The organism is Streptomyces sp. CNZ301, from assembly GCF_004217425.1.
The window spans coordinates 516819-630399 of the sequence record NZ_SHLG01000001.1; the positions used below are offsets into that span (position 1 = coordinate 516819).

The 113581-nt window shown below is 71.3% G+C and carries 101 protein-coding genes, 6 tRNA genes and 2 pseudogenes (2 of these 109 only partly in view); 29 read left to right on the forward strand and 80 right to left on the reverse strand.

The features are described 5' to 3' along the window. The 15 genes from EV375_RS02260 to pgsA form a co-directional block, all read right to left on the reverse strand. Window positions 1–2567, reverse strand: the 5' portion of a protein-coding gene (locus EV375_RS02260; protein WP_486588230.1) for a RelA/SpoT family protein. Its footprint begins 76 nt before the window's first position; only the first 2567 of its 2643 coding nucleotides appear in the window; its start codon is at window positions 2565–2567; the stop codon falls past the left edge of the window. 153 nt (window positions 2568–2720) lie between these two features. Next, entirely contained in the window at window positions 2721–3293 is a 573-nt protein-coding gene (locus EV375_RS02265; RefSeq protein WP_130297951.1) for an adenine phosphoribosyltransferase, read from the reverse strand. Window positions 3294–3297: 4 nt separating this feature from the next. Further along, the gene (gene secF / locus EV375_RS02270; RefSeq protein WP_130297952.1) at window positions 3298–4494 is read right to left on the reverse strand and encodes a protein translocase subunit SecF; all 1197 of its coding nucleotides are present in this window, start codon (window positions 4492–4494) and stop codon (window positions 3298–3300) included. Window position 4495: 1 nt separating this feature from the next. Next, entirely contained in the window at window positions 4496–6256 is a 1761-nt protein-coding gene (secD, locus tag EV375_RS02275) for a protein translocase subunit SecD (RefSeq protein WP_130297953.1), read from the reverse strand. A 128-nt stretch (window positions 6257–6384) separates the two neighbouring features. Next, window positions 6385–6888 (reverse strand): preprotein translocase subunit YajC, encoded by a 504-nt coding sequence (gene yajC / locus EV375_RS02280; protein ID WP_130297954.1) that lies wholly within the window; start codon window positions 6886–6888, stop codon window positions 6385–6387. Between the two features lie 163 nt (window positions 6889–7051). Next, the gene (gene ruvB, locus EV375_RS02285) at window positions 7052–8152 is read right to left on the reverse strand and encodes a Holliday junction branch migration DNA helicase RuvB (RefSeq protein ID WP_486588231.1); all 1101 of its coding nucleotides are present in this window, start codon (window positions 8150–8152) and stop codon (window positions 7052–7054) included. A gap of 137 nt (window positions 8153–8289) precedes the next feature. Continuing rightward, window positions 8290–8925: a Holliday junction branch migration protein RuvA gene (ruvA, locus tag EV375_RS02290; protein ID WP_130297955.1), complete on the reverse strand. Its 636-nt coding sequence runs from the start codon at window positions 8923–8925 to the stop codon at window positions 8290–8292. Next, window positions 8922–9521 carry a crossover junction endodeoxyribonuclease RuvC gene (ruvC, locus tag EV375_RS02295; RefSeq protein WP_130297956.1) on the reverse strand — a complete coding sequence of 200 codons (600 nt, stop codon included), beginning with the start codon at window positions 9519–9521 and terminating at the stop codon, window positions 8922–8924. Before ruvC ends, ruvA begins: the two co-directional genes overlap by 4 nt. A 211-nt stretch (window positions 9522–9732) precedes the next feature. Further along, complete coding sequence (locus EV375_RS02300; protein ID WP_130297957.1) at window positions 9733–10491, reverse strand: YebC/PmpR family DNA-binding transcriptional regulator; 759 nt, start codon at window positions 10489–10491, stop codon at window positions 9733–9735. A gap of 145 nt (window positions 10492–10636) precedes the next feature. Continuing rightward, entirely contained in the window at window positions 10637–11248 is a 612-nt protein-coding gene (pdxT, locus tag EV375_RS02305; protein WP_130297958.1) for a pyridoxal 5'-phosphate synthase glutaminase subunit PdxT, read from the reverse strand. Window positions 11249–11327: 79 nt separating this feature from the next. Continuing rightward, the gene (gene pdxS, locus EV375_RS02310) at window positions 11328–12239 is read right to left on the reverse strand and encodes a pyridoxal 5'-phosphate synthase lyase subunit PdxS (protein ID WP_486588232.1); all 912 of its coding nucleotides are present in this window, start codon (window positions 12237–12239) and stop codon (window positions 11328–11330) included. A gap of 269 nt (window positions 12240–12508) precedes the next feature. Continuing rightward, window positions 12509–13069 (reverse strand): hypothetical protein, encoded by a 561-nt coding sequence (locus EV375_RS02315; protein ID WP_130297960.1) that lies wholly within the window; start codon window positions 13067–13069, stop codon window positions 12509–12511. 131 nt (window positions 13070–13200) lie between these two features. Next, window positions 13201–14361 (reverse strand): glycosyltransferase family 4 protein, encoded by a 1161-nt coding sequence (locus EV375_RS02320; protein WP_130297961.1) that lies wholly within the window; start codon window positions 14359–14361, stop codon window positions 13201–13203. Beyond that, window positions 14358–15341 carry a phosphatidylinositol mannoside acyltransferase gene (locus tag EV375_RS02325; RefSeq protein WP_130297962.1) on the reverse strand — a complete coding sequence of 328 codons (984 nt, stop codon included), beginning with the start codon at window positions 15339–15341 and terminating at the stop codon, window positions 14358–14360. Before EV375_RS02325 ends, EV375_RS02320 begins: the two co-directional genes overlap by 4 nt. After that, the gene (gene pgsA / locus EV375_RS02330; protein WP_130297963.1) at window positions 15338–15982 is read right to left on the reverse strand and encodes a phosphatidylinositol phosphate synthase; all 645 of its coding nucleotides are present in this window, start codon (window positions 15980–15982) and stop codon (window positions 15338–15340) included. Before pgsA ends, EV375_RS02325 begins: the two co-directional genes overlap by 4 nt. Window positions 15983–16195: 213 nt before the next feature. Here pgsA and EV375_RS02335 point away from each other — a divergent pair, with 213 nt between their 5' ends. Continuing rightward, window positions 16196–18394, forward strand: a complete 2199-nt coding sequence (locus EV375_RS02335) for an elongation factor G-like protein EF-G2 (protein ID WP_130297964.1) — start codon at window positions 16196–16198, stop codon at window positions 18392–18394. Between the two features lie 120 nt (window positions 18395–18514). Then, a complete protein-coding gene (locus EV375_RS02340; protein WP_130297965.1) occupies window positions 18515–20185 on the forward strand; it encodes a hypothetical protein in 1671 nt (556 codons plus the stop codon). A 124-nt stretch (window positions 20186–20309) separates the two neighbouring features. Here the strand turns inward: EV375_RS02340 and EV375_RS02345 are convergent, their stop codons facing one another. Continuing rightward, on the reverse strand, window positions 20310–20747 hold the full coding sequence (locus EV375_RS02345) for an archease (RefSeq protein WP_130297966.1): 438 nt from the start codon (window positions 20745–20747) through the stop codon (window positions 20310–20312). Window positions 20748–20945: 198 nt separating this feature from the next. Here EV375_RS02345 and EV375_RS02350 point away from each other — a divergent pair, with 198 nt between their 5' ends. From EV375_RS02350 to EV375_RS02360, 3 genes are all read left to right on the forward strand, one after another. Then, window positions 20946–21371 carry a CBS domain-containing protein gene (locus EV375_RS02350; protein WP_130297967.1) on the forward strand — a complete coding sequence of 142 codons (426 nt, stop codon included), beginning with the start codon at window positions 20946–20948 and terminating at the stop codon, window positions 21369–21371. Between the two features lie 539 nt (window positions 21372–21910). Beyond that, entirely contained in the window at window positions 21911–22711 is an 801-nt protein-coding gene (locus EV375_RS02355; RefSeq protein ID WP_130297968.1) for a sigma 54 modulation/S30EA ribosomal C-terminal domain-containing protein, read from the forward strand. A gap of 149 nt (window positions 22712–22860) precedes the next feature. Next, window positions 22861–23976, forward strand: a complete 1116-nt coding sequence (locus EV375_RS02360) for a baeRF2 domain-containing protein (RefSeq protein ID WP_130297969.1) — start codon at window positions 22861–22863, stop codon at window positions 23974–23976. Between the two features lie 241 nt (window positions 23977–24217). Here EV375_RS02360 and EV375_RS02365 read toward each other — a convergent pair whose 3' ends face one another. Both EV375_RS02365 and EV375_RS02370 read right to left on the reverse strand, forming a co-directional pair. Then, on the reverse strand, window positions 24218–25642 hold the full coding sequence (locus tag EV375_RS02365) for an RtcB family protein (RefSeq protein ID WP_130297970.1): 1425 nt from the start codon (window positions 25640–25642) through the stop codon (window positions 24218–24220). Between the two features lie 87 nt (window positions 25643–25729). After that, window positions 25730–26161, reverse strand: coding sequence for a DUF2267 domain-containing protein (locus tag EV375_RS02370; protein ID WP_486588233.1), 432 nt, complete (start codon window positions 26159–26161; stop codon window positions 25730–25732). Window positions 26162–26509: 348 nt separating this feature from the next. Between EV375_RS02370 and polX the strand changes: the two genes are divergently transcribed. Then, complete coding sequence (polX, locus tag EV375_RS02375; protein ID WP_130297972.1) at window positions 26510–28237, forward strand: DNA polymerase/3'-5' exonuclease PolX; 1728 nt, start codon at window positions 26510–26512, stop codon at window positions 28235–28237. A gap of 59 nt (window positions 28238–28296) precedes the next feature. Here the strand turns inward: polX and EV375_RS02380 are convergent, their stop codons facing one another. The 3 genes from EV375_RS02380 to thrS form a co-directional block, all read right to left on the reverse strand. Then, window positions 28297–28944 carry a protein-L-isoaspartate(D-aspartate) O-methyltransferase gene (locus tag EV375_RS02380; protein ID WP_130297973.1) on the reverse strand — a complete coding sequence of 216 codons (648 nt, stop codon included), beginning with the start codon at window positions 28942–28944 and terminating at the stop codon, window positions 28297–28299. Window positions 28945–29384: 440 nt separating this feature from the next. After that, complete coding sequence (locus EV375_RS02385) at window positions 29385–29942, reverse strand: HIT family protein (RefSeq protein WP_130297974.1); 558 nt, start codon at window positions 29940–29942, stop codon at window positions 29385–29387. Between the two features lie 96 nt (window positions 29943–30038). Further along, on the reverse strand, window positions 30039–32015 hold the full coding sequence (gene thrS / locus EV375_RS02390; protein WP_130297975.1) for a threonine--tRNA ligase: 1977 nt from the start codon (window positions 32013–32015) through the stop codon (window positions 30039–30041). 229 nt (window positions 32016–32244) lie between these two features. Here thrS and EV375_RS02395 point away from each other — a divergent pair, with 229 nt between their 5' ends. Further along, window positions 32245–32985, forward strand: coding sequence for a 3'-5' exonuclease family protein (locus EV375_RS02395; RefSeq protein ID WP_486588234.1), 741 nt, complete (start codon window positions 32245–32247; stop codon window positions 32983–32985). A 21-nt stretch (window positions 32986–33006) separates the two neighbouring features. Here the strand turns inward: EV375_RS02395 and EV375_RS02400 are convergent. The 4 genes and pseudogenes from EV375_RS02400 to EV375_RS02415 form a co-directional block, all read right to left on the reverse strand. Next, window positions 33007–33078, reverse strand: a tRNA-Val gene (locus EV375_RS02400). 33 nt (window positions 33079–33111) lie between these two features. Beyond that, window positions 33112–33588: an SRPBCC family protein gene (locus EV375_RS02405; RefSeq protein WP_130297976.1), complete on the reverse strand. Its 477-nt coding sequence runs from the start codon at window positions 33586–33588 to the stop codon at window positions 33112–33114. 312 nt (window positions 33589–33900) lie between these two features. After that, a tRNA-Val gene (locus tag EV375_RS02410) sits at window positions 33901–33972 on the reverse strand. A gap of 102 nt (window positions 33973–34074) precedes the next feature. Further along, window positions 34075–34365, reverse strand: a pseudogene (locus tag EV375_RS02415) (TIGR02611 family protein); the annotation flags it as partial. Between the two features lie 190 nt (window positions 34366–34555). On the opposite strand from EV375_RS02415, the gene EV375_RS02420 reads away from it, so the two are divergent. Together EV375_RS02420 and EV375_RS02425 are read left to right on the forward strand one after the other, a co-directional pair. Then, on the forward strand, window positions 34556–34969 hold the full coding sequence (locus EV375_RS02420; protein WP_003959770.1) for an SsgA family sporulation/cell division regulator: 414 nt from the start codon (window positions 34556–34558) through the stop codon (window positions 34967–34969). A 192-nt stretch (window positions 34970–35161) separates the two neighbouring features. Next, the gene (locus EV375_RS02425) at window positions 35162–35731 is read left to right on the forward strand and encodes a CGNR zinc finger domain-containing protein (protein ID WP_130297977.1); all 570 of its coding nucleotides are present in this window, start codon (window positions 35162–35164) and stop codon (window positions 35729–35731) included. Window positions 35732–35764: 33 nt separating this feature from the next. On the opposite strand, the gene EV375_RS02430 is transcribed toward EV375_RS02425, so the two are convergent. Both EV375_RS02430 and EV375_RS02435 read right to left on the reverse strand, forming a co-directional pair. Beyond that, entirely contained in the window at window positions 35765–35983 is a 219-nt protein-coding gene (locus EV375_RS02430; protein ID WP_130297978.1) for a hypothetical protein, read from the reverse strand. 149 nt (window positions 35984–36132) lie between these two features. After that, window positions 36133–36642, reverse strand: a complete 510-nt coding sequence (locus tag EV375_RS02435; protein WP_130297979.1) for a hypothetical protein — start codon at window positions 36640–36642, stop codon at window positions 36133–36135. A gap of 105 nt (window positions 36643–36747) precedes the next feature. Here EV375_RS02435 and EV375_RS02440 point away from each other — a divergent pair, with 105 nt between their 5' ends. Continuing rightward, a complete protein-coding gene (locus EV375_RS02440; protein ID WP_130297980.1) occupies window positions 36748–37254 on the forward strand; it encodes a DsbA family protein in 507 nt (168 codons plus the stop codon). Between the two features lie 52 nt (window positions 37255–37306). On the opposite strand, the gene EV375_RS02445 is transcribed toward EV375_RS02440, so the two are convergent. From EV375_RS02445 to EV375_RS02455, 3 genes are all read right to left on the reverse strand, one after another. After that, window positions 37307–38143 carry a GNAT family N-acetyltransferase gene (locus tag EV375_RS02445; protein WP_130297981.1) on the reverse strand — a complete coding sequence of 279 codons (837 nt, stop codon included), beginning with the start codon at window positions 38141–38143 and terminating at the stop codon, window positions 37307–37309. 77 nt (window positions 38144–38220) lie between these two features. Further along, a complete protein-coding gene (locus EV375_RS02450; protein ID WP_130297982.1) occupies window positions 38221–39042 on the reverse strand; it encodes an aminodeoxychorismate lyase in 822 nt (273 codons plus the stop codon). Next, on the reverse strand, window positions 39039–40166 hold the full coding sequence (locus EV375_RS02455; RefSeq protein WP_130297983.1) for a chorismate-binding protein: 1128 nt from the start codon (window positions 40164–40166) through the stop codon (window positions 39039–39041). The genes EV375_RS02450 and EV375_RS02455 overlap by 4 nt, the downstream gene beginning before the upstream one ends. A 212-nt stretch (window positions 40167–40378) precedes the next feature. On the opposite strand from EV375_RS02455, the gene EV375_RS02460 reads away from it, so the two are divergent. The 3 genes from EV375_RS02460 to EV375_RS02470 all read left to right on the forward strand — a co-directional run bounded on the left by EV375_RS02460 (window position 40379) and on the right by EV375_RS02470 (window position 40628). After that, a tRNA-Gly gene (locus EV375_RS02460) sits at window positions 40379–40451 on the forward strand. 30 nt (window positions 40452–40481) lie between these two features. Next, window positions 40482–40555: transfer RNA gene (locus EV375_RS02465), tRNA-Cys, on the forward strand. A 1-nt stretch (window position 40556) separates the two neighbouring features. Then, window positions 40557–40628, forward strand: a tRNA-Val gene (locus tag EV375_RS02470). A gap of 159 nt (window positions 40629–40787) precedes the next feature. Here EV375_RS02470 and EV375_RS02475 read toward each other — a convergent pair. Both EV375_RS02475 and EV375_RS02480 read right to left on the reverse strand, forming a co-directional pair. Then, a complete protein-coding gene (locus tag EV375_RS02475) occupies window positions 40788–41753 on the reverse strand; it encodes a helix-turn-helix domain-containing protein (protein ID WP_130297984.1) in 966 nt (321 codons plus the stop codon). Between the two features lie 173 nt (window positions 41754–41926). Next, window positions 41927–42859, reverse strand: coding sequence for a class I SAM-dependent methyltransferase (locus tag EV375_RS02480; protein ID WP_130297985.1), 933 nt, complete (start codon window positions 42857–42859; stop codon window positions 41927–41929). Window positions 42860–43151: 292 nt separating this feature from the next. On the opposite strand from EV375_RS02480, the gene EV375_RS02485 reads away from it, so the two are divergent. After that, window positions 43152–43223: transfer RNA gene (locus EV375_RS02485), tRNA-Val, on the forward strand. 135 nt (window positions 43224–43358) lie between these two features. On the opposite strand, the gene EV375_RS02490 is transcribed toward EV375_RS02485, so the two are convergent. The 3 genes from EV375_RS02490 to EV375_RS02500 form a co-directional block, all read right to left on the reverse strand. Continuing rightward, entirely contained in the window at window positions 43359–43664 is a 306-nt protein-coding gene (locus tag EV375_RS02490; RefSeq protein ID WP_130297986.1) for a TFIIB-type zinc ribbon-containing protein, read from the reverse strand. A gap of 48 nt (window positions 43665–43712) precedes the next feature. Further along, complete coding sequence (locus EV375_RS02495) at window positions 43713–44750, reverse strand: phosphotransferase family protein (protein ID WP_486588235.1); 1038 nt, start codon at window positions 44748–44750, stop codon at window positions 43713–43715. Between the two features lie 298 nt (window positions 44751–45048). Then, complete coding sequence (locus EV375_RS02500) at window positions 45049–45258, reverse strand: hypothetical protein (RefSeq protein ID WP_130297987.1); 210 nt, start codon at window positions 45256–45258, stop codon at window positions 45049–45051. Window positions 45259–46035: 777 nt separating this feature from the next. On the opposite strand from EV375_RS02500, the gene EV375_RS29510 reads away from it, so the two are divergent. After that, complete coding sequence (locus EV375_RS29510) at window positions 46036–47745, forward strand: serine/threonine protein kinase (RefSeq protein WP_486588236.1); 1710 nt, start codon at window positions 46036–46038, stop codon at window positions 47743–47745. 45 nt (window positions 47746–47790) lie between these two features. Here the strand turns inward: EV375_RS29510 and EV375_RS02510 are convergent, their stop codons facing one another. From EV375_RS02510 to EV375_RS02535, 5 genes are all read right to left on the reverse strand, one after another. Beyond that, the gene (locus tag EV375_RS02510; protein ID WP_130297988.1) at window positions 47791–48597 is read right to left on the reverse strand and encodes a TrmH family RNA methyltransferase; all 807 of its coding nucleotides are present in this window, start codon (window positions 48595–48597) and stop codon (window positions 47791–47793) included. Window positions 48598–48610: 13 nt separating this feature from the next. Continuing rightward, on the reverse strand, window positions 48611–50035 hold the full coding sequence (cobA, locus tag EV375_RS02515) for a uroporphyrinogen-III C-methyltransferase (RefSeq protein ID WP_130297989.1): 1425 nt from the start codon (window positions 50033–50035) through the stop codon (window positions 48611–48613). A gap of 416 nt (window positions 50036–50451) precedes the next feature. Continuing rightward, a complete protein-coding gene (gene cobT, locus EV375_RS02525) occupies window positions 50452–55032 on the reverse strand; it encodes a nicotinate-nucleotide--dimethylbenzimidazole phosphoribosyltransferase (RefSeq protein WP_130297990.1) in 4581 nt (1526 codons plus the stop codon). 255 nt (window positions 55033–55287) lie between these two features. Further along, window positions 55288–56595, reverse strand: coding sequence for a precorrin-6y C5,15-methyltransferase (decarboxylating) subunit CbiE (cbiE, locus tag EV375_RS02530; protein ID WP_130297991.1), 1308 nt, complete (start codon window positions 56593–56595; stop codon window positions 55288–55290). 250 nt (window positions 56596–56845) lie between these two features. Then, the gene (locus EV375_RS02535; RefSeq protein WP_130297992.1) at window positions 56846–57496 is read right to left on the reverse strand and encodes a GNAT family N-acetyltransferase; all 651 of its coding nucleotides are present in this window, start codon (window positions 57494–57496) and stop codon (window positions 56846–56848) included. Window positions 57497–58227: 731 nt separating this feature from the next. Between EV375_RS02535 and EV375_RS02540 the strand changes: the two genes are divergently transcribed. Together EV375_RS02540 and EV375_RS02545 are read left to right on the forward strand one after the other, a co-directional pair. Then, window positions 58228–58599: a hypothetical protein gene (locus tag EV375_RS02540; protein ID WP_130297993.1), complete on the forward strand. Its 372-nt coding sequence runs from the start codon at window positions 58228–58230 to the stop codon at window positions 58597–58599. A gap of 118 nt (window positions 58600–58717) precedes the next feature. Next, a complete protein-coding gene (locus tag EV375_RS02545) occupies window positions 58718–59104 on the forward strand; it encodes a hypothetical protein (RefSeq protein ID WP_130301545.1) in 387 nt (128 codons plus the stop codon). Window positions 59105–59111: 7 nt separating this feature from the next. Here the strand turns inward: EV375_RS02545 and EV375_RS02550 are convergent, their stop codons facing one another. The 3 genes from EV375_RS02550 to EV375_RS02560 form a co-directional block, all read right to left on the reverse strand. Further along, a complete protein-coding gene (locus EV375_RS02550) occupies window positions 59112–59633 on the reverse strand; it encodes a GNAT family N-acetyltransferase (RefSeq protein ID WP_130297994.1) in 522 nt (173 codons plus the stop codon). A gap of 115 nt (window positions 59634–59748) precedes the next feature. Next, window positions 59749–60345, reverse strand: coding sequence for a sigma-70 RNA polymerase sigma factor region 4 domain-containing protein (locus EV375_RS02555; RefSeq protein ID WP_486588237.1), 597 nt, complete (start codon window positions 60343–60345; stop codon window positions 59749–59751). Between the two features lie 110 nt (window positions 60346–60455). Beyond that, the gene (locus EV375_RS02560; protein WP_130297995.1) at window positions 60456–61613 is read right to left on the reverse strand and encodes a glycerophosphodiester phosphodiesterase; all 1158 of its coding nucleotides are present in this window, start codon (window positions 61611–61613) and stop codon (window positions 60456–60458) included. Between the two features lie 306 nt (window positions 61614–61919). On the opposite strand from EV375_RS02560, the gene EV375_RS02565 reads away from it, so the two are divergent. Together EV375_RS02565 and EV375_RS02570 are read left to right on the forward strand one after the other, a co-directional pair. Continuing rightward, the gene (locus EV375_RS02565; protein ID WP_130297996.1) at window positions 61920–62600 is read left to right on the forward strand and encodes a lysophospholipid acyltransferase family protein; all 681 of its coding nucleotides are present in this window, start codon (window positions 61920–61922) and stop codon (window positions 62598–62600) included. Between the two features lie 152 nt (window positions 62601–62752). Continuing rightward, window positions 62753–63757 (forward strand): annotated as a pseudogene (locus tag EV375_RS02570) (YihY/virulence factor BrkB family protein); the annotation flags it as partial. Window positions 63758–64281: 524 nt separating this feature from the next. On the opposite strand, the gene EV375_RS02575 reads toward EV375_RS02570, so the two are convergent. From EV375_RS02575 to EV375_RS02610, 8 genes are all read right to left on the reverse strand, one after another. Then, entirely contained in the window at window positions 64282–64542 is a 261-nt protein-coding gene (locus EV375_RS02575; protein ID WP_130297998.1) for a DUF4235 domain-containing protein, read from the reverse strand. Window positions 64543–64549: 7 nt separating this feature from the next. Next, entirely contained in the window at window positions 64550–64909 is a 360-nt protein-coding gene (locus EV375_RS02580) for a DUF3618 domain-containing protein (protein WP_130297999.1), read from the reverse strand. Continuing rightward, a complete protein-coding gene (locus tag EV375_RS02585) occupies window positions 64906–65325 on the reverse strand; it encodes a phage holin family protein (protein WP_130298000.1) in 420 nt (139 codons plus the stop codon). Before EV375_RS02585 ends, EV375_RS02580 begins: the two co-directional genes overlap by 4 nt. A 72-nt stretch (window positions 65326–65397) precedes the next feature. Beyond that, window positions 65398–66861 (reverse strand): argininosuccinate lyase, encoded by a 1464-nt coding sequence (argH, locus tag EV375_RS02590; RefSeq protein ID WP_130298001.1) that lies wholly within the window; start codon window positions 66859–66861, stop codon window positions 65398–65400. Between the two features lie 109 nt (window positions 66862–66970). After that, the gene (locus EV375_RS02595) at window positions 66971–68167 is read right to left on the reverse strand and encodes an argininosuccinate synthase (protein WP_130298002.1); all 1197 of its coding nucleotides are present in this window, start codon (window positions 68165–68167) and stop codon (window positions 66971–66973) included. Between the two features lie 149 nt (window positions 68168–68316). Then, window positions 68317–68694: a DUF488 family protein, N3 subclade gene (locus EV375_RS02600; RefSeq protein ID WP_130298003.1), complete on the reverse strand. Its 378-nt coding sequence runs from the start codon at window positions 68692–68694 to the stop codon at window positions 68317–68319. 67 nt (window positions 68695–68761) lie between these two features. Continuing rightward, complete coding sequence (locus EV375_RS02605) at window positions 68762–69211, reverse strand: GntR family transcriptional regulator (RefSeq protein WP_130298004.1); 450 nt, start codon at window positions 69209–69211, stop codon at window positions 68762–68764. Further along, window positions 69208–70071: a hypothetical protein gene (locus EV375_RS02610; RefSeq protein ID WP_130298005.1), complete on the reverse strand. Its 864-nt coding sequence runs from the start codon at window positions 70069–70071 to the stop codon at window positions 69208–69210. The genes EV375_RS02605 and EV375_RS02610 overlap by 4 nt, the downstream gene beginning before the upstream one ends. A 327-nt stretch (window positions 70072–70398) precedes the next feature. On the opposite strand from EV375_RS02610, the gene EV375_RS02615 reads away from it, so the two are divergent. Beyond that, the gene (locus EV375_RS02615; RefSeq protein ID WP_207227968.1) at window positions 70399–71298 is read left to right on the forward strand and encodes an aminoglycoside phosphotransferase family protein; all 900 of its coding nucleotides are present in this window, start codon (window positions 70399–70401) and stop codon (window positions 71296–71298) included. Window positions 71299–71431: 133 nt separating this feature from the next. On the opposite strand, the gene EV375_RS02620 is transcribed toward EV375_RS02615, so the two are convergent. The 10 genes from EV375_RS02620 to EV375_RS02665 all read right to left on the reverse strand — a co-directional run bounded on the left by EV375_RS02620 (window position 71432) and on the right by EV375_RS02665 (window position 82483). Beyond that, window positions 71432–71986, reverse strand: coding sequence for an arginine repressor (locus EV375_RS02620; RefSeq protein ID WP_130298006.1), 555 nt, complete (start codon window positions 71984–71986; stop codon window positions 71432–71434). 19 nt (window positions 71987–72005) lie between these two features. After that, entirely contained in the window at window positions 72006–73157 is a 1152-nt protein-coding gene (locus EV375_RS02625) for an acetylornithine transaminase (protein ID WP_486588684.1), read from the reverse strand. A gap of 107 nt (window positions 73158–73264) precedes the next feature. Further along, complete coding sequence (argB, locus tag EV375_RS02630; protein ID WP_130298008.1) at window positions 73265–74215, reverse strand: acetylglutamate kinase; 951 nt, start codon at window positions 74213–74215, stop codon at window positions 73265–73267. Next, entirely contained in the window at window positions 74212–75366 is a 1155-nt protein-coding gene (argJ, locus tag EV375_RS02635) for a bifunctional glutamate N-acetyltransferase/amino-acid acetyltransferase ArgJ (RefSeq protein ID WP_130298009.1), read from the reverse strand. The genes argB and argJ overlap by 4 nt, the downstream gene beginning before the upstream one ends. 91 nt (window positions 75367–75457) lie before the next feature. Further along, entirely contained in the window at window positions 75458–76486 is a 1029-nt protein-coding gene (gene argC, locus EV375_RS02640; RefSeq protein WP_130298010.1) for an N-acetyl-gamma-glutamyl-phosphate reductase, read from the reverse strand. Window positions 76487–76570: 84 nt separating this feature from the next. Then, window positions 76571–77434, reverse strand: a complete 864-nt coding sequence (locus tag EV375_RS02645) for an oxygenase MpaB family protein (RefSeq protein ID WP_486588238.1) — start codon at window positions 77432–77434, stop codon at window positions 76571–76573. Window positions 77435–77620: 186 nt separating this feature from the next. Continuing rightward, window positions 77621–79057, reverse strand: a complete 1437-nt coding sequence (locus EV375_RS02650) for a GH1 family beta-glucosidase (RefSeq protein ID WP_130298012.1) — start codon at window positions 79055–79057, stop codon at window positions 77621–77623. 96 nt (window positions 79058–79153) lie between these two features. Continuing rightward, a complete protein-coding gene (locus tag EV375_RS02655) occupies window positions 79154–80074 on the reverse strand; it encodes a carbohydrate ABC transporter permease (protein ID WP_130298013.1) in 921 nt (306 codons plus the stop codon). Between the two features lie 12 nt (window positions 80075–80086). Next, window positions 80087–81082, reverse strand: a complete 996-nt coding sequence (locus EV375_RS02660) for a carbohydrate ABC transporter permease (protein ID WP_130298014.1) — start codon at window positions 81080–81082, stop codon at window positions 80087–80089. A gap of 93 nt (window positions 81083–81175) precedes the next feature. Beyond that, window positions 81176–82483 carry an extracellular solute-binding protein gene (locus EV375_RS02665; RefSeq protein ID WP_130298015.1) on the reverse strand — a complete coding sequence of 436 codons (1308 nt, stop codon included), beginning with the start codon at window positions 82481–82483 and terminating at the stop codon, window positions 81176–81178. A gap of 295 nt (window positions 82484–82778) precedes the next feature. Here EV375_RS02665 and EV375_RS02670 point away from each other — a divergent pair, with 295 nt between their 5' ends. Continuing rightward, window positions 82779–83792, forward strand: a complete 1014-nt coding sequence (locus EV375_RS02670) for a LacI family DNA-binding transcriptional regulator (protein WP_130301548.1) — start codon at window positions 82779–82781, stop codon at window positions 83790–83792. 547 nt (window positions 83793–84339) lie between these two features. Here the strand turns inward: EV375_RS02670 and EV375_RS02680 are convergent. Next, window positions 84340–84909, reverse strand: a complete 570-nt coding sequence (locus EV375_RS02680) for a histidine phosphatase family protein (protein WP_130298016.1) — start codon at window positions 84907–84909, stop codon at window positions 84340–84342. 191 nt (window positions 84910–85100) lie between these two features. Between EV375_RS02680 and EV375_RS02685 the strand changes: the two genes are divergently transcribed. After that, window positions 85101–86042, forward strand: a complete 942-nt coding sequence (locus EV375_RS02685; protein WP_130298017.1) for a hypothetical protein — start codon at window positions 85101–85103, stop codon at window positions 86040–86042. Between the two features lie 151 nt (window positions 86043–86193). Here EV375_RS02685 and ligD read toward each other — a convergent pair whose 3' ends face one another. Then, window positions 86194–87210 carry a non-homologous end-joining DNA ligase gene (gene ligD, locus EV375_RS02690; RefSeq protein WP_130298018.1) on the reverse strand — a complete coding sequence of 339 codons (1017 nt, stop codon included), beginning with the start codon at window positions 87208–87210 and terminating at the stop codon, window positions 86194–86196. Between the two features lie 194 nt (window positions 87211–87404). Then, on the reverse strand, window positions 87405–88856 hold the full coding sequence (locus EV375_RS02695; RefSeq protein WP_130298019.1) for an aminotransferase-like domain-containing protein: 1452 nt from the start codon (window positions 88854–88856) through the stop codon (window positions 87405–87407). On the opposite strand from EV375_RS02695, the gene EV375_RS02700 reads away from it, so the two are divergent. Both EV375_RS02700 and EV375_RS02705 read left to right on the forward strand, forming a co-directional pair. Then, window positions 88855–89835, forward strand: a complete 981-nt coding sequence (locus tag EV375_RS02700) for a DMT family transporter (protein WP_130298020.1) — start codon at window positions 88855–88857, stop codon at window positions 89833–89835. The genes EV375_RS02695 and EV375_RS02700 overlap by 2 nt on opposite strands. A 143-nt stretch (window positions 89836–89978) precedes the next feature. Continuing rightward, on the forward strand, window positions 89979–90182 hold the full coding sequence (locus EV375_RS02705) for a DUF1918 domain-containing protein (protein ID WP_130298021.1): 204 nt from the start codon (window positions 89979–89981) through the stop codon (window positions 90180–90182). Window positions 90183–90242: 60 nt separating this feature from the next. Here EV375_RS02705 and EV375_RS02710 read toward each other — a convergent pair whose 3' ends face one another. Then, the gene (locus EV375_RS02710; RefSeq protein ID WP_130301549.1) at window positions 90243–91496 is read right to left on the reverse strand and encodes a family 10 glycosylhydrolase; all 1254 of its coding nucleotides are present in this window, start codon (window positions 91494–91496) and stop codon (window positions 90243–90245) included. A gap of 373 nt (window positions 91497–91869) precedes the next feature. Between EV375_RS02710 and EV375_RS02715 the strand changes: the two genes are divergently transcribed. Further along, on the forward strand, window positions 91870–92727 hold the full coding sequence (locus EV375_RS02715) for a 3-hydroxybutyryl-CoA dehydrogenase (RefSeq protein ID WP_130298022.1): 858 nt from the start codon (window positions 91870–91872) through the stop codon (window positions 92725–92727). Between the two features lie 66 nt (window positions 92728–92793). On the opposite strand, the gene EV375_RS02720 is transcribed toward EV375_RS02715, so the two are convergent. The 8 genes from EV375_RS02720 to infC form a co-directional block, all read right to left on the reverse strand. Continuing rightward, a complete protein-coding gene (locus EV375_RS02720; RefSeq protein ID WP_130298023.1) occupies window positions 92794–94134 on the reverse strand; it encodes a PP2C family protein-serine/threonine phosphatase in 1341 nt (446 codons plus the stop codon). Between the two features lie 298 nt (window positions 94135–94432). Further along, window positions 94433–96994: a phenylalanine--tRNA ligase subunit beta gene (gene pheT, locus EV375_RS02725; RefSeq protein ID WP_130298024.1), complete on the reverse strand. Its 2562-nt coding sequence runs from the start codon at window positions 96992–96994 to the stop codon at window positions 94433–94435. Then, window positions 96994–98145 (reverse strand): phenylalanine--tRNA ligase subunit alpha, encoded by a 1152-nt coding sequence (pheS, locus tag EV375_RS02730; RefSeq protein ID WP_055488350.1) that lies wholly within the window; start codon window positions 98143–98145, stop codon window positions 96994–96996. Before pheS ends, pheT begins: the two co-directional genes overlap by 1 nt. 153 nt (window positions 98146–98298) lie before the next feature. Next, the gene (locus EV375_RS02735) at window positions 98299–99516 is read right to left on the reverse strand and encodes an ATP-binding protein (protein WP_130298025.1); all 1218 of its coding nucleotides are present in this window, start codon (window positions 99514–99516) and stop codon (window positions 98299–98301) included. Window positions 99517–99727: 211 nt separating this feature from the next. Beyond that, the gene (locus tag EV375_RS02740; RefSeq protein WP_130298026.1) at window positions 99728–100669 is read right to left on the reverse strand and encodes a TrmH family RNA methyltransferase; all 942 of its coding nucleotides are present in this window, start codon (window positions 100667–100669) and stop codon (window positions 99728–99730) included. A 108-nt stretch (window positions 100670–100777) separates the two neighbouring features. Further along, window positions 100778–101161, reverse strand: a complete 384-nt coding sequence (rplT, locus tag EV375_RS02745; RefSeq protein ID WP_028436556.1) for a 50S ribosomal protein L20 — start codon at window positions 101159–101161, stop codon at window positions 100778–100780. A gap of 82 nt (window positions 101162–101243) precedes the next feature. After that, window positions 101244–101438 (reverse strand): 50S ribosomal protein L35, encoded by a 195-nt coding sequence (gene rpmI, locus EV375_RS02750; RefSeq protein ID WP_130298027.1) that lies wholly within the window; start codon window positions 101436–101438, stop codon window positions 101244–101246. Between the two features lie 118 nt (window positions 101439–101556). Then, window positions 101557–102219, reverse strand: coding sequence for a translation initiation factor IF-3 (gene infC, locus EV375_RS02755; protein WP_074466978.1), 663 nt, complete (start codon window positions 102217–102219; stop codon window positions 101557–101559). 287 nt (window positions 102220–102506) lie between these two features. Here infC and EV375_RS02760 point away from each other — a divergent pair, with 287 nt between their 5' ends. Continuing rightward, entirely contained in the window at window positions 102507–102896 is a 390-nt protein-coding gene (locus tag EV375_RS02760) for a DUF1844 domain-containing protein (protein WP_130298028.1), read from the forward strand. A gap of 40 nt (window positions 102897–102936) precedes the next feature. Here the strand turns inward: EV375_RS02760 and EV375_RS02765 are convergent, their stop codons facing one another. The 4 genes from EV375_RS02765 to EV375_RS02780 all read right to left on the reverse strand — a co-directional run bounded on the left by EV375_RS02765 (window position 102937) and on the right by EV375_RS02780 (window position 106752). Beyond that, complete coding sequence (locus EV375_RS02765) at window positions 102937–103674, reverse strand: MIP family channel protein (RefSeq protein WP_130298029.1); 738 nt, start codon at window positions 103672–103674, stop codon at window positions 102937–102939. Between the two features lie 171 nt (window positions 103675–103845). Next, a complete protein-coding gene (locus EV375_RS02770) occupies window positions 103846–104610 on the reverse strand; it encodes an SseB family protein (protein ID WP_130298030.1) in 765 nt (254 codons plus the stop codon). 127 nt (window positions 104611–104737) lie between these two features. Next, on the reverse strand, window positions 104738–105970 hold the full coding sequence (mycP, locus tag EV375_RS02775; protein WP_165434666.1) for a type VII secretion-associated serine protease mycosin: 1233 nt from the start codon (window positions 105968–105970) through the stop codon (window positions 104738–104740). Continuing rightward, the gene (locus EV375_RS02780; protein WP_486588239.1) at window positions 105967–106752 is read right to left on the reverse strand and encodes a hypothetical protein; all 786 of its coding nucleotides are present in this window, start codon (window positions 106750–106752) and stop codon (window positions 105967–105969) included. Before EV375_RS02780 ends, mycP begins: the two co-directional genes overlap by 4 nt. Before the next feature lie 765 nt (window positions 106753–107517). Here EV375_RS02780 and EV375_RS02785 point away from each other — a divergent pair. Next, the gene (locus tag EV375_RS02785) at window positions 107518–108729 is read left to right on the forward strand and encodes an amino acid deaminase/aldolase (protein ID WP_486588240.1); all 1212 of its coding nucleotides are present in this window, start codon (window positions 107518–107520) and stop codon (window positions 108727–108729) included. A gap of 162 nt (window positions 108730–108891) precedes the next feature. Here the strand turns inward: EV375_RS02785 and EV375_RS02790 are convergent, their stop codons facing one another. Then, window positions 108892–109731: a DUF2510 domain-containing protein gene (locus tag EV375_RS02790; RefSeq protein ID WP_486588685.1), complete on the reverse strand. Its 840-nt coding sequence runs from the start codon at window positions 109729–109731 to the stop codon at window positions 108892–108894. Between the two features lie 886 nt (window positions 109732–110617). Between EV375_RS02790 and EV375_RS02795 the strand changes: the two genes are divergently transcribed. Together EV375_RS02795 and EV375_RS02800 are read left to right on the forward strand one after the other, a co-directional pair. Continuing rightward, entirely contained in the window at window positions 110618–110986 is a 369-nt protein-coding gene (locus EV375_RS02795; RefSeq protein WP_486588241.1) for an ATP-binding protein, read from the forward strand. 359 nt (window positions 110987–111345) lie between these two features. Beyond that, window positions 111346–111888 carry a tellurite resistance TerB family protein gene (locus EV375_RS02800; protein WP_130301552.1) on the forward strand — a complete coding sequence of 181 codons (543 nt, stop codon included), beginning with the start codon at window positions 111346–111348 and terminating at the stop codon, window positions 111886–111888. Between the two features lie 22 nt (window positions 111889–111910). Here the strand turns inward: EV375_RS02800 and EV375_RS02805 are convergent, their stop codons facing one another. Both EV375_RS02805 and EV375_RS02810 read right to left on the reverse strand, forming a co-directional pair. After that, complete coding sequence (locus EV375_RS02805) at window positions 111911–112717, reverse strand: 3-oxoacyl-ACP reductase (protein WP_130298034.1); 807 nt, start codon at window positions 112715–112717, stop codon at window positions 111911–111913. Next, window positions 112714–113581: the 3' portion of an aldehyde dehydrogenase family protein gene (locus EV375_RS02810; protein ID WP_130298035.1), read on the reverse strand. Its footprint extends 518 nt past the window's final position; the window shows 868 of its 1386 coding nt (coding positions 519–1386); the start codon falls outside the window, past its right edge; its stop codon occupies window positions 112714–112716. Before EV375_RS02810 ends, EV375_RS02805 begins: the two co-directional genes overlap by 4 nt.

The following is a 113581-nucleotide window of genomic DNA, read 5'->3' on the forward strand; positions in this document are numbered from 1 at the left end:
TGCCCGAGATGCTTCGGGTCGCCCATCTCGAAGGTGAAACGGGAGGTGGCGACCCGGTCCCGGGAAGTCTGCACGGCCGCCGAGAGGATGTTGACGTGCTGGTCGGAGAGGATGCGCGTGACGTCCGAGAGCAGCCGGGAGCGGTCGAGCGCCTCGACCTGGATGGCGACGAGGAAGACGGACGACTGGCTGGGCGCCCACTCCACGTCGATGATCCGCTCGGGTTCCTTCGTCAGGGAGTCCACGTTGACGCAGTCCGTGCGGTGGACGGAGACGCCGTTGCCCCTCGTGACGAAGCCGATGATGGGATCACCGGGTACGGGCGTACAGCAGCGGGCCAGCTTGACCCACACGTCGTCCACGCCCTTGACGACGACGCCCGGGTCGGAGTTCGCCCGCCGCTTGGCACGGCGCGTGGCGGCCGGCATGGGCGGCGCGGTCTCGGCCAGGTCCTCGTTGGCGGCGTCCTCCCCGCCGAGGGACTGCACGAGCTTCTGGACGACGCTCTGCGCCGACACATGGCCCTCGCCGATGGCGGCGTACAGGGCGGAGATGTCCGCGTAGCGCATCTCGTGGGCGAGGGTGACGAGGGAGTCGCCGGTGAGGATGCGCTGGATCGGCAGGTTCTGCTTGCGCATGGCGCGGACGATGGCGTCCTTGCCCTGCTCGATGGCCTCGTCGCGGCGTTCCTTGGTGAACCAGGCCCGGATCTTGTTGCGGGCGCGGGGCGACTTGACGAAGCCCAGCCAGTCGCGGGACGGCCCGGCGCCAGGGGACTTGGAGGTGAAGACCTCGACCGTGTCGCCGTTCTCGAGCGTCGACTCCAGCGGCACGAGACGTCCGTTGACGCGGGCACCGATGGTGCGGTGCCCGACCTCGGTGTGCACGGCGTAGGCGAAGTCGACGGGCGTGGCCTCCGCGGGCAGCGCGATGACGTCGCCCTTCGGGGTGAAGACGAAGACCTCGTTGCGGGAGAGGTCGAAGCGCAGCGACTCCAGGAACTCGCCCGGGTCCTCGGTCTCCTTCTGCCAGTCCAGCAGCTGGCGCAGCCAGGACATGTCGTTGACGTGCTCGTCGCCCTTGCCGGTGCCCTTGGGGACGTCCGTGCGCACCTTGGAGGCTCCGGCGACGGCCTGCTGCTTGTACTTCCAGTGGGCGGCGATGCCGTACTCGGCGCGGCGGTGCATGTCGAAGGTGCGGATCTGCAGCTCGACGGGCTTGCCCCCGGGCCCTATCACCGTCGTGTGCAGCGACTGGTACATGTTGAACTTCGGCATCGCGATGTAGTCCTTGAACCGGCCGGGAACCGGGTTCCACCGGGCGTGCACGGTGCCCAGCGCCGCATAGCAGTCGCGGACGGTGTCCACCAGGACGCGGATGCCGACCAGGTCGTAGATCTCCGCGAAGTCCCGGCCACGGACGATCATCTTCTGGTACACGCTGTAGTAGTGCTTCGGACGGCCGGTGACCGTGGCCTTGATACGGGCGGCGCGCAGGTCGGCCTGGACCTCGTCGGTGACGACGGCCAGATACTCGTCCCGCTTCGGGGCCCGCTCGGCGACGAGCCGCACGATCTCGTCGTACATCTTCGGGTAGAGGATCGCGAAGGCGAGGTCCTCCAGCTCCCACTTGATGGTGTTCATGCCGAGGCGGTGCGCGAGCGGTGCGAAGATCTCCAGGGTCTCCCGGGCCTTCTGCTCCTGCTTCGCCCGCTTCAGGTAGCGCATGGTGCGCATGTTGTGCAGGCGGTCGGCGAGCTTGATGACCAGCACCCGTGGGTCCTTGGCCATGGCGACGACCATCTTGCGTACCGTCTCCGCCTGCGCCGCCTCCCCGAACTTGACCTTGTCCAGCTTGGTGACGCCGTCGACGAGGAGGGCCACCTGCTCGCCGAAGTCGCGCCGGAGGGCGTCCAGCCCGTACTCGGTGTCCTCGACGGTGTCGTGGAGCAGCCCCGCCATGAGCGTCGCCGGGTCCATGCCGAGCTCCGCGAGGATGGTGGTGACGGCGAGCGGATGCGTGATGTACGGGTCGCCGCTCTTGCGCTTCTGGCCGCGGTGCCAGCGCTCTGCGACCTGGTAGGCGTGCTCGATCTGGCGCAGCGTCGCCGACTCGATCTTCGGGTCGTTGCCGCGCACTATCCGCAGCAGCGGTTCCAGGACGGGGTTGAAGGGGCTGGAACGCTGCACGCCGAGACGCGCGAGCCGGGCCCGTACGCGGTTGGAGGAGCCGGAGCGGCCCGAGACGCCCGAGACGGCGCGGGCAGGGGCCACACGCTCGCTGTGGGCCTTCCCGTCCGAGGGATCCGCGGCGGCGGCGCCGCGCTCCTCGACGGTGGTACCGGCGGTATTGGCGCCGCTTCCGTCCTCGTGCGCGGAACCGGTCGTGCCGCGGCTGCCGCGCTGCTGGCCGGCAGGCGTACGGGAAACGCGATGCTCACGCTCCGCGGCGTCGGCCCCGTCCCGAGGCAGCTCGTCCGGGGCCGCGGCGAGTGCGCCGGGCCCGCCGGGCTCGGCGTCGTGACGCTGTGCCGCCGTGTACGGCTGGGCCTCGTCTGGCAAGAGCACTCCTCGTTGGACCCCAGGTCGGACTGCTGCCATGGTATCGACCCCGGAGGCGACCCCGCCCGCCACCGGCGGTACGGCCACAGCACGACGGCGGTCACCCGCGTCTCCTGGAGAGAACGTACCGGGTGACCGCCTCGTTGCGTCCTGTCGTGGTCAGACCGTGACCAACGCGTCCAACGGGGCATCGTGCAGCGCGGGCTTCAGCCTGTCCCGGCCGCCGAGGAACCCGATCTCCATCAGGACCGCGATGCCGGCGACCTGCGCTCCGGCCCGCCTCACCAGCTCCAGCGAGGCCTCGGCGGTGCCGCCCGTCGCCAGCACGTCGTCGACGATCAGCACCCGGTCCTTCTCGGTGAGGTCCTCGGCGTGCACCTCCATCTCGGCGGTGCCGTACTCCAGCTCGTATGACTGCGCGAGCGTCGCGCCGGGGAGCTTGCCGGCCTTGCGGACGGGGACGAAGCCGAGGCCCGCACACACCGCCGCCGGGGCGGCGAGGATGAAGCCCCGCGCCTCGAGGCCGACGACCTTGGTGGCGCCGCGCCGGGAGCAGAGAGCGGCGAGCGTGTCGGTGAGCACCGTGAACGCCTCGGGGTCGGCGAGCAGCGGCGTGATGTCCTTGAACATCACGCCGGGCACCGGGTAGTCCGCGACGTCCCGGATACGGCCGAGCAGCATCTCCCGCACGGCCTCGGGGGCCGCGGCCTCCGGCTCACTTATGCCGGTCATCGGATCACCTGCGCTTTCCGGAGGGACGGTTGCGGCTGCGGTTGCGGGAAGGCGGCTGGCGCCGCTGGCCGCGGGAGCCGGAGGCCTCACTCCCGCCGCGCGGGCCGACGACCCCTGCACCGGCCGCCGCGGGGGCACCGCCGTCCAGGACCGGCACACCGCCGTCACCGGGGCCCTCGAAGCCGTCGGACTGCCCGTCCTCCGGCCCGTCCTCGCCGCTCCCCTCGCGGTCCTCGTTCTTGAGCCGCTTGGCCCGCACACGGCGGGCCAGCGCCTTCATCTCCGGCTGACGCTCCTTGAAGTCCGCGACGAGCGGCGTCGCGATGAAGATCGAGGAGTACGCCCCGGCCGCGAGGCCCACGAACAGGGAGAGGGCGATGTCGTTGAGCATGCCGCCGCCCAGCAGACCGCCGCCGATGAAGAGCAGCCCCGCGACGGGCAGCAGCGCCACGACCGTCGTGTTGATGGAGCGCACCAGGGTGGAGTTGATGCTGCGGTTGGCGACTTCGCCGTAGGTGTAGCGCGTCTGTTTGGTGACGCCCCGGTTGCTCTCTCTCAGGCTGTCGAAGACGACGACGGTGTCGTAGAGGGAGTAACCGAGAATCGTCAGCAGACCGATGACGGTGCCCGGCGTGACTTCGAACCCGACGAGCGAATAGATGCCGACGGTGATCGTGATGTCGTGGATCAGCGCGATCAATGCAGCCAGCGCCATCCGCCACTCGAAGGCGATGGCCAGATAGATCACCACGAGGATCATGAAGATCCCCAGACCCAGCCACGCCTTGTTGGCGATCTGCTCACCCCAGCTGGGCCCGACGAGCTGGGTGTCGATCCGGTTGGGGTCGACCTTGAGTTCCTTGGAGATGGCCTCCTTCACATCGGTCGACTTGGCCGTGTCCAGACCGGCGATCTGGATGCGCATGCCGCCGTTGCCCAGCTGCTGCACGATGGCCTGGCGCCCGGAGCCCTTCTCTACGACCTCGGTCGTGTGCTGCACGCTGGCCGTCGTCTTGGGCGTCGTGAGGACCGCGCCGCCCTCGAACTCGATGCCCATGTTGAGGCCGCGTACCACGAGACCCACGATCGCCGTGATCGTGATCAGGATGGAGACGCCGTACCAGAGCTTGCGCTTGCCGACGAAGTCGTAGCCGACGTCACCGCGGTAGAGCCGGGCACCGAGGTTGCCGAGTCGCGACATCTCAGGCCTCCTTCGGGTCGGTGCGGACGGCGGACGGGCGTCGGCCGCGGCGCAGTGGAGGTTTGGCCCCGAGCCTTGTCGGATCGAGACCGGACCACGGATGGCCGCTGGCGAAGAACTTCGTGCGTGCCAGCACCGTCATCAGCGGCTTGGTGAAGAAGAAGACCACGACGACGTCGAGGAGCGTGGTCAGTCCCAGCGTGAACGCGAAGCCCTGCACCTTGCCGACGGTGACGATGAACAGCACCGCGGCGGCGAGGAACGACACGAAGTCGGAGACCAGGATCGTTCGCCGGGCGCGCGGCCAGCCACGCTCCACGGCGGGCCGCAGCGTGCGTCCCTCGCGGATCTCGTCGCGGATGCGTTCGAAGTAGACGATGAACGAGTCCGCGGTGATACCGATGGCGACGATCGCACCGCACACGGCCGGGAGGTTGAGCGCGAAGCCGATGGCCGGTCCGAGCAGCGACATGAGCGTGTAGGTCAGCACCGCGGAGACGAGCAGGCTCAGAATCGCGATCAGTGACAGCCCGCGGTAGTACGCCACGAGGTAGATCACCACGAGTGCCAGCCCGATCGCACCCGCGATGAGACCGGCCTTCAGCTGCTCGCTGCCCAGCGCGGGAGTGACCGTCGTGACGTCCGACTCCTCGAAGGTGAGGGGCAGGGCGCCGTAGGAGAGGATGTTGCCCAGCTCCTGGGCGGACTCCTGGGTGAAGCTGCCGGAGATCTCGGCGTTGGAAGACAGCCGCTGGCTCACGGAGGGCGCGGAGACGACCTCGCCGTCCAGGGCGATCGCGAACTGGTTCTGCGGCTGCTGCTTCTTGGCGAGCTTGCCCGTGGTGTCACCGAAGTCGTCGGAGCCCTTGCTGTCGAAGGACATCGTGACGATCCACTGACCGCGCTGCTGGTCGAACTGCGCCTTGGCGTCGGAGACGTTCTTGCCATCGACCCCGACGGGCCCGAGAACGTACTTGATCTTCTCCTTCGAGTCGCAGGCGAGCACCGGCTCGCTCGACTTGGCGGTGGAGGCACGCTCGCTCACCTTGGCCTTGGCCTGCTTGCCGTTGCAGTCCAGCTTCTGCAGCTTCGTCGCCAGCTCCGCCGGGACGCCCGGCGGTTGCTGCTGCTGCGGAGGCGCGGTGGGCGGCGGCGTGGTCTTGTCCGGCTTGGGACTGGGCTTGTCGTCGGCGGGCGCGGCCTTCGCCTTGAGCCCGTCGGTGACGGCACGGCCCTGGTCGCCCTTGCTGCCGTCCTCCTGGCCCTGGCCGCTCTCGGGTCCGCTGGACTGCGAGGGCGACTTGGAGGGGGACTGCGACGGCGACTGCTTCGGCGGCTCGGGCTGCTTGGTGGTCGGCATGTACGTCAGCACCGGCCGGAAGGCCAGCTTGGCGGTCGTACCGACCTGTTCACGCGCCTGCTTCTCGTTGGTGCCGCGGGGGATGTTCGCGATGATGTGCCGGTCGCCCTGGGTCTGGACCTCGGCCTCCGAGACACCCAGACCGTTGACCCGCCGCTCGATGATGCCCACGGCGGTTTCCATGTTGGTCTGGTTGATCGCGTTCGGTTTCCCCGGCTGGTTCTTGGCCTCGAGCGTGATGCTCGTACCTCCGGCGAGATCGATGCCCAGCCGGGGGGTGTGGTGACCGGAGAAGATCGTTCCCCCGGTCAGGCCCACCAGGGCCAGCAGGATCAGCAACAGCGAACGCCACGGTTTCGCATGGGTGCCCGGGCTCCTGCGGCCTTTCTTCGGTGCTGCCACCTTCTCGTCTCTCCTGTCCCAGCAGCCGGTGCCGGCCCAGGAGTTGAGTGGGGCCGCCACGCGGCGCACAAATGGTCTGCGGACGTGCTCCGCCGCCGGGCCCGGTCAGTGGCCCGGCGGCGCCGACCTTACTCGGAGTCGGTGCCCTTCCGCTTGGCATCCTCGGGCCGGTCGTCGCCCTTTGCCTGCTCGTCCTTCGCGTCCGCCGCGGTCGTGGCGTCTTCGGCCGACGAGGAGTCCGCGCCGTCCTCCTTGGCGAAGTCCACCTTGGAGGTGTCGGCGTCGTCGTCCGAGGTGAGCGAGGAGGCGTCGTCCGGGACGACGGTCTCGCCGATCCCGAGTTCGCCGGACGTGCCGTTCACGATCCGCTCGTACTCCTCCTGCTCGAGCACGGCGCCGACGGCGTTCTTGGCGTAGAGGGCGTGCGTACCGGGAGCCACCTCAAGGAGGACCGTGTCGTCGCGGATCTCCTTGACGGTGGCGTACATGCCGCCGATCGTCCGGACACCGGTGCCCGGCGTCATCGCGTCACGCATCTTGGCGGCCTGACGCTGCTTGTTCTTGGCGGACCGGGTCATCAGGAACATGGCCCCGATGAGCACGATGAAGGGGAGGAGAGTAACGATATTCACGGCGGGAGAAAGTCCTTCGACGGACCGCGAGTGAAGCGGCCTGGATTCGGGGTGGGCGTGCCGCCCGTGAAGGCGCGGCGTCGGCGGAGTCTAAGCGAGCCCTCGCCAATGGAACAACGTCAAGCGTGCCACGGGGGTTCCTGGTCGGGCGAGGCTGTCCGCGTCACTCTCCGAACAGCCCCGCTTGTCCCGGTCCTGCCGCGGAATCCGGGCGGCCTGGAGCGGGCGCCGGGCGGGCCGTCCCCAGATGGTCCCAGGCGGCCGGGGTGGCGACGCGACCCCGTGGGGTGCGGGCCAGCAGTCCCTCCCGTACGAGGAAGGGCTCGGCCACCTCCTCCACGGTCTCCCGCTCCTCCCCCACCGCCACCGAGAGCGTCGAGAGGCCGACGGGGCCGCCTCCGAAGAGCTTCACCAGTGCGCCCAGGACGGCACGGTCGAGCCTGTCCAGGCCCCGCTCGTCCACTTCGTAGACGCCGAGAGCCCGGGAGGCGATCTCGCGGTCGATGACACCGTCCGCCTTGACCTGGGCGTAGTCGCGCACCCGCCGCAGCAGGCGGTTGGCGATGCGCGGCGTGCCGCGGGAGCGGCCGGCGATCTCGGCGGCGCCCTCGGCGTCCGTGCGCACCTCCAGCAGGCGCGCGGAACGGTGGACGACCTGCTCCAGCTCGGACGGCTCGTAGAACTCCATATGGGCGGTGAACCCGAATCTGTCGCGCAGCGGCGGAGGCAGCAGCCCGGCCCGCGTCGTGGCCCCCACGAGGGTGAAGGGCGGCAGCTCGAGCGGGATGGCGGTGGCGCCGGGGCCCTTGCCGACGATCACGTCGACGCGGAAGTCCTCCATCGCCATGTAGAGCATCTCCTCGGCGGGGCGCGACATCCGGTGGATCTCGTCGAGGAAGAGGATCTCCCCCTCCTGCAGCGAGGACAGGATCGCGGCGAGATCCCCGGCGTGCTGGATGGCCGGGCCCGAGGTGATGCGGATGGGGGCGCCCATCTCCGCGGCGATGATCATGGAGAGTGTGGTCTTGCCGAGGCCGGGGGCTCCGGAGAGCAGCACGTGGTCAGCCGTGCCGTTGCGCTGGCGGGCGGCCTTGAGCACCAGGTCGAGCTGTTCGCGAACCTTGGGCTGGCCGATGAACTCGCTCAGTTCCCTGGGGCGCAGCGCCGCCTCCACGGCGCTCTCGTCGCTCTCGGCCTCCGGGCCGACGAGGCGGTCCGTGCCGTCGTCCGCCGCGCCGGCTCCGCCGTACTCCTCACCGCTCATGGCGACTGCCTCCGACTGTGGTGCGCGGGCCGTGCATGTGGTTTCGGTGCGGCTGCGTCGCGCCCGCGGCGGGCAGCGGCGCCTGCGGCACCCCGCAGCGGGAGCCGGCGGCTGTGCTGGACACGGTCATCCGCGGCTCACCGCGCCCGGTTCAGCGTCTGGAGCGCAGCACGCAGCAGTTGCGGCACCGGGGGCTCAGCGCCGGAGGCCGCCGCCTCCTCGGCCTGCGGGGCGACGGCCTCGACGGCCTCGTCCGCCTCCCGTCCCGCATACCCCAACCCCACGAGCGCGGAGTGCAGTTGGCCGCGCCAGCCACCGGTGCCCGCCACGCCGGCTCCCTGTCCCGGAAGGTGGGCCGCGGCGGCGGAGACGGGCTCACCGAGGCGGTCCTTCAGCTCCAGGAGCAGCTTCTGCGCGCCCTTCTTCCCGATGCCCGGAACGGCCGTCAGAGCCTTCTCGTCACCGCTGGAGACGGCTGCCCGCAGCGCGTCGGGCGAGTGGACGGCCAGCATGGCCTGGGCGAGGCGCGGCCCGACGCCGCTCGCCGTCTGCAGCAACTCGAAGGTCTGCCGGGCGTCTTCGTCGTCGAAGCCGTAGAGGGTCAGCGAATCCTCCCGGACGACGAGGGAGGTGGCGAGCTTCGCGTGCCGCCCGACGCGCAGCTGGGCGAGCGTGCCCGGCGTGCACTGCACGGCCATGCCCACGCCGCCCACTTCGACGACTGCGGTGTCGGGGGCGAGTGAGGCGATGGTGCCGGATACGAAGGCGATCATCGGGCGGTGCCTTTCGGTGCTGGTGCGGCGCCGTCCGTGACGGCAGCCTGCGCGCCGGGCGCTCGGGAAGAGGCCGCGGAGTGCCTCGCGTGCGCCTGCTGTAGGCGGTTGAGGCGCTGCTGCACCGGAGCGCGCCAGATGTGACAGATCGCGAGGGCGAGGGCGTCGGCGGCGTCGGCCGGACGCGGTGGTTCGTCGAGCCGCAGAAGCCGCATGACCATCGTGCCGACCTGCGCCTTCTCCGCCCTGCCCGCGCCGGTGACCGCGGCCTTCACCTCACTGGGAGTGTGGAGTTCCACGGGCAGCCCGCGGCGTGCGGAGCACAGCATCGCGACCGCGCTCGCCTGAGCCGTCCCCATCACGGTGCGGACGTTGTGCTGGCTGAACACCCGCTCCACGGCGACGGCTTCGGGCCGGTGCCGGTCGAGCCACTGCTCGACGCCCTGCTCGATCAGTACGAGGCGCTCGGCGACGGAGATGTCGGCCGGTGTGCGTACGACGCCGACCGCCTTCATCGTCAGCGGCCTACCGGCGACACCCTCGACCACACCGAGGCCGCAGCGGGTCAGTCCCGGATCGACACCGAGCACACGCACGCCCGTCCTCCTCGCTCGCACCTCGCGCTCCGACTGTGTTCCCGCAGGTTATCGGCAGGCACCGACAATCCGGCGGCAACCTACCGGCACGAGCGCACCAACAGGCCCGGTACCGGCGGCAGTTGCGGGACGTCGGCGACGGCGCGGCGCGCCCGCCGTGGCGGCACGAACCCGCGCGGTGGCCGCCCGCGCGGCGGCCCGGCGCGGTACCTCAGGCGTCGACCTTCGCCAGGACCTCGTCGTCGACGTCGAAGTTGGCGAAGACGTTCTGCACGTCGTCGCTGTCCTCGAGCGCGTCGATCAGCTTGAAGATCTTGCGGGCGCCGTCCTCCTCCAGCGGCACCTGCACGCTGGGCAGGAAGCTGTTGTCGGCGGACTCGTAGTCGATTCCCGCGTCCACCAGGGCGGTGCGCACCGCGACGAGGTCGGTGGCCTCGCTGATGACCTCGAAGTTCTCGCCCAGGTCGTTGACTTCCTCGGCACCGGCCTCGAGGACCGCCGCGAGCACGTCGTCCTCGGAGAGCCCGTCACCGCCCTTGGGGACGATCACGACGCCCTTGCGGTTGAAGAGGTACGAGACCGAGCCCGGGTCGGCCATGGAGCCGCCGTTGCGGGTCATCGCGACACGCACGTCGGAGGCGGCACGGTTGCGGTTGTCGGTGAGGCACTCGATGAGCACCGCGACACCGTTCGGGCCGTAACCCTCGTACATGATCGTCTCGTAGTCGGCACCACCCGCCTCGAGGCCGGCGCCGCGCTTGACCGCGCTGTCGATGTTCTTGTTGGGGACCGAGCTCTTCTTCGCCTTCTGGATGGCGTCGTAGAGGGTCGGGTTGCCGTCGGGGTCGGCACCTCCCGTACGGGCGGCGACCTCGATGTTCTTGATCAGCTTGGCGAAGAGTTTGCCGCGCTTGGCATCGATCACGGCCTTCTTGTGCTTGGTGGTTGCCCACTTAGAGTGGCCGGACACAGCCTCGCTCCTTCGACGTCACCGACATGAACCGACGCGGAGATCCTACCGCCAGCGGCTCAGGGCACCGACCGCCCCGCTCCCCGGTCCGGGGCCCGCTCCCCTTGAGGCACGGGCGGCCGAACTCGGCGCGCACACCGGGTGGTCAGCCCTGCGCGCTGCGCACCATGTCCACGAACATCGCGTGCACGCGGTGGTCACCCGTGAGTTCGGGATGGAAGGACGTCGCCAGCAGGGCGTCCTGGCGCACGGCGACGGTGTGCCCGTCGTGTACGGCCAGGACCTCGGCGCGCTCTCCCGTCGACTCCACCCATGGGGCCCTGATGAACACGCCCTCGACGGGGCCGCCCTGCACGCCCTTGACGTCGAGCGGAGCCTCGAAGGACTCGTTCTGCCGTCCGAAGGCGTTGCGGCGCACGAGCATGTCGATTCCGCCGATCGTCTCCTGCTCCTGCGCGCCGGAGGCCACGGGGGCGGCGCCCAGGATCTTGTCCGCGAGCAGGATCATGCCCGCGCAGGAACCGTAGGCCGGCATTCCCGCCCGCACGCGCTCGCGCAGCGGCTCCATCAGGCCGAAGAGGGCGGCCAGCTTGGAGATCGTCGTCGACTCGCCGCCGGGGACCACCAGGCCGTCGACCGAGGCCAGCTCCTCGGGCCGCCGCACAGCACACGTACGGGCGCCCGCCGCCGCGAGGGCGGCGAAGTGCTCGCGGACGTCGCCCTGCAGGGCGAGGACGCCGACGGTGGGGGTACTCACGAACAGGTGCCTCTCGTACGGGTGTTGAATTGCCTGCCCTGGTCCGAAGGCGGGGGCGGGGCCGGGGGCGCGGGGCGCCTCACCAGCCGCGGGAGGCGTACCGCTCGCCCTCGGGAAGGGTGTCGCAGTTGATGCCCACCATGGCCTCGCCGAGGCCGCGCGACGCATCGGCGATGATCTTCGGGTCGTCGTAGAAGGTCGTCGCCTTCACGATCGCCGCGGCACGCTTGGCCGGGTCGCCGGACTTGAAGATCCCGGAGCCGACGAAGACGCCCTCCGCGCCGAGTTGGCGCATCAGCGCGGCGTCCGCGGGGGTGGCGACACCGCCGGCGGAGAAGAGGACCACCGGCAGCTTGCCCAGCGCGGCGACCTCCCTGACCAGCTCGTACGGTGCGCGCAGCTCCTTGGCGGCGCCGTACAGCTCGTGGCTGTCCAGCGACTTGAGCCTGCCGATGTCGCCGTTGATCTGGCGCATGTGCCGCACGGCCTCGACGACGTTCCCCGTGCCCGCCTCGCCCTTGGAGCGGATCATGGCGGCGCCCTCGGAGATGCGCCGCAGGGCCTCTCCGAGATTGGTGGCGCCGCACACGAAGGGCGTGGTGAACGCGAACTTGTCGCTGTGGTTGACCTCGTCGGCCGGGGTGAGGACCTCGGACTCGTCGATGTAGTCGACGCCCAGAGCCTGGAGGAGCTGGGCCTCCACGAAGTGGCCGATGCGGGACTTGGCCATGACCGGGATGGTGACGGCCTCGATGATGCCCTCGATCATGTCGGGGTCGGACATCCGCGCGACACCGCCGTCCTTGCGGATGTCGGCGGGGACCCGCTCGAGCGCCATGACCGCGACGGCACCGGCGTCCTCGGCGATCTTCGCCTGCTCCGGCGTCACGACGTCCATGATCACGCCGCCCTTGAGCTGCTCGGCCATGCCGCGCTTGACACGCGCGGTGCCGGTCTCGGGGGACTGGGCGGCCGATGTGGCAGAGGGCACGGAAGACGGGCTGGACACGTATGACCTCACTCGACAGGAAAAAGTACGACAGGACCATGGTAGGTCCGCTGCATACACGGTCCCGGAACGGGGTGGCCTTGGAAAAGGGCCAATCCGGCTGCGGTGGACTGCCCGGCCGGGCGCACGAAGCACCCGGCGGGCTCCCGCCCGCGTCCCTCTCGTGCCCCCTCGTCTGCCCCTCGTCTGCCCCTCGTCTCCCTCTCCCCTGCCTCTCGCCGAGCCGCCGCCCGCCGCGGCGTCCGCTGCGCCTACCCGGGCGCTCCGTTGCCCCGGTCGGCCAGGGCCGGCGGTGGCTCGTCGTCCATCTCGAAGGCGAGTGGGAAGGGCGCATAGCCGGCGAGGCGGAGCCAGCGGACGGTGCGATGGCGGCGGAGCGCACGCGCGGCACGCACCGCGTCGTTGTGGAAACGGCGGGCCATCGGCACCCGCCGTACGGCCGCGGCGAGTTCGACGGCCGCGTCCTCTCCGCCCGGCGCCGCACGGACGGCCTCGACCTGGGCGCTCCCGTCGAAAACGGCTCGCAGCGCCTGGCTGAGTTCGCTCTCGGCGACCTCACGCTGCTCCTCGGGCGCCTGTCTCGCGTCGTGCGCGGCCTGGTACAGGACCATCGACGCCGCCGGGTCGAGCACCCCGGCGGTCGCCAACTCCTGTGCGATGGAGGCGCGTCGGAGCAACTGCGCGTCCAGCGCCGCCCGCGCGGCGTCGATGCGGGCATGCAGCCGGTCGAGACGTCCGGCGGTCCAGCTGAGGTAGACGCCGATGAGCAGCACGGCTACGACGAGCAGGATCACAGTGGTCATGGTGGGCATCGCTGCCGCGCTCTCCCTCGTTCTTCAGCTGTCTCCGGGCACTTCAGCCGTCACCGGCCGCACACGTACGGGCTGCCACGCCGCCCGGTGCGGTCCGGGCCGGCGGCACACGCCGAGTCCACCCGGCGCGTTCAATCACGGCCCAGGCCGAAACGGGCGCGGAGTCCGATGCGTTCGTCGGGCGCCACGGCGGCTGCGCCGTCGGTGACGGTCTCGTAGACGGCGAGGATGTCGGCGCCGACGGTGGACCAGTCGAAGCGCCGGACGTGGCGGCTTCCGTATGTGCGCAGCCGTTCCCGCCGCCCCGGGTCGGACAGCAGCCGCACGGCGGCGTCCGCCAGGGCGTCGGGGTCCTCGTTGGGGAAGAGTTCGCCGGCCCCTCCCCCGTCGAGCACCTGCGCGAAGGCGTCCAGGTCGCTGGCGAGCACGGGCGCGCCGGCCGACATGGCCTCGACGAGGATGATCCCGAAGGACTCGCCCCCGGTGTTGGGCGCGACGTACAGGTCGACGCTGCGCAGCAGGCGCGCCTTGTCCTCGTCGCTGACCATGCCGAGGAACTCGATCCGCTCCCGCACGTGTTCGGGAAGGCCCTCGACCGCCTCCTCCTCGTCGCCCCGCCCGGCGACCAGCAGCCGCGTCCCGGGCAGCGATTCGAGAATGCGGGGCAGGGCCTTCATCAGGACGGGAAGTCCCTTGCGGGGCTCGTCGATCCGTCCGATGAAGCCGATCGTGCCGCCCTGCCATTCGGCCTTGGGTTCGGCGCGCGCGAAGAAGTCCACGTCGACGCCGTTGGGGATGACGACGGCGTCGCCGCCGAGGTGCTCGACGAACGTGCGCCGCGCGTACTCGCTCACCGCGATCCGCGCGCTGATCTTCTCCAGCGCGGGCTGCAGGATCGGGTACGCCGCGATCATCGCCCGCGAACGCGGGTTGGAGGTGTGGAACGTGGCGACGATGGGGCCCTGTGCCGCCCAGCAGGTGAGCAGCGCGAGGGAGGGCGTGGCCGGCTCGTGGATGTGCAGCACGTCGAACCGGCCGTCGTGCACCCAGCGCCGTACGCGGGCCGCGGAGAGAAAGCCGAAGTTCAGCCGCGCGACGGAGCCGTTGTAGGGGACGGGAACGGCGCGGCCCGCGGAGACGACGTACGGCGGCAGCGGAGTCTCGTCGTCCGACGGTGCCAGCACGGACACCTCGTGCCGCAGACCGTCCAGATGTTCCGCCAGGTCGCGCACGTGGAACTGCACGCCGCCCGGGACGTCCCAGGAGTACGGGCAGACGATCCCGACCCTCATCTCTCCCGCTCCTCCCCGGACTTCGCGTGCCCGGCCGCGGCGTCCTCCTCCGGGGCTGCGGCTGCACCCCCGGCTCCCGGACGGGCCGGGAGGTCCGCGAGCCACAGCCGCTGCAGCATGTGCCAGTCCTCCGGGTGCTCGGCGATGCCCCCGGCGAAGGCGTCCGCGACGGCCTGCGTCATGACGGCGGACTTCTCGGCGCGCGTGCCCTGCGAGGGCACCGGGACCGGCGGATGCACCCTGCCTTCCATCCTCGGCGACTCCCCGTACCAGAGGGTCACCGGCAGCAGCATCGCTCCGGTCTGCTGTGCGAGCAGGGCGGGACCGGCGGGCATCCGCGTGCGTTCGCCGAAGAAGCTCACCTCGATCCCGGACGAGGACAGGTCCCGGTCGGCGACGAGACACACCAGGCCGCCGTCCCGCAGCCGGCGCGCGAGCGTGCCGAAGGCGGCGCCGCCCGAGTGCGGCAGCACCTCCATCCCGAGCCCTTCCCGGTAGGCGACGAACCGGTCGAAGAGCGACTCGGGCTTGAGACGTTCGACGACGGTGCTGAAGGGCGTCTTCAGGACGGTGGTGACGTACGCGCCTGCCAGGTCCCAGTTGGCCAGGTGCGGCAGGGCGAGGATCACTCCGCGGTCCGACGCGATGCCGTCGGTGAGCAGGTCCAGGTCGTGGATGTGCACGCTGTCCTGTATGTGCCGCTCACGCCAGACGGGCAGCCTGAACGATTCCATCCAGTACCGCAGGTACGAGCGCATCCCCGCCTGTGAGAGCTGCCTGAGGCTCTCCGGCGAGGCTCCGGGCACCACACGCGCGAGGTTCGCCTCGAGCTGCCGCACGCCCCTGCCGCGCCGCTTCCAGGCGGTGTCCGCGATGCTCCGGCCCAGGGCCGCCGCGGCCGGTTCCGGGAGTCTGCGCACGCCGGCCCAGCCCAGCCCGTACAGCGAATCGGTCAGCCGGTCACGGGCGTCGCCTCTCACGCCGCACCCGTCCCTTCCGCCTCGGCGGCCTCGCGCCGCACGGTCACCATCCGCTGCCCGAGTGTGACGAGACTGCCGAGCGCGACGACCCACAGCGCGATGGGCAGCAGCACGCCGATGTAGGGGACGCCGAAGGTCGTGAAGCCCGAGAGGCCGGCCAGGACGAGTGTGATCACGAGCCGCTCGGCGCGCTCCACAAGGCCGTTGACGTTAACCGGCAGTCCGATGCTCTCCCCCCGCGCCTTCGTGTAGGAGACCACCTGGCCGCTGGCGAGGCAGAAGATCGTCACGCCGCACATCAGGACGCTGTCGCCGCCACCCGCGTACCACAGCGCGATGCCGCCGAAGACGGCCGCGTCCGCGACGCGGTCGAGGGTCGAGTCGAGGAAGGCGCCCCACCGGCTGGAGCGACCCAGCTGCCGCGCCATGGTGCCGTCGACGAGGTCGGAGAAGACGAACAGCGTGATGACGACGGTGCCCCAGAAGAACTCGCCGAGCGGGTAGAAGACCAGCGCTCCCGCAACCACCCCTCCGGTGCCGATCAGCGTGACCGTGTCCGGGCTCACTCCCAGTCGCAGCAGCAGCGTCGCGAAAGGAGTGAGGACACGCGTGAAGAACGCACGCGCGTACTTGTTCAGCATGGTGGTCCCGTTGATCGATGGCGGGCCCGGCAGCGGATACGGCCACCGGCGGGCCCATGTTAGCCAGGCGCGCCGAGCCGTGTTTCCAGGGTCCGCGGCACCGTCCCTTCCTACGTATGGACGCGTGCCGGGAGCGGTGGAAAGCTCGAAGTACCGCGGTTTTCGCGACGAAGCCAGATGTAGCCAGCACGTGTCGACCGGAAGGCGGGACACATGGGCGACAAGGCGAACACACACACCGGAGCCGCCGGCAGGGCAGCGGCGGCCGACCACCCCTCCAAGCTGCGGAATGTGGTCCTGGTCGGCCACAGCGGATCGGGAAAGACCACCCTCGTCGAAGCACTCGCCCTGGCCTCAGGGGCGGTGTCGAGAGCCGGAAGGGTGGAGGACGGCGGGTCCCTCTCCGACTACGACGAGATCGAGCACCGCCAGCACCGCTCGGTGCAGCTCTCACTGGTGCCGGTCGAGTGGGAGGGCATCCGGATCAACCTACTGGACACCCCCGGATATGCGGATTTCGTCGGGGAGTTGAGGGCCGGTCTGCGGGCAGCGGACGCGGCCCTTTTCGTTGTCTCGGCGGCCGACGGCGTCGACGGCGCGACACGGCTGGTGTGGGAGGAGTGCGCGGCGGTCGGGATGCCGCGCGCAATCGTCGTGACTCATCTCGACGCCGCACGGGCCGACTTCGAGGAAATGGTCTCGGTCTGCCAGAGCGTCTTCGGCGGGGACGACCCCGACGCCGTCATCCCGTTGTACCTGCCGCTGCGCGGTGCGGAGGGCGCCGACGGACACGCGCCCGTCGAGGGCCTCATAGGGCTGCTCTCCCAGCGCCTCCACGACTACTCCTCCGGAACGCGCACCGAGCGGGAGCCCGGGCCCGAACTGCTGCCGCAGATCGAGGAGTCCAGGAACCGGCTCATCGAGGGGATCATCTCCGAGAGCGAGGACGAGACCCTCATGGACCGCTATCTCGGCGGCGAGGAGTGCGACGTCCCGACGCTCATCCAGGACCTGGAGAAGGCCGTCGCGCGCGGCGTCTTCCATCCCGTGCTGGCGGCGGCGCCCGCCGCCGGGGGCGCACGGCACGGCCTGGGCACCGTGGAGCTGCTGGAGTTGATCACGGGCGGCTTCCCCTCGCCCCTGGAGCACGAGATCCCCGACGTCACCACTCCGGAGGGCAAGCCCCGCCCGGCGCTGACCTGCGACGCCGACGGCCCGCTGGTCGCCGAGGTCGTCAAGACCTCCTCCGACCCGTACGTCGGACGCATCTCACTCGTCCGTGTCTTCTCCGGCACGCTCCGTCCCGACGAGACCGTGCACGTCTCCGGTCACGGACTGGAGGACCGGGGGCACGAGGACCACGACGTCGACGAGCGGATAGGGGCGTTGTCCGCGCCCTTCGGCAAGCAGCAGCGCCCCCTGTCCAAGGCCGTGGCCGGCGACCTCGCGTGCGTGGCCAAGCTGACCCGCGCGGAGACGGGCGACACCCTCTCCGCCAAGGACGACCCGCTTCTGATGGAACCGTGGGTGATGCCCGACCCGTTGCTGCCGGTCGCCATCAAGGCGCACACGAAGGCCGACGAGGACAAGCTCTCGCAAGGGCTCTCCCGGCTCGTCGCCGAGGATCCGACGATGCGCCTGGAGCAGAACCCGGACACCCACCAACTCGTCCTGTGGTGCCTGGGCGAGGCGCACATGGGCGTCGCACTGGAGCGGCTGCGTGCCCGCTACGGCGTCAACGTCGATTCCGTGCCGCACAAGGTGTCGTTGCGGGAGACGTTCGCCGAGAGCGCGGAGGGCCGCGGCCGGCACGTCAAACAGTCCGGCGGACACGGGCAGTTCGCGATCTGCGACATCAAGGTGGAGCCGCTGCCGGGCGGTTCGGGCATCGAGTTCGTCGACAAGGTCGTCGGCGGGGCCGTGCCCAGGCAGTTCATCCCTTCGGTGGAGAAGGGCATTCGCGCCCAGGCCGCTAAGGGCGTCGCCGCCGGCTACCCCCTTGTCGACTTCCGCGTGACGCTGCACGACGGCAAGGCCCACTCGGTGGACTCCTCCGACGCCGCGTTCCAGATGGCGGGTGCGCTCGCGCTGCGCGAGTGCGCGTCCAAGGCGCGCATCCATCTCCTCGAACCCGTCGCAGAGTTGCAGGTGGACGTCGAGGACGAGTACGTCGGCTCGGTGATGAGCGACCTGTCCGGACGGCGCGGAAAGGTCTCCGGCACCGAGCAGGCCACCGACGGGCACACCCTCGTACGGGCGCAGATCCCGGAGATCGAGATCAGCCGGTACGCCGTGGAACTGCGCTCGCTCTCCCACGGGACGGGCCGCTTCGCCCGCTCGTACGCCTGCCACGAACCGATGCCCCAGCAGCTGGCCGGCAAGATCCTGGAAGCCGCGCAGAACGGCGGCTGACTGCGGCTACGCTGGACAAAGGCACGTGAAGAAGTGTGCCGGCCACGGCAGTTGGGAATGTGCTGTGGTCGGCACCGCACGTGGGCGGGCAGCGCCGAGGCTTGACGAAGTGGGGGCTCAGTGGCCGGGTTCGAGGATTTCGAAGGGATCGAGGCCGCGTCCGACTTCAGTCCGGGCGCCCAAGTGCCGCTCTCGGGTTCGGGCGGCCAGACCGCGGCCACGCAGGCCCTCGCCTCCGCCGCGTACCGGGACGGCCCGATCACGGAACTTCTCAAGGCGAACGACGGCGCGAAGGTGAAGCCCCCGCGCGTCTCGCTGTTCGAGCCGAACCTAGGCGAGGCGTTCTCCCGCGCCGTGCAGGTGCGGCTGCTGGGAGGGGCCCGCAAGGCACTCATCCAGTCCTTCGGCATCGAGCCGCAGACGGTTGTCGAGCACTGCCTTGCGGCCACCCGCATCCGCAAGGACCGCGACACCCGGCTGACCGTCATCATGGTCATCTTCGGAGTGCTGTTCCTGCCGGGGACTCTGCTGTGGCTGCTGGCCTTCCAGCTGCGCCGCGCGCTCGCCGGAGCGCAGGACAAGCGGATGGGCGCCTTCGGTATCGCCGCCATGATCGCGCTGGGCGGTCTGGCGGTTCTGTTCGTACTCAAGCTCCCCTTCGACGGAGTGCTCGGCATCTATCTGCGCGGCATGCTCATCGTGCCTGTCGTCGGCTGGCTGTGGGCGAAGCAGGTCTGCGAGCGCTCGGCCAAGATGCTCCGCGGACAGTGGGAGCAGCTGCTGGGCGGCAGCGGCGTCGGGGCGAAGATCCCCGAGGCCGTCCCGCAGGACCCGGGGGACGCGGGCGCCGAACGCATCCGGCTGGGTCTCGCCAAGCTCAGCGCCGAGCAGGCCAGCAACCTCGTCTACTACGCGGGCCCCAAGGGGATACTCGGCATGGGCACCCGCTGGGGCAGCTGGCAGCTCGCCGAGGAGCTGGTCCCGAAGGACGGCGAGGCCGACATCAACCCCTTCCGCAGCTGGGATGTGGTGCGCGCCATCCACGACCAGCTGCGCAGGCTCGAGCGCGGGCCGCTGCACACCGGCGGCTTCCCCACACCGTCGATACGGCACTGGATCGTCTCCCCCATCGGCGAGGGCGCCACCGAGGTCAAGCGCCCCGAGGGCCAGGAGGTCGAGGGGTACCGCATCAAGGACTTCGAGATACAGCGCATCTGCAACGAGCAGCAGTTCGGCAGCGGCAACAGGCACTACCTCGGCGTCCAGTTCGTCCTCTGGGACGGGCAGTTGGTGATCACGCTGCTGATCACCGTGACCGTGCTCCACCACACGCTGCGCATCGAGGTCACGGGTCATGCCCTGGGCCCCGTGCATCCGCTGTTCACCACGAAGCCCAAGGCCAAGACCAAGGAGGTCTCCAAGAGCGTGAAGTTCTGGGAGACAAAGGAGGTCAACCTGCCGCTGGTGGAGGCCAAGGAAGTGGTCCGGCTCACGGCCCGCGCGCCCTTCACCTGGTTCCCCCCGGTGCTGGACTTCCTCGGCGGCAAGCTGACGCTTCCGGAACCGTTCGGCCTGCGGCACGCCTGGGCTGACAAGCCCTGGCGGCACCGCTTCATGGCCGACGACGCGCTGCGCGCGGCCACTCCGGTGCTGCGCGTCGTGCACGCGGCGGCGATGCGCATACTCGACGAGAACGGCTGCGACACCGAGCAGTTCGGCACCCGCTCCCTCTTCCTCAGCGCTCAGGTGCAGGGAGCCGAGCCGAAGAAGGCCGACGTCTACGACGCGTGAGCCGGCGGCGTCGCGGCGGCACCGGCTTCAGGCGCGCCGCCGTGGCCGGAGGCCGGTCCCGGAGCGCGTGGCGGCCGGTCCCGGGCCGCGTGGCCGGCCGCGATCGAGCGGCCGCCCGACCCGGTCACACGTCCAGCGTCACCGAACAGGCCCAGCCGTGCGGGCCGCGGCGGAAGACCAGCTCGTGCAGGGTCACCGCCTTCGGCGCTGCCCCGGTGACCGGCAACGGGGCGACCTCGGCCATGTGCAGGGCGGCCCGCAGACCGCCGGGGACCTCGGTCAGCGTCACGTCCACCGGGACTTCGCCGTCGGTGTCGAGCCGGTAGACCAACTCCTCGAGCAGCGCTCTGAGCAGGTCCTCGTCCGTCTCCGGCCGCACCGTGACGTCACGCTTCCGCACGGGAGCTGCCCCGCTCACGTCCAGGAACGACTCGCAGACGCCACGCACCGCGTGCGCCAGGCACTCCTCACGAGTGGGGCCCCACGCCTCCACCCGCAGGTCCGCCGTGTGCGGGACCGTGCGGTGCCCGCCCCGCCGCTCGGCACTGTCGGGTGGCACCACGGCGCGGCCTCCTCGTGAGTTGCCTGTCCACGGTCCATGCTCCGCCGGCGGAGGCGGGGCTGCGGCAGCGCGTTACTCCGGATGCGTGGCAGGAGTGGCGAGCTGAGAATGGAGTCTGGTTGAGGGCTTCAGGGGACATACGAGACCCGTGTGCCACCTGGGAACGCCGCCCTCTGTGCCTGAATCGAGGAGGCTGCCATGACCATCGCCCGAGACGTCATGCACACCGGTGCCCACTGCGTGGGCGAACACGAGACCCTCGAGACCGCGGCGCGCCACATGCGCGACAAGGATGTCGGTGTCCTGCCGATCTGCAGTGACGACGACAAGCTGCGCGGCATCGTCACGGACCGCGACATCATCGTGAAGTGCATCGCGGCCGGCGGGGATCCGAAGAAGATGACCGCCGGGGAGCTGATAGCCGGAAAGCCGGTCACGGCGATGGCGGACACGGACATCAGGCAGGTGCTGGAGGTCATGGAGGAGCACCAGGTCAGGCGCATGCCGATCCTCGACAACGACAAGCGGCTGGTCGGGATCATCAGCGAGGCGGATCTCGCCCGCAACCTGCCCGAGCGGGAGGTCGGCCGCTTCGTCGAGGCCGTGGTGGCCCGCAGCATCTGAGCCCGGGAGCCGGGCCTCCCGCGCGTGCGCACACCGTGGCGGCATGCCAGGGACCGGTTCGAGCGGGGCCCGGACGAGCTCTCGGAGATCGATCACGGCGTCGGCGGCACGGCGACAGGGCCAGCGACCCCGCGGCAGGTCTGTGTGATGTCGCTCTGTGGTTGCGCTCTGTGGTGTCGCTGTGCGCTGTTGCTGTGCGGTGCGCTGTTGCTGCGCGGTGCGCCACCGGGAGCGGGCAGATCAACCCGGGCCTGACACCGCTGCCCGGGCCCCGCACCCGGCTGATCGACGTGCGAGACGGCGCCCGGCTGGTACGCGGTGGCCACGTGCGGCGTGACCGCGGGCTCGGGCTCGGGTCTGCGCCACGCCGGGCGGCGGAAGCGCTGTAAGCACGGGCTTCACCGGCCCGCCTCTTCGGCAGCCCCGCGGTGCCCCGGGGGTGCGGGCGGGGCGGCCCCGCGCATGGGCCCTTCGGCCCCTGCACGGATGGCCGCCCGGGCGGCCAAAGTGGAAACAGCACCCAGGGACAGGAGGCTGCCATGAGGCGAACGGTGCAACAGCGGGCTCCCGAGATCCAGGTGACGACCCGCGGCGAACTGTCGCCGGACGCCGCCGACTACGCGCAGCGGAAGGTGCAGTCGCTGCTGTCCCGGGCGCCGGAACCGGTCCTGTACGGCCGGGTCAGGCTGACCCGCACGGCGAACCCCGCCACGCGGCGCCCGGTGACCGCCCAGGCCAGCCTGGACGTCAACGGACGCGTCGCGCGCGCCCAGGTCGCCGGCAGGACGGCGACGGAGGCGGCGGACCTCCTGCACGACAGGCTCGGGGAACGACTGGACCGGCTGGCCCGGAACTGGGAGGCCCGGCGCGGCGGGATGCCCGTGTCCGATCCGCACGAGTGGCGGCATCTCAGCGAGCCGGCCCATCATCCCGACTACTTCCCCCGTCCGCCCGAAGAGCGGCAGGTCGTACGGCACAAGTCGTTCACCCTGGACCGGGAGTCCCCGGACGAGGCGGCCTTCGAGCTGGAGATGATGGACTACGGCTTCCAGCTGTTCACCGACATCGGCACCGGTGAGGACAGCGTGCTCTACCGGGCCGGCCCCACCGGATACCGGCTCGCGCAGCTGCACCCCCGCCCCCGCGGGGCCGAGACCTCTGCTGTGCCGCTGACCGTCAGCGACCTCCCCGCCCCGCGGCTGACCGTGGACGAGGCAAGGGAGAGGCTGGATCTGGCCGGGTTCCCGTTCGTGTTCTTCGCCGATGCGGCCACCGGCCGCGGAAGCGTGCTGTACCACCGCTACGACGGCCACTACGGCCTGGTCACCCCCGCCGAGTAGGCCGACTGTCCGGGGCCGGCCGGGTACGTCCGCATGCACCCGGCCCGCGACCGCCCAGGCGGAGTGCGCGGCACGGCCGACGCACGGACTCGAGCGGGCGGCCGCGGCCCCGGACGTGAAGAACCTTTCGTCTGGCTGAGGAGGCCCGTATGAAAACGGTCACCGACATCAGCGACGGCGTCCTGTGGAATCTGCTGGCCGGCCACGCGCCGGTGATTTCGGTGTACTACGCCCTGGACGCCCGCCCCGAGCAGGAGGAGGACGCCGAGCTGCGCTGGAAGGCCCTCGTCCAACAGCTGGCCGAGCAGACCACCGACGGCAGGGAGGCCATGCAGGCCGTTGCCCGGCAGGCGCTGGCGGCGCTGCCCGGTTCCGGCACGCTTGCCGCCTTCGCCTCGGACGGCGAGCTGGTCCACGTCACCGAGATGCCTGGGGCCCGGCAGACCGATCTCGTCCAGTACGGACCGCTGCCGCACCTGCTGCCCCTGCTGGAGTGGCGGCAGGACCACCCCGCGTACGTGCTGGCCGTGTGCGACCGCACCGGTGCAGACCTGGAGATCTGCCCGGAGGCCGGCACCAGGCCGGTCCGGGAGACCGTCGACGGTCCCGACGACGAGATCGTACGGAACGCGCCCGGCGGCTGGTCCCAGATGCGCTATCAGCATCGCGCTGAGGACTCCTGGGAACACAACGCCGCACACGTCGCCGACGCCCTCAGCCGGGCCGTGGCCCGCGTCTCGGCGCGTCTGGTGCTGCTCGCCGGGGACGTGCGCGCCGTGCAGTACCTGACCAAGCACCTGCCCAAGGCCGTGCGGCATCAGGTGCGCATTCGTGGGGTGAGCGGGAGCCGCAGCCACGACGGGGCCTTCGACGGCCGCAGGGCTCAGGTCGAAGCGGAGCGGCGCCGCGAGGGCGAGCGGCAGACGCGGGAGCTGCTGCAGGAGATGGCCGAGGAACGCGGCCCCCGGGGCCGCACCGTGGATGGGGTGCGGGAGACCACGGAGGCCCTCGCCCGCGGGCAGGTCGGCGCCCTAGTGCTCACTCACGATCCGAGTGACACCCGTACCGCCTGGTTCGGCCCCGGGCCGACCGATATCTCGGACCGCCAGATGCCCGACCAGAGCGGTACTGGCCTGTCGCCCGGCTCCCTGGCGGACGTGGCGGCGCGGGCCGCGCTTCTCACCGACGCCGACGTGCGGGTCGTCCCGCCCGGCACGGAGGGGGCGCCTGCCCACGGGGTGGGGGCGCTGCTCCGGTACACCTGAGCTGCCCGCGGTGCCTGCCGTCCGCGCCGCGCAAGTCACCGCCGCGGCACAAGGCAACTGGCGGGCGGCGCAAGGCACTTCGCCGCGGCCTCAGGGTGTCGAGCCGTGGGCCGGCGGACGCGATGCGTCCACGGCCCGGTGCACGCTGCCCGTGGCTCCGAGCGGCGGAGCGGCGGCGACGGCGCCGGGTCGCCCGCGCCGGTTCGGGGCGGTTGCGCTGTGGCGCCCGTCAGCCGCCCGGTCACCCCTTGGTGACACCGAGCGGAGTCAGCCGCACCACCAGCCGGGCCAGCCCGGCACCTTCGGTCGCCGCGGCCACCGCGTCCACGTCCTTGTAGGCCCCTGGGGCCTCCTCCGCGAGCCCGCGCCAGGAGGACGGCCGTACTGCGATACCGCGGGACTCCAGTTCGTCGCGCAGCTCCTCGCCGCGCACCCGGCGCAGCGCCTGGTGGCGGCTCCATACCCTCCCCGCTCCGTGGCAGGCGGACCGGAACGCCTCGTTGCCGGGCATGCCCACCATCACGTACGAGGACGTCCCGAGCGTGCCCGGGACCAGCACGGGCTGGCCCACCGCGGCGAGGTCCGCGGGAAGGCCCGGGGCGCCGCACGGGAGAGCGGGCGTTGCGCCCTTGCGGTGGACGCACAGCCGGCGGGGCAGGCCGTCCACCTCGTGGGTCTCCGTCTTCGCCATGTTGTGGGAGACGTCGTAGACCAGGTCGAGACCCGTCCCCGCAGCGTTCTCGAACGCGCGGCGCGCCGCCTCGGTGAGCAACTGCCGGTTCGCCCGCGCGTAGTTGGCGGCGGCGGCCATCGCGCCCAGGTAGTCGCGGCCCGGCGGTGAGACGACGGGAGCACAGGCCAGTTGACGGTCCGGCAGTTCGATGCCGTACGTGTGCAGAGCGCCCTCCATGACGCGCACGTGGTCGGTGCACACTTGGTGGCCCAGGCCGCGGGAACCGCAGTGGATCATCACGCACACCTGGCCCGCGTGCAGTCCGAAGGCGGCGGCTGCGTTCTCGTCGTAGACCTGGTCGACGGCCTGCACCTCGAGGAAGTGGTTCCCGGAGCCCAGGCTGCCCACCTGCTGCAGGCCCCGGTCCACGGCCCGCTGCCCGACCTGTGCCGGATCAGCGTCCGGCAGCGCCCCCTGGTCCTCGCAGCGCGCCAGGTCGCGCGCCACGCCGTGACCGCTCTCGACGGCGTACTGCGCCCCTCCGACCAGCAGCTTCTCCAACTCGGCACGTCCCCGAAGCCGCCAGAGGCCACCGCGTCCCATGCCGCGCGGAATTGTCTCACCGAGCACGTCCATCACCGCGGTCAGCCGGGGATCGGACCGGTCGAACCCGGCGTCGGAGGCGAGCAGCCGGACCCCGCAGGAGATGTCGAACCCCACGCCGCCGGGCGAGACCACACCGCCGTCATCGACGGCGGTCGCGGCGACCCCGCCGATCGGGAAGCCGTACCCCCAGTGCACGTCGGGCATGGCGAACGAGGCGCGAACGATGCCCGCCAGCGTCGCCACGTTCACGACCTGCTCCAGCGCCTTGTCCCCGGCGGCCTCCGGCAGCAGGTCCCGGGTGGCGTGCACGACACCCGGGACGCGCATGGGTCCGCGCCGATCGATGCGGAAGCGGAACGGACCGTCTTCCACCAGCGTGATGTCCATGCCGTCACCCTCCGTCGGTTCAGCCGTGCTCCGACTGCGGGGTGGGCGAGCCCGGGACGGTAGGCCCCGACCGGGCCCGTCGGCCCGTCAGGAGGCGGGCTGGAGGAGCAGAGCACGTACGTCGTGCGGGAGCTGCTCCAGCACCGTCTCCAGCTGTCCAGGCGAAACGTGCCGCCGCACGACGCCCGTGACGGCGGGAGCCATGTGCGGCACGTCGTCGGTGCCGACCTTGGCCTCCCGCACGAAGCGGTCCACGTAGGCCGCGCGGTCGTACTTGACCGGCACGACGCTCGGGTCCCAGCCGTCGTAGTAGACGCCGCGCAGAAGCTCGGGGAGCTGCGCCGCGAAGTGGGCGGCGCCGTCGACGGTGAGCCGGTCGCGGAGCGTGTGCAGCCAGGTGCGCAGGACGCGGTGGGCGAGGTGGCGGTCCTCGGTCCCCAGGGCGTCCGAGACGTCCTTCAGCCAGATGTTGGCCGAGTGGATGGCGTGTTCGAAGTCGAGAGAGCGTGTGGAAGACAAGGATTCTCCCCTTCCGGTCTGTTCCCGGCATCCATGCCTGCACATCGACGGGGACGGAGTTCGGCAGGGATGCCGGAGTGGTCAGGAGATTCAGAAGGATTCACCCTGCGTGGAGACTGCGAGCGCTGACCGCAAAGGCCGTCTGACGCTCGCCACCGGGCGCCACGGCCACCGCCGCGGATTCGGTTTTCACATCCCCACCTCAGCGTCCATCGTATTGCGGATGCCGCCGGTCGGCAGCCGCGGACGCGGCGCACCCGTGCCCGACGGGACGACCGGGCCGCTGTGCTTCGGGGGGCGGATGCGGTTCGAGTGGCACGGCGAACGCATCCTCCTAGAATTCTCGGTGTGGCCAGGCCGAACGACGAGGTCGAGACACTCCTCCAGGAGTACGCCGACCTCATCGCGATCACTGGCGGGGACGCCTTCAAGGCACGCGCCTACGAGAAGGCCGCCCGCGCGATCGGCGGACACCCCGCCGACGTCTCCCGGCTGGACGCTGAGGGCCTGCGCGAGATCCCGGGGGTCGGCAGGTCCATCGCCGACAAGGTGCTCGAGTACCTGAGGACCGGCCGGGTCGCGGCAGTCGAGGAGACCCGGGCGCAGATCCCGTCCGGGGTGCGGGAGCTCATCGCCATCCCGACTCTCGGCCCGAAGAAGGCCATGACCCTCTATCAGCGTCTGCACATCTCCTCGGTGGACGAGCTGGCCGAGGCCGTCAAGGCGGAGAAGCTGGCCGACCTGAAGGGCTTCGGCAGGAAGACCGAGGAGAACATCCTGCACGGCATCGCCCTCATGCGGCAGGCGGGCGGCCGTGTCCCTCTCGACGTCGCCATGGGTCCGGCCGAGGACATCATCGCCGAACTCTCCGGAATGACCGGATGCCGGCGCTGCACCTACGCGGGCTCCCTGCGCCGTATGAAGGAGACGGTGGGCGACGTCGACCTCCTCGTGGCGGCGGAGGAGTCCGAGCCGTTCATGGCGGCGCTGAGCGAGCTGCCTTCCACGGCCGAGGTCGTCGCGCACGGCGAGACGAAGACCACGATCCGCACCGTGAAGGGCCTCCAGGTGGACCTGCGCGTGCTGCCGCCGGACTCCTGGGGCGCGGGCCTGCAGTACTTCACCGGCTCGAAGGCACACAACGTCCGCACCCGCACCATCGCGGTCCGCCAGGGGCTGAAGCTCTCCGAGTACGGACTGTCCGAGGTGGAGAGCGGGCGGACGATCGCCTCCCGGACCGAGGAAGAGGTGTACGCGAGGCTGGGTCTGCCGTGGATCCCGCCCACCCTGCGCGAGGACCGCGGGGAGATCGAGGCGGGCCTGCGCGGCGAACTGCCCCAGGTGATCACGGAGGGAGACGTCAGGGGCGACCTGCACACCCACACCGACCTCACCGACGGCCTCGCGCCTCTGGAGGAGATGGTGACCGCCGCCGCCGGCCGCGGCTATGCGTACTACGCCGTCACCGACCACGCGCCCAACCTGTACATGCAGCGCATGACCGAGGAGAAGATCCTCACCCAGCGGGAGCAGGTCCGGGCGATGGACGGCAGACACCGCAGGATGCGGCTGCTGCACGGCGTCGAACTCAACATCGGACCGGACGGGGAACTCGACTGGCCCGACGGCTTCCTCGCCGGCTTCGACATCTGCGTCGCCTCCGTGCACTCCCACACCGCGCTGGACCGCGCCGCGATGACCCGGAGGCTTCTGCGGGCCTGCGAGAACCCTCACGTCAACGTCATCGGCCATCCGACCACGCGCCTGATCGGCAAGCGGCCGGGGATCGACGTGGATCTGGACGAGGTTTTCGCGGCCTGCGCCCGCAGCGGTACCGCACTGGAGGTCAACGCCCAGCCCGACCGCCTCGACCTGTGCGACGAGGACATCCTCCGCGCCAAGGAGTACGGCGCGAAGTTCGCGGTGAACACCGACGCCCACTCCGTGCTCCAACTCGCGAACCTGCGCTACGGGGTGGGCACTGCGCAGCGGGGGTGGCTGACGACCGAGGACGTGATCAACACCTGGCCGCTGCGGCGGCTCCGCCGGTTCCTGCGCAAGGGCCGGACCGGGTAGCAACTGCGGGGGCCCACGGCCCGCGGGGGGCGACCGTGCGGTCCCGGCCGGCAACGGGCTCAGAGGGGATACCCGTACCGGCCGCGCAGGGGCACGAAGCAGGCCCCCGCCAGCACCTCCCGGAATTCCAGCCCAACCCCGGTCCGGCGGAACGCCGTCACCTGCTCCCGTCCCCCCGGCCCGATGGGCTGGACGAGGACCCCGCCCACGCGCAGCTGCCGGATGAGCGGCTCGGGCACCTCCTCGAACGCGGCGGACACGATCACCGCGTCGTACGGGGCCCGCTCCGGCACGCCGCGGCTGCCGTCACCGACCACGACCTCCACGTTCCTGACACCACGGCGGTCCAGATTGCGCCGGGCCCTCTCGGCGATGTCCTGCCACATCTCGACGCTCACCACGTCGGCGGCCAGGGAAGCGAGCAGCGCGGTCTGGAACCCGAGGCCGGTACCCACTTCCAGGACGTGCTCGCTCCCGTCCAGACCGAGCCCCTCGATCATCATTCCGGACAGTGAGGGCTGCGTGGTCACCTGTCCGTGCCCGATGGGCAGGGGCGCGTCATGGTACGCGGACGAGACGAGCTCCGGAGGGACGAAGTACTCCCGGGGGGTCTGCCGCACTGCGTGCAGCAGCCGGCCGTCCGTGACACCGGCCAGCTCGAAGGCCCGGGCCAAGTCCTCCGGGGACCGGGCCGGCGGCCGGGTCATGGTCCCGCCCCGTCCCCGGGCCCGCAGCCCCCACAGCCGTTCAGGACGATTCCGCGCGCCGCGCGCCGGGGCTGTTCTCCGCCTCGGCCGGCTCGACGTGGACGCGGGCGTCCTGCACGCATGCTTCCAGGCTAAGTCGGCGAGATGCACGGTGGCCCGGCGTCACGGCGCGAGGACGCAGAGTCCAGACCCCTTAGCCCTGTGCCGCGAGGCAGGCGGCGTCGCTCTCGTCGTAGCGGGGTGGCCGGGCCCCGCCATTGCTTGAGCCTTGCCGATGCAGTGCTGCGCTGCACGGTGCTGCGCTGCTCGCGCTGAGGACCCCGGTCCGGCGGCAGCAATGTCCAATCCGCGCCCAGTGCACGTCAGTTGACGACATGCCCCACCGACGAGCACGTGGTCCGCAGGAATCGCCCTAGTTGTTCTCTCCGTGGAGAGAACAACTAGTCCTGCCAGGCGTCGGCCAGCATCGCGCGCGTCTCGCCGAGCAGTTGCGGCAGCACCCGTGTGTGGCCGACGACCGGCATGAAGTTGGTGTCGCCTCCCCACCGCGGCACGACGTGCTGGTGCAGATGCGCGGCGATTCCGGCGCCGGCGACCGAGCCCTGGTTCATGCCGAGGTTGAAGCCCTGCGCCGCGGCGGCGACCCGGAGCGTCTTCATCGCCCGCTTGGTGAACCGGGCGAGTTCGGCGGTCTCCTCGTCCGTCAGAGCGGGATAGTCCGCAACGTGCCGGTAGGGGATGGTCATGAGGTGCCCGCCGTTGTACGGGTAGAGGTTGAGGACCGCGTAGACGTGCTCGCCCCGGGCGAGAATCAGCCCGTCCTCGTCGCTCTTGGCCGGGATCGCGCAGAAGGGGCAGCCGTCTTCCTCCTCGGGACCGGCGGGCTTGTTCTCGCCCTGGATGTACGCCATGCGGTGCGGTGTCCACAGTCGCTGGAACGCGTCCGGTGTCCCGACCCCGATCTGCTCTTCCGGCTCGCTCGTCATGCGGGCCAGCATAGGACTTCGCCGGTACGGGGCAGGGCTCCAGGGTGCTGCCCGGAGCCCCACCCGGCTCGGCTGTGCTCCCCCGTGCCGGAGCGAGCCGCCGCTGCTCTACGAGCTGGGGCGGGCGGCCTCCAGCAACTCCGCCACGGCCTCGTTCTGCGGGACGCCGTTCTTCTGCGTGCCGTCGCGGTAGCGGAAGGAGACAGCGCCCGCGGAGACGTCCTCGTCCCCCGCGATGATCATGAAGGGGACCTTGGACTTCTGCGCGTTGCGGATCTTCTTCTGCATCCTGTCCGAGGACGAGTCGACCTCGATGCGCAGGCCCTTCTTCCCGGCCTCCGCGGCGAATTCCTCCAGGTACGGAACGTGTGTGTCCCCGATCGGGATGCACACGGCCTGCACCGGGGCCAGCCACGCCGGGAACGCGCCCGCGTAGTGCTCCAGCAGCACGGCGAAGAACCGCTCGATCGACCCGAAGAGCGCACGGTGGATCATCACCGGCTGCTGCCGCGAGCCGTCCGCCGCGGTGTACTCCAGCTCGAACCGCTTGGGCTGCTGGAAGTCGACCTGGATCGTGGACATCTGCCAGGTCCGCCCGATGGCGTCCTTGGCCTGCACCGAGATCTTCGGCCCGTAGTAGGCGGCGCCGCCCGGGTCCATCACCAGGTCCAGGCCCTGCTTGCCGGCGGCGAGGCGCAGTTCCTCGGTGGCCTCCTCCCACTCCTCGGGTTCACCGATGAATTTGGGGTTGCCCTCCTCGCGGGTGGACAGCTCCAGGTAGAAGTCACTGAGCCCGTAGTCGCGCAGCAGGTTCAGCACGAAGGTGAGCAGACTGTCCAGCTCGTCGGCCATCTGCTCCTTGGTGCAGTAGATGTGCGAGTCGTCCTGGGTGAAGCCGCGGGCGCGGGTGAGGCCGTGCACGACACCCGACTTCTCGTAGCGGTAGACCGTGCCGAACTCAAAGAGCCTCAGGGGCAGTTCGCGGTAGGAGCGGCCGCGCGCCTTGAAGATCAGGTTGTGCATGGGGCAGTTCATCGCCTTGAGCCGGTAGTTCTGCCCCTCGAACTCCAGGGGCGGGAACATCGACTCCGCGTAGTTCGGCAGGTGCCCCGAGGTCTCGAACAGCTGCTCCTTGGAGATGTGCGGGGTGTTGACGAACTCGTAGTCCGCCTCCTCGTGCCGCCGCCGCGAGTAGTCCTCCATCACCTTGCGCACGACGCCGCCCTTGGGGTGGAAGACGGCCAGCCCCGAGCCCAGCTCCTCCGGGATGGAGAACAGGTCGAGTTCGGCGCCGAGCTTGCGGTGGTCACGCTTCTCGGCCTCGGCCAGGAACTCCAGATACGCCTTCAGTTCGTCCTTGGTCGGCCACGCGGTGCCGTAGATGCGCTGCAGCTGCTTGTTCTTCTCGCTGCCCCGCCAGTACGCGGCCGCGCTGCGCATGAGCTTGAACGCGGGGATCGCCCTGGTGGTGGGAAGGTGCGGGCCGCGGCAGAGGTCCTTCCAGCACAGCTCGCCGGACTTCGCGTCCACGTTGTCGTAGATGGTCAGTTCACCGGCGCCGACTTCCGCCGAGGCACCTTCCGCCGCCTCGGCCGCCGAACCCTTCAGCCCGATGAGCTCCAGCTTGTAGGGCTCGTCCGCCAGTTCCTCGCGGGCGTCCTCGTCGGTGGTGACGCGGCGGGAGAAGCGCTGCCCCTGCTTCTGGATCTGCTGCATCTTCTTCTCGATGAGCTTCAGATCGTCGGGGGTGAACGGCTCCGGAACGTCGAAGTCGTAGTAGAAGCCGTCGCGGACGGGCGGTCCGATGCCCAGCTTGGCCTGCGGGAAGAGCTCCTGCACCGCCTGCGCCATGACGTGCGCGGTGGAGTGGCGGAGGATGTCGAGCCCGTCCTGGCTGGTCAACTGCACGGGCTCGACCTCGTCGCCGTCGGCGACCTCGTACGCCAGGTCCTTCAGCTGCCCCGCCACGCGGGCGGCCACGACGGAGCGCTCCCCCTCGAAGAGAGCGCCGGCCGTAGTGCCCGTGTTCACCACGCGCTCTTCCCGCTCGGAATCGCGTTGGATGATCACACGGACATCGGTCACCGGTCTCTCCTGACTCTCATTCCACGGAGCGCCGACGTGTGCCGGGCGCCGCTCGAATCGTACCGAGAGCGGTCCCCTTCCCGCGAAACGGTTACCTGCCCCTCGCCCTCCCGCGGCCGCTCCCCCGGGGCGACTCCCGCCACGGCAACCGCGATCGGTGCGACCGCGATTGGCGTGTCCCGGAATGCGGTATCAGCAGTTCGGTGCCCTTACGGACAGGAGTGCTGCCATGACCCAGTGGTACGAGGGGCCCCTCGCGGCACTCTCCCTGCGGGCCCGCCGCCCCGAGTCCGGACCGGATCCGGACACCACAGCGGGCGCCGATCCCGAACTGGACCGGCTGTGCGCCGCCGCGGTGGTCGTCCAGCAGGCGCCGCACGCACCGGCCGAACTGCATCTGCCACCCGGCACTCCGGCCCTCGCGGCAGGACCGGCGGCCGACTGCGTGGCGCGGTTCCTGGCGACCCATGCCACCGGCAGGCCGCTCGTCGTGATGAACGCCCCGTACGATCTGACGCTGCTCGACCGGGAGTTGAGGCGCCACAGGAACACGCCGCTCGTGAACCGCCTCGGCGGCCGCGGCATGTGCGTACTCGACCCCGTGCTTCTCGACCGGCGTCTCAACCGCACGCCGGGAGCCTCGAACCCGCACCGCGGGCTTGCCCTGCTCTGCGACCACTACGGCGTTCCCTCGCCCGCCGAGACCGTTCAGGACGAGGCCGTCGCGGCGTTGGCGCTGGCGAGGGCCCTCGGCCGCCGCTTCGCGTCACGGCTCGCCGGGCTCACACCCGCCACGCTGCACACCCTCCAGGCGGTCTGGTTCGCCGCCGAAGCAGCGGGCCCCGCGGCCTGGTTCACCAGCGGAACACGGCGGGCGACGGACCACATCTGGCCGCTGCGGCCGATGACGACTGCCCGGTTCCGCTCCCCCGCCGCCAACGCACGCGAAGAGGCCGGCCCGTCGATGTGACGGACCGGCCTCCTGAACATGTGGGCGATACTGGGTTCGAACCAGTGACCTCTTCGGTGTGAACGAAGCGCTCTCCCGCTGAGCTAATCGCCCGCTCGCGGCACGTGCAGAACCATACAGTGCGCTTCAGTCATCATCCAAACGCCCCTGGAGCCACCGCTCCAGGCCACGCCGCCCCGCCCGCATCATCATCGCGTGGTTGGCGCGGAAAAGGGGGCGTGCGGGCACCGCGAACTGCCTCAGCAGCCGCTTGCGCACCTCCACTTGCTGTTCGTACACAGCGACCGCCCCGCCGGAGTGCGAGGCTTCGCCCCCGGTCACCGTCCAGCGCGCCCAGCCCGCCACGTCGCCGGTGATCTCCATCTCCAGGACGCCGGAGGCAGGCTCGTGCCGCCTCGCCCGGCCGGTGATCAACAGATCGAAGGGGAGGACGGAACGGATGCGCGCCGTGCCCGACGTCTCGTCCAGCGCCTGCACCTCCCGCACTTGGGGCCACCACAGCGGGTACTCACCGCCACGCTCCAGCGCCGCGTAGACCGCCTCGGGGGCCGCGCTCAGCCGCCAGACGCTGTGGAAGGCGAAGCGGTGTCGCCTGGCCGTCATATGCACGCTCCTCACTCTCTCCCCCGCGGACCGCCGTTGGCGCCCGAGGCCCGTGAACTCTCCCGGGATCCTGTCACCACGGTCACCGCCGTACACCGAAGCCCGTTCCCCGAATTCCTCTGTTCCAGCGGGACTTCAAAGACCCGAACCGCGGAATGCGTCCGTCCGTAATTACCGATGAAGTGAATTCCCGTTGCGTCTCCGCTTCGACGAGAATCACGGTGCGGGACCGGAGAGAAGGCCGGAAGACGCCGCGTGCCCCGACGTACGGAAACGGGGCCCGGCCATTCAGCCGGACCCCGCACGAAGCGGTGGGCGATACTGGGTTCGAACCAGTGGCCTCTTCGGTGTGAACGAAGCGCTCTCCCGCTGAGCTAATCGCCCGCTGCGCGCATCAGATTACCGCATGTGAAGCCGTCCTCCCGACCCCGCGGGCACCCTCGGCCCCTACCGCACGTACTGCTTCTCCGTGGCCTCCTTGCGTCGTCGGCGCGCCTGCCGCCGGGCCTTCAGCCAGTGCGTCCACTCCAGGACCTGCCGCTTCGTCCAGCGCAGCACACGCTGTGCCCAGGGGAATTCCGTCGCCCACAGCCCTATGCCCGCGAAGATGATCAGCCAGCCGGGGCCGGGCAGCGGGAGCAGCACCACGCCGCCGGCCACGACCGCCAGACCGAGTAGGAAGATCAATACCTGCCAGGTCCGGTGCAGGGGCTTCGATGACTTGATGAACCGCGGGGCCCGAGACCCCAGCGGTCGCTGGTCACTCTCTGCGTACATATCCCCAACGTAACCGAACTCGGCACCGTCACCGGAATAGCCCTACGCCAAAAAAACGTCACAGGCCATATCAAGGGCTGCATTACTCGCAAAACGGTCAGAGGGGTTTACAACCGACGAGTACGTGGCATGTCGATTTCGCCGACGTGCGAACCCCCGAGCGCACACTGAGCGAAAGGCCCTGGCGCTTATGAACACCACGGTCAGCTGCGAGCTGCACCTGCGCCTCGTTGTTTCGAGCGAGTCATCACTGCCGGTACCCGCGGGGCTGCGGTACGACACGGCCGATCCCTATGCCGTCCACGCCACCTTCCACACCGGCGCCGAGGAGACCGTTGAATGGGTCTTCGCGCGCGACCTCCTCGCCGAGGGGCTGCACAGGCCCACCGGCACCGGTGACGTTCGTGTATGGCCCTCCCGTAGCCACGGTCAGGGCGTCGTCTGCATCGCCCTGAGCTCCCCTGAGGGCGAGGCTCTTCTCGAGGCCCCGGCGCGGGCCCTGGAGTCCTTCCTCAAGCGAACCGACGCTGCCGTGCCGCCCGGCACCGAGCACCGACACTTCGACCTCGACACAGAGCTCTCGCACATCCTCGCCGAGAGCTGAGACCACCGGTCCCGCGCAGCCGTCCGACTCGGGGCGACGGCTGCGCCTCCCTCAGCCCGACAGGGCACCCACGGCGACGCCGTCGCCCTCGGAACCGGCTTCACCGGGCTCCGTCGGTGGCGGCGTCGCCGTGCGTGTCAGGCGTTAGTCTCTGCGCACCGGACCCCGCTGGGCTGACCCGAGGAGCGACCCGTGCAGATCAACCACGACACCCGGTGCGCACTCGATGACGTCGTGGACCTGCTCAACACCGCGGCCGACGGCGCCCGACCCGACCTGCTGGTCTCGGTGACCGACCTCAGGGCGTACGTGGAGCGCAACAGCCTCAGCGACGTCGGCACGCTCACCGAGGAGGACCTGGACGCGGTGCGGTCGGTGCGGGAGCGTCTGACCGAGGTCTTCGGCGCGGACGACGTCCGCACCGCCGCCGAGCTGGTCAACGCCCTGGTGGCCGAGGCGGGGACCACTCCGCAGCTGACCGACCACGACGGCTACGACTGGCACGTGCACTACTTCGCGCCGGGCGCCTCGGTGGCCCACCACCTGGCCGCCGACGGCGGTATGGCGCTGGCCTTCATCATCGTCTCCGGGGAGCTGGACCGGCTGCGCAGATGTGCCGCGCCCGACTGCCGGCGGGCCTTCGTGGACCTCTCGCGGAACCGCTCACGGCGCTACTGCGACAGCCGTACATGCGGAAACCGGCTCCACGTCGCGGCCTACCGTGCACGGCAGCGGGAGTCCGCGGAGACCGCGCGGGGCTGAGCGCCGACGGGGCGTCCCGCCCGTCCGCGGCGCTCATTCCAGGAAGAGATCATGGGCGCCGGTGATGGCGAGGAGCACCGCGATGAATGCGAGGAAGAACATCAGCGGGGGCTGGGAGAGGGCGTAGAGACAGCCCTTCTGCTCCGTCAGCGGCACCTCGGGCAGGGCCGGAACGTGGAGGGGCTGGGCGGTCGCGGCAGGCGCGGAGGGCGGCTCGGCGAGCTCGGCCGGGGGATTCGGCGTCATGTCCATCTCGCGGTGATGATGACGCAGCCCGCACTTCGACGATGGTCAACACGCCCACGGGACGGTGGAGTTCATGGGGATACCGGTGCCGTGGTGGAGAACCTGGTAAAGAGCGCCCGAGGGTGCGGCTGCGACGGGTGTGCGCTGGGGGTGCGTCAGATGCCGTGCTTCTTGAGGATCGCCTCGATGTCGGAGAAGTCGTCGGCGTCGCCGCCGCCGGAGGCTTTCCCCTGCTTGCCGGCGGCCGGTTTTCGCTCCGGGACGGCGGAGCTCGCCCCGGCCGCGGCGCCGAGGGCGGGAGCGCTCGCCGTGCCGGAGGCGACGGCACGGCCCGGGGACGTCGCTGAGCCGCGGGGTGCTTCGCGGTCCTTGCGGCGCGAGTGCCGGCCCGCGACGCGGCCGATGACGTACAGCACGAACGCCACGGCCAGCACGGCGAACCCGGCCCAGACGGTGGGCTTGAGTACGAGATCCGCGGCCCAGGTACCGACCGCTGTGCCGATCTTGCCGCCGAGGCCGATCAGGCCGGACATGGCCAGCCCGACGGGGACGAGCGAGAACGCCGCAATGCGGAGGGCGGCGGCGAAGCGCCGCCGGAAGGCCGTCAGGAAGGCAACGGCCAGGCCGGCTGCGGAGAGAGCGGCGCACACGGTCGTGGTCAGCATGTGCTCCATTTTGCAACGCCCGCACGTCACAGGCCATGGCCGTCCCTCCGATTCAGGGGAGATCTCCGGGTCATGGGCGTTCCGTGCGGCTGAGAGACTGTCCGCATGGACGTCTCCTCCCGCCCCGTGCTCGACTACTGGTGCGAACTTCAGTGCCCCGACTGCCACCGCGCTCAGGGCGACCTGGACGTGCTGCGCGAACGGTACGGGGAGCGGCTGGAGATCCGGCTGCGGCACTTCCCCCTGGAGAAGCACAAGCACGCCTACGCCGCCGCGCAGGCGGCCGAGGAGGCATTCGCCCAGGGCAAGGGCGATGCCTATGCGGCGGCCGTCCTTGCGCGCAGTGGCGAACTCGCCCGGCGCGGCGAGGAGTTGCTGCTGGAGGTGGCGCGCGAGCTCGGGCTGGACGACGCGGAGTTCGAGGGCGCGCTGATCGACGGACGGCACCTTCTGATCGTCGACGCGGACCAGGCGGAGGGCAGGGCGATCGGGGTGAAGGGCACACCGACGTACGTCATCGGCGGGCAGCGGCTGGACGGCGGCAGGAGCCAGGAAGGGCTGAGGGCCCGCATCGAGGAGATCGCGGACGGTCTGCTCTGCGACCGCGCCTGAGAGTCGGGCCCCCGCCCCGCGGCGGGGTGACGGGCCCTCCCGCCCCCGGGGGTCAGAGCAGCTGCTTGCGGAAGTGGTGTTCGGCCACGCGGTAGCCCAGTGACGAATACAGGTTCACCGCCGGGGTGTTGGCGGTGAGCACGTGCAGTCCGAGTGTGCGTGCCCCGGCAGCGAGAGCCTCGCGCTCCGCTACGAGCATCAGGGTGCGGCCGTGCCCGTGGCCGCGCAGGGCCTCGTCGACCTCCACCTCGTAGACGTAGGCGTCGCAGTCGGGGCGCGGGCTGCGTTCGAGTTCGACCCAGAGCCGTCCGGCGTCGGCGCCGTCGTGGACGAGGACTCGCAGTGCCGCGCCCGCCGTCGACGCCCCGCGGGGCAGCAGCTCCTCGAACGCCGCCGCGGCCCTTCGCCCGGCCTCGTCGGCGGAGAGGCCTCGTTCCGTCATCGTCTCCAGCAGCCGGGGCAGCCCGCGCTCGCGCCATGCGGGGAACTCCGCGTCGCTCATGGGACGGGCGGTGCTGCCGGGGGGAAGCGGCCGCTCCTCCCCCAGCTCCTTGAGCATGCTGCGGCTGCGCTCGCGGTAGCCGAGGCCCGCGGCGAGCTCCCGTGCCGCATCCGCCTTCGCCGGGACGGTGATCTCGACTCCCCGGCAGCCCCAGTCGCGCAGCACCTCCTCGGCGGCGAGCGCCGCCACGGCGCCCCGCCCGCGCCGCCGTTCGCGCTCCTCGACGACGAGCTGCGTCACACGGCCCGTCACCGGGCCGTGCTGCGGGTCGACGGTCAGCCGGAGGATTCCTACGGGGCGGCTGTTGACACAGATGTCGTACGAGCGGGAGCGGACGCCGTCGGCGTCGTACTGGTCGGGTCCGGTCGGGCGCAGCGTCGTGGTCACGCTCGTGTTCTACCCGGCCCGGCAGCTCCCCGTCACGCGCGCTGCGGACCGCGGTGGCAGGGAAGCGTGCCCGGCGGTCACGGGTCGACGTCGGCCGCGGAGCGCTCGGAGAAGATCTTCATCGCCTCGCGGGTGACCGGGCCCGGGGCGTCCGGCAGTTCGCGGTCGTCCACGCGGTGCACGGCCTGGACGTCGCGCAGGGAGGAGGTGAGGAAGAGCTCCTCGGCTTGCTCCAGCGCGTCGAGCGGCAGATCGGTCTCCCGCGCGCCCGACCACTCGGCGACCAGGGCCCGCGTGATCCCCGCGAGACAGCCGGACTCCAGCGGCGGCGTGTGGAGTTCACCGTCGAGGACGACGAAGATGTTCGTGCCGGTGCCCTCGCACAGACGGCCCCGCGTGTTGGCGAAGAGGGCCTCTCCGGCGCCGTGCCGGTGCGCGCGGGCGAGAGCGAGGACGTTCTCTCCGTACGACGTCGTCTTCAGTCCGGCGAGCGCGCCCCGCTCGTTGCGGGTCCACGGGACGGTGATCACGGCGGTGCTGTCGGGACGCCGGTGCGACTCGCTGTGGACGACGACGAGAGTCGGCCGGACGTCGCCCCGGTCGGAGCCCAGCGGTGAGGGGCCACCGGTGTAGGTGACGCGGAGCCTGCCCAGCGGCACGGGTTCTGCCTCGGTGACAGCGAGGCAGGCGCGGCGCACCTCGTCGGCGTCGGGCTCGGGCAGACCCAGGCCGCGGGCGGACCTGGCGAGGCGCTCGATGTGCCGGGTGAGGGCGAACGGCGCCCCGTCGGTCGTCTTGACCGTCTCGAAGACCCCGTCTCCTACCGTCAGTCCGTGGTCGAGAACGGAGACGTGCGCGTCGTCGATGTCCCGGAGTCCGCCGTCGAGCCAGATCCTCACAGGGCTCCCCTTCCGTTCGTCGCCGTGGAGCCGGGCACCTCGGGGTGCCGCACGTCCGACGCTACCTTGAGCAGTCCGGATGCCTTGAGCTCCGTCTCCGCCCACTCCGTCTCCGGGTCGGATCCCCAGGTGATCCCCGCGCCCGTTCCGAAGCGCAGCACGGCGCTGCCGCCGGTCCGGGACCCCGGTGCGCCGCCTGCCCGTTCGATCCAGAAGGTCCGTATGCCCACCGCGAGCTCGCCTGTCCCGCGGTCCGCGTCGACCCAGCCGATACCTCCGCAGTACGGGCCGCGCGGAGTGGGTTCGAGTTCGGCGATGATCTTCAGGGCGCTGAGCTTCGGGGCGCCCGTGACGGAGCCCGGCGGAAAGGTGTGCCGCAGCAGATCCGGCCAGCCGGCGCCCGCAGCCAGTTCGCCGCGAACGGTGGAGACGAGGTGGACCAGCCCCGGGTGCTGCTCGACTTCGCACAGGCCCGGCACCGTGACCGAGCCGGGAGCGCAGACGCGGCCCAGGTCGTTGCGCACGAGGTCCACGATCATCACGTTCTCGGCGTGGTCCTTCTCCAGCATTTCCTCCGCCGTGCGGGCCGTGCCCTTGATGGGGCCCGAGGTGACGGTGCTGCCCCCGCGGCGCAGATAAAGCTCCGGGGACGCCGTGGCCACCTCCACCCCGTGCGCGGGTAGTCGGACGGCGCCCGCGTACGGGGCGGGATTGCCGCTCGCCAGCAGGGCCGAGAGCCCTGCGATGTCGGAGGTCTCCGGCGAGGGATCGGGCAGAGGTGCGCTCAGCACGCGGCAGAGGTTCGCCTGGTAGACCTCGCCCGCGGCTATGTGCTCGCGTATGCGCCGCACCCCGGCGGTGTAGGCGGCACGGTCCGCGGAGCTGGCCCAGGCACCGGGGGCCGGGCCGCGCCATCGCGCGGCCGCGGTGGCGGCCCCCCGCGGCGCACCGGGGGCAGGTGTCTCCCGTACGTCGCCGAAGCGTGCACACAGCAGCCGCCCTTCGAAGTCGGCCACCACCGCCCACCACCCCGCGGATTCCAGGGCAGAGGGGTCGCTCGTGACGTCACGCAGGTCGGTGGCGAGGAGAGAGCCGAAGCGGGCGAAGGGCGACGGAGCGTACACGTGGCCGAGTCTATGGTGCGGGTGACGGAGCGCCGCCGGGTCCGGAGGGGTGCCCCGGGTACCCCTGCGAGGGGTCACGGAGGGGGTGTGGCGCTGCTCGGCGGGGCCGGACGGACGGTCACGCAGGGCAAACAGAATTTGAGCTGCCAGCGATATCCGCTAGAGTTCAACCCGTCGCCGGGACGCGCAAGCCGACCGGGACAGCAACACCTGCGGACGTGGCTCAGTTGGTAGAGCATCACCTTGCCAAGGTGAGGGTCGCGAGTTCGAATCTCGTCGTCCGCTCTGAGTGGGGGTTCGTGCAGCTCCCGCCTCGGTGGAGTGGCCGAGAGGCGAGGCAACGGCCTGCAAAGCCGTCTACACGGGTTCAAATCCCGTCTCCACCTCCAAGGACGATTAGCTCAGCGGGAGAGCGCTTCCCTGACACGGAAGAGGTCACTGGTTCAATCCCAGTATCGTCCACACAGGCCAGGGGCCGTTTCCCGTTGAGGGAAGCGGCCCCTGGTGCGTTGTGAGTGAGCAACCGCCCGGCCGCGGGGCGGAGTTGCTGCTCAGCTCAAGGAACGGGAGCGTGGGGTCTTCGCTGGCATCGGACTTCCTTCGGGTTCCTCCCGCGCCGGTTCACGTGAGCAGAACGCCCTCCGGCGGACGCCCGTAGGTCTCACGGTAGGCACGGGCGAAGCGGTACGGGCTCAGAAAGCCCCAACGGGCGGCGACGGCCGGGACGTTGGGGCCACTCGCCCCGTCGGCCATCCGCAGCTCGAGATGGGCACGCTCCAGCCGTACGCGGCGCAGATACTCCATCACCCCGAATCCGTAGCGCAGTTCGAAGGCGCGCTGCAACGCGGGCGGAGAGACCGACGCCACGGAAGCGATGTCCGCGAGAGTGAGGGGCAGAACGGCGTTCGCCTCGATGTGTTCGACGGCCCGGCGCAGTGCCGCCGGAGCCACCTGCCCGGGCTCGGGCATGTAGTCCTGCGTCATGGTCGTGTTCGGGAACGTCCTGAGCGCCGCGGCACCGATCAGGTCCAGTGCCCGGGAGTACGCGAGCGGCTCCGACAGCGGGCTCCGGGGACTCTCCATCTGATCGGCCACGAACCCGACCGTGGAGCGCCAGAGCCGGTCCGCAGCGGCGGAGACCGGTGTCGTACCGACGAAGCGCGCACGCGCCTGGCCGCGCTCCTCGGCCGCCCGCTCGGCCACATCGACCGGGACGGACAGTATCTCCGTACGCAGGGGCGTCCAGTCGAGCTCGAGCGGGAGACCGACCGGGAACATCGCGGTGTCCCCGGACCGGATTCTGGTCTCCAGGTCCCCGCAACCGACCGCAAGGCTGCCCGAGGTGGGAAAGAGGAACGTCAGGCGCTGGAAGGGTTCACTCACGGCCTTGGTGGCCATCGCATGGCAGGTGTGATCCAGCGTGATGTCTCCCGCGGTCGTCCGGCGCACGGCAAAGGTGTACTCGCCCTCGCCCTCCGTGGTCCTGGGCCGGTAGTCGACGTACATGCGACTGGCCAGGTCCTCCACGGTGTCCGGTGCGGATGCGTGGACCTCCGACCGCTCCATCGGTATTGACCGCCCGGGCATCTCACCACCCCCATCACGGTTCACCAGGCCACAAAGCAGACATTCCTTCTAATTCGACGCCACTCCTCGGCGTGCGCGACCGGATACCTCCAGGCCGCCGTTCACCTTCCGCGCACTCTCCGTACGACACCACGCACGTGACGCAACGATCGCCGACAGAACGCGGCCCGCCGCTACGCCACCGCCACGGCGCCGGCGCCGGCGCCGGCGCCGGCGCCGGCGAGCTGGAAGTGCCAGACGACCACGATCGGGGACTCGTCCATCGCTGCCGCGGTCGCGTCCGGGCACCGGTGCAGCAGGTCCCACGACATCGCCGCCGGGATCGCGTCGGGGGCGGTGAGCGGATCGAGGGAATTCCTGGGGCGGCAAGGTTCCTCGCAGCGGCGGACCTGGAAGCCGAGCGGCAGAGCCGCCGCCAGGTAGGCGCTGAGCGGGCGGTGGTGTTCCCTGAGGATCGCGGGGCGGCCGTCGGGGCCCGCGTGCACCGGACGGGGAGCGAGACAGGACATCAGCAGGTGGGCGTCCGAGACGACGAGATGGCCGCCCGGGCGGAGGACTCGCGCGAACTCACCCAGAACCGGGGCCAGTCGGGAGACATGGGAAAGGGCGAGTGCACACACGACGGTGTCCACCGTGTTGTCGGAAAGCGGGAGTTGGTGCAGGTCGGCCGCTGCGAAGGGCACCTGCGGCAAGCGCTCGCGGGCCCGGGCCAGCATGTCGGGTGAACGGTCGACGCCGACCACGCGGTGGCCCAGGCCGTCGAGGTGCGCGGTGTGCCGGCCTGTGCCGCAGGCCGCGTCCAGCGCGGTGCCCACGTGCAGACCGTCGAGGATGCCCTGCACGACGGGCTGCTCGACGTCGATCATCTGGTTGCCGGGAGCGTCGTAGTGCGGCGCCCACGAGCGGTAGACCTCACCCGTACTGATCGCGCCGGGCGTCGCGGTCACCTCCTCGGCCCGCGCGAGGAGGGGGTCCTCCAGGAGGCCGCGGATCTCACCGATGCGGGCATCGACGAACGCCTTGTCGGCGCTGCCCTCTCTGAAGCCGCGCAGCAGGGCTGCGCCTTCGATGCCCAGCAGATAGCCGAGCGGACTGATGAAGGTCACGCCCGGACGGTAGGGGCACGGGAGGCGGGGTGCCAGTTGTTTTCAACGGGACTGCCGGGTGCGGCTCTTGAGGCGGTCGGTTTCTCCGGATGCACCCGCGGGGCCGGCGACGGCGCCCGGCCCGAGCCGGGCGGCGTCCCCGCGAAGCCCGGGTGACACCCTCGTCCCCTCCTACTCGTGCGGGCCGAAGCCGAATTCACCCTGCTCCGGCTCCGCGCAGGGGAGAAGACCCGGGGACCCGCGGATTTGTCTTGCAGGTCAGGGCGTGACAATATCTCTGACGCAACAGCCCGCGCGGTTAGCTCAGCGGGAGAGCGCTTCCCTGACACGGAAGAGGTCACTGGTTCAATCCCAGTACCGCGCACAGTGTGAGTGCCCCGGCCGGTGAACGGCCGGGGCACTTCTGCGTCTCACCCGATGTCTCCGTGCACGGATCGACCCCGCGGAGCACGGATCAACCCCGTCGCGAGGCGGGGCTCATGACTCCGCGGGGCAAGGCTCATGACGAGAAGAGCATGTGGCCGAAGCCGCGCTTGTGCCCGCGGTGGCCGTGATGTCCGTGGTGGCCGTGGTGCGCGGCGCCCCAGGCAGGAGCGGCCGGGTAGGCCTGCGGGGCTTGACCCGGCTGACCGTACGGGGCGGCCGGAGGCGGGCCCGACGGCTGCGACCACTGGGATTCGAGCCGCGTGAGCGCCTCGAGTTCGCCGTAGTCGAGGAAGATCCCCCGGCAGCCGCCGCACTGTTCGATCTGGACTCCGTTGCGGTTGAACGTCTGCATCGGCGCACCGCACTTGGGACACTGCATGATCAACTTCCTTTCCACGTCGGCGTATTCACCGCTCGGCTGCTGCGGTTAAAGACTAGAACCCGGTTCGCGGGGTTGCCCGGCGGCGGCCGCGGCGATTCGGCCGCAGGCATCGGCGCACGCCGTCTCGGCCTCGTCCAGCGGGCGCCGGGCGGCGTGTGCCTTGGTCACGGCGAGTGCCGCCGTCTGAACGGTCAGGGCCCGCGCCGGCGCGTCGAGGAGGGGCCAGGGGTCGACTCCTTCCGTGCCGGACTCGGCCTGGTAGGCGTGCAGGAAAGCGGTCCAGAACGTGGGGTGCAGCACCCCCGTGGCGTACCAGGCGGCAGGTCTGGCGAGGTCCCACGCCGGATCGCCGAGGCCGAGATCGTCGATGTCGATGAGCTGCCAGGAGCCGTCCCGCGGGTGTCTGATCAACTGGCCCAGGTGGAAGTCGCCGTGGCAGAGCGTGCCGGCGCGTGACGGCTCCCGGAGCTTCTCGTTCCTGCACCAGGCGGGCAGCGTCTCCCAGGCGGCCTCGGCCGCCGCGGCCGCGTCGGTGAGGGGTGGGGCGGCGGGGCCGTCGCCGAGTGCGGTCCGCATCCTTTCGACCGCGCGTGCCGCTTTCGCCGGGCCTCTCATCACCGGGACCGGGCCCGGGAGTTGTGCGGCCAGCGCGTCTGCCGGTACGGCGTGCAGGCGAGCGAGGAGCGTGCCCGCCGCCTTCCAGGGTGCGGCGTCGGGCGCGTCCGGGTCGACGGGCTCGCCGCGGGGCCAGAGGGTCGCCGGACGGTCCCCGTCCAGGAGGAGCGGAGGTACTGCCGTGCCGGGTTCCACCGGGCTTCCTCCGGGGCCGAGCGGGGCCGGCATGATCCCCGTGAGGCGGGGGTGGGCGGCGATGCTCAGGCGCACGGTCAGTCCTCGCACTCCGGCTTCCGAGGTGGCCGGGTGTGCCTTGGCGACGACGGCGCCGCATCCGACGACCGTGCCGTCGGGACGGTCGGCGAGCAGGTCTGTCGCCGGAGCCGGGACGCCGGTCGGGTGCAGGGGCGAGGCCGCGCCCCGTGCGAGTTCGCACAGCAGCGAGGTGAGCGAGAGCGTGGTGGGCACTGTCCTCCCAGGGCCGAGGCGGTCCGGAGAGCCGGGGCCGGAACGTCGAGAACGGAACGTCGACGAGGGGACGTCGAGGAACGGAACCGCTCCCGTCGCTCGTACGAATGGCCGGGGCCTCCCTTCGTGGGATCGTACGCGCGCCCACGCCCGCGCACCCCGGGACCGCACATACCTGAGGTCCGGGCAGCTCCCCAGCTGCCCGGACCTCAATGCCGTCCGTCGCACCCCCGTCCCCACGGGGCTGATGGCCGGGTCATCCCCGACTCGGGCCGCTCTCCCGAGGCAGGGGCACGGATCAGTGCCCCAGCATCCCGGCCACGGACGACGCCTGTGCGACCACCGCCTGCACCGCACCGAAGGCGATGGCGAGAACGATGGCCAGGGGCAGCACCATCGCGGCCGCCACCAGCGGATGGCGCCGGCCGCTTCCACGGGTGCCGATGCCGGCGATCGCCGTCAGCCGTTCCCGGGCTCTGCCGGCCGCGCGCTCTGCTGTGTGCGCCATGGTCCGCTCCTGTCGTCTTCCTGGGGCGGCGGGCGACTGACCTCGGGGGACGAGTGCTTCGCCCGCCGCTTGCAGAAAGATTAGGTGCGCGGGCACCCGGGAGGCGTCATGCCCATGTATCGACTGCGGGGCCTCCCCCAGGATGACGGCGGGGCCCGCCGGATACTCCCCAGGGTGGAGGCGGAAACCGCCTGTCCTGGGGTCTTCCCGGAGGGGTGCGGGCGCGCCGGGGCGCAACGGCGCCCGCGGGACGCGCCCGGACAGGTCCCACCACAGACCCTCTGCCGGGGGTCAGGTGCGGCAGGACGCCTGCGTGGGGCGGACACCTGCGTGGGGTGGCGATCCGGTCGTGTGAACAGGTGACATCGCTCACCAGCCGTCGCGCGGCCGCCACCGCCGTCAGGCCGTCAAGTCCCGTCGCCGTGCGTTCAGTAGGAGCGCCGCGGCACGGCGGCCGGACATTCCGACGTCTGCTCGCCGGGTGATTCACTCACCGTCAAGTCGCGTGCCTCAAAGGGACGTTGGGTACGGCCGTGGTACTCGCGAAGGCTCCGTCCGCACGGTGCGGGCCAGTTGAGCCGGTGAGGGCGGCGGGGCTCCCGGCCCCTGCAAGACGCGAGGCGCCGCGTGCGCGGCCTGTCGTCGCGGCGTGGCAGCAGTCCGTAAGCTGTGCCCCGTCAGACGGACGCGCTGGGAAACGGCCAGGGGGCCTGCCCGTGACCGTTCGGGGTAGCCCCGTCGGGACGGAAGACCTCACCACCGCAGGCAGGGGAACACATGGCGATGATGCGGCTCCGACGCGAGGATCCGCGAGTCGTCGGCTCGTTCAGGCTTCACAGGCGGCTGGGGGCCGGCGGGATGGGCGTCGTCTACCTCGGCTCCGACCGCCGGGGGCAGCGGGTCGCTCTGAAGGTGATCCGCCCGGACCTCGCCGAGGACAAGGAGTTCCGCTCGCGCTTCGCCCGCGAAGTGTCGGCCGCCAGGCGGATCCGCGGAGGCTGCACCGCACGGCTGGTGGCTGCCGACCTGGAGGCGGACAGGCCCTGGTTCGCCACGCAGTACGTGCCCGGCCCGTCGCTGCACGACAAGGTCACCGAGGCCGGCCCCCTTCCCGCCAGCCAAGTCGCCTCCATCGGAGCCTCGTTGGCGGAGGGACTGGTCGCCGTGCACGAGGCGGGCGTCGTGCACCGGGACCTCAAGCCGTCGAACATCCTGCTCTCGCCCAAGGGCCCCCGCATCATCGACTTCGGCATCGCATGGGCCACGGGCGCCAGCACTCTCACGCATGTGGGCACGGCTGTCGGCTCGCCCGGCTTCCTCGCGCCCGAGCAGGTCCGGGGGGCGCTGGTGACGCCCGCGACCGACGTGTTCGCGCTGGGGGCCACGCTGGCGTACGCGGCGACCGCCGACTCCCCCTTCGGGCAGGGCAGTTCCGAGGTGATGCTCTACCGCGTGGTGCACGAGGAGCCGCAGCTGGAGAGCGTGCACGCCTCGCTCGCTCCGCTCATCCACGCGTGTCTGGTGAAGTCTCCGGAGGAGCGTCCCAGCCCCCTCCAGCTCTCGCTCCGGCTGAAGGAGATCGCGACACGTGAGGCGCGCGGCCTGCCGGAGCAGACGGGGGGTGCGACGGGTTCGGGCACGGCGGGCAGGGGCGGTGCCTCGCACGGCTCATACGGGCCACACGGGTCACACGCGTCGTACGGCTCCGACAGGTCCGGCGGCAGGAGCACCGCCGGGGGCGGGCAGGGTTCCGGCGGCGGGCAGGGCGGCGGGACGCGTCCACCGGCCACCAGGGCCACCGGCATGAACACGAACGCCAACAGGCCGGGGCCGTCCGCCGGTTCGGCCGGGCCCGGTTCACGTGGCGGGACGGTGCCCCGGTCCCGGCCGCCCGGCGACCGTCCCCGCCTGCGGCGCTCCGACAAGCGCGGGGGGCAGCGCGCCGACGGTCCCCGCAAGGAGCGGCACCGCGAGCACCACCGTGATCACGGCACCTCTGACGGCCCGTCGCCCGGTGCCGGGGGTCATGTGGGGTCGCCCCACGCCTCCACGCCCCGCAACGGCGAACGTTCCGCGGCGGCCGGCACCGGGAGGCGTCCCGCTCCACGGACCTCGACGCGGGCGGGCAACTCCGGCGCGGGGCCGGCCGGTCAGGCGCGGCGGCAGGGCGCTGAAGGACGCGAGCACGGTCCGGGGCAGGCGCGGCGCGTGGCCGACCGGAGGCTGCTGCGGCAGCGGCTGGTGGTGTTCGTGACGGTGACGCTGCTCGTGGCGCTCGGCATCGCGGCGGCACAGGGCTGCCAGGGCCCCACACGCGGCCTCGGCAAGGAGCACGGGCCCGCCCCCCGTCCGGCACCGGCGGCCCCCGCGGTCGGGGGTCACGGCTCGGGCGGCCACGGCTCGGGCGGGGCGCAGGCCGCCCTCGATCTGCCGCACTCCAGCCGGCAGCCGGCGCGGGCCGCGGAGGCCGGGCCGCACCGCTTCTGATCCGCCGCGCGGCCGGCCGTCAGGCCTCGTTCCGTACGGTCGGGCTCACGTCCTCGTCACGGCGTAGAACGCGACGGCCGCGGCGGCACCGACGTTGAGCGAGTCCACTCCGTGAGCCATCGGGATTCGCACACGTGCGTCGGCGGCGCGCATCGCCCGCTCGGAGAGCCCTTCGCCCTCGGCGCCGAGAAGCAGCGCCACGCGGGACAGCCGGTGGGCCCCGGCGTCGTCGAGCGGGACGGCCTCGGCGCCGGGGGTGAGCGCCAGCAGCCGGAACCCGGCCTCGCGGACGGACGCGAGGCCGCGGGGCCAGGCGTCGAGCCGCGCGTACGGGACGGAGAAGACCGCGCCCATCGACACCTTCACGGAGCGCCGGTAGAGCGGGTCCGCGCAGGACGGCGAGAGCAGCACGCCGTCCATGCCGAGCGCCGCGGCGCTGCGGAATATCGCGCCGATGTTGGTGTGGTCGTTGACCGCCTCCATGATCACCACACGCCGCGCCGCACCCAGCAGGGTCGCCGGCGCGGGCAGCGGCGTGCGCCCCATGGAGGCCAGCGCGCCGCGGTGAACGTGATATCCGGTGACCCGCTCCGCCAGTCCGGGGCTCACGACGTACGCCGGTGCCCGCACTTCGTCGATGACGTCGCGCATGACGGGGACCCACTTCTCGGAGAGAAGCATCGAGCGCATCGGGTAACCGGCGTGCGCGGCACGGCGGATGACCTTCTCGCCCTCCGCGATGAACAGGCCCTCGGCGGGCTCGCGCCTGCGGCGGAGCTCGACGTCGGTGAGGGCGGTGAAGTCGCTCAGCCGGGGGTCGGCCGGATCGTCGACGGGAATGATGTCAGCCACGGTTGACCCCGGTTCAGCTTCCGGTCCCCGGATTCGTCCCGGCCCCCGGGTCGGCTCCGGTCCCCGGACCTGTGCCCGGCTCTGAATCCGTTCCGGCTCCGCTTCCCCTTCGGCCTTCGCTGCCGGCGGCACCGTCCGGCATCGCGCCCGGTGCGTGGCCGGGCTCTGCCGCGCGTGACACCGCGGCGCCGACGGATACCACGTCCCCGACGACGACGACCGCCGGCGGCCGGACCTCCGCTGCCGCGGCACGTTCCGCGACGGTCGCCAGGGTCGCGTCCACGCGGCGCTCCGTGGCCGTCGTACCCTCCTGCACGACGGCGACCGGCGTCTCCGCGTCCCTGCCGTGCCGCATCAGGGCCTCGGCGATGGGGCCGAGGCGCTCCACGGCCATCAGCAGAACGAGCGTCCCGCGCAGCCTCGCCAGTGCGGGCCAGTCGACGAGGGAACGCGGGTCGTCGGGGGCAACATGACCGCTGACCACCGTGAACTCGTGCGCGACACCGCGATGCGTGACGGGGATGCCGACGGCGGCCGGGACACTCACCGCGCTGCTGATTCCCGGCACGACGGTCACGGGAACGCCTGCCTCCGCCAGTTGTTGCGCCTCCTCCATGCCGCGGCCGAAGACGAAAGGGTCACCGCCCTTGAGGCGCACGACGGATCTGCCTGCCTTGGCATGCTCGATGAGGACGTCGTTGATGGCCTCCTGCGCCATGGCGCGGCCGTACGGGATCTTCGCGGCGTCGATCACCTCGACGTGCGGGGGGAGTTCGGCCAGCAGGTCGCGCGGCCCGAGCCTGTCGGCGACGACCACGTCCGCCTCTGCGAGCAGCCGGCGTCCGCGCACCGTGATCAGCTCCGGGTCGCCGGGACCGCCGCCGACGAGCGCCACTCCACCGGTCCGGTCACGGTGCCGGGGCGCGCCGAGGGTGCCGGTGTGCAGTCCTTCGACGACGGCGTCCCGTACGGCCGCCGAGCGGCGCGGGTCGCGTCCGGTGAGGACGGCGACGGTCACGCCCTCGCTCTGTCCCGTGGCCGGGGTCCACGCGGTGGCGGCCGAGGCGTCGTCGCTGCGCACGCACCACACCCGTCGCGATTCCGCTTCCGCCGATGCGGCGGAGTTGGTCGCCGGGTCGTCGGTGGCGATCAGTACGTACCAGGACCCGTCCAGATCGCCGTCTGCGTACGGGCGGCGCTGCCAGGTCAGTTCACCCGCGTCGGCCATCGCTTCGACCGACGGAGTCGCGGACGGGGAGATCAGCACCACGTCCGCACCCGCGGCCAGCAGTGCGGGCAGCCGCCGCTGAGCGACGCTTCCGCCGCCGATGACCACGACCCGGCGGCCCGCCAGGCGGAGACCGACCGGATAGGCGGGGTGGTCGGTCCGGGCCTCGGGCTGGTGACGTGTCCCGGTGACGGACTCGGACTCGGGCATGCGGGTGCGGCTCCTTGCTTGCGGAACGGGCCGCTACGGCGCTGGAGCGGCAGATGACGTGCGTGGGGACGACGCGTACGGACTCGTGTACAGCCTATGGCTCGCGACGTGCGGCCGCTGTTCCCCGGATCACTGCGGGACGTTCACGACCGGACGGCCCGGAGCCGGAGGGCCCGGAGCCGGAGGGCCCGGAGCCGGAGGGCCCGGAGCCGGGCGGCTCGGAACCGCGCGCGGTCGCGGGGCGGGCCCCGTCCCGCTCTGCCGCACAGTCGCGTGATGCCTTCCCCGCGGCCTTCCACGTGTTCCGGGCGCCATGCACGCGCGGCCCGGTCCGCGCGTGCATGGCGCCGGGTGCACGGCGCAGGCCGCGGGGGCTACGCCGGGACCGGACCGGACCGGGCCCGGGCCGGTCCCGTTCAGCCCTTGCCCGTGACGCCGGCGGAGTCGAACGTCGCAACGTCGTGCATGGCGCGTGCGGCGCTCTGCACCATGGGCAGCGACAGCAGCGCACCCGTGCCCTCGCCGAGTCGCAGATCCAGGTCCACCAGTGGACGCAGTCCGAGCTTGTTCAGCGCCGCGACGTGGCCCGGTTCGGAGCTGCGGTGCCCCGCGATGCACGCGGCGAGCGCCTCGGGTGCCACGCAGCGCGCGACAAGCGCGGCGGCGCCCGCGCTGACCCCGTCGAGGATCACCGGCGTACGCAGGGAGGCACCGCCCAGGATCAGGCCGACCAGCGCCGCGTGTTCGAGGCCGCCGACGGCGGCCAGCATCCCCAGCGGATCCTCCGGATCCGGCTGGTGCAACTCGAGTGCCCGGCGCACGACTTCGACCTTGCGGGCGTGCGTCTCGTCGTTGATGCCCGTGCCGCGGCCGGTCACCTCGGAGGCGTCGGCGCCGGTGCAGGCGGAGATGAGCACCGCTGAAGCGGTCGTGTTCGCGATGCCCATCTCACCGGTGAGCAGCGCCCTGTTGCCGGCGGCGACCAGGTCGCGCGCGGTCTCGATGCCGACCTCGACGGCCCTCAGCGCCTCCTCGCGGGTCATCGCCGGGCCCTGCGTCATGTCGTCCGTGCCCGCACGGACCTTACGGGGCAACAGCCCAGGTGTGGACGGGAGTTCACTTGCCACGCCCACGTCGACGACGCACACCTCGGCCCCGACCTGGTTGGCGAAGGCGTTGCAGACGGCACCGCCACCGAGGAAGTTGGCGACCATCTGGCCCGTCACCTCCTGCGGCCACGGGGTGACGCCCTGGGCGTGTACACCGTGGTCGCCCGCGAAGACGGCGACGGCGGCGGGCTCCGGCAGCGGCGGAGGGCACTTGCGGGACAGCCCGCACAGCTGCGCGGAGATGATCTCCAGCATGCCCAGCGCACCGGCCGGTTTGGTCATCCGCTTCTGCCGCTCCCACGCCTCGCCGAGCGCCTTGGCGTCGAGGGGGCGGATGGCTGCGACGGTGTCGGAGAGCAGGTCCTGGGGCTCTGCGCCGGGCAGGACCCGGCGCCCGTACGACTCCTCGTGCACGACCCACGACAGCGGACGGCGCTTGGACCAGCCCGCCTGCGCCAGCTCCGGCTCCGGAGGGAACTCGTCGACGTAGCCGACGCACAGGTAGGCCACGACCTCCAGGTGCTCGGGCAGTTCCAGGGCGCGGACCATCTCGCGCTCGTCGAAGAAGCTGACCCAGCCGACGCCCAGCCCCTCGGCGCGGGCCGCCAGCCACAGGTTCTCCACGGCGAGCGCAGAGGAGTACGGGGCCATCTGCGGCTGGGTGTGCCGGCCGAGCGTGTGGCGGCCGCCACGTGTCGGGTCGGCGGTGACGACGATGTTCACGGGAGTGTCGAGGATCGCCTCGATCTTCAGTTCCTTGAACTGTTTCGCGCGGCCCTTCGGCAGGGACTGGGCGTATGCCATGCGCTGGCGCTCGGCCAGCTCATGCATGGCACGCCGCGTCTCCTCGGAGCGGATGACGACGAAGTCCCAGGGCTGGGAGTGTCCGACGCTGGGCGCGGTGTGCGCCGCCTCCAGCACGCGAAGCAGCACCTCGTGCGGGATGGGGTCGGGCCGGAAGCCGTTGCGGATGTCGCGGCGCTCGCGCATCAGGCGGTGCACGGCTTCACGCTCGTCGTCGGCGAAACCGGGGGCGGGCGGACCGGCCGGTACGGAAGCGTCGGCCGGTGCCTCGGCTTCCTGGACCTCCTGACCCGGCTCCGGCTGCGTCCCGGACTCGGCGGCGGCCCGGGGCTCGGCGGCGGTCCCGCTCACAGAATCCGCGCCGGAGTCCGCCTTCGGCTCCGTCCCGGACTCCGTCTCCTGCCCGGCCGGCGTCCCGGAGACCACTTCCTGTCCAGCGTCCTCTCCCGACCCGGACGCGGTCCCCCGGACGTCGTCCGGCACGGGCGACGGCTGCGGTGCGTCCACGGCTCCTCCTGGGGTCTCGCCGCCGTCAGGCGCGGCTGCGGCCGCCTGCGGGGCGTCTTCGCTTGTGCCCGCGGCGGGTTGAGGCACTGTAGCGGAGTCCGCGCTGTCGTCCGCCCGGTCCGCGGTGGCCGGGTCCGCTTCCGGGGCCGGACCCGGCGCCTGGGCGGGAACGGGAACCGGGACGGGGGCCTGGGCGTCCGGCACCTCGGCGGTCTGCGGCCCGGCCTCCGCTGCCGGGGACGCGCTGTGCTGCCCGCGGCCCGGGACGGTGGAGGCATCGGCCCCGGGCTGCGCCGCCTCAGGACCGGTTGCGGCGCCCGCTTCACCGGAGGCGTCCTCGCCGGAGGCGTTGTCGTGGGAGGCGTCCTCGTCGGCGGCGTTGTCGTGGGCGGTGCTCTCGTCGGAGGCGTTCTCACCGGAGGCGTCCTCGTCGGAGGCGTCCTCGTCGGCGGCGTTCTCACCGGAGGCGTTCTGGCCGGTACCGGTCTCGCCCGTACTGGAGTCGCCGGGGGCGCTCTCGCCCGTCGCGGTTTCGTGGGGGCCGTTTTCGCCGGCGGTCATTCCACCGGTGCCACCGGCGACGGCGGCTTCCGGGCCCCCGTCCTCCTGCTTGTCCTGCTGGTTCGGCTGCTCCTGCGCGACGGGTGGCTGGGCGTGCCGGGTCTGCTGGGCGGGGATGTCCGCGACCGTGCCTGCGACCGGCCCGCCGTGGGCGGGGCCGTCCTGCTCGGGCTCCTGTGAAGCCTCCCGGGCGGGCGCGGCCTCGGCAGGCAGCTCCCCCGCCTGCTGCGCGGGGATCTGCGCTCCCTCCGCAGCGGAGTCGGTGCTCTGCGTGTCCGGCGTGCCCGCCGGGAGGGACGTGGCAGCGTCGTCGCCCTCGACAACCGTGGCCGTGGCCTGCTGCGGCTCGAACGCCTCCACAGCGGTCGAACCCGGCGACGAGACCCAGGTGTTGCCGGTGCCGGTGGTCTCGTCACCGCTCTCGCTCTTGGCGCGGCGGCCTCGCCGCTTCCTGCCGCCCTTGGAGCGCGACGCCGGCGCCTGCTCCTGTTCCTGCGGCACCGGGGCCGCGGAGCCCTGACCCGGGCCGGAGGCCGCAGGCGCTTCCGGCTCCCCCCCGGTGCCGTCGGGAACGCCGGCAGGTGCAGCCGGTACGTCGGACGGCGCTTCGGCAACGGCGAACTGCGCCTCGGGAAAGGCCGGTTGCCCCTCAGGGACGGCCGGTTGCCCCTCGGGGACGGACTCCGTCCGAGGAATCGCGGACGGTGCGGACGCGGCGGAGGGACCGGCCTGCTCAGGGGCCGCAGCCGGCTGGGGGACTACCTCCGGGGCGGCAGCCTGCTGGTGGTCCGCATGCGCCGTGTCCGTGTTCGCCTGAGCGGGTGCCTCGCCCGCACCGGGCTGCTGCGCGGGCTGCGCCGCCCACGTCTCGTTCTCCGGCGGCAGCGCTCCGAGTTGAGGACCGGGCAGCGAATCGGCGTCGGCCTGCGCGAAGTCCAGGTACTCGGGTCCCCCGGACGTCGCACCGGCGCCCTGCGACGCGTGTGCCGGGGTGTCGTACTGAGCCGCGAACTCGCCCTGCTGCGGGGCGGGTTCGGTCTGCGGCTCGGGCTGTGCGAGGACCGCCGCCTGTTGGGGCGTCGCCTCCGGCTGGTGCGCCTCCGGCTGAGGTTGCGGCTGCGGTCCCGGCTGGGGCTGGAGCCCGGGCTGGGGACCCGGCTGCGGCCCCGGCTGGGGTTGCGCCTGCGCCGAGGCATCCGGGGCGGCGGTGCCCGCGGCACCGGGGCCCTTCTGCGCCGTCCCGCGCCCCGGGCCGCTCAGCCCGCGGTCCGAGAGCGGACGTACCGCCCCGGACTGTGCCGGTACGGGCGGGCCGAGGTGGAGCGGCCGGCGCGGCGGAGTCTGCACACGCCGGGTGCCCTTGGCGGGGGTCTCCTGGCGTTCGGGGTTCGCGGCACGTACGGCGCCGATGTCGATGGCGCCCGAGTCGCGTCCGTCGGTCTCGTGCGGTTCCGGCACGTGGGCGGGCTGCTCCTGCTGAAGCCCGAACTGCTCCTGGGGCGCCGGCTGTTGCTCATTGGCCTGCGGCTGACCGCCGTACGGGTCCACCGCCGCGTAGCCGTTGTGCTGCGGGTACGGATCCTGCGGCGCGTACGGATCCTGCTGGGCATACGGATCCTGCGGCGCGTACGGATCCTGCTGGGCATACGGACCCTGCTGAGCGTACGGATCTTGCTGGGCGTACCCGTCCTGCTGGGCGTACGGATCTTGCTGCGCGTAGGGAGCCTGCTGCGCGTAAGGGTCCTGCCCGCCGTACACGTCCTGCTGGAGGCCGATCTGCGGATGGGCCTGTGCGGCAGCGGCAGCATGGGGGTCGTTCCAGGCACCGTGCGACCCCGGCAGCAGCAACTCAGAGTCCATGGCGGCGACTCCGGGAACCTGGGCGTCGCCGAAGGCCTCGCCCAGGCCCGCGTAGGGGTGGGAACCGTTCACCGGAAATCCCGGCTGCTGGCCGTCCGGCTGCCCGCCTGAATTCTCCGGCTGCCCCTCACCCGGGATCTGGCCGGTGTCAGTCATGCGTACCCCTCGCCCCATCGGTAGTGCTTGTTCCAGCCCTGCGACCAGCCGCGGGCCCCGTGGATGAAGAACGAGCATGCACTCGGTGCGGCACGTTCCCCAGCCACGCGCCATCCGGACATTGACGGATGAACCGTCAACACCGCATGGCGGCACATCGATCGGTCAGCCTACCCGGGGCTGGGCCGGCCTCCGTCCACGGAGGGGTGAGAAACCGCACTTCGTCGTGCTTCGTCACGCACTGGCCACAGAGATTCAGATCCGGACACCGGAAAGCAGGAAAACGACAGCTCGTTCACTTTCCACCCACTCCGAGGTGTCCAGTTCCACGGACTGGAGCAGGGCGCACTCCACGGCGTAACCCCCCTCGCCGAGCGCCCTTCCGATCGCCTCGGCCTCGTCCCGCGTCGCGGCGTGCGTGACGATGCGTCCCGGGCGCCTGTCGACGACGGCCGTGACGGTGGGGATGCCTCCGCCGCCCACGCGCACCACGTCCGGTTCCGGAAGATCCTCGAGGACCTGCGGTGCCGTGCCGTGCACGGTGTCCAGCTGCACGCCGAACCGGCGGGCCGCGGCTGCGATTCGGGCACAGGTGTCCATGTCGTGGTCGACGGCGATGACGGCCGCGCCGAAACGTGCCGACTCGATGGCGAGGGCCCCGCTGCCGGCGCCGATGTCCCACACGAGGTCCCCGATGCGCGGCCCCAGCCTGGCGAGCTGCCCGGCGCGCAACTGCTGCGACTCGCTCGCACGTGCCGGTGCCGCAGGGCCCTGTTCGCCTCCGGGGGGCCGGTCGTCGTTGTAGTGCCAAAGCGGGAGCGCCCAACCGCGCACGGCGGGAGGGTAGTCCGGGCCGTGGGCGGCTAGCCAGGCGCCGCCGTGGCCGCCTTGTGCGCCTCCGGGGCCGGGGGCCGTGCCGCTCGCGTGGCCTGCAGGACCCTGATGCGGCGCCGGGCCCGTCGAACCACCCGAGACGATCACGACGTTCGGGTCCCGCCAGGAGTGGTCTGCGACCTTGTCGGAGGTGAGGACGGTGACCTGCTCCTGCGAGGTGCCCAGCGCCTCGCAGATGACGAACGTGCGGTGCACCGGGCCGAGCAGCAGCGCCAGTTCGGCGGGGCCGGCCCCCGGGGATGTCAGCACGCCGACCTTCGTGTGGGCGCGGCAGACGTTGACCGCGTGGCGCAGCGTACGGGAGTTGGCGACCACCAACTGCGCGTCGTCCCACGGCATTCCGGCACGCGCGAAGGCGGCGGCCATCGAGGAGACCGCCGGAACGACCTCGACCTCCATGCCGTGTTCGGGCGCACGCAGGGTACGCACGACGCCGAAGAAGCCGGGGTCGCCGTCGGCGAAGACGACGGCGGTGCCGCGGTGTCGGGCGATGCGCTGCGCCGCGAGCGACACACTGCCGAGCCTGACGTGCTCGGCACGGGAGGGCACTTCGGGCAGCTGGAGATGGTGCGCGGCCCCCGCAACGAGCGTGGCCGCTCCAAGGGCGGAGCGGGCGGCTCCCGACAGGGGCGAACCGTCCCACCCGATAACGGTGACGCGGTCGGCCATCGGTCGGTCTCTCCTGGGCTCGTCGCAGGTGGGGGCTCCTTGAGCCTACCTCTGCGGCGGCCGGGCCCCGAGCCTGGGTACCGACGGTTCCGGACATGCGGGCGTACGACGGGATTTGCGCATGTGAGGCGCCATGCGCCGTCGGCCGGAGACCTGACGCGGACCCGACGCGAACCTGACGCGGAGACGTCGGCCCTCCCGGCGGTGAGTCCCCCGGCTTGCAGGCAGGACCTCACCGGTCTCACTGGCTCTAGCGCGGTGAGTGCAGCCAGTCCGGGTACGGTGCGTAGCCGCCCGCGTCGGCGAGCTGTTCCGGCATGCCGTCGAGGTCTTCCGGCAGCAGGCTCCACACGAGCAGGTCGGTGCGGATCTCCGCCCAGCCGCCGTCCTCGGTGCGGGTGCGCGCTATCCAGGCGTTGCGCAGCACCCCTTCGCTGATGCAGCCGAGTTTCTGCGCGACCTGCTGCGCGGCTGTGTTGTCCGCGGCGGTGCGCAGTTCCATCCGCTCGAACTTCTGGTCCTGGAAGAGCCATTGGGCCAGTGCCAGCACCGATTCCGAGGCGTACCCCTCGCCTCGTGCCCAGGGCGCGGTGACGTAGCGGACCTCGGTCGCGAGGATGCGCCAGTCCGTGTGGTCGAGTTGCAGGAGTCCGACCAGGCGCTGGGTGAGGAACTCGACGACGGCGAAGACGATTCCCTCACCTTCGGTGCGCACGGCCGGCGCGTCGCGCAGGACGAATTCGCGTGCGTCGGCCTCCCGGTAGGGCACCGGAACCGTCGTCCAGGCGGCGACCAGTTCGTCGCGCATCATCTCCGTGAGCGAGTGCACGTCCGCTTCCTCGAACGGGCGCAGCACGAGACGGTCCGTGCTGATCGAGACGTCCGGAAAGGTCGAAGTCATGCGCCGCTCCATACGGATCGAGGGGCTGGTGGTGTCGCTCCCCGGAGGACCGCCGCGGGGTCTGCCGGCCGCTGCGTGAGCGACGCCGGCAGGGGGTCCTGGGTGCACCAGACGATTGCCGCAGTGCACAGCATGCAGCATCGGACGGTGTGTGCGCAGTGTCGGAGACCCCTTCGCAGGCGGGACGCGGCGCCGCATACCGACTTGTCGATACGGGGACCTTCGCCGGGTCCCTCAGTGGCGGCCGGTGGCCCTGCCCGGCGGCCGCCGGGGCGAGGGAGGCTCGGCGACCCCGGCGGACTCCCGGGCTTTTCCTCACGCGGTGACCGGGCTGCGGCGCGGGTTTGCGCACCCGGGGGTCGTCCGGCATCCGGGCCTTGACGACGTGGCTCCCCTGTTCGGGGGCGCTGCCGCCTGGCGGAAGGGTTTTGCCCTGCCCTGCCCGGACCGGCCCGGCTCCGCCCGGCGGGCGGGCCCGCGGCGGGCAGACCACCGTGGGCGTACGGGCCTCGCGGGTGAACGGCCAGGCCACGGGTGGCGCCGGTTACTCCTCGTGCCCCGCGCACACGAACAGAAGGTCTCCCGCGATGCACCGGCTCGGCAGGCTGCCCGGCCGGAGCACGGACTTCTGCCGGCCGGCAGGCCCGGGTCCCGCCCCGAGGGCTTGCCCGGCCCTGGGTGCAAGGCATCCGGTGCGTATGCCTTCCGGCGCCCCTCCTAGACTTCGCACCGTGTTCACGCCGCTCACCGTCGCCCTCGCCGTGGCCGCGCTCGCCCTGGCCGCCTGGTGCGGCTGGGCTGCCTACCGCGACCAGCCCACGAAGGACTGGCATTTCATCGGCATGGCCGTGGTCTCGCTGCTCGCGCTCGTACAGCTCGTCGTCGGCATCGTGAAACTGGCCGGCGGAGGCGACGCCGCCGAGGGAACGGTCATCTTCGTGGCGTACCTGGCCGCCGTCGCCGCCTGCGTCCCCGTGGTGGGTCTCATCTCGCTGACCGAGCGGACCAAGTGGGGTTCGCTCACCGTCGCGGCCGGGGCGCTGGTGCTGGCGGTACTCCAGGCGCGGCTGCACGAGATCTGGGGAGGCGGACGTGGCGCCTGACCCGTCACCGCGGTGGTCACTCCACCCGGAGAGCGTCTCCGGCGCCGCGGACGCGCGGAAGCCCGTCGCGGACTCGCCGGAACCGGAAGCCCCGGCGGGGTCTTCGCGGCGGCTCCCCATCGGCAAGGGGCCGGGCACGCTGCTCGTCACCCTCTACGGGATCTTCACCGTCGGTGCGGCTTCCCGGTCGATCGTCCAGCTGACGACCCGGTTCGACGAGGCACCGCTCGCCTACCTCCTGTCGGCCGCGGCCGCCCTCGTCTACGCCTTCATCACGCTCTCGCTCGTACGGGGCGGGGAACGTGCACGCAGAGCGGCGTTCGGCTGCTGCTGCGTGGAGTTGCTCGGCGTGCTCGCGGTGGGCACCTGGACCCTCGTTGAGCCGTCGGCCTTCCCCGACGCGACCGTGTGGTCCGACTACGGCATGGGCTATCTGTTCATCCCGGTGATCCTGCCGGTGACGGGGCTGGTGTGGCTGCGCCGGTCCCGCGCCGGCTCCGCCTGAGGCGCCGTCAGGCGCTCACGCCGACCGCCGCGGAGCCGCCGCCCGAAGCGCCCGAGACGTCCTTCGTCATCGACGTCAGCTTCACCTTCCGGTCCCATTCGGGTGCACCGGAGGTGGTGTAGCCGGACTTGCGGTAGAGCCGCAGATTCCCCTCGCTGCGGTGCCCCGTGACCAGGTGGTAGCGCTTGGCGTCGCGCTCGGCCGCGAGCCGGTCCTCGATGGCGGCGAGGAGCCGCCCGCCGAGACCGTGCCGCTGAAGGCGCGGGTGGACGCAGAGCCTGTCGATGCGTGCGGTGCCGTCGGAGTCGACCGCGCCGCGTACGGAGCCGACCACCTCGTCACCGAGACGGGCCACCATCATGCAGCCGGCGGCCATTTCGGCGCGCAGCCCTTCCAGGGTCTGGGTGAGCGGAGCGATGGCGTAGTCGCCGTAGGCTTCCGCCTCGCTCTGGAAGCACAGGTACTGGAGCTTGAGGATCTGCTCCGCGTCGCCGTCGGCCGCCGCGGAGATCGTCACGCTCATGCCCATGTCCGCCTGCCTCCCCTAGTCATGATGCGTCCCGGGCACGGGCCGGTTTCGAGAGGCCGTGCCCGGGCTGTCCGCCCTGGTGACGCCGATTTCTCCCCGCAGCATTCCCCCAAGTTCACCCGCCGCAATCCGACGCGGCGAGCATTGTGCGCAGGCAACCCAGACATCGGGAACGAACCGGGCCGAGGCTTCCCTGTGAGATACCCAACTCACCTGCGATTTCCGGGTAGGTGAGGTCCCTGCCGGAGAACAGGGCGCGCATCACCTCCGGGCACGGTCCGGGAAGCCGTGCGACCGCCGCGGCGAGCAGGTGCCGCTGCTCGGCGGCGAGGACCGGGGCGTCCGCTCCGGCGGAGTCCGCGAGGCCGCCGTCGGGCAGCGGGATCTCGCGCCGCACGCGGCGACGGGCCCGCCGCGCCTCGGCTCGTACGGCACCGCGCAGCCATGTCGCCGAGGGCTGGACGTCGGTGCGGGCGCCGGTGCCCACCGCGCCGCCGGCACCGGCGGTTTCCGAAGGCCGGCCGGCCTCGATCCAGCGCAGCCACACGGCCTGTTGCAGCTCCTCGGGGTCCTCGCCCGCTGCCGGGGCCTCGGCCGCACATTCGGCGGCGACGAGCCTGCGCAGCGGGGCGGGCGGAGAGCCGGCCGCCGGAGACGGTCCCGGGGGTCCGCCGCCGGCTCGGGCGCCTGGGTCGGCGCAGCGGTGGTTCATGCAGGCCGGGACGCCGCCGGGCGCCCTCCGGTTGCCGGCCGGAGGCGATGCCACTCCTGCGGGTGACACCGCCGCCGGCCGGTCGTTCGGACCGCCTGCCTGTCGGCCCGTCAGCCTCGGCGGAAGTCCTCGGCGGCGAGCAGCGCCGTGTCGGGGTTGTCGGAGAAGATGCCGTCGATGCCCGTGGCGAAGTAGGCGCTGAACGCGCCGAAGGCGTCGCCGTAGGCGTTGGGGTCCGATCCCTTCCGGAACTCGGTGGGCAGGAAGGTGTTCTCGTTGCGCATCGTGTAGGGGTGCAGGATCAGCCCCTTCGCGTGCGCGTCGCGCACGAGCGTCGTCGGCTCGCCGAGGCTGCCGTCGGGCTTCTTCGGGATGACGAGGTTCACCACCGGCCCGATGCCGTCGGCGAACCGTGCGATCCACTGCAGCCCCTCGGGCCTGACCAGGTCGGCGACGGTCCGCGGGTCACCGGCCTCCACGAAGTCCCAGGGCCGCGAGGTGGGCGCGTCCAGCAGACACACACCCGGGCAGTCCACCAGCTTCTTCAGCTTCTGGATGCTGCTCGGCTCGAAGGACTGCACGAAGTTGGGCGAATCCGCCCGGTGGCGCCCGTACTTGCGCAGCAGCTTCGCCAGGCGCGGCTCCAGTTCGAGGCCGAGCTTGCGGAAGTAGCTGGGGTGCTTGGTCTCGATGTGCAGCCAGACGGGGCGGCCGCGCCGACTTCCCTGCTTCTGCGCCCACTTGAGGACGTCCTCGAAGAGAGGTACCTCCCAGCGTCCGTCGTAGAGGGTGTTGTGCTGGCGGGTCTGCGGGATGCGCTCCTTCGCGCGCAGCGTGCGCAGTTCCGCGAGGGTGAAGTCCTCGGTGAACCAGCCCGTCAGGGCCTTGCCGTCGACCGTCTTGGTCGTCTTGCGTGCGGCGAACTCGGGATGGTCCGCGACGTTCGTCGTCGCCGTGATGTCGTTCTCGTGACGGCAGACGAGGTGCCCGTCCTTCGTGGGCACAAGGTCCTGCTCGATCACGTCCGCCCCCATGTCGAAGGCGAGTTGGTAGGAGCCGAAGGTGTGCTCGGGGCGGTACCCGCTGGCACCGCGGTGAGCGATGACGGCGGGCATCGGCAGCTGTCCGCCCGGCCGGTCCTTCCCGCGTCCCCCGTTCTTGTCCTCCGCGAGCGCACTCCCGCCCGTGCCGACCGCGGCGGCGCCCGCGGCGCCCAGCACGGCCGCTCCGAGTACGAGTCTCCGACCTGGCTGCTGCTCCTGTCCCATGGGCTCTCCTCAGCTCGTCTGCGTCAGTTCCGTCTGCCTGAACGCAAGGGTCCGGGCGGACGACTGGCCGATCCTAGGTCGGCCGCCGGTACGAGAGGGAGGCTTACGGCCGAACATGCGGGAAACACGGCCAACATGACACTCTGACGCACTCCGGCATGACGCACGGGAGACGGTAAAGGGACGTTATCCCCTGTCAATTCCGTGTATCGGTCTCATGACCCCGGTGTGCGGGCCGCCTTGAGCGGCGAGTATCGTCCTCACCTGCGCGGGTCCGCGCGCAGCCGTCACCGACCGGAGGAACCGTTGTCCCGTTTCCGTCTGATCAAGGCAATGCTCGGCCCGCTCCTGCGGGCGCTGTTGCGCCCCCAGGTGGAAGGGGCGGAGCGAATTCCCGGCTCCGGTCCGGTGATTCTCGCCGGCAACCACCTCACGTTCATCGACTCCATGGTGCTGCCCCTGGTCACCGACCGTCAGGTCTTCTTCATCGGCAAGGACGAGTACGTGAAGGGGCGCAGCCTCAAGGGCCGCCTCATGGCGTGGTTCTTCACCGGTGTCGGCATGATCCCCGTCGACCGCGACGGAGGGCGGGGAGGCGTCGCGGCGCTCATGACGGGCCGCCGCATCCTGGAGGAGGGCAGGGTCTTCGGCATCTACCCGGAGGGCACCCGCTCCCCCGACGGCCGCCTGTACCGCGGCCGTACGGGGATCGCACGTCTGGCGCTGATGACCGGCGCGCCCGTCGTGCCGTTCGCGATGATCGGCACCGACGCGTTCCAGCCCGACGGCAAGGGCCTGCCGCGTCCAGCCCCCGGCCGGCGCATCGCCGTGCGATTCGGCGAACCGCTCGACTTCACCCGCTACGAGGGCATGGACCGCGACCGCTATGTGCTGCGTGCCGTGACGGACGAGGTGATGAGCGAGGTCATGCGCCTTTCCGGCCAGGAGTACGTGGACGTCTACGCCACGAAGGCCAAAGCCGCCTGACTCCGGGCCGGCCTGGGCACGTAGCGCTCCCCCGTCGCCGGCGGCCCGGACTCACGGTGGCGGCAGGAGCACCCGCAGGCCCGGAACACCCGGCCGGATGAAACTCGTCCCGGTGCCGATTGACCCGTCCCCGTGGGGCAACCCCGGAGGCCATGTCAGGCAGCGAGCCACACGGCGACAGGAAGCCCACCGCAGGTCCCGATGCCGGCACGGAGAGGGCCGCGGCGGACAAGCCCACCCAGCTCGGCGGCGGGGGGTGGAAGGCCGTCCTGCGCCGGACCCTCAAGGAGTTCAAGGACGACGAGCTGAGCGACCGGGCGGCGGCGCTGACCTACTACGCGGTGCTGTCGCTCTTCCCCGCGCTGCTGGTGCTCGTCTCCGTTCTCGGCATCCTCGGCAAGGACTCCATCGATCCGCTCCTCGACAACGTCTCGAAGTTCGCGCCCGGCTCGGTGCGCGACATCCTCACCAACGCGGTCGGGCAGCTCCAGAACAGTACGAGCACCGGCAGCGTGCTGGCGGTCGTGGGCCTGCTGGGCGCGGTGTGGTCGGCCTCCAACTACGTCGCCGCCTTCATTCGCACCTCCAACACGGTCTACGACCTGCCCGAGGGCCGTCCCGCCTGGAAGATCACGCCGCTCCGCGTGGGGCTGACCGTTCTGCTGATGGTGTTGCTCGCCGTCAGCACCCTGCTCGTCGTCTTCACCGGGACCCTCGCCCGCCAGGCGAGTGACGCGCTCGGTCTGAGCAGCACCGCGCTGACCGTGTGGAACTACGCGAAATGGCCGGTCCTGGTGCTGCTCGTCGCGCTGATGATCGCGGTGCTCTACTGGGGAACGCCCAACGTCAAGGGACGCGGTCTGCGATGGGTGACGCCGGGCAGCGCACTGGCCGTACTCATCTGGCTCGCCGCCTCCGCCGGATTCGCCGTGTACGTGGCCAACTTCGGCTCGTACAACAAGACTTACGGAACGCTGGCAGGGGTCATCATCTTCCTGGTCTGGTTGTGGATCACGAACCTGGCGATCCTGCTGGGACTCGAGTTCGACGCGGAGCTGGCCAGGCAGCGGGCCATCAGCGGGGGGCATCCCCCGCAGGAGGAGCCGTATGTCACCCCGCGGGACACACGCAAATGGCCCGCCTCGGGTGTCCGCCGTCCCGAGGGCGGTCCCGAGCCCGGCCCGGAGGACCAGGGAACGCCACAGCGCGGCCCCGGGGATGCCGGAGAGGACGCGGGCGGCGGGCACGGAGCCCGCGAGGCCGGGCCCGGGGAACTGCGTCCCGAACGCGGAGGTCGCCGCTCCGGGGAAGGCGGACCCCGCGAAGGCGGACCCGAGGAGGGCGGTCCCGAGGAGGGCGGGCCCCGAAGGGCAGCCTGAGCGCGGAGGCGCTGGAGAAATTCGAAGACCGGCCGGAGCGGGGGGCCGAAGCCGAGTGCCACGCCGGATGCGCCGGCCGGAGCTGAAAGCTCCTCGGCGCATGGAGGTGCGCCGCGTCGCCTGCACGCGGAGCCTTCCCCGCCCTGTTCGCCGCGGTGTTCCCGTCCGGCGATCAGCGGTCCGTCTGGGCGGGGAAGGGGGCAGGCAGGGCGGGCGGGCACGAGAAGGGGGCGCCCCGGGCTCGCGCCCGATGCGCCCCTCCCCTCCGGTGAAATCCGGGCCGGGGGCCGGGGGCCGGCCGGTCAGGCCGGCCAGGTTCCCGTCAGCCCGCGCACCCCTTTCGCCCCGCCCCGCTGGACCACTGCCCTGACCACTCCCGCGATCGCGCCCTTGAGCGCCACGGCGGGGAGGATCTCCTTCAGGCCGCGCTCCTCGTCGGAGGCGTCCGGCGCGTCGTCCTCGTGCGCGACGGCCTTCCAGACCTTGCTGAAGACCGCGTTGGCGATGATGCCTGCCAGCAGCACGGAGAGGATCGAAATGGGCTTGTAGAGAAGCTTGACCACGCCGGTGTCACCCCTTCCAGTGCTTCAGGCACATCCAGTGATGCTCGTGCTTCGCGCGCTGCCGGTGCACGACCAGGTACACCGCCAGGGCGGCGGCGCCGATGGCGCCCACGACACCGATGGCGGCCCCCGGCCTGGTGAAGCCGTGGTTCGCCGCCTCCTCCGCGCCGTGCTGCATCCTGATCTTGGCCTCGTTCACTTCGAAGAGGGCCTTCGACCTGGCGTGGGACGCCATCTCGCGGGCGTGGGCCTTGACGTCCGCCTTGCCCGCCAGCTCGGCGACGGTGCCGGCCAGCTGTTCGCGGGCCTCTTCGACCTCCGCCCGCAGCTGCCGGCTGTCGCTTGCGGTGCCGGACTTGCGCGTCATCGCTGGGCTCCTTCCCTGATCGCATCGACGTCGGCCTTGACGCTGTCGATGGTCTTCTCGGGTTTCGGCGATCCGGCGGAGCCGAACTCGTGCTTCCCCGCCAGTGCCAGTACCCCGGCCACCAGCAGCAGCCCGCCGGCGACGATCAAGGCCGAGGCCCATACGGGCAGCGCCACCGCTATGCCCGCGATCGCGGCGAAGACCAGCGCCCACAGGGCCAACAGCCCCATGATCGCGGCCATGCCGAACATGCCGCCGCCGAAGCCGGCGCGCTTGCCCTTCTCCTTCATCTCGGCCTGCGCAAGACGCATCTCACTGCGCACGACATCGCTGAGCTGCTCGGATGCACGCTTCGTCAGCTCGGCGACGGTCTTGTGGTTCGTCTCCTCGGGCCGGTGACGCACAGATCCGATCATCGCGTTCGCCTCGCTTCGTTATCGGGAGGCCATCCGGGTGCCCTCCCGCGGCGCGGCTACGCCTGCGCGGCGTCACCGCTGGTCAGCGGCCCATTCGCGCTGCCGGGCGAGATCGTCCCGCACCTCCGCGAGCTGGACGGCGACCGCCGAGGGCGCGGTGCCGCCACGGCCGTCACGTGCCGCCAGCGCGCCGGGGACGGTGAGGACCTCACGGACCTGCGGGTCCAGATGCGGGGAGATCGCGGCGAACTGCTCGTCGGTGAGTTCGTCGAGCTCGATGCCCTCCCGCTCGCAGACCTTCACGCACTCCCCCGCGACCTCGTGCGCCACCCGGAACGGGATTCCACGCCGCACGAGCCACTCCGCGATGTCGGTGGCCAGCGAGAAGCCGGCGGGCGCCAGCTCGGCGAGGCGCTCACGGTGAACGGTGAGGGTGGCGAGCATTCCGGTGAAGGCGGGCAGGAGCATCTCCAGCTGGTCGCACGAGTCGAAGACGGGCTCCTTGTCCTCCTGGAGGTCCCGGTTGTACGCGAGAGGCAGCGCCTTGAGCGTGGCGAGCAGCCCGGTCAGGTTGCCGATCAGACGGCCGGACTTGCCGCGGGCCAGCTCGGCGATGTCCGGGTTCTTCTTCTGCGGCATGATCGACGAGCCGGTGGAGAAGGCGTCGTCCAGCGTGACGAAGGAGAACTCCTTGGTGTTCCAGAGGATGATCTCCTCCGCGATCTTCGAGATGTCGACGCCGGTCATCGCCGTGATGAAGGCGAACTCGGCGACGAAGTCCCGGGAGGCCGTCCCGTCGATCGAGTTACCGGACGAGCCGTGCTCGAAGCCGAGATCGGCGGCGACGGCCTGCGGGTCGAGACCGAGCGACGACCCGGCGAGGGCGCCCGATCCGTACGGGGAGACCGCGGTGCGCGCGTCCCACTGGCGCAGCCGCTCCGCGTCCCGCGAGAGGGCCTGCGCGTGAGCGAGCACGTGGTGGGCGAAGAGGACGGGCTGGGCGTGCTGGAGGTGGGTGCGGCCGGGCATGGCCACGTCGGGGTGCGCCTCGGCGAGGCCGACGAGCGCTTCCTGTAGGTCGGCGAGGAGTCCGCCGATGATGCGGGCGTGATCGCGCAGATACATGCGGAAGAGCGTGGCGACCTGGTCGTTGCGTGAACGGCCCGCGCGCAGCTTGCCCCCGAGGTCGGGTCCGAGCCTCTCCAGCAGGCCGCGTTCCAGGGCCGTGTGGACGTCCTCGTCGGCGATGGTGCCGGTGAACGAGCCGTCCGCGACGTCCTGTTCGAGGCGGTCGAGCCCGTCCGTCATCTTCCGCAGCTCGTCGGCGGTGAGCAGCCCGGCCTTGTGCAGTACGCGTGCGTGGGCGCGGGAGCCCGCGATGTCGTAGGGCGCGAGCCGCCAGTCGAAGTGCACGGAGGCGGAGAGCTTCTCCAGCGCTTCGGAGGGCCCGTCGGCGAAGCGCCCGCCCCACAGCCTGACGTCCTGGTCTGGGGCTGCGGCTGCGGGTCCGGTCCGCGGCGCTTCGTTCCCGGTCATGGGGTGTTCTCCTCGGTGCTCGTCGCAGACCGCCTCCCCGCCGGATGCGGCGGGGAGGCGGCTGAAGGTGGTGCGTACACGGCCCTGGCGGGCGGGCCGGGAGGGAAGACTACTGGGCCAGGTCCCGCTTGGCGGCGATCTTGCTCGACATGCCGAACAGCTCGATGAAGCCCTTGGACATCGACTGGTCGAAGGTGTCTCCGCTGTCGTACGTCGCGAGGTTGAAGTCGTAGAGCGACTGCTGGGAGCGCCGGCCGGTGACGACTGCCCGTCCCCCGTGCAGGGTCATCCGGATGTCGCCGCTGACGTGCTCGTTGGCCTCGTCGATGAAGCCGTCGAGGGCGCGCTTGAGCGGGGAGAACCACAGCCCGTCGTAGACGAGTTCGGCCCACCGCTGCTCGACCTGCCGCTTGTAGCGGGCCAGTTCGCGCTCGACGGTGACGTTCTCCAGCTCCTGGTGCGCGGTGATGAGCGCGATGCCGCCCGGGGACTCGTAGACCTCACGGGACTTGATGCCCACCAGCCGGTCCTCGACCATGTCGATCCGGCCGATGCCCTGGGCGCCCGCCCGGTCGTTGAGCTGCTGGATCGCCTGGAGGACGCTGACCGGCTTGCCGTCGAGCGCGACGGGGACGCCCTTCTCGAAGGTGACGATCACCTCGTCGGCCTCACGCGGGCTTGCGGGGTTCTCGGTGTACTCGTAGACGTCCTCGATCGGCGCGTTCCAGATGTCCTCGAGGAAGCCGGTCTCGACGGCCCGGCCGAAGACGTTCTGGTCGATGGAGTACGGGGACTTCTTGCTCGTCGCGATCGGCAGGCCCTTGTCCTCGCAGAAGGCGATGGCCTTGTCCCGGGTCATGGCGTAGTCGCGGACCGGGGCGATGCACTTCAGGTCGGGGGCGAGGGAGGAGATGCCGGCCTCGAACCGCACCTGGTCGTTGCCCTTGCCGGTGCAGCCGTGGGCGACGGTGGTCGCGCCGTGCTTGTGCGCGGCGTCCACGAGGTGCTTGACGATGGTGGGCCGGGAGAGGGCCGACACCAGCGGGTAGCGGTCCATGTAGAGCGCGTTCGCCTTGATCGCCGGGAGGCAGTACTCGTCGGCGAACTCCTCCTTGGCGTCCGCCACTTCGGCCTCGACGGCACCGCAGGCCAGCGCGCGCTTGCGGATGACGTCCAGGTCCTCGCCTCCCTGGCCGACATCGACGGCGACGGCGACGACCTCGGCCCCGGTCTCCTCGGCGATCCAGCCGATGCAGACGGAGGTGTCAAGGCCGCCGGAGTAGGCGAGTACGACGCGCTCAGTCACGGGGTTCTCCTTACAGTGCATACGCTGATGGGCATAAGTATGCACTGCATCGTATGCTTCGTCAACGTGGCTGGTCAGGGGCGCGCGAAGGGTCCTGCACACCCTGCCGGTGCGTGCCGCCCGGCAGGCGGCGCCCGGCAGCCGGGTGCTCAGCCGGTACCGCCGAGCTCCTCCCTGAGCACCGCCGCGTGGCTGCGGTCCAGCTGCTCCTCCTTCACCGAGGTCAGCAGCGTCACGGTCCCGCCGTCCGCCTGTTCGCGTAGGCGGTCGAGCACCTCGCGCGCCTCGGGCTGCGAGAGTTCGGCACGGTAACGCTCGGCGAACTCCGCGAAGCGATCGCGGTCGTGGCTGTACCACTTGCGCAGCTCCGTCGAAGGGGCGATCTGCTTCGCCCACTCGTCCAGCCGGGCGTCCTCCTTCTTCATCCCCCGGGGCCACACCCGGTCCACCAGCACCCGCAGCCCGTCCTCGCGGGGGCTGGCGTCCTCGTACACGCGCCGCACCCGCACTCTCTTCGGCTTCGTCATGCCTCAAGGGTGGGACACCGGCCCCGGGCCGCGCATCGGCAGCCCGGGGCCGGTGCGGCAGACCCGGTCAGCGAAGTCGTGGGGCCGTCGGGCCCTCCGGGTTGCGCGTCCCGTCCGGCGACGGCGCCGGCAGGTCCGCCTCCTCGGCCCGGAGCGCGGCACGCAAAGCCATATGAAGACGCTCGTCGTCGGCTCCGAGGCTGCGCCCCGCAGCGATGTAGGCACGCGCGGCCTCCGCCAGCCGCTCCTCCTCGTGCCGGACGCGGTCCTGCGCGGGCGTGACCCGGGTGCCCGCACCTCGCCGTGACCGGATCAGCCCCTCGGACTCCAGTTCCCGGTAGGCGCGAGCGACGGTGCCGGGCGCGAGGCCGAGGTCCGTGGCGAGCTGCCGAACGGACGGAAGACGTGTGTCGGCCTGCAGATACCCGCCCATGATCAGGTCGGCGAGCTGCGCGCGGACCTGTTCGTACGGCGGCGTCGGGCTCGTGGTGTCCACATGGACCGTCTGCGACTTCATCCGGCATCCCTGGGCCCGGCGGGGACACGGACCAGCTGAACGAGGAAGTGGACCAGGCAGGCGATCCCCGCCGCGCCCGCCAGCGTGGCCAGGATGCTCGGCAGATCGGTGGGGGACTTGGGACAGAAGCCGTTGAGCACGCCGCCCGGGGCCAGCGCACCGGCCGCGAGGGCTGCGGAGACCGCGGCTCCCCACGCGAAGATCACCGCATGGGCGGATGTGTGACGCTGCCGCTCGTCGGCCTCAAGAGCCTCCGGGTCCGCGTCCAACGGTGGGCGGTGGGCGATACGGCGCAGCGCGACGAAGGAGAGCGCCGCGCCCGCCGCGAGTGCGACCAGGACGGGGATCGCGTAGGAGAAGCCGAGCCAGTCCGAGAAGTACAGCACCATGCTGCGTTGCCTGCCGCACACCCAGTTACCCCCGGAGACCCCCATCCAGCTCAGATGCGTGAGCGTCAGCATCCCCGCGAGGAGCACCGTCAGGGCGCCGAGACGGATCGCAAGACGGCGAGGGAAGTAGTCACGGACTCGGCGGTGACGAAGTGCCGCCGCCCGGACCGGCGCCTTCGGCGCACGCACCCAAAGTTCACCCGCCAGGCAGCCGGCCAGCACACAGACGCCGAGCGCCGGGCCGGCGAGGAAGGCGGCGACGTCATTGCCACCGGTGCTGAGTTGCGTGAGAGCGGCGGCGGCCACGAGACCGGCCGCCAGGCTCCCACGGCGCCAGTAGGCGATGCGACGGGGCTGCGGCGGTGTGGGTCCCGCTGGATCCGTTGCCGGCGTGCGGGTCGGTATCAGGAGCAGCAGCAACCCGGCGACGATCGGAACGGAAACGAGCAGGACCACAGGGACGTTGAGCATCGGATTTCCCCCTTGAAGAGCCGTTCTGGCTCACTTGTATCAGGTGATTGATACAGTAGGTGGTCGCGACGGAATGTGTCAAACAATCGACACATTGACCACGGGGACCCGGACGGCCTGCGTCGATTGCCGGACAGCGGCGCGGCAGACAGGCCTACCGCCCCGGGAGATCCGCCCCGGTCACGAGCGCGCATCCTCGGTGCCCTTGGGGCCTGGGCGGGCCGGTGACACCGGCTCATGCCCGAGGCGTCCAGGGCGAGTTGCTCAACTACCGTTTGCACAAAAGACATTTGACTCCTTCTGCTCCTCCGGTGTTCGGTGACGTCCATGAGCACCGGGCAGATGCATCCCGGTATGCATCCCATTGACGAAGACCTTGTACGCCTGCTGATCGCGGGACAGTTCCCCCAATGGGCGGGACTGGCGGTGGAGCGTTGGCCGTCCGGCGGCACGGTCAATGCCATGTACCGGCTGGGCGACGACATGGTCGTACGGCTGCCGCTGTTGCAGGGCGGGGCCGGGGACGTGTTGCTGGAGCAGGAGTGGCTGCCCCGCGTCGCGCACCGACTGCCGACACGCATCCCTGAGGTGCTCGGCGCCGGGGAGCCCGCCCAGGGGTATCCGTGGCCGTGGTCCGTGTACCGGTGGGTGGCGGGCGAGCATCCCGAACCGGGGTCACTGAGCGAGCCCGTGCTGCTGGCCGAGGATCTGGCCGCATTCGTGGCTGCGATGCGGGGCATGACCATGCCCGACGGGCCCGAGGCGCACCGGGGCGGGCCGATCGCCTCGCAGGACGACGAGACCCAGGCGGCGATCAAGGAACTGCGCGGGATCCCGCAGGAGGACGTCGACTGTGACGCCGCAGCCGCCGCATGGGACGAGGCGCTGCGGGCTCCTGACTGGGACGGGCCGCCGGTGTGGCTGCACGCCGACCTGATGCCGGGCAACCTGCTGGTCGACGGCGGCAGGCTGGCCTCGGTGATCGACTTCGGGTGCATGGGGACGGGGGATCCGGCCTGCGATCTGTTCCCGGCGTGGAATCTGCTGCCGCCCGACGCGAGAGGAGTCTTCCTCAAGGCGCTGGGCGTGGACGACGCGACCTGGATCCGGGGCCGGGGCCGGACGCTTTCGCAGGCGCTGATCGCGCTGCCCTACTACCGGAGGACGAACCCCGCGATGGCGCACAACGCCCGCCACGTGATCCGTACAGTGCTGGACGAAGCCTGAGAACGGCCCACCGAGTGGTCCGAGGCAACGACGGCTCCAGCCAGTCCGGCTGACTGCCCGTCAGGCCGACACGCGCCCCCGCGAGCCGCGGCGCCTGAGCATCCAGGACCTCGCTCCACCGTTGCGACAGGCCTCAGTGCTCCTTCTGAGCCAGGTTCAGCAGATGTCCCGCGAGGGCCTGCCCGCCGTCGGGAGCGCGGCTGATGAGCAGGAGCGTGTCGTCGCCGGCGATGGTGCCGATGATGTCGTGGACGCCCGCCTGGTCGATGGCCGAGGCGAGGAACTGCGCGGCGCCGGGCGGTGTGCGCAGGACGACCAGGTTCGCCGACGCCTCGGCGGAGATGAGGAGTTCACCCGCGAGGCGGGCCATGCGGGCCTCGCTCGCCGACTCGCCGAGCGGCGCCTTCGGCGTGCGGTCGCCGCCCTCGCTGGGCACGGCGTAGATCAGCTCGCCGCCGGTGTTGCGGATCTTCACCGCACCCAGTTCGTCCAGGTCACGGGAGAGCGTGGCCTGAGTGACGGAGAGCCCGTCGTCCGCGAGGAGTTTCGCGAGCTGGCTCTGGGAGCGCACCGGCTGCCGGTTGAGGATGTCGACGATCCTGCGATGCCGGGCGGTGCGGGTCTGCGGCACGGCCTGGCCCCCGTAACCGCTGCCCAGCTCCTGCTCCTGCGCGTACCCGTCGGTCATCGGCGCGGTCCCCTTCGACTCATCGGCTCTGCTTCCCGCCGTCCGCAGCGTCCAGGAGGGCGGGAAGGGCCCGGAGGAGAGCGTCCACTTCGTCCTCGGTGACGATCAGCGGCGGTGCGAGCCGTACGACATCCGGCGCGACCGCGTTGACCAGGAACCCCGCATCCTGAGCCGCTTGTTGCACATCGGGTGCGACGGGCTCGGTGAGCACGATACCCAGCAGCAGTCCCGCTCCGCGGACCTGCTCGACGAGCGGATGTCCGATCGACCAGATCCCGTCACGCAGCCGCTCCCCGAGCCGCGCCGCGCGCTCGGGCAGTGCCTCCTCCTCGAGGGTCCGGAGCACCGCGAGCGCAGCAGCGCACGCGACCGGGTTGCCGCCGAAGGTGGAGCCGTGCTGGCCCGGCGTCAGCAGCCCCGCCGCCTCGCCGAAGAACATGGTCGCGCCGAGCGGGAGGCCGCCGCCCAGCCCCTTCGCCAGGGTGATGATGTCCGGTTCCACGCCCTGCGCCTGGCAGGCGAACCAGTGGCCGGTACGCCCGATACCTGTCTGGATCTCGTCGATGACGAGGAGCGTCCCCGTGGCACGCGTGATGTCGCGGACCGCGGCGAGGTACCCCCCGGGCGGCACGACGACGCCGTTCTCCCCCTGCACCGGCTCGACGATGACCAGGGCGGTCTCCGTGGTGACGGCCGCACGCAGCGCCTCCGCGTCGCCGTAGGGCACATGCGTGACGTCGCCGGGCAGCGGTTCGAACGGCGCCTGCTTCCCCGGCTGTCCGGTCAGCGCGAGAGCGCCCATGGTGCGGCCGTGGAAGCCGCCCTCCGTGGCGACCATGTGCGTACGACCCGTGCGCCGACCGGCCTTGAAAGCCGCTTCGACGGCTTCGGCGCCGGAGTTGCAGAAGAAGACCCGGCCCTGGCGTCCCGACAACTCCAGCAGCCTCTCCGCCAGTTGGACGGGCGGCTCGGCGATGAAGAGGTTCGAGACGTGTCCGAGCGTGGCGATCTGGTCGGAGACGGCCCGTACGACCGCGTCGTGTGCGGTACCCAGCGCGTTGACGGCGATACCGCCGACGAAGTCGGTGTAGGCCCGGCCCCGGGCGTCCCACAGCGTGGTGCCGTGACCGTGCGTCAGGGGTATCCGCGGCGTGCCGTAGTTGTCGGTCATGGCGGACTGCCAGCGGCCGGTGAGCGCGGAGTTGGCGGCGTTGGCGGTGTTCGCGGCGTTGGCGGCGGCCGGGCCGCCCGGGGCGCCGGCCTGTTCTTCCGTGGTGGTCATGGCGTGGGTTCTCCCTCGCGCTTGTCGGGCACGACCATCGTGCCGATGCCCTCGTCGGTGAAGATCTCCAGCAGGATCGAATGCGGTACGCGGCCGTCCAGAACGCGTGCGGTGCGGACCCCGTTGCGCACGGCGTGCAGGCATCCCTCCATCTTGGGGACCATTCCGCTGGCCAGCTCCGGCAGCAGCTTCTCCAGTTCCGCGGCGGTGAGTTCGCTGATGACCTCGTCGCTGTCCGGCCAGTCCGCGTACAGCCCCTCGACGTCGGTGAGCACCATCAGGGTCTCCGCGCCGAGGGCGGCGGCGAGCGCTGCGGCGGCGGTGTCGGCGTTGACGTTGAAGACGCCGCACTCCGCCCCTTCGCCCGTGCCGTCGGACGGGTCGGCGCTGCGCGCGATGGAGGAGATGACGGGGATGCGGCCGTCGTCCAGCAGAGCCTGCACGGCTCCCGTCTCGATGCTGTCGATGTCGCCGACGCGGCCGATGTCGACCGCCTCACCGCCTACTTGGGCGTAGCGCTTCGTCGCGGCCATGAGGTGGGCGTCCTCGCCGGTCATGCCGACGGCGAGCGGACCGTGCCGGTTGAGCAGGTTCACCAACTCGCGCTGGACCTGCCCGGCGAGGACCATCCGTACGACGTCCATCGTCTCGGGCGTGGTCACCCGCAGGCCCGCCTTGAACTCCGACTCCAGTCCCAGACGGGTCAGTTGGGCGCTGATCTGGGGACCGCCGCCGTGCACGACGACGGGACGCAGACCGGCCTGTCTGAGGAAGACGACGTCCTGGGCGAAGGCCGCCTTCAGCTCCTGGTCCACCATGGCGTTGCCGCCGAACTTGATGACGACGGTCCTGCCGTTGTGCCGCGTCAGCCACGGCAGTGCCTCGATGAGTGTCTGCGCCTTGGGCAGCGCGGTGTGCCTGCGAGTTGGGTGCACGGAATCGTTCATGAACTGTAGGCGCTGTTCTCGTGGACGTAGTCAGCCGTCAGGTCGTTGGTCCAGATGACGGCGGATTCGGAACCGGCGGCCAGGTCGGCGGTGATGCGCACCTCGCGGTAGCGCATGTCCACCTTGTCGCGGTCCTCCCCGACGGATCCGTTCTGGCAGACCCACACACCGTTGACGGCCACGTTGAGGCGGTCGGGTTCGAAGGCCGCGCCGGTCGTGCCGATCGCGGAGAGCACACGGCCCCAGTTGGGGTCCTCTCCGTGCACGGCGCACTTGAGCAGATTGTTCCGGGCGATCGAACGGCCGACCTCGACGGCGTCGCCCTCACTCGCCGCGCCCATCACCTCGATGCGGATGTCCTTCGAGGCGCCCTCGGCGTCGCGGATGAGCTGCTGGGCCAGGTCGCCGCAGACGGCCCGGACGGCGTCGGTGAACTCCCCCGGGTCGGGGACGACTTCGGCGGCCCCAGAGGCGAGGAGCAGCACCGTGTCGTTGGTGGACAGGCAGCCGTCGGAGTCGATGCGCTCGAAGGTGGTGCGGGTGGCCTCGCGCAGCGCCCCGTCGAGGGCGGCGGAGTCCAGGTCTGCGTCGGTGGTCAGCACCACGAGCATGGTGGCCAGGGACGGTGCGAGCATGCCCGCGCCCTTGGCCATGCCGCCGACAGCCCATCCGCCGGAACCCTGCACGACGGCCGTCTTGTGCACCGTGTCGGTCGTCTTGATCGCCAGGGCGGCCTTCTCACCGCCGTACTCCGAGAGCTGCGCCGCGGCCGTGTCGACTCCGGGCAGCAGCTTGTCCATCGGGAGCCTGGTACCGATCAGGCCCGTGGAGCAGACGGCCACCTCGGCGGCACTGTGACCGAGGGCGGCAGCGGCCTGCTCGGCCGTGGCGTGCGTGTCCTGGAAGCCGAGCGGACCCGTACAGGCGTTGGCACCACCGGAGTTGAGCACGACCGCCGAGACCCGGCCGCCCTTGAGGACCTGCTGCGACCAGAGCACGGGCGCGGCCTTGACGCGGTTCTCGGTGAAGACGCCGGCGGCCGCGCGGCTGGGCCCGTTGTTGACGACGAGCGCAAGGTCCTCTCCCCCGCTGTCCTTGATGCCGGCCGCGATGCCCGCGGCCGTGAACCCCTTCGCCGCTGTCACGCTCACTCTGCTTCTCCGTTCGCTTCACTGCCGAAGGGCCGGGGGCCCGTGCTGTCGCTTCCGTCGCACCGTCCGCGGGGTGCCCCGTGTACCTCGCTCACGGCGCGGTCCCGGCGACCGGCAGCCCCAGTCCCTCGGGCATTCCGAGGGCGATGTTCATGCTCTGCACGGCTCCGCCCGCCGTGCCCTTGGTGAGGTTGTCCACGGCGCTGACGACGAGGAGGCGGCCCGCGCCCTCGTCGAGGGCGACCTGCATCTGGACGGTGTTGGAGCCGTACACGGACCCCGTCGAGGGCCACTGGCCCTCGGGGAGAAGCGTCACGAACTGCTCGTCCTGGTACGCCTTTTCGTAGGCGGCCCGCAGTTCCTCCACCCCGGTGCCCGGCGTGGCGCGGGCGCTGCACGTGGCGAGGATCCCGCGCGACATGGGGGCGAGCGTCGGCGTGAAGGAGACGCTCACCCGGTCCCCGGCCGCCGCCGAGAGGTTCTGCACCATCTCCGGCGTGTGCCGGTGGACGCCTCCGACGCCGTACGGGCTCATCGACCCCATCACTTCGCTGCCGAGGAGGTGCGGCTTCAGGGACTTGCCGGCACCCGAGGTGCCCGTCGCCGCGACCACGACGGCCTCCGGCTCGGCCAGGCCCGCCGTGTACGCGGGGACGAGCGCGAGGGAGACGGCCGTCGGGTAACAGCCCGGGACCGCGATGCGCTTGGACCCCACCAGCGCGGCGCGGGCCCCGGGCAGTTCGGGAAGGCCGTAGGGCCAGCTGCCGGCGTGAGGTGTGCCGTAGAACCGCTCCCACGCCTGAGCGTCGGAGAGACGGAAGTCCGCGCCGCAGTCCACGACGAGCACGTCCTCGCCCAACTCCCGTGCGACCTCGGCGGACTGTCCGTGCGGCAGCGCGAGGAAGACGACGTCGTGCCCGGACAGCACCGGAACCGTGGTCTCCTCCAGCACCCGGTCCGCGTACGGAGTCAGGTGCGGCTGGAGTGTGCCGAGCCGGCTGCCCGCGTTGGAGTGGCCGGTGAGCGCCCCCACCTCGACCTCGGGGTGTGCGGCCAGCAGGCGCAGGATCTCCCCGCCCGCGTATCCGCTCGCCCCCGCGACCGCTGCTCGTACTGCCATCGATCCCTCCTCGTCGATAGCATGACTATACGCGGCACGGCACTTTTATGCAAAGAGTCCGTACCGCGACGCTCAGGGGCGGCATCAGCCGATCGGCGGCGCTTCCGGAGGGCGGCGTGCCATGGCCCAGCGGATGACGGACGTGATACCTGAACCGGCCCAGCGCACACCCGTCTTCTCCAACGCCGGGACGTAGGGAAGCCCCAGTGGCCCCCGAGCCCACGGAGGCAGCAGCGAGACCGCGCCCGCGGCGAGAGCGGCGTAGGGAAGCCGGGCGGTCAGGGGGATCGGGGGATGCCGGAGCAGGAAGCGGGCCGCCTCCTCGGCCTCCGGCGTGGCACGCAGCTCGGGACGGTACGACTCGATCCGTCCGGCCAGCTCCCTGCGGTCGCGCGGCGGATCGATGACGCCGAGGGCGGTGCCGACGCGTGCCATGTCGGCCACATAGCCGTCGTAGTCGGCCGGCGTCAGCGGGTTCGCGCCGTAGAGACGGTGGGCCCGCCAGAAGCTGTCGACCTCCGCGACGTGCACCCAGGCGAGCAGGTGCGGATCCGCTGCGTGATAGCCGTCCCCAGTGGTGGTCCGTCCCCGCACCCGCTGATGGACACCCCTCACCCGGTCCACCGCGCGCTGCGCGTCGTCCGCCGTGCCGTACGTCGTCGTGGCGAGGAAGAGGCTGGTCCGCTGGAGTCGCCCCCACGGATCGCCCTTGTACCCGGAGTGCGCCGCGACGGCGCTCATGGCGAGTGGGTGCAGCGACTGCAGCAGCAGCGCGCTCAGCCCGCCGATGAACATCGAGGCGTCACCGTGCACGACACGGACAGGCCTGTCCTCGGCGAACCATCTCGGTCCGGGTGTCCCGTGGATCCGTGCCCGGTTCTCGCCCCCCGACGGGCCTGCCACACGCTCGAAGAGGCTGTTGCCCAGCCGCTCCCGCACGGCAGGCATGCCAGGTATCCACCGCTCCATCTCTTCATTGTCCGCGCTGCGCGGCCGGCGCAAGGGCGCCGGGACGGAACCGGGCCCGGCGGGAAACCGCTCGGTGACTGCACTGACCACGCCACCGCCGGCCATCGAGACAGTCACGCTGCACTGCAAGAGAGGAGGAGGCCGGGTGTGCCGCACCAGGCTTGATCAGGCACTGTGCAATATGCCTGTGCGGGCGATCTCGGAGTACCAGCGGGCGCTGGCCTTGGGGATCCGGGTGCCCGTCGGGTACTCCACGTAGACGGTGCCGAAGCGCTTGCTGTAGCCGTGGGCCCATTCGAAGTTGTCCAGCAGCGACCACAGGAAGTAGCCGCGCACGTCAGCGCCATCGGCGATGGCCTTGTGGACGGCGGCCAGGTGGTCGCGCACGTAAGCGATCCGGGCGGGGTCCATGACGCGGCCGGAGGGGTCGGCGTAGTCGTCGAAGGCCGCACCGTTCTCGGTGATGATCAGGGGCACTTCCGGGAAGTCGGACGACAGACGACGAAGCAGTGCGTGGAGGCCGGTCGGGTCGATGGCCCAGCCCATGGCGGTGGTGTCGCCGGGCGGCTGGTGGAAGGCGACGTTGTCGGCGCCCGGCCACGGGCTGTGGGCGCTGTTGCCGTGGCCGTCGGAAGTGTGGGTGCTGTCGCCGTCGGCCTCGGAGACGACGGTGGGCGTGTAGTAGTTGACACCCAGGAAGTCCAACGGCTGCCGGATCTGCCGGAGGTCGCCGTCGCGTATGAAAGTCCAGTCGGTCAGGGCCGCGGTGTCCATGACCAGGTCCTCCGGATATGCGCCTTCCAGCATCGGGCCGGTGAAGACCCGGTTGGCCAGCCCGTCGATCCTGCGGACCGCGTCGGCGTCGGCGTCGCTGCCGGTAAGCGGGCGGACGTGGTGGATGTTGAGCGTGACCGAGCACTGGGCGTCGGCAGGAAGGCGATCGCGCAGTGCCTGGACAGCCAGGCCGTGGCCCAGGTTGAGGTGGTGGGCGGCACGCAGGGCGGCGACCGGGTCGGTGCGGCCGGGGGCATGCACACCGGATCCATAACCGAGGAACGCGCTGCACCACGGCTCGTTCAGAGTGATCCAGGTCTTCACCCGGTCCCCGAGGGCGTCCGCGGCAAGAGTGGTGTACTCGGCGAACCGTTCGGCGGTGGCACGCTCGGGCCAGCCGCCGGCGTCCTCGAGGTCCTGCGGAAGGTCCCAGTGGTAGAGGGTGGCGACGGGCTGGATGCCCCTGTCCAGCAGCTCATCGACGAGACGCCGGTAGAAGTCCAGGCCCTTCTGGACGGCGGGGCCGCGGCCGGTGGGCTGAATCCGGGGCCAGGAAAGCGAGAAGCGGTAGGCGCCCAGGCCGAGTTCGGACATGAGGGCGACGTCCTCGCGCCAGCGGTGGTAGTGGTCGGTGGCGACGTCACCGGTGTCGCCGTTGCGGATCCGGCCGGGTGTGCGGGCGTAGGTGTCCCAGATGGAGGGTGTACGGCCGTTCTCGCTCGAGGCTCCCTCGATCTGGTAGGAAGCGGTCGCGGAGCCCCAGATGAAGCCCTCGGGAAAGATGCGTGCGGTCTCCGGGGTGGATTCGGTGTGCTGTGCGGTGACCACGTGGGTCCTTTCAAAGACGGGGTCACTCGCGGGCTCGCGAACGACACAGGTATGGGGAGACCCGGCGGCGGCTTCACGCCGGGTTGGTGTGTGGGATCAGCCCTTGACGGCGCCGGCCATGATGCCGCTGACGATCTGGCGACCGAAGACGATGAACATCGCCAGCAGCGGGAGCGTGCCGAGCAGCGCCCCCGCCATGATGAGTGACTGATCGCGGACGTAGCCGGCGCTGAGCTGGGTGAGGGCGACGGGGACGGTCGGATTGGTCATGTCGAGGACCACGAACGGCCAGAAGAAGTCGTTCCAGGCATGCACGAACGTGATCATGAACAGGACCGCCATCGCTGGCCGCGCCACCGGAAGCACGATGCTCCAGAAGACGCGCATCGAGTGCGCTCCGTCGACGCGCCCCGCCTCGACCAGCTCGTCCGGAAGCGCCTCCGAGAGGTACTGCCGCATGAAGAACACCCCTACCGCGCTCACCAGCGTGGGGAAGATGACGGCGGGCAGCTGCTGCGCCAGCCCGAGTTCGGACATCATCATGAACAGCGGTACGACGCCGAGCTGGGGCGGCACCATCATGGTGCCGATCACCAGCATGAGCAGGATGTTGCGCCCCTTGAACCGCAGCTTGGCGAAGGCGAAGCCCGCGAGGGTCGCGAACATCACCGTGGACAGCGCGATCACCCCGGCCACGATCAGACTGTTGATCATGGCCTTGCCCATGGCCGCCTCGTCCCAAGCGCGGGCGAGGTTGCTGAACAGGTTGGGGCCGGGCAGGAACGGCGGCGGAGTCTGGCTGACACGGGTGTTGTCCGTGGACGCCGCCACCATCGTCCAGTACAGCGGGAAGATCGACAGAATCGCCATGATGACGAGAAGGACATAGGCAAGCGGGCCGGCGTGGTGCTGGCGGCCGGCGCGCTGCCGCAGCAGCCGGCGGCTGCCGCGGCCTGTCATGACGGCGGGGGTCCGGGCCGGGCCGGCCGTTTGGACCGGGAGGCTATTGGTGGTCATGGCGTCTCCAGGTCAGGACATGCGGTTGCGCAGGCGTGTGATCAGCCGCTGCAGGACGAACACGAGGATGAGAATGAGGAACATCGCCCAGGCGACAGTTGCCGCGCGGCCCATCTGGTAGTTCTTCCAGCCCTCCTCGTACAGCAGCAGGCCGAGTGTCTGATACTGGTTGTCCGCGCCGCCGGTGATGCCGTTGGGGCCCTGGCCGAAGATCAGTGGTTCACCGAAGAGTTGGGTGGCGCCGATCGTGGAGAGCACGATGGTGAAGACGATCGTGGAGCGTATCCCGGGCACGGTCACGTGGATGAACTGCTTCCACCGCGAGGCCCCGTCGATGGAGGCGGCCTCGTATCGCTCTGCGGGGATGGCCTGCATCGCGGCCAGGTACAGCAGCGCGTTGTAGCCGGTCCAGCGCCAGATCACGATGGTCGAAATCGCAGCCTGCGCAGGCCACTTGTGGGACTCCCAGTTCAGCGGGTCGACACCTGCCAGGCCGAGCCCCCAGTTGATCATGCCGAAGTCCCGCTCGAAGATCATGGTGAACACGAGCGCTGCGGCGGCCACCGACGTGGCGTAAGGGACCAGCGAGGCGACGCGGAAGAACAGTGACGCGCGCATGCGGTAGTTGAGCAGGTGGGCCAGGCAGAGTGCCATCAGCAACTGCGGAACCGTAGAGATGATGCCGATGGTGACGGTGTTCGAGAGTGCGTTCCAGAAGCGTTCATCGCTCCAGAGATCGACGTAGTTGTCGAACGCCACCCACTGCATGACGTCGAGGGTGGCGAGTTCCACCCTGTGCAGGGAGATCCACATCGTATAGATGAGGGGGTAAAAACTGAACGCGGCGAAGACGACGAAGAACGGCGCGACGAACGCGTATGGCGCGCCCTTGAGGTCCACCCGGTGAATCAGTGCGCTGCGCCGGTGCCGACCGGTGCTGCCGCCCGTCTCGGGAGACGGACCCGGGGGCTCCTCGCCGGCCAGGGCCTTGGTGATGGACGTGGCCACCGGACTTCCTTCCTGGGAGCTGATGAATGAGGCGGGGCCGGGCCCGTCGGCGGAATACCGGCGGACCCACAGGCGGCCGCAGGAGATACCGGGTCAGCCGACAGCCTTCTCGATACGCTCCGAGGTGGTCTTCCACGCCTTGTCACGCGAGGTGCCTTGCTCGACCAGGGCCAGACCCTGGGAGAAGGTGTCCTTGATCGTGCCGTCCTTGCGGCCCAGGACCTGCTCGTCCGGGATTTCCCGGGCGGCGGCACCGAAGATCTGGCCGATCGGCGCGTTGTTGAAGTACTCCGACTTCGTCTTCTTCACATCGTCGCGGTCCAGCGCTTCCCGCGAGGACGGGATCGGGCCGATCTCCTTGAAGATGTGGGCCTGTTGCTCCGGCGCAGTCAGCCATGCCACGAGCTTCTGGGCTTCCGCCTTCACCGGGCTCTTCTCGATCACACCCAGGAAGGACCCGCCCCAGTTGGCACCCATGGGCGCCCTGGCCACGTCCCACTTGCCCTTGTTCTTCTCGCCGGCCTTCTCGCTGATGTGGCTGAGCATCCAGGCCGGGCACACCGCAGTGGCGAACGTTCCATTGGCCAGTCCCGGGTCCCAGCCCGGCTGGAACTGGCGGAGCTTGGCTGTCAGGTTGTCCTCGGCGACGTCGGAGGCAAGGTTCCAGGCTTCCTTGACAGCCGGGTTCCTGTCGTAGATCAGGTTGCCCTTTTTGTCGTAGTACTGCCGGGAGTGGCCGTAGACCATCGCGTTGAACAGTCCGCTGGCCGCGTCCATGTAGGCCACGTCGCCGCCCTTGAAGTCCTTCTTGAAGGTCCGGCCGACCTCGACGTACTTCTTCCAGTCACCCGCCCACAGCTTGCCCACCGCCTCCCGGTCGGTCGGCAAGCCGGCCTTCTCGAAGTAATCCTTGCGGTAGCAGATGGCCATCGGGCCGATGTCGGTGCCGAGGCCCAGCACCCTGCCGTCCGAAGTGGTGATCTGGGATTCCTTCCATGGAAGGAAGTGCCCGATGTCCGTCGTGCCGGCGAAGTCCGCGAACTTTTCGGACTGGGTATCGACGATCTCCTTGGCCCTGCCGATCTCGATGCCCTGGATGTCCTTCAGGCCGTCCCCGGCGGCGAGCCTGGTCTGCAGCGCGGTGTAGTAAGTCTGCTCGTCGCCGGCGATCTCGGCCTTGATGTCGACGTTGGGGTTCTCCTTCTCGTACTGCTCGAGAAGGCCCGTCTCCTTCAGGCCCATCACACCGAACAGGCCCATGGTGATGGTGACCTTGCCGTCCTTCTTGCCACCCCCCGTGACCGAGGTGTCACCACTGCCGCAACCTATGACGAGCGTCAGGGCGCCGACGGCCGCAGCTGTCGCCACCGCCTTCCTGCGCAATGAACCGAGAGTGCCCACGGGTCTCCTCCTAGCGACGACGCTGACACATCGGAGTCACGAGTTCTGTCTGCGATGACCACAGCGGCTCGGAAAGTGATGGGAACGTGCCCACTGGAGTGGGCACGTTCCCACTGATGCGTGAAGACTCACGGAAGGGCAGTCACCTGTCAATGAGTTGAAGGCAACTTTCGGGTTCTTCGGACATCCTGTGTTCGTTTTCCTACGTGAACGAGTGCTCACCGGCGGGAGGGTCTGCCAGTATCGTCGCTGGTCACGTTCGCGGCTGCTGCCGCGGGAGCAGGGGAGGGAGCACATGGCCGAGAATCGCCGCCCAACGATCAAAACGGTCGCGGCGCGGGCCGGTGTGGGCCGGACCACGGTGTCACGTGTTGTCAATGGCTCGGATCTGGTCAGTGCCGACGTGCGATCCAGGGTTCTGGCGGCGATCAAGGAACTCAACTATGTTCCCAACTCGGTCGCCCGCGGCTTGGTGACCAGCCGCACCAACGCAGTGGCCCTGGTGATCCCGGAATCGGAAAGCCGACTCGGTTCGGAGCCTTTCTTCGCCGCACTGATCCGCGGCGTCAGCGGCGCCCTCGCAGAGAGCCGGACCCAACTGCAGCTGATGCTGGTCCGTGACCGAGCCGAGCGCGACCAGCTCATCGAATCGGTGACAGGGCGCCGCGTGGACGGGATCCTGCTCGTCTCCGTGCATGCCGACGACCGGCTGCCGGGCACTCTGGAAGAGATCGGCCTGCCCACTGTCCTGGCCGGCCGACGTGACGCGGATGAGCAGCTGAGTTACGTGGACTGCGACAACGCGGGAGGCGCCACGGCGGCAGTCCGTTACCTGCTGAACAGCGGCAGGACAAGGATCGCCACGATCACCGGGCCGCTGGACATGGACGTCGGACGCAGCCGACTCGCCGGCTGGCGCGTCGCCCACGAAGAAGCGGGGGTGCCTGCGGACGAACTCCTCGTCGAGGCAGGTGATTTCACCGAGGAGAGCGGCAGTAGCGCCATGCGTTTGCTTCTTGAACGTGCACCGGCTCTGGACGCCGTCTTCGCCGCTTCCGACCTCATGGCAGCCGGCGCCCTGGACGAACTGCGTCGGCATCAACGCCAGGTTCCCGGTGAAGTCGCCGTCGTCGGATTCGAGGACTCCGTCCTGGCCCGCCACACCAACCCGCCCCTGACCACAGTGCGTCAGCCGGTGGAGGAACTCGGCCGGACGATGGCCCGGATTCTCACCGACATCACCCTGCGCGGGGCACAACGGCAGCAGATCACCCTGCCGACACAGCTCGTGGTTCGCGAGTCGGCCTGATACCGCAATGGGCTTGTTCTGGGTGCCGGCAGTTCAGGGACCGTGCCCCCTCGCCTGAAGTGCTGCCTTAATCCGGTTGGCGTCTCGCACCAGTTGGACAGACCGCACCGGGCACCAGGTCCTGGTCGTCCGTCCCCGGCACGTCCTGCCGCTTGTGTGGCCTGGTGCGTACCGCGCGGGGCGTTCGCCAAGCAGTTCACCCAAGCCCCGTACGGCCCGGATGACGTGGCGGAGCGGGTGCACGGGATCGCCGCATGGCACTGCGACCGGTTCAGGTGAACTCGAAAGGCTCTTGACGACTCGGCGGTCGGCCCGTTCTGGGCCGAGGCGCTCGGCTGGGGTGTTCCAGCGAGGGACCGGGCGTGACCAACGTTTGCACCGGTCGGCGGCTTCGCCCGGCCGGACCCGGTCGCGTATGCGTCGACATCGCCACCGTCCCTGAAGCCAAGACGGCGACGAAGAACCGGGTGCACCTCGATCTCGCCGCCACCTCCGCGGGCCGTCTCTCGCCACGTCCTTCCAGATCACGCCGCCCCGGCATGGCACGTCAGTGCTCCAGGCACAGGCTCCAGTCCCCCACCCGTCCGGAGAACGTGACGGCGGAGAGCGGCTGGGCGTCGATCTGCCAGTACGCCTTCGGGGGAGCCTTCAGGACGTAGCACACGGCGGCCCGCATCACTCCGGGCTCCGTGACCGCGACGATCCAGCTGCCGTCATTGACCGGCCGGGTGTCGAGCCAGCCGCCGATGCGCTGGATGAAGGTCACCAGGGACTCGCCGCCGTGCGGTGCCGAGCGCGGGTCCGCGAGCCATGCCTGCACTGCCTGCGGCTCGCGGGCCGCGATCTCGCGCAGGGTGTAGCCGCTCCAGCGGCCCATGTCGCAGTCGCGCAGCGCCGGTTGGGCCACCGGGGAGAGGCTGAGGGCATGAGCGGTCTCCCGGCAGCGCACCGACGGCGAGCAGTACCGCAGCTCGGCGGCGGCAAGGTGGGAGAGGGACGGCCCCGCCCTTTTGACCTCGTCCCAGCCCGCGGCATCGAGGGATCGGCTGTCCGCGAACCGCACGTCGAGCACGGACGAGCTGCGGCCGGATGCGAGCAGGGTGAGGCGTAGGGCCATTCGGCGATCGTAAGGCGATCGGGGCCCGTCTTCGATAGGACTTTCGTCATTCCCGTCCCAGCACAGGACCCCATTGCGATGGACACCTCTGCCCGAGAGCGGTGGAATGAAAGCGCACGTCACCAACCGGTCATTGCGGGCACGGGGCATGAAACCACACCGGGACAAGCAGGCACGGGAGAGTGCGGGTCGTGGAACTGGACGAGGTGGCGGACGAGTTGTACGGGCTGCGGCCGCGGGAGTTCACCGCCGCCCGGGACGACCGGGCCCGGCGGGCCCGCGCCGGCGGACAGCGGGAGCTCTCGGCGCGCATCCGCGCGCTGCGCCGGCCCACCCTGGCCGCCTGGGCGAGCAATCTGCTGGTGCGGGAGCAGGGGGAACAGGTCGCACCGCTGCTGCGCCTCGGTGAGGAGCTGCGCGGCGCCCACCGGAATCTGGACGGGGCGGAGCTGCGTGCGCTCTCGCACCAGCAGCACCAGCTGGTGAACGCCCTGTCCGAGCAGGCCGGACTGCTCGCCGCGGACGCCGGACAGCCGCTGGGTGCGCAGGCGCAGCACGAGGTGGCGCAGACGCTCCATGCGGTGCTGGCCGATCCGGAGGCCGCGCGGGAGTGGGCGGCCGGGCGGCTGTCGAAGCCACTGACCGCCACCACCGGATTCGAGGCGGCGGCACGCGAAGCCGCCGCGGCACCACCTTCGCGGGAGCAGGCTCGGAAGCAGAGCCGGAAGGACCAGCGGGACCAGGAGGGCGGGAAGGGCCGGAAGGATCGGAAGGACCGGAAACCAGCGAAGACCGGGGCGGCGAAAGGCGGGGCGGCGAAGCGGACGGAGGACGCCCGGAAGGCGGCCCGTGCCGTCCGCGAGGCCGCCGACCAGGCACGACGCCGGAGGCGGGAAGCGGACCGGGCGGCCGAGGAGACGGCTGCCGCACGTGCGGAACGGGAGGAGGCGGAGGAGCGGCTCGGCCGGCTGCGCGCAGAGGTCCGGGAGGCCCAGGAGACGCGCAAGCAGTCACGCGGGCGGGAGAAGGAGGCCGAGCGCGCCGAACGGCAGGCTCGGCGCCGGGCCGGGGAGGCCGAGGCCGCGGAGGAGCGCGCCCGCCGGCAGGCCGGCGCCCTGGGAAACGGGGGCTGAGCCGCGCCCCCGGTCTGCTGCCGAGGGCTCAGCGGCCCGGCCCGCCGGCCGTCTCCGTGTCCCGGGAGGCCGGGGGCTCATCCGGCGGTGGCACATCGCCGGTTCGGTGCCCCCTCCGCCCTCCTGGAACGGCCCTTGCCCTCCGTTCCCGTCACGCGGGGCCCGGCCGTTCGCGGATGACCTCTCGCGCCTTCTTGTCCTCGCGCAGGCCGAGGAAGCGCGGATGCCGCAGCTTCCCGTCCCGCGTCCACTCGGTGAAGCCGATCTCCGCGACGAGTTCCGGCTCGGCCCAGTGCGTCCCCTTCTCCCGGACGCGCTCGGCGAACGGACGACGCCTCGCGGCCAGTTCGTCCAGCCTGTGCCGCAGGTCGAGCAGCGTCGCCTGGTCGTAGCCGGTGCCCACCTTCCCCGCGTACCGCAGGCGCCCGTCCTCGTAATAGCCCAGCAGCAGCGCCCCGAACCCGACACGGCTGCCGGACGGTTCGGTGAAGCCGCCGACGACGAACTCCTGTCCCTTCGCGCACTTCAGCTTCAGCCAGTCCGGCGACCTGCGGGGCGCATACCGCCCGTCGGCAACCTTGGCGATCAGGCCCTCCCAGCCGTGCCGGCACGCCTCGTCCAGCAGCGGCTGCCCGCCCTCGTTGCGGTGGGTCGTGAAGCGCAGAGGCCCGCCGAAGCGAAGGGCGCGTCGCAGCAGGGACTTGCGGGTGCGCAGCGGCAGCGTCCGCACGTCCTTGCCGTCCAGCCGCAGCAGGTCGAAGACGTAGTAGTAGACGGCGACGCCGCTGGCGCGCGCCTTGCGGGGGTCGGTGATCTGAAGGCGCTGCTGGAGCCGCGAGAAGTCGGTGCGGCCCGCTGAGAACGCGACGATCTCCCCGTCGACGGTGAAGTCGGAGCACTCCTGAGCGGCGAGGGAGTCGGCGACCTCCGGGTACGTACCGTGCAGGTCCTGCCCGGTGCGGGAGAGGAGCCGTACCCGGTCCCCTTCGCGGACGGCGAGGAGACGGACGCCGTCGAGCTTGCGCTCGAAGATCCAGGAACCCGCGGGGAAGTCGCGCCGGTCGCTGAGCGTGGCGAGCATGGGCCGGCCGGCCAGGTCCGCTCCGGGAGCCGCGTCGCGGAGCCTCCCGCGGTACTCGGCGGGCAGCCCGTCCAGCAGTGTGCTCATCGCTCCGCTCCTCCCGGTCCGGGCGTGGCAGGTACCCCGGCGCGTACGGGCCATGCCGCAGGCCGGGGCGTCGTCCGCACCTGACGCACCCAGTACGCGGCCGCTCCTCCGGCCCCTCCCCCGGCGTCGCTCCCGCCGTAGCTCCCACGCTGCTCCCCGCGCTGCTCGCGGACGGGGGCCGCGTCCGGCGGTCATCAGCCGAGCGCTTCCTCGCAGGCGGTCCGCAGCCGCCGTACTCCTTCCGCGATCTCGCTGTCCCCCGCCGCCGGGGCGAAGCTCAGACGCAGGTGACGGGCGGCGGGTTCGGCGGCGAAGTACGGCCGCCCGGCGGCGACGGAGACCCCCGCGCGGAGCGCGGCCGAGGCGAGCGCCTCCTCGTTCGCGCCGTCCGGGAGCCGGACCCACAGGTGGTAGCCGCCGCGGGGCGCATGCGTCACGGTCAGCGCCGGTGTCTCACGCGCGAGCGAGGTCAGCATCACTTCGCGCCGCTCTCTCAGCCGGGCGGCGACGGTACGCAGATGACGGGGCCACGCCGGCGCGCCGACGAGTTCGAGCGCCGCCTCCTGGAGCGGACGGGGGACGAAGAAGCTGTCGACCGTCTGCACCGCCCGCAGCCGCTCCAGCACAGGCCCGTGTGCCGCGAGCGCCCCCACACGGAGGCTCGCCGAGGTGACCTTCGTCAGCGAGCGCAGATGCACGACCCTGCCGTCCGGATCCGCGGCCCGGATCGCGGACGGCAGCGGCCCCGCGTCCTCGTGAGCGAGGTGGCGGGCGAAGTCGTCCTCGACGACGAACGCGCCCGCCTGCCGGGCCGCGTGCAGCACGGCCGTCCGGCGATCCGCGGAGAGCACGGCCCCGGTCGGGTTCTGGAAGAGCGGCTGGCAGACGAAGACGCGCGCTCCGCTGGCCCGGAAGGCACCTTCGAGGAGTTCGGGCCGCACGCCGTCGGTGTCCACCGGCACCGGGACGGGACGCAGGCCGGACGCGCGGGCGGCGGCGAGCAGGCCCGGGTAGGTCGGCGACTCCACGAGGACGGCCGCGCCGGGCGGTGCGAGGGCACGCAGTGTCGTGGTGATGGCGCTCTGGCCGCCGGCGGTGATCAGCACATCCGCTGCCGTGACGCTTCCCCCGGGGCCGCCGATCTCCCGCGCGAACCAGCCGCGCAGTTCCGCCACGCCCTCCACCGGGGAGCGCTCCCAGGCCCCGGGCCGGCGTCCCGCGCGGGCAAGCGCCGCCGCGAGGGCCTTCTCGGGCGCCAGGTTCGCCGGCAGATACCCGCCGCTGAGCTCGATGACGCCCGGCGGGGGCGCGGAAAGCGTGGCCAGCAGGCCCTCGGCGTCGACGCTTCGCGGCACCTGGTCGGCGGACGCGTCGGCGCTCAGCGCGACCTCCTGCCAGGACGTGTCGCCGCTCTCCGCGGCTGCTGCTGCCCTGCGCGGTCCGGCCCGGAAAGCACCCGCGCCCGGCCTGGTGACGACCAGCCCCTCGGCGGCGAGCTGGGCGAGCGCGCGGGAGACGGTGACGGGACTGACCCGATGTGCCTCGACCAGTTCCCGACTCGACGGCAGTTTCTCACCGGGAGAGTAGCGGTCCACTTCGTGACGGAGCCTTCCGGCCAGTTCAGCCACACTGCTACGCTCATACATGAATAGCAAGAGTAGCGCTACCCCTGATGAGTCGGTAGCAGTTCCCTCCGGAACCTCCCCCGGTCCCGGCCCGGACCGGTCACGGTCCGCCCCGCCGGCATCGCGCCCGCGAACGGAGCGCGTCAGGGGTGGCGGGCTGGCGCTCGCCGCGCTCGGCGTCATGTGCTTCTCGCTCACCTTTCCCTCCACCGCCTGGGCACTGGACGGCTTCGGCCCCTGGTCGGTGACCTCGCTGCGGACGGTCCTGTCCGGAGCCGTCGCGTGCCTGGCGCTCGCCGTGCTGAGGGTTCCGGTGCCCGCACGGCGGCACTGGCCGTGGCTGGCCGTCTCCGCCTCCGGCGTGATGATCGCCTTCCCCCTGCTGACGACGCTCGCGCTGCAGACCTCCACCACAGCGCACGCCGCCGTCGTCGTCGGCCTGCTGCCGCTGACGACGGCGCTGTACTCGTCGCTGCGCACCGGCACCCGGCCCTCCCCGGTCTTCTGGGCGGCGGCGCTCGCGGGCGCCGCCGCCGTCATCGCCTTCGCACTGCACGAGAGCGGCGGCGCCCCCACCACCGGCGACCTGTATCTCGCCGTCGCACTCCTCGTCTGCGCCGCCGGGTACGGGGAGGGCGGCCGCCTCGCGCGCGAACTGTCCGGACTTCAGGTGATCGGCTGGGCCCTCGCCGTCTGCCTGCCGCTGGCGGTCCCCGCAGCCCTGGCGGCTCTGCTCCTGGAGCCCGCGCACCCGGATGTCCGCTCCGTGGCCGGCCTGGTGTGGGTGGCCATGGGCTCGCAGCTGCTGGGGCTGATGGTGTGGTTCCGGGGCATGGGCCTCGCGGGTGTCGCCAGGGCCAGTCAGACGCAGCTCGCGCAGCCGTTGCTCACGCTGTTCTGGTCGGTGCTGCTGCTCGGCGAGAAGCTGCCGCCCGCCGCTCCCGCGACCGCCCTCGCCGTGCTGGTGTGCATCGTCGTCGTGCAAAGAACCCGCACGTAGCCCGCGCCCGGGTTCCGCACACGGAGCCCGCACCGGGCGGAGGCACGGATGGGCCGTCCGGCTTAGACTTATCGGTACGGACAGCACATCACGGACTGTACGGACTTTCCGTTGCATCCCTGCGAAACAGGAGGGTTCTCCTGATGCGAGCGAACACGGGCGACCGTCTGCTGGTGCACGGCCGGGTCGTGGGTGAGCACGACCGCGAAGGGGAGATCGTCGAGGTACTGGGCGCCGACGGCGAACCGCCGTTCCGGGTGCGCTTCGACGACGGACACGAGGCAGTGGTCTCACCCGGCCCCGACTCCGTCGTCCAGGAACGCAAGAAGAGCAAGCGGGCCGCCTGAGCCGGCTCGGCCAACGGGGGATGGCCGGCGCGTATCCGGCCGTCCGGTGCCCGCCGGCCGTTACCGCATCCGCGGGTAGTGGTCGGCGACGACGCGGTCCATCGCACCGATGACGTCCTCCGAGACCTCCTTGGCGGAGAAGAACGCATGCCCTTGCACCTCGGGAAGCGATCTGCAGTACGTGAGGTGCCGGGACAGCTCTGCCGGGTCCTGCCACGGAGCGGGCTGGGCCGGGTCGCCGGCCTTGTAGAGGGCCTCTCCGATGTAGAGGCGTGTGCGAGTGCCGCGTACGGTCCCGGCCCACCACGGCGCCAGCTTCGCATAGTCGGCGGCCTCGAAGCCCATGTGCCAGTAGAGCTGCGGGAGGACGTAGTCGAGCCGGCCCTCGCGCACCCACTTGCGGGTGTCCGCGTACAGGTCGTCGTAGGTCTCCACCCCCGCGGCAGTGTCCGAACCGGCCGGGTCGCTCGACTTGTTGCGCCACACGCCGAAGGGACTGATCCCGAAGCGCAGTCCGGGCTTGACGCGGCGGACGCGCTGCGCGGCCTCCGCGACGAGCAGATCGATGTTGTTGCGGCGCCAGTCGGCACGGTCCGGGAACCCGCTGCCGTACTCCGCGTACGCGGCGTCGTCGTCGAACGTCTCTCCCTCGACGGGGTACGGGTAGAAGTAGTCGTCCCAGTGGACTCCGTCGATGTCGTAGCGGCGGACGGCGTCGAGCATGGCGTCCTGCACGAAGCGGCGCACCTGCGGCAGTCCCGGGTTGTAGTAGAGCTTCCCGCCGTAGGCGACGACCCAGTCGGGGTGGCGGCGGGCCGGATGGGCGGGCACGAGCCGCCCCGGGTCGTCGTGCAGCGCGACGCGGTAGGGGTTGAACCACGCCTCGACGGCCAGGCCCCGCCGGTGCGCCTCGCGGACGACGAAGCCCAGAGGGTCCCAGCCCGGGTCCTTGCCCTGAACGCCGGTGAGCCACTCCGACCAGGGCTCGTGGCGTGACGGCCACAAGGCGTCCGCCGTCGGCCTCGCCTGGAACCAGATCGTGTTCAGCCGCCGGCGGCGAGCGGTCTCGAGATGAGCGAGCAGCTCGGCGCGCTGTTCGTGCGGGCTCAGACCGGGGGCGCTGGGCCAGTCGCGGTTGTCGACCGTCGCGATCCACATGCCGCGCAGCTCCGATCGGTTGCCCGGGCTTCCGACGTCCCGGGCGAGGTGCCGCTCCTGCGCGACGGCGCTCGGGCTCGGGCTCGAAGAACCGGCGACACCGGTCAGTGCCGCTACCGAACCCGTCGCAAAGCTTCTCCGTGTGACGCGCCGCATCGTCTCCCCTTCCCCCTTCATGGTCACCCGTTCATGGCGGACCGTCCGCGGCCGCCCCGTTCGCGGTCTCCCTTCCGCGATGGTCCGGGCCGAGCCTGGCGTGGTCCTCCCGGCCCGCGCAGTGGTGGAGACCAATCCGCCGATGCTGCCGTGCCCTTGGCGCCCGTACAAGTCCCCGTGCCGGCTTTCGCCCCCGCTCCCCGGGGCGGGGCCCCTCGGGGGTAACGTCGTGGGCGGCGTGGGAGCACCCCCGTACGCACTCCGGGGAGGGAGGAACAGGGCTGTTCCTCCGGGGGCCGTTCCTCGGCGTGCCGTTCCTCCAGGGGTCCACGCCCGTCACGCCCGGGACCACAGGATCAGCGAAAGGCACGAGGTGACGGACATCGAACGCGTCGGAGTGGTGGGTTGCGGCCAGATGGGCTCGGGCATCGCCGAAGTGTGCGCGCGGGCCGGACTGGAGGTCATGGTCGCCGAGACCACCGGCGAGGCGCTGGAGCTGGGCCGCACGCGCCTGGCGAACTCCCTCGGCAAGGCTGCGGAACGCGGCAAGATCACCGAGGACGAACGGGATGCCACGCTCGGCCGGCTCACCTTCACCACGGACCTCGGCGACCTCGCCGACCGTGACCTCGTCGTCGAGGCGGTCATCGAGAACGAGCAGGTCAAGACGGAGATCTTCCAGGTCCTCGACCAGGTCGTCACGCGGCCCGACGCCATCCTCGCGTCCAACACCTCGTCGATCCCCCTGGTCAAGCTCGCGGTGGCGACATCCCGCCCCGACCAGGTCATCGGCATCCACTTCTTCAACCCGGCGCCGGTGCAGAAACTCGTCGAGATCATCCCCGCGCTGACCACGAGCGAGGAGACGATCAAACGTGCGGAGGCCGCCGTCTCGGGCATCCTCGACAAGCACACGATCCGGGCCCAGGACCGTTCCGGATTCGTCGTCAACGCGCTGCTGATCCCGTATCTGCTCTCCGCGGTCAGGATGTTCGAGTCGGGCATCGCGAGCCGCGAGGACATCGACAACGGGATGGAGCTGGGCTGTGCGCACCCGATGGGGCCGCTCAAGCTCACCGATCTGATCGGTCTCGACACGGTCGCCTCGGTCGCCGACTCGATGTACTCGGAGTTCAAGGAGCCCCTGTACGCCGCTCCCCCGCTGCTCCAGCGGATGGTGGACGCGGGACGCCTCGGCCGCAAGGCGGGCGCGGGCTTCTACGCGTACTGACGGCCGCCTGCCGCCCCGGCGGGAGGCGGCGAGCAGCCGTGGGGCCGCGGACCGGCGGACCCGGTGTCACGTGCAGGAGCACAGCAACGTCGCATCGGCCGCTGCCGGTTGCGGCTCCGGGTGCTGCGCCCGGCCGTGCACGCGGCACCGGTCGTTGCGCAGGGCGAGGAGCGCGACGTCGTCCGGCAGCCGTCCGCCCGCGTGACGCAGGAGGGACCGGCGCACGGAGTCGACGATGTCCGCCGGCTCCACCACCCCGCACCGCCCGTTCCGCCCGTCCCCCTCCGGCCGCCGGGCGAGGAGGGCTGCCGTGAGCACGTCGGCCAACGGGAACCAGCGGCCGTCGGCGTCGCGCGCGTCCTCCGCTCCGTCGGTGTAGAGGAACAGCCCCTCCCCCGGCGGCAGTCGCAGGTGCCTGGGCGAGGGGTCCTCCGGCGGCAGCGGCAACAGGCCGAGGGGAGGCAGTGGTTCGGCGGTGGTGACCGGTTCGCTGCGGCAAGCGCCGTTGCGGCCGGTGGTCAGCCGGTACGGCCAGGGGTGACCGCAGTTGACTGCCGTGACCTCGCCGTCCGCGCGCACCTCCAGCAGCAGCACGGTCACGAACTCCTCGTCCACCTCGCCGGGTTCCCCCGTGGCGCCGCGCTCCGGCGGGGAGACCGGTGCGTGACGGCTGTCGTCCAAGTGCCGCTCCAGCGCCCGCTCCAGGCGGCGCGGCACACGCTCCAGCCGCGGCTCGTCGTGCGCGGCCTCCCGGAAGCTGCCGAGCACGGCCGCCACCGTGCCGACTGCGCCGAGCCCGTGACCGCGCACGTCGCCGATCACGATGCGCACGCCGTGTGCCGTGGCCACGGCGTCGTACAGGTCACCGCCCACCGCCGCACCGCGAGCCGACGACAGATAGCCGGCCGCGACGCTGAACCGCCCGATGTGCGGCGGCAGAGGACGTATCAGCGCCCGCTGTGCGGCGGTGGCGACCTCCCGGGTGCGCGCGAGCTCGTCAGTGAGGCGTGCGCGCCGCCTCGTCGTGTAGCAGCTGACCATCGCCACGGAGATGATCGCCGCACACATTCCGGCTTTGCTGCCGATCTCCTCGGGGACGGGGACGGAACCCAGCAAGTACAGCGCGAGGAGCGCAAGACCGCCGCCGAGCCACACACCACTGCGTCCTCCAGTACCGGCACAGGCCAGCGCGGGGGTCGCGGCCAGCAGCGCGACGCCGTGGGTGCCCGTGGGCAGCAGCAGCTCCCACACGACCACGCCCGCCGTCCACAGGGCGGGCACCGCGAAGGCCACCGCTCTGCGTGCACGCCACGGACCGTTGGAGACCTTCGTCCGGGCGCCGGCGGCGTTCGCTTCCGCCGGGCCGGAGCTCTGCACGCCGACGCGCGTTCGCTGGTCTGCGGTCATGCGGATGGTCCCTCCGGCCGTCGGGGCGGCGCCCCGCCCCTGTCGTGCTGCTGTCCTTTCCCCCTCCGTCCGGCTCTCCCGGAGAACCCGTGCACCCCGTGCCAGCCCCCTGCGACCAGCACGATGGTGTCCGAAGCGGCGGCCGGAACGACCAAGGTCCGGAATTACTCACACGATTGAGTGAGTCGGCGGCTGGCTGTGCGATCCCGCTCTGCCGCGTCCGGCACAGGGCAGGCAGAACGCCCCCGGACGCACTTCGGCCCGGCCCGGGCGGAACCGGGGCCGGGCCGAAGTGCTGTCAGGCCCCTGCCGGGGTCTCCGCCCCGCGCAGGCTCGCGCCCGTGCTTTCGACGGCCGAGGCGACCGCGGCATCGCGTGCCGCCGAGGCCTCTTCCGCCGTGAGCGTGCGGTCCCGCGCGCGGAAGCGCAGCGCGTACGCCAGGGACTTCTTGCCGCTGCCGAGCTGTTCGCCGGTGAAGACGTCGAACAGGCGCACCGCTTCGAGGAGTTCACCAGCGCCCTCACGCAGCGCGGTCTCTACCTGCGCCGCCGGCACGGACTCGTCCACGACCAGCGCGACGTCCCGCGTCGCCACCGGGAAGCCGGAGATCCGCGGGGCCGGCACGACTGCACCGCCCGCCTTCTCCACCGCGTCGAGGTCGAGCTCCATCGCGCAGGACCGGGGCGGCAGCCCGAGCGTCTTGACCACCCGCGGATGCAGTTCGCCCGCGTGCCCCACGAGCCTCTCGCCGCTGTCGTCGTCGGCGACGAGCAGCGCGGCGCACCGGCCGGGGTGCCACGGCTCGAACTGGGCGCTGCGGACGGTGAGTTCGACTCGCGCAGCGCGCGCCACGGACCGCGCGGCCTCGACGGCGTCCGCCCAGACCGCCGGATGACCCTCGCCCCACCAGCCGGGCTGTTCACGGGGACCGGCCAGCACGGCCGCCGCGTACCGCGGCTGGCGCGGCAGCGCCGAGTCCAGCGAGGCGATCTCCTCGTCTGCGGGCCGCGCGTCCACGCGCAGCCGCTCCGCCCGCGACTCGTCTCCGGTCGGCAGGAAGACCAGGCCCGTCTCGAAGAGGGCAAGGCCGCCGTGGCTGCCCTGGCTGCCGCGGCCGTCGTTGCGTCGCAGCGCCGCGAGGAGGCCCGGCAGCAGCGTCGTGCGCAGCGACGGCTCCTCGTCGGAGAGCGGGTTGACGAGTGTCACCGTACGGCGGCGGGGGTCGTTCTCCGCGAGACCGAGCTGGTCGAAGGACTCCGGCCCGACGAACGGGTAGTTGAGCGCTTCGACGTAGCCGGCGCCCGCCAGTGCGCGCCCCACCCGGCGGTGCAGGCGCTGCCTTTCGGTCAGACCACGCCCCGCGGGCGGCCTGGGCAGAGTGGAGGGCAGGCTCTCGTAGCCCTCCAGCCGGATGACCTCCTCCGCCAGGTCGTTGGGGTCGGTCAGGTCCGAGCGCCAGGAGGGCACGGTGACGGTGAGCTCGTCCTGCCCGTACACGTCGCATCCCACTTGGAGCAGACGGTGCACGACCGTCTCGCGGTCGTACTCGACGCCGGCGACCCGGCCCGGATGCGTGACGGGGATCTTGATGGTGTGCGGCCCGTGCGGCGTGACGAACTGGGTGACCCCGGGGTCCGCGCTGCCTCCGGCCAGCAGCACCAGCAGATCGACGGTGCGCTGCGCGGCGGCCGCGGCCGCCTCCGGGTCGACCCCGCGTTCGAAGCGCCGGGACGCCTCCGAAGAGATCTTGTGCCGCCTGCTGGAGCGCGCCACGGCGACCGGGTCGAAGTGGGCGGCCTCCACGACGACTTCGGTCGTGCCGCGCCACTCGCCGCTCTGCGGGTCCTGCTCGGGGTCGGCGATCTCGCTGTTGATGCCGCCCATCACGCCGGCGAGGCCGATGGGCCCGGCGTCGTCGGCGATGACAAGGTCCTCGGCGTCCAGCTTCCGCTTCGTGCCGTCGAGGGTGGTCAGCAGCTCGCCCGGCGCGGCACGGCGGACCGTGATCGGGCCCTGCAACCGTGAGCGGTCGTAGGCGTGCAGCGGTGAACCCAGCTCCAGCATCACGTAGTTGGTGATGTCGACGGGCAGGGAGACGGGCCGCATGCCCGACTTCTGAAGGCGCCGCCGGAGCCACAGCGGGGACGTTGCTTCCGGCCGCAGCCCCGTGACGGTGCGGGCCGCGAAGCGGTCGCAGCCCTTCGGGTCGGAGACGTTGACGGGGAATCCGTCCGCATTGGGTGCGGGCACGTCCAGCAGCGCCGGGTCGCGCAGCTGCTGCCCGTAGGCGATCGCCGTCTCGCGGGCGATGCCCCGCATGGACAGGCAGTAGCCGCGGTCGGGGGTGACGGCGATGTCCAGCACCTCGTCGACGAGTTCGAGCAGCTCGACGGCGTCGGCGCCCGGCTCGTACTCGGGCGGCAGGACGATGATCCCCGAGTGGTCTTCGCCCATGTCCAGCTCGGCGGCCGAGCAGATCATGCCCTCGGAGACCCTGCCGTAGGTCTTGCGGGCGCTGATGGCGAAGTCGCCGGGCAGCACGGCTCCGGGCAGCGCGACGACGACCTTGTCGCCGACGGCGAAGTTGGTCGCACCGCAGATGATGTTCTGCGGCTCGGCGGACCCTCCCCCGGCGTCGCCGACGTCGACCTGGCAGTAGCGGATCGGCTTCTTGAACTCCGCGAGCTCCTCGATCGCGAGCACCTTGCCGACGACGAGCGGCCCCTTGAGACCGGCGCCGAGCCGGTCCACGGTCTCGACCTCGAGGCCGGCGGCGATCAGTTTCGCCGCGACGTCCCGGCCGGTCTCACCTGCCGGCAGCTCTACGTACTCTCGCAGCCACGAAAGCGGGGCGCGCATCAGATCTCCATCCCGAACGGCCTGGTGAAGCGCACGTCACCCTCGACCATGTCTCGCATGTCCTCGACGTTGTGGCGGAACATCAGCATCCGCTCGATCCCGAACCCGAAGGCGAACCCGCTGTACTTCTCCGGGTCCACGCCGCAGGCCGTCAGCACACGCGGATTGACCATGCCGCAGCCGCCCAGCTCGATCCAGCCCTCGCTGGAACACGTGCGGCAGGGGCGGTCCGGGTCGCCGACGGACTCGCCGTGGCAGCGGTAGCAGACCATGTCCATCTCTGCGGACGGCTCGGTGAAGGGGAAGTAGTTGGGCCGCAGGCGGGTGTGCACGCCCTCGCCGAACAGTTCGCGCACCATGTGGTCGAGGGTGCCCTTCAGGTCGGCCATGGTCAGGCCCTCGTCGACGGCCAGCAGCTCGACCTGCGTGAAGACGGGGGTGTGCGTCGCGTCCAGCTCGTCGGTGCGGAAGACCCGGCCGGGGCAGATGACGTAGACGGGGGGCTCGCGGTCGAGCAGCGTACGGATCTGCACGGGCGAGGTGTGCGTGCGCAGCACGACGCCGCTGTCCTCCGCGGCGTGCCCGCCGGACTCCTCCGCGCCGCCGTCCTTGGCCGGACGCACGAAGAAGGTGTCCTGCATCGTGCGCGCCGGGTGGTCGGGCGCGATGTTGAGGGCGTCGAAGTTGAACCACTCCGCCTCGGCCTCGGGGCCTTCCGCGACCTCGTACCCCATGGCGACGAAGATGTCCTCGACGCGCTCGCTGAACGTCGTCAGAGGATGGCGGGCGCCTTCGGGCAGGCGGTCGTGGGGCAGGGTGACGTCCACGGCCTCCTCGACGAGGACCCGCTCGTCCCGCTCGCGCTCCAGTTCCTCCTGCCGCTTCTTCAGCGCCTGGCCGACGGCGCCGCGTGCCTGGCCGACGCGCTTGCCCGCCTCGGCCTTGGCGTGCGGCGGGAGAGCCCCGATCTCGCGGTTGGCGAGGGCCAGCGGGGAGCGGTCGCCTGCGTGTGCGGCCTTCACCTCTCGCAGCGCTTCGAGATCGCCGGCGGCGGCGATGGCGGAGAGCGCCTCGTCCTTCGCCCGGTCGACGACTTCCGGTTTGAGTGCCTCGACCTCGACGGGGTCGTAGGACTTATTGGGTGCGGACATCTTTTCCCGTACTTCCGATTGGATCCGGCTGCGCAACGGTGCCAGCTGCCGAGTCTAGATGGACGGGCGTGCGGCCCCGCACACGGCCGTGACCGGCCGATCACAGGCAGGGGCCGCGCTCCCGCGGGCCGCGGAGAAGCCCGTGCGCGCCGCTCAGGCCATGAAGGCCGGGGCGCCCACGGGCAGGGTAAATCGGAACCGGGCACCACCGGCGACCGAGCGGTCCACGGTGATCGTCCCGCCGTGCGCCTCGACGATGCCCTTGACGATGTACAGGCCCAGGCCCGTGCCGCCGCGCTTGCTCCCCCGCCAGAAGCGGGTGAATACGCGGCTCATCGACTCCTCGGGGATGCCGGGGCCTTCGTCGCTCACGGTGACTGCCGTTCCTTCTCCGTCGCTGCGCAACGGTGCGGGTGCCACCTCGATGGTGACAGTCCCCTCGCCGTGCCGCACCGCGTTTTCCAGCAGATTGCCCAGTACCTGGTCGACCTTGTCGGGGTCCGCCCACAGGCCGGGCAGAGAGTCGCTGATGCGCGTGACGAAGCGGTCCGCGGAGCGTCCGGCTGCGATGTGTGCCTCGACGTGGCGCCGCACGGCCGCGCCCATGTCCACCGGCTGGCGCCGTACCTCGAGCCGTCCGGAGTCGATGCGCGAGATGTCCAGGAGTTCGGCGATGAGCCTGGTGACGCGGTTGGCGTCGGCGTCGACGGTCTCCAGCATCAGCCGCTTCTGGTCATCGGTGAAGCGTTCCCACTTGGCGAGCAGCGTCGCGGTGAAACCCTTCACGGAGGTCAGGGGCGAGCGCAGTTCATGCGCCACCGTCGCTATCAGTTCGGCGTGACTGCGCTCCGCACGCCGCCGCGCCTCCGTCCCCCGGAGGGTCACCACGAGCCGCTGCACGGGACCCTTCGGGCGGGCCCGCACGTAGCGTGCGGCGACCATCACCTCGCGGCCGCCGGGCAGGAGCAGGTTCCGTTCGGGCTGGCCGGTGCGGGTGGCCAGGCCGCCGTATGGGTCGGTCAGCTGCCACCAGCGGCGGCCGTCCATGTCCTCGAGGGGCAGCGCCTGCTGGAGCGTGCCGCCCAGGGCGTCGGCGGGGCTGAGTCCCGTGATGCGGGCCGCGGCCGCGTTGAAGCAGACGACCCGGCCCACGCGGTCGGCGACCACCAGCCCGTCGGGCAGATCGTCGGGGTGCACGCCGGGCGCGACGGCCGCCGTACCCGGGTCCGGACCGGGGACGGGGCCGGGGACGCTGCTGCCGGCGGCCTGGGCGTGCTGTTCTTCAGCGGTGCGGCCGGCCGGATCCGCGGAGGTGTCCGCCGACGGGGACGAGGCGCCGCGCTGCTGCGTGCGCTGCGTCCGCACCTCCATCGCCGCTGCACCCCCCTCATCTGGCCTCACTGACTCCACCGGCCCCAACTGCTCCACTGGCTCCGCCCCCCGGGCCCGGCCACCCTACTAGTGCGGCGTCCACGATGTCCCTCCCCGCGACGTGGGGCGGAAGCCGCACCGCCGCCGAGGACGGACCCGTCCAACGCCCGCCCGGCGCGGGCTCGTTGGCGGCCCGCTTGCGCGAGGACTCCTACGGCTGCCCCCGGCGCTCCGGCTCCGGGATGCCGCCCGCGGCGGGCGCTCGCCCTGCGGCGCCGCGCTGTGCACGGGCCGAGGCGTACAGGCACACCGCCGCGGCGGTCGCCAGATTGAGGCTCTCCGCGCGGCCATGGATCGGCACCCGCACCACCTCGTCCGCGAGGGCCCGGGTCTCCTCGGGCAGACCCCACGCCTCGTTCCCGAAGATCCAGCCGGTGGGGCCGCTCATGGTTCCCGCGTCGAGTTCCGCGTCCAGGTCCCGCTCGCCGGCGCCGTCGGCAGCGAGCAGCCGTACCCCGGCGGTACGCAGCCCTCCCGCCGCCTTCTCGGCGGGAACGCCGACGGCGACGGGCAGGTGGAACAGCGAACCCGCGGAGGCCCGTACGGTCTTCGGGTTGTACAGGTCGACCGAGGCGTCCGTGAGGACGACGGCGTCCGCCCCTGCGGCATCGGCACAGCGCAGCACGGTGCCGGCGTTCCCCGGATCGCGTACGTGCGCGAGGACGGCCACGAGCCGCGGCCGGGCGGAGAGGACCGCCTCCAGCGGTGAGTCGACGAAACGGCAGACCCCGACGAGGCCCTGCGGGCTGACGGTCTGGGCGATGCCGTCCAGCGTCTGCGGCTCGGCGAGATGGACCCGTACACCCGACTCCCTGGCCTCGCGCAGGATTCCGGCATGGCGGTCGGCCGCCTCGGGCGTGGCGAACAGCTCCACCAGGGTCGGGCCGGCGGCCTCCCCCGCCGGGGCCTCCCCCGCTGCGTCCTTGCCCGCGTCCGCACCGGTGCTGACGGGCCGGTGCGCGACGGCTTCCCGTACGGCCTGCGGGCCCTCGGCGAGGAAAAGCCGGTCCTTGGCGCGGAAGTTGCGCCGCACCAGACGCCGCGCTGCGGCGACGCGCGCGGAGCGCGGCGAGATCAGGTCGGGGGTGCCCATGGGCGGCTGCTCACTTCCCGGTTCGTGACCGTGCGGCACGCACAGCAGCGGACCCGCGGGTATCGCTGCCCGCGGGTCCGCTGCTGTGCGTCATACGTCCGGCGTGCTTCAGGCTGCCTTCGGGGCGTTGACGTCGCTCGGCAGGGCCTTCTGCGCCGCCTCGACGAGAGCGGTGAAGGCGCCCGCGTCGTTGACCGCGAGGTCGGCCAGGATCTTGCGGTCCACCTCGATGTTGGCGGCCTTCAGACCCTGGATGAAGCGGTTGTAGGTGATGCCGTTGGCCCGGGCAGCGGCGTTGATGCGCTGGATCCACAGCTGGCGGAAGTCGCCCTTGCGCCGCTTGCGGTCGTTGTAGTTGTAGACGTAGGAGTGGGTGACCTGCTCCTTCGCCTTCCTGTACAGACGCGAGCGCTGGCCGCGGTAGCCGCTGGCCTGCTCCAGGATCGCGCGGCGCTTCTTGTGTGCGTTGACTGACCGCTTGACGCGTGCCACTTGATAACTCCTTGGTACACGGGGCCGGTCTGGTGGGACGAACCACCCGGCCCGAATCGATTGGGTCCCGGTCGAACCGGCCTTACTTGCCGAGAAGCTTCTTGGCCTTCTTGGCGTCGCCCGGGGCCATCTCCGTGTTGCCGGCGAGGCGGCGCGTCAGCGTGGACGGCTTGTGCTCGAGATAGTGGCGGCGACCCGCACGCTGGCGCATCACCTTGCCCGAACCGGTGATCTTGAAGCGCTTGCGGGCACCGCTGTGCGTCTTGTTCTTCGGCATGTCGCCGTTCACTCCTCGTCGGTGACGCCTCGCACCCGGCCGGGGCCGGCGGCGAAGGCGCCGTGGATCGCTTACGGGTTGTCCGGTGATGTCCCGAGGCAGAAGGCCCCTGGAGGGCTCACGCCTCGGCGGGCTCCTCGGCGGGGCTGCTCTCCTGCTGGCGGCCGGCCTTGCGGGCGGCCTGAGCCTCGCGGGCTTCGGCCATGGCCTCGGTCTTCTTCTTGTGCGGACCGAGCACCATGATCATGTTGCGGCCGTCCTGCTTCGGGTTGGATTCCACGAAGCCCAGGTCGGCGACGTCGTCCGCGAGCCGCTGGAGCAGCCGGAAGCCCAGCTCGGGGCGGGACTGCTCGCGTCCGCGGAACATGATCGTGATCTTGACCTTGTCACCCTGCTTGAGGAACCGGACGACGTGACCCTTCTTGGTGTCGTAGTCGTGCGGATCGATCTTCGGCCGGAGCTTCATCTCCTTGATGACCGTGTGCGCCTGGTTCTTGCGCGCCTCACGGGCCTTCATGGCCGACTCGTACTTGAACTTCCCGTAGTCCATGAGCTTGCACACCGGCGGACGGGCTGTCGCCGCCACCTCGACGAGGTCGAGGTCGTATTCCTGTGCGAGCTCCAGGGCCTTGGCAAGCGGCACAATGCCGACCTGCTCGCCACTGGGACCGACGAGTCGCACCTCAGGGACTCGAATCCGGTCGTTGATGCGGGGCTCGGCGCTGATGGGGCCTCCTCGGGTACACGGCGCGGCGGTCTGGCGGACAGCCGCACAAGTGATGTCGTCTTTGTGACCACCGTGCCGGAGACGCAGAAAACGCCCCTGACGGACACAGGCGGTGGCTCCTCAAAGACCTGGAGCACCGACGCGCGAACCGCGGGGCGCAGCCTGACCGTTGACCCGCGGCCCCGGGGGCCGCCAGGTGGGAGTTCGGAGCCTCCACTTGCGGGCTGAAGTCACGTACTCTCCAGCCGGTCGATATCCCAGCATACCAGGGGTCACGGCAGGCCCCCACCGGGGTCACCTGGGCGGGAGGCGCCCCGGCACAGGGGCCTAGGGTGGCACGCATGAGCGAGACCGAATCCAACCGCCCCGCGGAGCACGGCGGCCCGGCCGCCGGCGCTCCCGACTTCGACAGCCTGACCCGCGACATCGCGGACGTCCCGGCCGTCGAGGTCATCACCACTGTCGCGGTGCACCTGATGAGCTCGGCCGCGGTCAACCTCGGTCTCTCCGAGGGCGGCGAGCACCACCGCGACCTGGACGAGGCGCGCAAGCTCATCCACTCCCTCGCCGGCCTCGTCGCCGCGAGCGCCACCGAGATCGGCTCGTACCATGCGGCGCCGCTGCGCGACGGTCTGAAGTCGCTGCAACTGGCCTTCCGCGAGGCGTCAGCCGTGCCCGACGAGCCGGGGGAGGGGCCCGGCGAGAAGTTCACTGGCCCCGTCTTCAGCTGACGGGCACGGGGACGTAGCCGGTCCGGCCGGTGGCGGCCGGTCAGCGGGGGGACCCCGAAGGCTGAAGGTGCCTGTGCAGTTCCGCACCGGCCGGCGGATGCGTGATGCGGTGCACCACAGCCGCGAGCAGACCACCCACGAGCGGGGCCACGAGGAACAGCCAGAACTGGGTCAGCGCGGCACCGCCGGCGAAGATGGCCGGGCCCAGGCTGCGGGCCGGATTGACCGAGGCTCCCGTCAGCGGGATGCCGAGCAGACTGACCACGGCCAGCGTGAGACCGATGGGGATCCCGCCGAAGCCCGCGATCGTCACCTTGTGGGTCATGCACAGGTAGACGTAGACGAGCAGGGCGGTCATGAGCAGTTCGGCCAGGAACGCGCCCCCGAGGTTGAGCTGGACCGCGGAGCGGTCACCGAAGCCGTTGCTGCCGAAGCTGCCGCTGGTCTGAAGGCCGGGAACCTGCTTGGCGAGCAGGAAGAGCAGCGCGGCGCCCGCGATGGCGCCGGCGATCTGTGCGATCCAGTACCTGATCGCGGTCGGCAGGTCCATGCGCTTGGCCGCCACCATCCCGAGGGTGACCGCGGGGTTCACATGGGCGCCGGAGACCGGCCCGAAGACGTAGGCCAGGGCGAGCAGCGTGAACCCGAACGTGAGGGCGATGCCGAGCGTGCCGATGTACTCACCCGACAGCACCGTGGCACCCACCGCGAAGAACACGAGGACCAGGGTTCCCAGGAATTCCGCCGCAGTGGACTGCAGCTCCGTCTCGGTCGACATGGCACTCCTGACACGTCGGGAATGGTCGTTTCACCATCCTCCGACGGCTGTGGCGGGCCCGCATGTCGAGTGGAAAGCGCCCGGACGGCAACGACAACGCGGGGCGGAGGCGGTCTCCCGGGCTCGGGCCCCCTCCGTGCCGCCATGTACGGGGCGACACCGTCAGCGCCGTCAGTGCCGGTGGAGAGCGTCCTCGGGCAGGGTGCTGCCGGGCGGGAGCAGCGCCAGTTCCAGTCCCCCGGCGAGACGTGAGCGCAGCGTCTCGTCGGACGCGAGCGCACCGGCCAGCCTCCGCACGGTCCCGGTGGCCCTCGTGGCGTCGGCGGCGGCGTCCGCGGTGAGCGTCAGCGCGAGGGTGGCGCCGGTGCCGGGGCCGCCGGGCGCGAGATGGGCGGCCGTCACGTCGGGCTCGGCCACGAGCAGGGCGCGCAATGCGTCCTTGACCTGCGGGTCGGCGGTGGGGTCGGTGCTGGTGCGGCCCTCGGCGAGCGCTCGCAGCGCGGCACCGGTGAGCTGATACGTCACGGGCCCGGCGAGGTCCAGGACGAGGGTGTCGGCCTGCTCCTGCGAGAGCGCCTGAAGCGCCTGCCGCAGCGGTACGGCCACGGGCCGTGCCTCCGCGTTCCAGCGGGCCAGGGCCTCGGTGCTCGTGAACGCGGGCAGGGCCCTGCGCCCGCCGGGAGCGGTGAGGGTGGGGACGGCCATGTCGCTCGTCTTCTCGCGGCGCAGCCCGGACTCGTCGACGCTGCTCCCGCCCAGCACGGCGACGACGGGCACCAGCAGCCGCGCCCCCGCGAGCGCTTCGAGCACGCGCTCCTCGGCGCCCGGCTCCCCCGGGCCGGCCCGCCAGGCGGCGAGCGCCTCGGCGAGGGCCGGGTCGGCCGAACCGGTGTCGGCGGCGAAGCCGGGGTCGGGGATGTTCCTGAGCGGTGCCACGGACGGCAGCTTAGTTCCGCTCCGCCACGGCCCCCCACGCCGGGGCGGCGGCCGGCGCCCGGCGCGCGGCGCCCTCTCCCGGCGGCCGCCGCCCCCTCTTCGGGGAGCGCCGGCCGCCCTCCGCCGCTCAGTGTCCCGGGGACCCCGTGCCCATACGGCGCAGCGTCTCCAGGTTCACGCCCTTGTGCACGGCCACCGCGCCGCCGATGAGCAGCAGCCCCAGCACAGCGGCGATGGTCGCCAGCCAGCCTGCGCTCGGCCCGTCGTCCGGGCCGGTGCCGAAGAACTCGCTCCGGTACGGGGGGTGGCTGGGCTGCTGCTTGCGGGGCTTGATGTTCGAACCCATCTCGATGGCTGCCGCCGGGTCGACGACGCCGGTGCCCAGTGCGTCGCTGCGCCCGCCCTCCGGAGTGTGGCGGGCGGTGTCGGAGATCAGTTCCTTGATCTGCGCGGGGCTGAGGTCCGGGTGCGCGGCCCGTACGAGCGCGACGGCACCGGAGACGAACGCCGACGCGGCGCTGGTGCCCCAGCCCTCGTAGTAGCGCCGGTCGGGGTCTGCGATCAGCACCCCCTTGCCGGGGGCCGCGACTGTCGCGTACCAGCGGCGGGTGGAGAAGGATGCCCGCGCCCCGCGACGGTCGACGGCCGTGACAGCGATGACACCGGGATACGCGGCCGGGTAGGAGACGTGGTCGCCCTCCTCGCCGCCGTTGCCGGCGGACGCCACGACGACGGAGCCGCGGCGCTGCGCGTACCGCACGGCGGCGTCCTCACGGGGCTCGGGATGTGCGGAGCGGCTGTCGTCGCCGAGGGAGAGGTTGATGACGTCCGCGCCCTTGTCGGCGGCCCAGCGGATGCCGTCGGCGAGCGCGGAGGCCCGGGCGTTGCGGGCCCGCTTGCGCTTGGGGTCGCTGTCCTCGAGGAGGACGCGGACGGGAAGGATCTTCGCCTCCGGTGCGACGCCCAGGACACCGAGCTTGCCGCCCCTGCCGTGGCCGTGACCGGCGATGATCCCGGCCATGGCGGTGCCGTGCCGGGCCCACGTGCGGTCGCCCTTCTTGGCTCCCATGCGGATGAAGTCGCGGCCCTTGTGCACGCTGCCGTCCAGGTCGGGATGGCCGGGGTCGACTCCTGTGTCCAGCACAGCGACGGTGATGCCCTTGCCCTTGGTGCTCTTCCAGGCCTCCGTCGCGTGGATGGCCTTCAGGCCCCACTGCTGGCGCTGGACGCCCTCCCCGTCGGCCGCCTGTGCGCTTCCGGCTGCCGGGAGCACGCCGAGTACCGCCGCGAGCGCGGCGGCGGCCAGGCGTGCCGGCCCGCTGCGCCGGACCGGGCCTCGCGCGGGACGTGTCTGCCTCACTGGTCGCCCTCTTTCTCCCCCGCCGCGTTGCGCAGCCGGCGCTCGATGCGGTCCGCGATGCCCTGGGCGTCGTGGCCGAGTCCGGCCTGCGCGGCCGCGGAGGTCTCACCGTTCTCGGTCGCTTCCGCGGCGGCCTGCGGGTCGCTGACGATCCGTCCGTCCGCGAAACCACTGACGGCGTAGACGACGACGGGAGCGTCGGAGAGCACCCGTATCGTCCAGCTGGCACGCTGCGCATCCCCGAAGTCGGCGGAGACGGTCCCGCGTGAGCCGTACGGACGGGGCATCAGATCGGTGCGCTCGCTGAGGTTCTCGACGGCGAACCGCTTGCGGAGCGTCCGCATGCCCGCGCCCTCGGAGCGGGTGAAGAGCAGTCCGACGGTCGTCACGGAGCTGGTCGTCTCGTCTGCGTACGTGGCACGTACGAGCCGGCTGCAGCCCACGGGCCGGAGGGCCTTGGCCAGCAGCGGGTCGAACGCTTCACGGCAGTTGGCGTCGGGGGCGACGGCGACGCGGAGCCAGCGGCGGTCGGCTCCGCCGGGGCCGGCGCCCTTGCCCTCGAGGACGCGGGGGAAGAGCTCGTCGACCGAATGGTTGTGCCAGGCGGCGCGCATCTCGTCGAACGAGCCCTCGGTGGCGGCTTGTTGGCCCGGATCGTCGGTGAGGAACGTACCGGCCGCGGCTCCGCCCAGCAGCCCCACACCCAGGACGAGGCAGACGGCTGCGGCGACGGTTCGCGGTGCGGGCCGGTGGTGGGCGGGCTTGTCGCTGATGGGCCGCAAATGCCATGTGGGGGGCCCGGATTCGGGGACCCCGGGCGGCCGCGGCGGCATCGGATTCCCGGCCGTCCCGGGAAACCCCGGCGGACGCTGGGACGGTAGGGCGCCCGCGGGGGGAAGCGGCGCGGAGAGGCCGCCGCCACGGGTGTGTTCGCCCGACGCCGGGCCGGCGCCACGGGTCTGCCCGCCGAGGTCGGAGGCAGGCATTGTGTGCCGTGCCGTCCCGAAGGCCAGCGGCTCCCCCTTGGGCGGCGGAGGCTGGGGTATCGCCGCGGCACGGGGAAGGCGCGGCGCGCCGGACGGGGAGTTGGCAGAGGTGTCTGACGGGGCGGACGTGGCCTCCGGTTCGGAGGGCCTGGACGCGTCCGATTCCGTGTCGTGCGGCATGTGTGCGGTGGGCTCGTCTCTCTGGGAATGCTCCACGGGCGCGCCCTGGCGCGGAGGGGCGGAGGAGCGCGGAGGGGCAGAGGGGCGCGGGGGAAAAGCGGGCTGCGGCGGGACCTTGGGGCGTCCGCGATATGAGTCCGGTGAAGGGTCCGGCGGGGGTGTGCGGTCGGCATCAGTGCTCATCTGCACCCCTCCCGCGCGCAGTGCCACCCCACACGATCCCTTTCGGGGCATGCCGGTTCGTATCGGACAGCACGCCGCTGGTCCAGACTCGTGGCAGCGTGCGGCCGTCACTCTACGGGGCGAACTGGTGGTCCCGGCAACCCGGTCGGGCACATGGCAGGGCTGTCCTGCACGGCTTCGCTCTGGCAAGCTGCCCGAGTGCCCGACGCCACCTCAGACCCAGCCGACCGCGCCCGCTACGACCGTGCGACGGCTCATCTGGACCCGCCGCTGGCCGTCGTCGACCTCGATGCGTTCGACGCGAACGCCGCCGACCTGGTGCGCCGGGCGCGCGGCAAGCCGATCCGCGTGGCCAGCAAGTCCGTTCGCTGCAGGGCCCTGTTGGAGCGGGTGCTCTCGCGGGAGGGCTTCGCCGGGGTGCTGTCCTTCACGCTCGCCGAGTCCCTGTGGCTGGCGCGCTCCGGAATCGACGACGTGCTGCTGGCCTACCCCTCCGCGGACCGTTCCGGCTTCGCCGAACTCGCCGCGGACCCGAAGCTCGCCCGGTCCGTGACCGTGATGGTGGACGACACCGCCCAGCTGGATCTGATCGACGCCGCGAGGGACGGCGGCACGCAGGAGGTCCGGGTCTGTCTCGAACTCGACACCTCCCTGCGGCTCTTGGGCGGCCGGGTGCGGATCGGTGCGCGCCGCTCTCCGCTGCACTCCCCGGCGCGGCTCGCTGAGCTGGCCCGCTCGGTCGCCCGCCGCAAGGGCTTCCGCCTCACCGGACTGATGGCCTACGAGGGGCACATCGCGGGGGTCGGCGACGCCGCACCGGGCAACTGGGCGCGCTCGCGCGGCGTCCGGCTCATGCAGGCGGCGGCCAAACGGGAGCTGGCGGCGCGACGGGCGGCAGCGGTGCGCGCGGTGCGCGTTGTCGCCCCGGACCTGGAACTCGTCAACGGGGGCGGCACGGGAAGCGTGCAGCACACGGCGGCCGAGGAGGCCGTCACGGAGATCGCGGCGGGCTCGGGCCTGTTCGTGCCGCGCTTGTTCGACCACTACACGTCGTTCAGGGGGCGTCCTGCCGCGCTGTTCGCCCTGCCGGTCGTACGCAGGCCGGGCGTGGGCGTGGTGACGGTCCTGGGCGGCGGCTATCCGGCCTCCGGGGCGCCCGGTCCGGACCGGCTGCCGCAGCCCTACCTGCCGGAGGGACTGCGCTACGACAGGCAGGAGGGAGCCGGCGAGGTGCAGACACCGCTGCTCGGCCCGCCCGCCGACGACCTTCTGGTGGGAGACCGGGTGTGGTTCCGGCACGCCAAGGCGGGCGAGCTGTGCGAGCGGTTCGACACGCTGCACGCGATCGAGGGCGACCGGGTCACGGGCTGCTTCCGCACGTACCGGGGCGAGGGGCACACGTTCCTCTGAGGGCTGCGGCGTAGCGGGAGGTTGCCGCGGCGGTACCGGAGGGGCACACGTCACGGGTCACGGTGAAGCCGTTCACGCACCGCCCCGACTGCCGTGCACGCACCCTCAACTGTGCTGATCCGAGGTCTTGTCGGGCGGCGGGCCGGACAGGCCCTGGGCTTCTCAGACGTCCTTGCCGCGACTGTCCTCTCCGGGGTCGCCCTCGGTGACGCCTTCCGCCAGCTTGTCCATGTCGCTCAGCGGCGGAGCCGACTTCGCAATGTCGAAGCCGGTGCGCAGCAGCAGCATCTCCCCCGATCCGTCGGGGTGCGGGAAGGCGACGGACTCGACGTAGGCGTCAGGCTTGGTGCGGTTGACGATCTTCCAGCGCACCCGGTACGCATCCTGACCGGCCACCGAGGTCTTCTCGGAGGCGACCGCCTCGTGCGACGTGATACCGCCGTAAGTGCTCTTGCTGTAGGCGAGCTCGGCGAACCGCCCGATGTCGCTCTTCGCGGTCTCCTCGGCGCCGGAGGTGCCGCCGGGCGCGACGATGATGACGGACGAGCCGCGCAGGCAGCTCTCCTCCTTGCTTCCGGGGCACTTGTACTCCCCGGTGGTGACCATCGGCCCGAAGGGGTCGTGGTCCCAGCCCTTCAGGACCGGCAGGTCGACTCCTGTGGCGGGAACGTCGCCGTCCGGTGAGCCCGGCGCTTCCGGGTCCTCCCCCGGCGGGCCCCTGTCGTCGTCGGGCGGGCCGGGGCTCTCGGACTCACCCGCTCCCGCCTCGTCGCGTGCGAGGCCGGAGCCCGGACCGGTGCCGAGGGCCAGAACGACACTTACGACGAGGGCGGCGGCGAGCACCGCCGCACCGACGATGCCCGCGACGAGCGGGCCGCGCACGGCCGCCTTGGTGCGGGTCTGCCCGGTCCAGCAGACGCCGTCCCACCAGCGTTCCGCAGAGGGCGAGTTGGCTCTGTGCGCGGGGTCGGGATCGGGATACCAGCCGGGCGGCGTCGTCATGCTCACGCATCGCACTGTAGGGCAACGTGTGTACGAATCACACGGGCACCGCCCGGCCTGGGATGTCCCGGTGGAGGTGTGGCTGGTCGCGATGGATGCCGCCTCGTCGCCGTAGCTGTTCACTGCGGCGACGCGGGCGTCCTGCGCAGGTGTGGCTGAGGGTTCGACCTGGCCCGAGAGTGCTTCGGGTGGCCCGGCCGAGCGTGAGAGTCGGGCCGGCCCGCCGATTGGCATGCGTTGGGGCGTAGCCAGGACGCGTCGAGGGGCCCGGGTGCCGAACTGGCACCCGGGCCCCGAGCTTTCAACACCATCTACCGGCTGACTGCGCCGGCCTTCTTGTTCCGCTGATCCGCCTCGGAGGGCGGAAGTACGGGGATGGCGGCTGCGTGACCGGGGACCACCTTCCAATCCGGGGCCTGCGGTACCCGAGCGGTGTTCTGCTTCGCCCGGGCGATCCTGATGGCGTCTGCTCCTTACCTCTTCCGGTTACTCGATTGCACCGCTGGATATCGCGGGTGCTGCATGCGGCCCCTGGGGCCGCTCGGCCCGGCAGCCAGTGAAGGAACCCACCCTTTCCGGCCCCGCCACTCCACTGCCGTTCCGCATCCTGACTGACCTGCTGGCACGGCAGTTCATCTCTGCCGTGCCCTCTTCGACTTCTTGGCTACGCGGGAAACACTAATCCACGCACGTGATTATATCTACTCTTGCCGTGACAGATTTTCTCCACAGCCGGTGATGGGTCTTGCCTCATACACACCCGGAAGAGTGGCGTCAGGGATTGAGGCCCGGCTCAACGGGCACGAGCAGCGGCCCAACCGACCCAGGGCGTGAGGCCATGAACGACACCAGGACAACCAGCACGACAGCCCGTAGGCCCCCCGTCGTGCTTGAAGACGACAGCCCTGTCGGCATCCCTCGCACCCGCCATGTCGCCCGTGCTTTCGCCGACAGCCTCAATCCGGCCCCGGCCCCCGAGACCGCGGAGACCCTGGCCTTGGTGGTCTCCGAACCCGCAACCAACGCACTGCGCCACGGCGGCGGCCACTACACCCTCCACCTCAGCGCCACCGCCGACGCGGTGAACGTCGCAGTCAGCGATCTCAACCCGGCGCCCCCGCGCGAACGTAGCCCCGACCTCAACGGCGGTACCGGCGGCTTCGGATGGCACATGGTCCGCCGCCTCACCGGCGACGTCACCATCACCCCCGGCCCCGGACAGGGCAAGACCATCCATGCCCGCTTCACACGATGAGCTCGCCAACGAGGGTCTTGCATCGGTTGGCTGTCCGCCTCGGCGCGCCCCGGCTCATGACCACCGGCGGACAGGCAGGCCGACTCTCAGGCTTGGCCGGGCCACCTCAAGCACTCACGGGCCAGGTCGAGTTCAATCGCAAGTCCGACCAGGCGGGCGTGCGAGCTGAGCTTGCCGGCGGAGTCGCCTCAGCCGCGAGCCCGGCCGATCACTGGCCGGAGTCGTGGCGGACGGGGCACCGAACGAGGGACGGCGCGGCGCACTTTGCGGAACCTTGAACGGGGTACAGGCGTTGGGCCCGGTATGCGTGCGAGCGGCGTTCGCAACCGATGACTGAGACGAATATTGAGGTGACGTCAGTGGCAATGTGGGACCGGCTCAAGGATCAGGCCAGGACTCTGCAGCAATCCCAGGGCGGACGAACCGGCGGGCGGAGCAGCGGTACTGGCACCGGAGGTGGTTCACGAGCCCAGCTGGTCAGCGCACTGAAGACGCAGCTCGGCTCCCTGAAGACCGAGCTGAAGAGCGGCGCGTACCGGGATGCGAGCATGGCGATGTGTGCGCTGGTCGCGGCCGCGGACGGGCATGTGGACCCCGCCGAGCGGCAGCGTGTCGAATCGATGATTCTCGGCAATGAGGTCCTGCAGAACTTCCCGCCGGAGCAGTTGCGGCAGCGCTTCAACAAGCACGTGGACCAACTGACGCAAAACTTCCCGCAGGGCAAGACCGAAGCGATGCAGGACATCACCAAGGCGGCCAAGAAGCCGGCCGAGGCAAGGGCAGTGATCCAGACCGGCATCGTCATCGCGGGTGCCGACGGCGACTTCTCCCCGGCCGAGCAGATGATCATCCGGGAAGCCTGCACGACACTGCAGGTGCCTGCCTCCGAGTTCCAGCTCTGACTTTCCCGGCCGGGAGACGGAATCAGACGGGCGTCACGTAGGCGCCGGAGATCCCGCCGTCCACCATGAAGTCCGTCGCGTTCACGAACGAGGAGTCGTCGCTGGCCAGGAAGGCGACCGCGGCGGCGATCTCCTCCGGTTCCGCGAAGCGGCCCGGCGGTACGTGCACGAGCCGGCGCTGGGCACGCTCCGGGTCCTTGGCGAACAGCTCCTTCAGCAGGGGCGTGTTGACGGGGCCGGGGCAGAGGGCGTTGACCCTGATGCCCTCCCGCGCGAACTGGACGCCCAGCTCCCGCGACATCGCGAGCACACCGCCCTTGGACGCCGTGTAGCTGATCTGGGAGGTGGCCGCGCCCATCACGGCGACGAACGAGGCGGTGTTGATGATCGAGCCGCGTCCCTGCCGCTGCATGTACGGGATGGCGTGCTTGCAGCACAGGTAGACCGAGGTGAGGTTCACCTGCTGCACGCGCTGCCACGCGTCCATGCCGGTGGTGAGGATCGAGTCGTCGTCGGGAGGCGAGATGCCGGCGTTGTTGAAGGCGATGTCGACGGAGCCGTACGTCTCGTGAGCGGTGCGGAAGAGGGCCTCGACCTGAGCGGAGTCGGTGACGTCCGTCTCCACGTACAGGCCGCCGGTCTCTTCCGCCACGCTCTTGCCGCGTTCGCCGTCGACGTCTGCGCAGACCACGTTGGCCCCCTCGGAGGCGAGGCGCCGCGCGGACGCGAGGCCGATACCGCTGCCCGCACCCGTCACGACGGCGGTGCGTCCGGTCAGGCGGCGGCACTGCGGCGCTGCTCCCTCGGCGCCGGTGAGCGATTCCGTCACGGCTGTTCCTCCGTACTGATGAAGACGTTCTTGGTCTCGGTGAAGGCGGCGAGCGCATCGGGGCCGAGTTCACGGCCGAGCCCCGACTGCTTGTAGCCGCCGAATGGAGTCGTGTAGCGCACGGCACTGTGGGAGTTGACGGACAGGTTGCCCGCCGCGACCGCACGCGAGACGCGCAGTGCCCGGCCCACGTCACGGGTCCAGATCGATCCCGACAGGCCGTACTGGGAGTCGTTGGCGATGCGGACGGCTTCCTCCTCGTCCTCGAAGGGAATGGCCACGGCGACCGGTCCGAAGATCTCCTCGGCACTGAGCCGGTCGCCGGGACGCCCCTCCAGAACGGTGGCCGGATACCAGAAGCCCTTCCCGTCGGGGACCTGTCCCCGGATGAGGGCGGGCCCGTCCTCGGGGACGTAGCCGCGCACCCGTTCACGCTGGCGCTGCGAGATCAGCGGGCCCATCTGCGTCGCCGGGTCGTTCGGGTCGCCGGCCGTGAACGTCTTCACAGCGGGGTCCAGCAGTTCCAGGAACCGGTCGTAGACCTCGCGTTGCACGAGGATGCGGCTGCGGGCGCAGCAGTCCTGGCCCGTGTTGTCCAGGAACGAGCCGGGAGCGGCGGTGGCGGCCAGTGCGAGATCGGCGTCGGCGAAGACGATGTTGGGGCTCTTGCCGCCGAGTTCGAGTGTCACGGGCTTCACGCTCGCCGCACACCTGGCCATGATGTCCTTGCCCACGGCGGTCGAGCCGGTGAAGACCACCTTGGCCACCCTCGGGTGCTCCACCAGCGCGGTGCCGGCCACCGGCCCCTCCCCGGGCAGCACTTGGAAGAGCCCTTCGGGAAGGCCCGCCTCCAGGGCGAGTTCG

Excerpts from the sequence above, each read along its gene's own strand:
- EV375_RS02265 (WP_130297951.1), bottom strand. The coding sequence starts at position 3,293 with ATGACCGGCATAAGTGAGCCGGAGGCCGCGGCCCCCGAGGCCGTGCGG.
- secF (WP_130297952.1), bottom strand. The coding sequence starts at position 4,494 with ATGTCGCGACTCGGCAACCTCGGTGCCCGGCTCTACCGCGGTGACGTC.
- ruvB (WP_486588231.1), bottom strand. The coding sequence starts at position 8,152 with ATGAGCGGTGAGGAGTACGGCGGAGCCGGCGCGGCGGACGACGGCACG.
- ruvA (WP_130297955.1), bottom strand. The coding sequence starts at position 8,925 with ATGATCGCCTTCGTATCCGGCACCATCGCCTCACTCGCCCCCGACACC.
- EV375_RS02315 (WP_130297960.1), bottom strand. The coding sequence starts at position 13,069 with ATGCCCACCATGACCACTGTGATCCTGCTCGTCGTAGCCGTGCTGCTC.
- EV375_RS02320 (WP_130297961.1), bottom strand. The coding sequence starts at position 14,361 with ATGAGGGTCGGGATCGTCTGCCCGTACTCCTGGGACGTCCCGGGCGGC.
- pgsA (WP_130297963.1), bottom strand. The coding sequence starts at position 15,982 with ATGCTGAACAAGTACGCGCGTGCGTTCTTCACGCGTGTCCTCACTCCT.
- EV375_RS02335 (WP_130297964.1), top strand. The coding sequence starts at position 16,196 with ATGGGCGACAAGGCGAACACACACACCGGAGCCGCCGGCAGGGCAGCG.
- EV375_RS02350 (WP_130297967.1), top strand. The coding sequence starts at position 20,946 with ATGACCATCGCCCGAGACGTCATGCACACCGGTGCCCACTGCGTGGGC.
- EV375_RS02355 (WP_130297968.1), top strand. The coding sequence starts at position 21,911 with ATGAGGCGAACGGTGCAACAGCGGGCTCCCGAGATCCAGGTGACGACC.
- EV375_RS02360 (WP_130297969.1), top strand. The coding sequence starts at position 22,861 with ATGAAAACGGTCACCGACATCAGCGACGGCGTCCTGTGGAATCTGCTG.
- EV375_RS02365 (WP_130297970.1), bottom strand. The coding sequence starts at position 25,642 with ATGGACATCACGCTGGTGGAAGACGGTCCGTTCCGCTTCCGCATCGAT.
- EV375_RS02380 (WP_130297973.1), bottom strand. The coding sequence starts at position 28,944 with ATGACCCGGCCGCCGGCCCGGTCCCCGGAGGACTTGGCCCGGGCCTTC.
- EV375_RS02385 (WP_130297974.1), bottom strand. The coding sequence starts at position 29,942 with ATGCTGGCCCGCATGACGAGCGAGCCGGAAGAGCAGATCGGGGTCGGG.
- EV375_RS02395 (WP_486588234.1), top strand. The coding sequence starts at position 32,245 with ATGACCCAGTGGTACGAGGGGCCCCTCGCGGCACTCTCCCTGCGGGCC.
- EV375_RS02405 (WP_130297976.1), bottom strand. The coding sequence starts at position 33,588 with ATGACGGCCAGGCGACACCGCTTCGCCTTCCACAGCGTCTGGCGGCTG.
- EV375_RS02420 (WP_003959770.1), top strand. The coding sequence starts at position 34,556 with ATGAACACCACGGTCAGCTGCGAGCTGCACCTGCGCCTCGTTGTTTCG.
- EV375_RS02430 (WP_130297978.1), bottom strand. The coding sequence starts at position 35,983 with ATGGACATGACGCCGAATCCCCCGGCCGAGCTCGCCGAGCCGCCCTCC.
- EV375_RS02435 (WP_130297979.1), bottom strand. The coding sequence starts at position 36,642 with ATGCTGACCACGACCGTGTGCGCCGCTCTCTCCGCAGCCGGCCTGGCC.
- EV375_RS02440 (WP_130297980.1), top strand. The coding sequence starts at position 36,748 with ATGGACGTCTCCTCCCGCCCCGTGCTCGACTACTGGTGCGAACTTCAG.
- EV375_RS02475 (WP_130297984.1), bottom strand. The coding sequence starts at position 41,753 with ATGCCCGGGCGGTCAATACCGATGGAGCGGTCGGAGGTCCACGCATCC.
- EV375_RS02490 (WP_130297986.1), bottom strand. The coding sequence starts at position 43,664 with ATGCAGTGTCCCAAGTGCGGTGCGCCGATGCAGACGTTCAACCGCAAC.
- EV375_RS02500 (WP_130297987.1), bottom strand. The coding sequence starts at position 45,258 with ATGGCGCACACAGCAGAGCGCGCGGCCGGCAGAGCCCGGGAACGGCTG.
- EV375_RS29510 (WP_486588236.1), top strand. The coding sequence starts at position 46,036 with ATGGCGATGATGCGGCTCCGACGCGAGGATCCGCGAGTCGTCGGCTCG.
- cobA (WP_130297989.1), bottom strand. The coding sequence starts at position 50,035 with ATGCCCGAGTCCGAGTCCGTCACCGGGACACGTCACCAGCCCGAGGCC.
- cobT (WP_130297990.1), bottom strand. The coding sequence starts at position 55,032 with ATGACTGACACCGGCCAGATCCCGGGTGAGGGGCAGCCGGAGAATTCA.
- cbiE (WP_130297991.1), bottom strand. The coding sequence starts at position 56,595 with ATGGCCGACCGCGTCACCGTTATCGGGTGGGACGGTTCGCCCCTGTCG.
- EV375_RS02535 (WP_130297992.1), bottom strand. The coding sequence starts at position 57,496 with ATGACTTCGACCTTTCCGGACGTCTCGATCAGCACGGACCGTCTCGTG.
- EV375_RS02550 (WP_130297994.1), bottom strand. The coding sequence starts at position 59,633 with ATGGGCATGAGCGTGACGATCTCCGCGGCGGCCGACGGCGACGCGGAG.
- EV375_RS02555 (WP_486588237.1), bottom strand. The coding sequence starts at position 60,345 with ATGAACCACCGCTGCGCCGACCCAGGCGCCCGAGCCGGCGGCGGACCC.
- EV375_RS02560 (WP_130297995.1), bottom strand. The coding sequence starts at position 61,613 with ATGGGACAGGAGCAGCAGCCAGGTCGGAGACTCGTACTCGGAGCGGCC.
- EV375_RS02580 (WP_130297999.1), bottom strand. The coding sequence starts at position 64,909 with ATGACGCGCAAGTCCGGCACCGCAAGCGACAGCCGGCAGCTGCGGGCG.
- EV375_RS02585 (WP_130298000.1), bottom strand. The coding sequence starts at position 65,325 with ATGATCGGATCTGTGCGTCACCGGCCCGAGGAGACGAACCACAAGACC.
- argH (WP_130298001.1), bottom strand. The coding sequence starts at position 66,861 with ATGACCGGGAACGAAGCGCCGCGGACCGGACCCGCAGCCGCAGCCCCA.
- EV375_RS02600 (WP_130298003.1), bottom strand. The coding sequence starts at position 68,694 with ATGACGAAGCCGAAGAGAGTGCGGGTGCGGCGCGTGTACGAGGACGCC.
- EV375_RS02605 (WP_130298004.1), bottom strand. The coding sequence starts at position 69,211 with ATGAAGTCGCAGACGGTCCATGTGGACACCACGAGCCCGACGCCGCCG.
- EV375_RS02610 (WP_130298005.1), bottom strand. The coding sequence starts at position 70,071 with ATGCTCAACGTCCCTGTGGTCCTGCTCGTTTCCGTTCCGATCGTCGCC.
- EV375_RS02615 (WP_207227968.1), top strand. The coding sequence starts at position 70,399 with ATGAGCACCGGGCAGATGCATCCCGGTATGCATCCCATTGACGAAGAC.
- EV375_RS02620 (WP_130298006.1), bottom strand. The coding sequence starts at position 71,986 with ATGACCGACGGGTACGCGCAGGAGCAGGAGCTGGGCAGCGGTTACGGG.
- EV375_RS02625 (WP_486588684.1), bottom strand. The coding sequence starts at position 73,157 with ATGACCGACAACTACGGCACGCCGCGGATACCCCTGACGCACGGTCAC.
- argB (WP_130298008.1), bottom strand. The coding sequence starts at position 74,215 with ATGAACGATTCCGTGCACCCAACTCGCAGGCACACCGCGCTGCCCAAG.
- argC (WP_130298010.1), bottom strand. The coding sequence starts at position 76,486 with ATGGCAGTACGAGCAGCGGTCGCGGGGGCGAGCGGATACGCGGGCGGG.
- EV375_RS02645 (WP_486588238.1), bottom strand. The coding sequence starts at position 77,434 with ATGCCTGCCGTGCGGGAGCGGCTGGGCAACAGCCTCTTCGAGCGTGTG.
- EV375_RS02655 (WP_130298013.1), bottom strand. The coding sequence starts at position 80,074 with ATGACCACCAATAGCCTCCCGGTCCAAACGGCCGGCCCGGCCCGGACC.
- EV375_RS02670 (WP_130301548.1), top strand. The coding sequence starts at position 82,779 with ATGGCCGAGAATCGCCGCCCAACGATCAAAACGGTCGCGGCGCGGGCC.
- EV375_RS02680 (WP_130298016.1), bottom strand. The coding sequence starts at position 84,909 with ATGGCCCTACGCCTCACCCTGCTCGCATCCGGCCGCAGCTCGTCCGTG.
- ligD (WP_130298018.1), bottom strand. The coding sequence starts at position 87,210 with ATGAGCACACTGCTGGACGGGCTGCCCGCCGAGTACCGCGGGAGGCTC.
- EV375_RS02700 (WP_130298020.1), top strand. The coding sequence starts at position 88,855 with ATGAATAGCAAGAGTAGCGCTACCCCTGATGAGTCGGTAGCAGTTCCC.
- EV375_RS02695 (WP_130298019.1), bottom strand. The coding sequence starts at position 88,856 with ATGTATGAGCGTAGCAGTGTGGCTGAACTGGCCGGAAGGCTCCGTCAC.
- EV375_RS02705 (WP_130298021.1), top strand. The coding sequence starts at position 89,979 with ATGCGAGCGAACACGGGCGACCGTCTGCTGGTGCACGGCCGGGTCGTG.
- EV375_RS02710 (WP_130301549.1), bottom strand. The coding sequence starts at position 91,496 with ATGCGGCGCGTCACACGGAGAAGCTTTGCGACGGGTTCGGTAGCGGCA.
- EV375_RS02720 (WP_130298023.1), bottom strand. The coding sequence starts at position 94,134 with ATGACCGCAGACCAGCGAACGCGCGTCGGCGTGCAGAGCTCCGGCCCG.
- pheT (WP_130298024.1), bottom strand. The coding sequence starts at position 96,994 with ATGCGCGCCCCGCTTTCGTGGCTGCGAGAGTACGTAGAGCTGCCGGCA.
- pheS (WP_055488350.1), bottom strand. The coding sequence starts at position 98,145 with ATGTCCGCACCCAATAAGTCCTACGACCCCGTCGAGGTCGAGGCACTC.
- EV375_RS02735 (WP_130298025.1), bottom strand. The coding sequence starts at position 99,516 with ATGGAGGTGCGGACGCAGCGCACGCAGCAGCGCGGCGCCTCGTCCCCG.
- EV375_RS02740 (WP_130298026.1), bottom strand. The coding sequence starts at position 100,669 with ATGGGCACCCCCGACCTGATCTCGCCGCGCTCCGCGCGCGTCGCCGCA.
- rpmI (WP_130298027.1), bottom strand. The coding sequence starts at position 101,438 with ATGCCGAAGAACAAGACGCACAGCGGTGCCCGCAAGCGCTTCAAGATC.
- EV375_RS02760 (WP_130298028.1), top strand. The coding sequence starts at position 102,507 with ATGAGCGAGACCGAATCCAACCGCCCCGCGGAGCACGGCGGCCCGGCC.
- EV375_RS02765 (WP_130298029.1), bottom strand. The coding sequence starts at position 103,674 with ATGTCGACCGAGACGGAGCTGCAGTCCACTGCGGCGGAATTCCTGGGA.
- EV375_RS02790 (WP_486588685.1), bottom strand. The coding sequence starts at position 109,731 with ATGACGACGCCGCCCGGCTGGTATCCCGATCCCGACCCCGCGCACAGA.